Annotated in this window: 108 protein-coding genes (1 of these 108 running past the window's edge); 72 read left to right on the forward strand and 36 right to left on the reverse strand. The window is 71.6% G+C overall.

The window, feature by feature from the left end; genetic code table 11:
• Positions 1–215 precede the first annotated feature (215 nt).
• From AVW09_RS17865 to AVW09_RS03820, 7 genes are read right to left on the reverse strand one after another with little or no spacing between them, the layout of a single operon-like run.
• Positions 216–323: an antitoxin VbhA family protein gene (locus AVW09_RS17865; protein WP_197462553.1), complete on the reverse strand. Its 108-nt coding sequence runs from the start codon at positions 321–323 to the stop codon at positions 216–218.
• Between the two features lie 19 nt (positions 324–342).
• Positions 343–1,164, reverse strand: a complete 822-nt coding sequence (locus AVW09_RS03795; RefSeq protein ID WP_063256750.1) for an ABC transporter ATP-binding protein — start codon at positions 1,162–1,164, stop codon at positions 343–345.
• Positions 1,157–2,839, reverse strand: a complete 1,683-nt coding sequence (locus AVW09_RS03800; protein ID WP_063256751.1) for a dipeptide/oligopeptide/nickel ABC transporter permease/ATP-binding protein — start codon at positions 2,837–2,839, stop codon at positions 1,157–1,159. The genes AVW09_RS03795 and AVW09_RS03800 overlap by 8 nt, the downstream gene beginning before the upstream one ends.
• Positions 2,832–3,851 (reverse strand): ABC transporter permease, encoded by a 1,020-nt coding sequence (locus AVW09_RS03805; RefSeq protein WP_063256752.1) that lies wholly within the window; start codon positions 3,849–3,851, stop codon positions 2,832–2,834. The genes AVW09_RS03800 and AVW09_RS03805 overlap by 8 nt, the downstream gene beginning before the upstream one ends.
• Positions 3,851–5,290 carry an amidase gene (locus tag AVW09_RS03810; RefSeq protein ID WP_063256847.1) on the reverse strand — a complete coding sequence of 480 codons (1,440 nt, stop codon included), beginning with the start codon at positions 5,288–5,290 and terminating at the stop codon, positions 3,851–3,853. The genes AVW09_RS03805 and AVW09_RS03810 overlap by 1 nt, the downstream gene beginning before the upstream one ends.
• Before the next feature lie 47 nt (positions 5,291–5,337).
• The gene (locus AVW09_RS03815) at positions 5,338–6,894 is read right to left on the reverse strand and encodes an ABC transporter substrate-binding protein (RefSeq protein ID WP_063256753.1); all 1,557 of its coding nucleotides are present in this window, start codon (positions 6,892–6,894) and stop codon (positions 5,338–5,340) included.
• 55 nt (positions 6,895–6,949) lie between these two features.
• Entirely contained in the window at positions 6,950–7,375 is a 426-nt protein-coding gene (locus AVW09_RS03820; RefSeq protein ID WP_063256754.1) for a DUF3237 family protein, read from the reverse strand.
• A gap of 181 nt (positions 7,376–7,556) precedes the next feature.
• Here AVW09_RS03820 and AVW09_RS03825 point away from each other — a divergent pair, with 181 nt between their 5' ends.
• Positions 7,557–8,327, forward strand: coding sequence for an SDR family NAD(P)-dependent oxidoreductase (locus tag AVW09_RS03825; RefSeq protein ID WP_063256755.1), 771 nt, complete (start codon positions 7,557–7,559; stop codon positions 8,325–8,327).
• Between the two features lie 164 nt (positions 8,328–8,491).
• Positions 8,492–9,163 carry a TetR/AcrR family transcriptional regulator gene (locus AVW09_RS03830; protein ID WP_063256756.1) on the forward strand — a complete coding sequence of 224 codons (672 nt, stop codon included), beginning with the start codon at positions 8,492–8,494 and terminating at the stop codon, positions 9,161–9,163.
• Positions 9,164–9,190: 27 nt separating this feature from the next.
• Here the strand turns inward: AVW09_RS03830 and AVW09_RS03835 are convergent, their stop codons facing one another.
• Entirely contained in the window at positions 9,191–9,676 is a 486-nt protein-coding gene (locus AVW09_RS03835) for a winged helix-turn-helix transcriptional regulator (RefSeq protein WP_063256757.1), read from the reverse strand.
• Between the two features lie 79 nt (positions 9,677–9,755).
• Between AVW09_RS03835 and AVW09_RS03840 the strand changes: the two genes are divergently transcribed.
• The 6 genes from AVW09_RS03840 (at position 9,756) to AVW09_RS03865 (ending at position 15,986) form a co-directional block, all read left to right on the forward strand.
• Positions 9,756–11,030: an MFS transporter gene (locus AVW09_RS03840; protein ID WP_063256758.1), complete on the forward strand. Its 1,275-nt coding sequence runs from the start codon at positions 9,756–9,758 to the stop codon at positions 11,028–11,030.
• A gap of 48 nt (positions 11,031–11,078) precedes the next feature.
• Positions 11,079–11,762, forward strand: coding sequence for an SDR family oxidoreductase (locus AVW09_RS03845; protein ID WP_063256759.1), 684 nt, complete (start codon positions 11,079–11,081; stop codon positions 11,760–11,762).
• A 193-nt stretch (positions 11,763–11,955) separates the two neighbouring features.
• Positions 11,956–13,302, forward strand: a complete 1,347-nt coding sequence (locus AVW09_RS03850; RefSeq protein ID WP_063256760.1) for an HNH endonuclease signature motif containing protein — start codon at positions 11,956–11,958, stop codon at positions 13,300–13,302.
• Between the two features lie 245 nt (positions 13,303–13,547).
• The gene (locus AVW09_RS03855; RefSeq protein ID WP_063256761.1) at positions 13,548–14,417 is read left to right on the forward strand and encodes a hypothetical protein; all 870 of its coding nucleotides are present in this window, start codon (positions 13,548–13,550) and stop codon (positions 14,415–14,417) included.
• A 55-nt stretch (positions 14,418–14,472) separates the two neighbouring features.
• Positions 14,473–15,186, forward strand: coding sequence for a phosphatase PAP2 family protein (locus AVW09_RS03860; protein WP_063256762.1), 714 nt, complete (start codon positions 14,473–14,475; stop codon positions 15,184–15,186).
• Positions 15,183–15,986, forward strand: coding sequence for a DUF1206 domain-containing protein (locus AVW09_RS03865; protein WP_063256763.1), 804 nt, complete (start codon positions 15,183–15,185; stop codon positions 15,984–15,986). The genes AVW09_RS03860 and AVW09_RS03865 overlap by 4 nt, the downstream gene beginning before the upstream one ends.
• Before the next feature lie 3 nt (positions 15,987–15,989).
• Here AVW09_RS03865 and AVW09_RS03870 read toward each other — a convergent pair whose 3' ends face one another.
• Positions 15,990–16,613 carry a TetR/AcrR family transcriptional regulator gene (locus AVW09_RS03870; RefSeq protein ID WP_063256764.1) on the reverse strand — a complete coding sequence of 208 codons (624 nt, stop codon included), beginning with the start codon at positions 16,611–16,613 and terminating at the stop codon, positions 15,990–15,992.
• 171 nt (positions 16,614–16,784) lie between these two features.
• On the opposite strand from AVW09_RS03870, the gene AVW09_RS03875 reads away from it, so the two are divergent.
• From AVW09_RS03875 to AVW09_RS03890, 4 genes are all read left to right on the forward strand, one after another.
• Positions 16,785–18,386, forward strand: coding sequence for an amidohydrolase (locus AVW09_RS03875; RefSeq protein ID WP_063256765.1), 1,602 nt, complete (start codon positions 16,785–16,787; stop codon positions 18,384–18,386).
• Positions 18,387–18,402: 16 nt separating this feature from the next.
• Positions 18,403–19,758, forward strand: a complete 1,356-nt coding sequence (locus AVW09_RS03880; protein ID WP_063256766.1) for an APC family permease — start codon at positions 18,403–18,405, stop codon at positions 19,756–19,758.
• Positions 19,759–19,883: 125 nt separating this feature from the next.
• Complete coding sequence (locus tag AVW09_RS03885) at positions 19,884–22,718, forward strand: aminotransferase class III-fold pyridoxal phosphate-dependent enzyme (protein ID WP_156495953.1); 2,835 nt, start codon at positions 19,884–19,886, stop codon at positions 22,716–22,718.
• Positions 22,719–22,794: 76 nt separating this feature from the next.
• Positions 22,795–23,814 (forward strand): zinc-dependent alcohol dehydrogenase family protein, encoded by a 1,020-nt coding sequence (locus AVW09_RS03890; RefSeq protein ID WP_063256768.1) that lies wholly within the window; start codon positions 22,795–22,797, stop codon positions 23,812–23,814.
• Between the two features lie 7 nt (positions 23,815–23,821).
• Here AVW09_RS03890 and AVW09_RS03895 read toward each other — a convergent pair whose 3' ends face one another.
• Entirely contained in the window at positions 23,822–24,784 is a 963-nt protein-coding gene (locus AVW09_RS03895) for an alpha/beta fold hydrolase (RefSeq protein ID WP_063256769.1), read from the reverse strand.
• A 78-nt stretch (positions 24,785–24,862) separates the two neighbouring features.
• On the opposite strand from AVW09_RS03895, the gene AVW09_RS03900 reads away from it, so the two are divergent.
• Positions 24,863–25,099, forward strand: a complete 237-nt coding sequence (locus AVW09_RS03900) for a DUF3072 domain-containing protein (RefSeq protein ID WP_063256770.1) — start codon at positions 24,863–24,865, stop codon at positions 25,097–25,099.
• Here AVW09_RS03900 and AVW09_RS03905 read toward each other — a convergent pair whose 3' ends face one another.
• Positions 25,100–25,579, reverse strand: coding sequence for a MarR family winged helix-turn-helix transcriptional regulator (locus AVW09_RS03905; protein WP_063256771.1), 480 nt, complete (start codon positions 25,577–25,579; stop codon positions 25,100–25,102). It lies immediately after the preceding gene.
• A 147-nt stretch (positions 25,580–25,726) separates the two neighbouring features.
• Between AVW09_RS03905 and AVW09_RS03910 the strand changes: the two genes are divergently transcribed.
• Positions 25,727–26,272, forward strand: a complete 546-nt coding sequence (locus AVW09_RS03910) for a MarR family winged helix-turn-helix transcriptional regulator (RefSeq protein WP_063256772.1) — start codon at positions 25,727–25,729, stop codon at positions 26,270–26,272.
• A gap of 89 nt (positions 26,273–26,361) precedes the next feature.
• Entirely contained in the window at positions 26,362–26,616 is a 255-nt protein-coding gene (locus AVW09_RS03915; protein ID WP_063256773.1) for a hypothetical protein, read from the forward strand.
• 1 nt (position 26,617) lies between these two features.
• Here AVW09_RS03915 and AVW09_RS03920 read toward each other — a convergent pair whose 3' ends face one another.
• The gene (locus tag AVW09_RS03920) at positions 26,618–26,935 is read right to left on the reverse strand and encodes a DUF7882 family protein (RefSeq protein ID WP_063256774.1); all 318 of its coding nucleotides are present in this window, start codon (positions 26,933–26,935) and stop codon (positions 26,618–26,620) included.
• A gap of 108 nt (positions 26,936–27,043) precedes the next feature.
• On the opposite strand from AVW09_RS03920, the gene AVW09_RS03925 reads away from it, so the two are divergent.
• Positions 27,044–27,361, forward strand: a complete 318-nt coding sequence (locus AVW09_RS03925; RefSeq protein ID WP_022879211.1) for a DUF7882 family protein — start codon at positions 27,044–27,046, stop codon at positions 27,359–27,361.
• 2 nt (positions 27,362–27,363) lie between these two features.
• Here the strand turns inward: AVW09_RS03925 and AVW09_RS03930 are convergent, their stop codons facing one another.
• A complete protein-coding gene (locus AVW09_RS03930) occupies positions 27,364–27,699 on the reverse strand; it encodes a DUF7882 family protein (RefSeq protein WP_063256775.1) in 336 nt (111 codons plus the stop codon).
• Between the two features lie 119 nt (positions 27,700–27,818).
• Between AVW09_RS03930 and AVW09_RS18320 the strand changes: the two genes are divergently transcribed.
• The 7 genes from AVW09_RS18320 (at position 27,819) to treZ (ending at position 36,587) form a co-directional block, all read left to right on the forward strand.
• Positions 27,819–27,953, forward strand: coding sequence for a hypothetical protein (locus AVW09_RS18320; protein WP_269454547.1), 135 nt, complete (start codon positions 27,819–27,821; stop codon positions 27,951–27,953).
• Between the two features lie 42 nt (positions 27,954–27,995).
• The gene (locus tag AVW09_RS03935; protein WP_063256776.1) at positions 27,996–28,673 is read left to right on the forward strand and encodes a GTP pyrophosphokinase; all 678 of its coding nucleotides are present in this window, start codon (positions 27,996–27,998) and stop codon (positions 28,671–28,673) included.
• 22 nt (positions 28,674–28,695) lie between these two features.
• A complete protein-coding gene (locus tag AVW09_RS03940; RefSeq protein WP_063256777.1) occupies positions 28,696–29,541 on the forward strand; it encodes a hypothetical protein in 846 nt (281 codons plus the stop codon).
• Complete coding sequence (locus AVW09_RS03945; protein ID WP_063256778.1) at positions 29,538–30,020, forward strand: hypothetical protein; 483 nt, start codon at positions 29,538–29,540, stop codon at positions 30,018–30,020. The genes AVW09_RS03940 and AVW09_RS03945 overlap by 4 nt, the downstream gene beginning before the upstream one ends.
• A gap of 81 nt (positions 30,021–30,101) precedes the next feature.
• A complete protein-coding gene (glgX, locus tag AVW09_RS03950) occupies positions 30,102–32,324 on the forward strand; it encodes a glycogen debranching protein GlgX (RefSeq protein ID WP_231901764.1) in 2,223 nt (740 codons plus the stop codon).
• Positions 32,325–32,330: 6 nt separating this feature from the next.
• A complete protein-coding gene (gene treY / locus AVW09_RS03955) occupies positions 32,331–34,733 on the forward strand; it encodes a malto-oligosyltrehalose synthase (protein WP_063256779.1) in 2,403 nt (800 codons plus the stop codon).
• A gap of 102 nt (positions 34,734–34,835) precedes the next feature.
• On the forward strand, positions 34,836–36,587 hold the full coding sequence (gene treZ / locus AVW09_RS03960; RefSeq protein WP_063256780.1) for a malto-oligosyltrehalose trehalohydrolase: 1,752 nt from the start codon (positions 34,836–34,838) through the stop codon (positions 36,585–36,587).
• Positions 36,588–36,609: 22 nt separating this feature from the next.
• Here the strand turns inward: treZ and AVW09_RS03965 are convergent, their stop codons facing one another.
• The gene (locus tag AVW09_RS03965; protein WP_063256781.1) at positions 36,610–37,437 is read right to left on the reverse strand and encodes a tryptophan-rich sensory protein; all 828 of its coding nucleotides are present in this window, start codon (positions 37,435–37,437) and stop codon (positions 36,610–36,612) included.
• A 66-nt stretch (positions 37,438–37,503) separates the two neighbouring features.
• Complete coding sequence (locus tag AVW09_RS03970; protein WP_063256782.1) at positions 37,504–38,232, reverse strand: GMP synthase; 729 nt, start codon at positions 38,230–38,232, stop codon at positions 37,504–37,506.
• Between the two features lie 64 nt (positions 38,233–38,296).
• Between AVW09_RS03970 and AVW09_RS03975 the strand changes: the two genes are divergently transcribed.
• Entirely contained in the window at positions 38,297–38,614 is a 318-nt protein-coding gene (locus AVW09_RS03975) for a hypothetical protein (protein WP_063256783.1), read from the forward strand.
• 21 nt (positions 38,615–38,635) lie between these two features.
• Here the strand turns inward: AVW09_RS03975 and AVW09_RS03980 are convergent, their stop codons facing one another.
• Positions 38,636–39,355, reverse strand: coding sequence for a LysR substrate-binding domain-containing protein (locus tag AVW09_RS03980; protein WP_063256784.1), 720 nt, complete (start codon positions 39,353–39,355; stop codon positions 38,636–38,638).
• Between the two features lie 22 nt (positions 39,356–39,377).
• Between AVW09_RS03980 and AVW09_RS03985 the strand changes: the two genes are divergently transcribed.
• Complete coding sequence (locus AVW09_RS03985) at positions 39,378–39,767, forward strand: DUF1304 domain-containing protein (protein WP_063256785.1); 390 nt, start codon at positions 39,378–39,380, stop codon at positions 39,765–39,767.
• Positions 39,768–39,956: 189 nt separating this feature from the next.
• Here AVW09_RS03985 and AVW09_RS03990 read toward each other — a convergent pair whose 3' ends face one another.
• Positions 39,957–40,364: a UDP-3-O-(3-hydroxymyristoyl)glucosamine N-acyltransferase gene (locus tag AVW09_RS03990; protein ID WP_022877677.1), complete on the reverse strand. Its 408-nt coding sequence runs from the start codon at positions 40,362–40,364 to the stop codon at positions 39,957–39,959.
• Between the two features lie 219 nt (positions 40,365–40,583).
• Between AVW09_RS03990 and AVW09_RS03995 the strand changes: the two genes are divergently transcribed.
• The gene (locus AVW09_RS03995) at positions 40,584–40,970 is read left to right on the forward strand and encodes a hypothetical protein (RefSeq protein WP_063256786.1); all 387 of its coding nucleotides are present in this window, start codon (positions 40,584–40,586) and stop codon (positions 40,968–40,970) included.
• 44 nt (positions 40,971–41,014) lie between these two features.
• Here the strand turns inward: AVW09_RS03995 and AVW09_RS04000 are convergent, their stop codons facing one another.
• The 4 genes from AVW09_RS04000 to AVW09_RS04015 all read right to left on the reverse strand — a co-directional run bounded on the left by AVW09_RS04000 (position 41,015) and on the right by AVW09_RS04015 (position 47,558).
• Positions 41,015–41,377 (reverse strand): nuclear transport factor 2 family protein, encoded by a 363-nt coding sequence (locus tag AVW09_RS04000; RefSeq protein WP_063256787.1) that lies wholly within the window; start codon positions 41,375–41,377, stop codon positions 41,015–41,017.
• Positions 41,378–41,418: 41 nt separating this feature from the next.
• Positions 41,419–42,195: a DNA-formamidopyrimidine glycosylase family protein gene (locus AVW09_RS04005; RefSeq protein ID WP_063256788.1), complete on the reverse strand. Its 777-nt coding sequence runs from the start codon at positions 42,193–42,195 to the stop codon at positions 41,419–41,421.
• Positions 42,188–46,840, reverse strand: coding sequence for an ATP-dependent helicase (locus tag AVW09_RS04010; protein ID WP_063256789.1), 4,653 nt, complete (start codon positions 46,838–46,840; stop codon positions 42,188–42,190). The genes AVW09_RS04005 and AVW09_RS04010 overlap by 8 nt, the downstream gene beginning before the upstream one ends.
• Positions 46,841–46,904: 64 nt before the next feature.
• Positions 46,905–47,558: an alpha/beta hydrolase gene (locus AVW09_RS04015; RefSeq protein WP_063256790.1), complete on the reverse strand. Its 654-nt coding sequence runs from the start codon at positions 47,556–47,558 to the stop codon at positions 46,905–46,907.
• Positions 47,559–47,690: 132 nt separating this feature from the next.
• On the opposite strand from AVW09_RS04015, the gene AVW09_RS04020 reads away from it, so the two are divergent.
• Together AVW09_RS04020 and AVW09_RS04025 are read left to right on the forward strand one after the other, a co-directional pair.
• Positions 47,691–48,311: an NUDIX hydrolase family protein gene (locus AVW09_RS04020; RefSeq protein ID WP_022877671.1), complete on the forward strand. Its 621-nt coding sequence runs from the start codon at positions 47,691–47,693 to the stop codon at positions 48,309–48,311.
• Between the two features lie 22 nt (positions 48,312–48,333).
• Positions 48,334–49,170 (forward strand): AlbA family DNA-binding domain-containing protein, encoded by an 837-nt coding sequence (locus AVW09_RS04025; protein WP_063256791.1) that lies wholly within the window; start codon positions 48,334–48,336, stop codon positions 49,168–49,170.
• A 42-nt stretch (positions 49,171–49,212) separates the two neighbouring features.
• Here AVW09_RS04025 and AVW09_RS04030 read toward each other — a convergent pair whose 3' ends face one another.
• The gene (locus AVW09_RS04030) at positions 49,213–50,280 is read right to left on the reverse strand and encodes a threonine aldolase family protein (protein ID WP_063256849.1); all 1,068 of its coding nucleotides are present in this window, start codon (positions 50,278–50,280) and stop codon (positions 49,213–49,215) included.
• A 79-nt stretch (positions 50,281–50,359) separates the two neighbouring features.
• Here AVW09_RS04030 and AVW09_RS04035 point away from each other — a divergent pair, with 79 nt between their 5' ends.
• The gene (locus tag AVW09_RS04035) at positions 50,360–51,841 is read left to right on the forward strand and encodes an MFS transporter (protein ID WP_063256792.1); all 1,482 of its coding nucleotides are present in this window, start codon (positions 50,360–50,362) and stop codon (positions 51,839–51,841) included.
• An 18-nt stretch (positions 51,842–51,859) separates the two neighbouring features.
• On the opposite strand, the gene AVW09_RS04040 is transcribed toward AVW09_RS04035, so the two are convergent.
• The gene (locus AVW09_RS04040; RefSeq protein WP_082822802.1) at positions 51,860–52,537 is read right to left on the reverse strand and encodes an SDR family NAD(P)-dependent oxidoreductase; all 678 of its coding nucleotides are present in this window, start codon (positions 52,535–52,537) and stop codon (positions 51,860–51,862) included.
• A gap of 169 nt (positions 52,538–52,706) precedes the next feature.
• Entirely contained in the window at positions 52,707–54,113 is a 1,407-nt protein-coding gene (locus tag AVW09_RS04045; protein ID WP_063256794.1) for a DUF6421 family protein, read from the reverse strand.
• 140 nt (positions 54,114–54,253) lie between these two features.
• Between AVW09_RS04045 and AVW09_RS04050 the strand changes: the two genes are divergently transcribed.
• From AVW09_RS04050 to AVW09_RS04060, 3 genes are all read left to right on the forward strand, one after another.
• Entirely contained in the window at positions 54,254–54,712 is a 459-nt protein-coding gene (locus tag AVW09_RS04050) for an Lrp/AsnC family transcriptional regulator (protein WP_026095597.1), read from the forward strand.
• A 63-nt stretch (positions 54,713–54,775) separates the two neighbouring features.
• Positions 54,776–55,924 carry a sensor histidine kinase gene (locus AVW09_RS04055; protein ID WP_063256795.1) on the forward strand — a complete coding sequence of 383 codons (1,149 nt, stop codon included), beginning with the start codon at positions 54,776–54,778 and terminating at the stop codon, positions 55,922–55,924.
• 67 nt (positions 55,925–55,991) lie between these two features.
• Positions 55,992–56,642, forward strand: a complete 651-nt coding sequence (locus tag AVW09_RS04060) for a response regulator (RefSeq protein WP_063256796.1) — start codon at positions 55,992–55,994, stop codon at positions 56,640–56,642.
• 212 nt (positions 56,643–56,854) lie between these two features.
• Here the strand turns inward: AVW09_RS04060 and AVW09_RS04065 are convergent, their stop codons facing one another.
• Positions 56,855–57,355 (reverse strand): hypothetical protein, encoded by a 501-nt coding sequence (locus AVW09_RS04065; RefSeq protein WP_063256797.1) that lies wholly within the window; start codon positions 57,353–57,355, stop codon positions 56,855–56,857.
• Positions 57,356–57,438: 83 nt separating this feature from the next.
• Between AVW09_RS04065 and AVW09_RS04070 the strand changes: the two genes are divergently transcribed.
• Positions 57,439–58,056 carry a 2-phosphosulfolactate phosphatase gene (locus AVW09_RS04070; RefSeq protein ID WP_063256798.1) on the forward strand — a complete coding sequence of 206 codons (618 nt, stop codon included), beginning with the start codon at positions 57,439–57,441 and terminating at the stop codon, positions 58,054–58,056.
• A gap of 9 nt (positions 58,057–58,065) precedes the next feature.
• Here the strand turns inward: AVW09_RS04070 and AVW09_RS04075 are convergent, their stop codons facing one another.
• The 4 genes from AVW09_RS04075 to AVW09_RS04090 all read right to left on the reverse strand — a co-directional run bounded on the left by AVW09_RS04075 (position 58,066) and on the right by AVW09_RS04090 (position 60,981).
• On the reverse strand, positions 58,066–58,554 hold the full coding sequence (locus AVW09_RS04075; protein WP_063256799.1) for a SprT-like domain-containing protein: 489 nt from the start codon (positions 58,552–58,554) through the stop codon (positions 58,066–58,068).
• 29 nt (positions 58,555–58,583) lie between these two features.
• The gene (locus AVW09_RS04080) at positions 58,584–59,111 is read right to left on the reverse strand and encodes a hypothetical protein (protein ID WP_063256800.1); all 528 of its coding nucleotides are present in this window, start codon (positions 59,109–59,111) and stop codon (positions 58,584–58,586) included.
• Between the two features lie 115 nt (positions 59,112–59,226).
• The gene (locus AVW09_RS04085) at positions 59,227–60,093 is read right to left on the reverse strand and encodes a spermidine synthase (RefSeq protein WP_022879916.1); all 867 of its coding nucleotides are present in this window, start codon (positions 60,091–60,093) and stop codon (positions 59,227–59,229) included.
• Between the two features lie 87 nt (positions 60,094–60,180).
• Positions 60,181–60,981, reverse strand: a complete 801-nt coding sequence (locus AVW09_RS04090; RefSeq protein WP_197462554.1) for a class II glutamine amidotransferase — start codon at positions 60,979–60,981, stop codon at positions 60,181–60,183.
• A 79-nt stretch (positions 60,982–61,060) separates the two neighbouring features.
• Between AVW09_RS04090 and AVW09_RS04095 the strand changes: the two genes are divergently transcribed.
• From AVW09_RS04095 to AVW09_RS04130, 8 genes are all read left to right on the forward strand, one after another.
• A complete protein-coding gene (locus AVW09_RS04095) occupies positions 61,061–62,326 on the forward strand; it encodes an aminotransferase class V-fold PLP-dependent enzyme (protein ID WP_063256802.1) in 1,266 nt (421 codons plus the stop codon).
• The gene (gene solA, locus AVW09_RS04100) at positions 62,323–63,420 is read left to right on the forward strand and encodes an N-methyl-L-tryptophan oxidase (protein ID WP_063256803.1); all 1,098 of its coding nucleotides are present in this window, start codon (positions 62,323–62,325) and stop codon (positions 63,418–63,420) included. The genes AVW09_RS04095 and solA overlap by 4 nt, the downstream gene beginning before the upstream one ends.
• Position 63,421: 1 nt before the next feature.
• The gene (locus AVW09_RS04105; protein ID WP_063256804.1) at positions 63,422–64,921 is read left to right on the forward strand and encodes a gamma-glutamyltransferase; all 1,500 of its coding nucleotides are present in this window, start codon (positions 63,422–63,424) and stop codon (positions 64,919–64,921) included.
• 41 nt (positions 64,922–64,962) lie between these two features.
• A complete protein-coding gene (locus AVW09_RS04110; protein ID WP_082822803.1) occupies positions 64,963–66,990 on the forward strand; it encodes a primary-amine oxidase in 2,028 nt (675 codons plus the stop codon).
• Complete coding sequence (locus AVW09_RS04115) at positions 66,990–67,352, forward strand: hypothetical protein (protein ID WP_063256805.1); 363 nt, start codon at positions 66,990–66,992, stop codon at positions 67,350–67,352. The genes AVW09_RS04110 and AVW09_RS04115 overlap by 1 nt, the downstream gene beginning before the upstream one ends.
• On the forward strand, positions 67,343–67,498 hold the full coding sequence (locus AVW09_RS17545; RefSeq protein WP_156495955.1) for a hypothetical protein: 156 nt from the start codon (positions 67,343–67,345) through the stop codon (positions 67,496–67,498). Before AVW09_RS04115 ends, AVW09_RS17545 begins: the two co-directional genes overlap by 10 nt.
• Positions 67,499–67,765: 267 nt before the next feature.
• Positions 67,766–68,413: a type IV toxin-antitoxin system AbiEi family antitoxin domain-containing protein gene (locus tag AVW09_RS17550; protein WP_231901767.1), complete on the forward strand. Its 648-nt coding sequence runs from the start codon at positions 67,766–67,768 to the stop codon at positions 68,411–68,413.
• 167 nt (positions 68,414–68,580) lie between these two features.
• Complete coding sequence (locus AVW09_RS04130; RefSeq protein ID WP_231901765.1) at positions 68,581–69,216, forward strand: nucleotidyl transferase AbiEii/AbiGii toxin family protein; 636 nt, start codon at positions 68,581–68,583, stop codon at positions 69,214–69,216.
• A 17-nt stretch (positions 69,217–69,233) separates the two neighbouring features.
• Here AVW09_RS04130 and AVW09_RS04135 read toward each other — a convergent pair whose 3' ends face one another.
• Positions 69,234–69,956 carry a GntR family transcriptional regulator gene (locus AVW09_RS04135; RefSeq protein ID WP_063256809.1) on the reverse strand — a complete coding sequence of 241 codons (723 nt, stop codon included), beginning with the start codon at positions 69,954–69,956 and terminating at the stop codon, positions 69,234–69,236.
• A gap of 142 nt (positions 69,957–70,098) precedes the next feature.
• Between AVW09_RS04135 and AVW09_RS04140 the strand changes: the two genes are divergently transcribed.
• The 19 genes from AVW09_RS04140 to AVW09_RS04230 all read left to right on the forward strand — a co-directional run bounded on the left by AVW09_RS04140 (position 70,099) and on the right by AVW09_RS04230 (position 91,168).
• Positions 70,099–71,046, forward strand: coding sequence for a PDR/VanB family oxidoreductase (locus tag AVW09_RS04140; protein ID WP_063256810.1), 948 nt, complete (start codon positions 70,099–70,101; stop codon positions 71,044–71,046).
• 43 nt (positions 71,047–71,089) lie between these two features.
• The gene (locus AVW09_RS04145) at positions 71,090–72,427 is read left to right on the forward strand and encodes a Rieske 2Fe-2S domain-containing protein (protein WP_063256811.1); all 1,338 of its coding nucleotides are present in this window, start codon (positions 71,090–71,092) and stop codon (positions 72,425–72,427) included.
• Complete coding sequence (locus tag AVW09_RS04150) at positions 72,420–73,949, forward strand: glutamine synthetase family protein (protein WP_156495957.1); 1,530 nt, start codon at positions 72,420–72,422, stop codon at positions 73,947–73,949. The genes AVW09_RS04145 and AVW09_RS04150 overlap by 8 nt, the downstream gene beginning before the upstream one ends.
• A gap of 8 nt (positions 73,950–73,957) precedes the next feature.
• The gene (locus AVW09_RS04155; RefSeq protein WP_063256812.1) at positions 73,958–75,424 is read left to right on the forward strand and encodes an aldehyde dehydrogenase family protein; all 1,467 of its coding nucleotides are present in this window, start codon (positions 73,958–73,960) and stop codon (positions 75,422–75,424) included.
• A 5-nt stretch (positions 75,425–75,429) separates the two neighbouring features.
• Positions 75,430–76,440, forward strand: coding sequence for a phosphotriesterase family protein (locus AVW09_RS04160; protein WP_063256813.1), 1,011 nt, complete (start codon positions 75,430–75,432; stop codon positions 76,438–76,440).
• 3 nt (positions 76,441–76,443) lie between these two features.
• Positions 76,444–77,466, forward strand: a complete 1,023-nt coding sequence (locus tag AVW09_RS04165; RefSeq protein WP_063256814.1) for a phosphotriesterase family protein — start codon at positions 76,444–76,446, stop codon at positions 77,464–77,466.
• An 8-nt stretch (positions 77,467–77,474) separates the two neighbouring features.
• Entirely contained in the window at positions 77,475–78,101 is a 627-nt protein-coding gene (locus AVW09_RS04170; RefSeq protein WP_063256815.1) for a cysteine hydrolase family protein, read from the forward strand.
• The gene (locus tag AVW09_RS04175) at positions 78,098–79,615 is read left to right on the forward strand and encodes a GMC family oxidoreductase (protein ID WP_063256816.1); all 1,518 of its coding nucleotides are present in this window, start codon (positions 78,098–78,100) and stop codon (positions 79,613–79,615) included. Before AVW09_RS04170 ends, AVW09_RS04175 begins: the two co-directional genes overlap by 4 nt.
• Entirely contained in the window at positions 79,612–81,027 is a 1,416-nt protein-coding gene (locus AVW09_RS04180; protein WP_063256817.1) for an amidase, read from the forward strand. Before AVW09_RS04175 ends, AVW09_RS04180 begins: the two co-directional genes overlap by 4 nt.
• Positions 81,028–81,052: 25 nt before the next feature.
• A complete protein-coding gene (locus AVW09_RS04185) occupies positions 81,053–82,414 on the forward strand; it encodes an amidohydrolase (protein WP_063256818.1) in 1,362 nt (453 codons plus the stop codon).
• Complete coding sequence (locus tag AVW09_RS04190; protein WP_063256819.1) at positions 82,411–83,430, forward strand: hypothetical protein; 1,020 nt, start codon at positions 82,411–82,413, stop codon at positions 83,428–83,430. Before AVW09_RS04185 ends, AVW09_RS04190 begins: the two co-directional genes overlap by 4 nt.
• The gene (locus tag AVW09_RS04195) at positions 83,427–84,848 is read left to right on the forward strand and encodes an amidase (RefSeq protein WP_063256820.1); all 1,422 of its coding nucleotides are present in this window, start codon (positions 83,427–83,429) and stop codon (positions 84,846–84,848) included. Before AVW09_RS04190 ends, AVW09_RS04195 begins: the two co-directional genes overlap by 4 nt.
• 181 nt (positions 84,849–85,029) lie before the next feature.
• On the forward strand, positions 85,030–86,106 hold the full coding sequence (locus AVW09_RS04200; RefSeq protein WP_063256821.1) for an extracellular solute-binding protein: 1,077 nt from the start codon (positions 85,030–85,032) through the stop codon (positions 86,104–86,106).
• Positions 86,107–86,346: 240 nt separating this feature from the next.
• Positions 86,347–87,189, forward strand: a complete 843-nt coding sequence (locus AVW09_RS04205; RefSeq protein ID WP_197462555.1) for an ABC transporter permease — start codon at positions 86,347–86,349, stop codon at positions 87,187–87,189.
• A gap of 1 nt (position 87,190) precedes the next feature.
• On the forward strand, positions 87,191–88,057 hold the full coding sequence (locus tag AVW09_RS04210; RefSeq protein WP_063256823.1) for an ABC transporter permease: 867 nt from the start codon (positions 87,191–87,193) through the stop codon (positions 88,055–88,057).
• Positions 88,054–89,112 (forward strand): ABC transporter ATP-binding protein, encoded by a 1,059-nt coding sequence (locus AVW09_RS04215; RefSeq protein WP_063256824.1) that lies wholly within the window; start codon positions 88,054–88,056, stop codon positions 89,110–89,112. Before AVW09_RS04210 ends, AVW09_RS04215 begins: the two co-directional genes overlap by 4 nt.
• A 41-nt stretch (positions 89,113–89,153) precedes the next feature.
• Positions 89,154–89,924: an amidohydrolase family protein gene (locus AVW09_RS04220; protein WP_063256825.1), complete on the forward strand. Its 771-nt coding sequence runs from the start codon at positions 89,154–89,156 to the stop codon at positions 89,922–89,924.
• Entirely contained in the window at positions 89,921–90,352 is a 432-nt protein-coding gene (locus tag AVW09_RS04225) for a cytidine deaminase (RefSeq protein ID WP_156495960.1), read from the forward strand. Before AVW09_RS04220 ends, AVW09_RS04225 begins: the two co-directional genes overlap by 4 nt.
• Before the next feature lie 258 nt (positions 90,353–90,610).
• Positions 90,611–91,168: a hypothetical protein gene (locus tag AVW09_RS04230; RefSeq protein WP_197462556.1), complete on the forward strand. Its 558-nt coding sequence runs from the start codon at positions 90,611–90,613 to the stop codon at positions 91,166–91,168.
• A gap of 15 nt (positions 91,169–91,183) precedes the next feature.
• Here AVW09_RS04230 and AVW09_RS04235 read toward each other — a convergent pair whose 3' ends face one another.
• Positions 91,184–92,416 (reverse strand): MFS transporter, encoded by a 1,233-nt coding sequence (locus AVW09_RS04235; protein WP_156495961.1) that lies wholly within the window; start codon positions 92,414–92,416, stop codon positions 91,184–91,186.
• Positions 92,413–92,913, reverse strand: coding sequence for a RidA family protein (locus AVW09_RS04240; protein ID WP_063256829.1), 501 nt, complete (start codon positions 92,911–92,913; stop codon positions 92,413–92,415). The genes AVW09_RS04235 and AVW09_RS04240 overlap by 4 nt, the downstream gene beginning before the upstream one ends.
• Before the next feature lie 65 nt (positions 92,914–92,978).
• Here AVW09_RS04240 and AVW09_RS04245 point away from each other — a divergent pair, with 65 nt between their 5' ends.
• Both AVW09_RS04245 and AVW09_RS04250 read left to right on the forward strand, forming a co-directional pair.
• Positions 92,979–93,494: a RidA family protein gene (locus AVW09_RS04245; RefSeq protein WP_063256830.1), complete on the forward strand. Its 516-nt coding sequence runs from the start codon at positions 92,979–92,981 to the stop codon at positions 93,492–93,494.
• Positions 93,484–94,395, forward strand: a complete 912-nt coding sequence (locus tag AVW09_RS04250; protein ID WP_063256831.1) for an amidohydrolase family protein — start codon at positions 93,484–93,486, stop codon at positions 94,393–94,395. Before AVW09_RS04245 ends, AVW09_RS04250 begins: the two co-directional genes overlap by 11 nt.
• A gap of 264 nt (positions 94,396–94,659) precedes the next feature.
• Here the strand turns inward: AVW09_RS04250 and AVW09_RS04255 are convergent, their stop codons facing one another.
• Positions 94,660–95,028 carry a cupin domain-containing protein gene (locus tag AVW09_RS04255; RefSeq protein ID WP_063256832.1) on the reverse strand — a complete coding sequence of 123 codons (369 nt, stop codon included), beginning with the start codon at positions 95,026–95,028 and terminating at the stop codon, positions 94,660–94,662.
• A gap of 49 nt (positions 95,029–95,077) precedes the next feature.
• Between AVW09_RS04255 and AVW09_RS04260 the strand changes: the two genes are divergently transcribed.
• Complete coding sequence (locus tag AVW09_RS04260) at positions 95,078–96,103, forward strand: hypothetical protein (RefSeq protein ID WP_082822808.1); 1,026 nt, start codon at positions 95,078–95,080, stop codon at positions 96,101–96,103.
• A 28-nt stretch (positions 96,104–96,131) separates the two neighbouring features.
• Here the strand turns inward: AVW09_RS04260 and AVW09_RS04265 are convergent, their stop codons facing one another.
• The 3 genes from AVW09_RS04265 to AVW09_RS04275 form a co-directional block, all read right to left on the reverse strand.
• On the reverse strand, positions 96,132–96,779 hold the full coding sequence (locus AVW09_RS04265; RefSeq protein ID WP_197462557.1) for a cyclase family protein: 648 nt from the start codon (positions 96,777–96,779) through the stop codon (positions 96,132–96,134).
• A gap of 52 nt (positions 96,780–96,831) precedes the next feature.
• On the reverse strand, positions 96,832–98,346 hold the full coding sequence (locus AVW09_RS04270) for a sodium:solute symporter family protein (protein WP_063256834.1): 1,515 nt from the start codon (positions 98,344–98,346) through the stop codon (positions 96,832–96,834).
• Between the two features lie 264 nt (positions 98,347–98,610).
• On the reverse strand, positions 98,611–99,267 hold the full coding sequence (locus AVW09_RS04275) for a TetR/AcrR family transcriptional regulator (RefSeq protein ID WP_063256835.1): 657 nt from the start codon (positions 99,265–99,267) through the stop codon (positions 98,611–98,613).
• Between the two features lie 86 nt (positions 99,268–99,353).
• Between AVW09_RS04275 and AVW09_RS04280 the strand changes: the two genes are divergently transcribed.
• The 9 genes from AVW09_RS04280 to rpoC all read left to right on the forward strand — a co-directional run.
• On the forward strand, positions 99,354–100,193 hold the full coding sequence (locus AVW09_RS04280; protein ID WP_063256836.1) for an urea amidolyase associated protein UAAP1: 840 nt from the start codon (positions 99,354–99,356) through the stop codon (positions 100,191–100,193).
• A gap of 12 nt (positions 100,194–100,205) precedes the next feature.
• The gene (locus AVW09_RS04285) at positions 100,206–100,886 is read left to right on the forward strand and encodes an urea amidolyase associated protein UAAP2 (protein WP_063256837.1); all 681 of its coding nucleotides are present in this window, start codon (positions 100,206–100,208) and stop codon (positions 100,884–100,886) included.
• The gene (gene uca, locus AVW09_RS04290) at positions 100,883–104,485 is read left to right on the forward strand and encodes an urea carboxylase (protein ID WP_063256838.1); all 3,603 of its coding nucleotides are present in this window, start codon (positions 100,883–100,885) and stop codon (positions 104,483–104,485) included. Before AVW09_RS04285 ends, uca begins: the two co-directional genes overlap by 4 nt.
• Positions 104,482–106,152: an allophanate hydrolase gene (locus AVW09_RS04295; RefSeq protein WP_063256839.1), complete on the forward strand. Its 1,671-nt coding sequence runs from the start codon at positions 104,482–104,484 to the stop codon at positions 106,150–106,152. Before uca ends, AVW09_RS04295 begins: the two co-directional genes overlap by 4 nt.
• Positions 106,149–106,979 carry an MBL fold metallo-hydrolase gene (locus AVW09_RS04300; protein ID WP_063256840.1) on the forward strand — a complete coding sequence of 277 codons (831 nt, stop codon included), beginning with the start codon at positions 106,149–106,151 and terminating at the stop codon, positions 106,977–106,979. Before AVW09_RS04295 ends, AVW09_RS04300 begins: the two co-directional genes overlap by 4 nt.
• Before the next feature lie 87 nt (positions 106,980–107,066).
• On the forward strand, positions 107,067–107,822 hold the full coding sequence (locus tag AVW09_RS04305; protein WP_063256841.1) for a 5-oxoprolinase subunit PxpA: 756 nt from the start codon (positions 107,067–107,069) through the stop codon (positions 107,820–107,822).
• The gene (locus AVW09_RS04310) at positions 107,816–109,372 is read left to right on the forward strand and encodes an urea amidolyase family protein (protein ID WP_231901766.1); all 1,557 of its coding nucleotides are present in this window, start codon (positions 107,816–107,818) and stop codon (positions 109,370–109,372) included. The genes AVW09_RS04305 and AVW09_RS04310 overlap by 7 nt, the downstream gene beginning before the upstream one ends.
• 269 nt (positions 109,373–109,641) lie before the next feature.
• Positions 109,642–113,136: a DNA-directed RNA polymerase subunit beta gene (gene rpoB, locus AVW09_RS04315; protein WP_063256842.1), complete on the forward strand. Its 3,495-nt coding sequence runs from the start codon at positions 109,642–109,644 to the stop codon at positions 113,134–113,136.
• A gap of 41 nt (positions 113,137–113,177) precedes the next feature.
• Positions 113,178–113,942: the 5' portion of a DNA-directed RNA polymerase subunit beta' gene (rpoC, locus tag AVW09_RS04320; protein WP_063256843.1), read on the forward strand. The gene runs 3,111 nt beyond the window's last position; 765 of the gene's 3,876 nt are visible here — the first part of the coding sequence; the start codon lies at positions 113,178–113,180; its stop codon lies beyond the right edge, outside the window.

The following is a 113,942-nucleotide window of genomic DNA, read 5'->3' on the forward strand; positions in this document are numbered from 1 at the left end:
GCCACCCCCGACCGAACCGCCACCCCCGACCAACCCGGCACCCCCGACCAACCCGCCACCCCCGGCCGACCATGTACGCGAACCGGCACCGTTCTGAACCTCAGCCGGGCCGTTCTGAGCGGCCCGGCCGGGCGGATGCGGAGTAGGCGAAGCGGGCGTCCGGCCGTGCGCGATCAGCGCGGCTTGGACAAGAGATGTACGGGTCGACGAAGGGTTCAGTCACGATATCCGCCGCGCGTGACCTTCGCGATGACGTCCGCGGTGGAGATCTTCCCGTCGACGTAGAGGTTGGGGTCGTCGATCATCTCGCGGGTCGGCTCCATGTTCCCCGGCGGGGTCCTCTCAGCGCACGGTGCGGACGACCGCGGTGGTGACCGGGGCCGCGACGTCGAACGCCGCGCCGCCGGGCACCGATTCGAGCAGACGCCGCGTGTAGGCCTCGCGGGGGTCGGCGAACACGTCCTCGATCGTGCCGTGCTCGACGACGCGGCCGTGCAGCAGCACGAGCACCTCGTCGCACACGTGCTCTACGACCGCGAGGTTGTGCGAGATGAACAGCATGGTCAGGTCGCGCTCGCGCTGCAGCCGCTCGAGCAGGCGCAGGATTTCGGCCTGGGTCGACACGTCCAACGCCGAGGTGATCTCGTCGGCCACGATCACGTCGGGGTCGACCACGAGTGCCCGCGCGATCGCGATGCGCTGGCGCTGGCCGCCCGAGAACTCGTGCGGGTAGCGGTCCACGGCATCCTCCCCGAGGGCGACGGATGCCAGGGCCTCGACGATCCGCGCCCGGTGGCGGCGCAGGCGCGCCCCCACGGGATCGATGGCCTCCGCGAGGGTCTGGCCGATCGTGCGCCGCGGGTCGAGGGACGAGAACGGATCCTGCGGGATGTACTGCACCCGCCGCCGCACGGCCGCGACGGTCGCGCGCTTCGCCGAAGCGAGCTCGGTTCCGTCGAACACGATCGAGCCGGCCGCGACGCGGTGCAGGCCGACGATCGTCTTGGCCAACGTCGACTTGCCCGACCCCGATTCGCCCACGATGCCGACCGTGCGGCCGTGGTTGACCCGCAGGCTCACCTCGTTCAGGACGCGGGTGCTCCGGATGCCGTGACCCAGATCGACCGAGAGGTCGCTGATCTGCAGCAGAGGGGTGTCAGACACGGTCGCGCTCCTCGAGGGGACGGGGGACGGTGGTCAGGGTCGGAGTCGCGGCCAGCAGGGCGCGCGTGTAGGGGTGCTGCACCTCGCGTCGCCGGAGCTGGTCGGCGGTCAGGCGTTCGACGATCTCGCCGGTACGCATCACGAGCACCCGGTCGCACAGGGCCTCCACCACACCGATGTCGTGCGAGATGAAGAGGACCGCGGTGCCGTGGTCCCTGTTCAGGCGCTTGAGCTGCCGCAGCACGTCGGCCTGCACGGTGACGTCGAGCGCCGTCGTCGGCTCGTCGGCGATCAGCAGGCGCGGGTCGGTGACGAGGGAGCTCGCGATTCCGGCGCGCTGCAGCATGCCGCCCGAGAGGTGGAAGGGGTGCTGCCCCATCACCCGTTCCGGCTCGCGGATGCGCATCTCGGCGAGGCCGTCGCGCAGGCGGGTGCGGGACGCTCGTCTCGACAGGCCCAGGTGCACGCGGGCCACTTCCGTCAGCTGTGCGCCCATGCGGAGGGCCGGGTTGAAGGTCGAACCCGGGTCCTGGTAGACCAGCCCGATCTCCCGGGCGAGGCGCGAACGGTGCCCCGGTGACGACAGGTCGAGGTCGTCGAGGCGGAGCACATCGGCATCCACGGTCACCCCGTCGGCCTGCAGCCGCGCGAGCGACATCGCGGTCATCGACTTGCCCGACCCCGACTCGCCCACGAGGCCGAGGATCTCCCCGGCGGCGATCTCGAACGAGATGTCATCGACGAGCGTCTTGCCGCTCGGGGCGCGGACGGTCAGCCCGCGCACCTCGACGAGAGCCTCGGGGTGGGCCGCGGCGCCCGACGCGCGCCGGCGGGACGCGAGCGCGCGGGTGCCCCGAGAGCTGCGCGGGTCGAGCCACACCGCCAGCCCGTCGCCCGCGAGCATCGCGGCGACGCCGGCGAACACGAGCATCACCGAGGGGCCCACGACCTGCAGCGGCTGCGAGTACACCGCGGGCAGGCCTTCGTTCAGGAGGCGCCCCCAGTCGAAGTCGGGGCTCTGCACGCCGAGTCCCACGAACGACAGGCTGGAGATGTCCAGCAGTGTCAGCGCGAAGCTCGACGCGATGAGCACCAGGAGCGGCCCGGAGATGTTGGGCAGCAGGTGGCGCGAGAAGAGGCGGAAACGCGGGACGCCGAGCAGCCTCGCTGTCCCGACGTAATCGCGGGTGGCGACGGCGCCGGTCATGTTCGAGGTGATGCGGGCGAAGCTGGGGACCCCGGCGAGCGCGATCGCGACGATCGCGGACAGCGTCCCGGCCCCGAGGATCGCGGCGATCACGAGCGCGAGGATCAGCGACGGGAACGCGACCGTGGAGTCGATGACGCGCAGCACGGCTTCGCGGAGCCCGCGCGGACCGACCCACACGAGCCCGCCGATGAGCACGCCCAGCACGACCGATCCGGCCGTGGCCGCCGCGGCCATGAGGAGGGTCAGGCGGGTGGCGACGAGGGTGCGGGCGAGCACGTCGCGGCCGAGGTCGTCGGTGCCGAGCCAGTGCGCGGCCGAAGGCAGGGACCGGGTGTCGGGCGTCACCGTGGTCGCGGCGGCACCCCACACGAGGGGCGCGACGACAGCGACGAGCACCAGGATGCCGAGCATGACGAGACCGGCGATGAGGGAGGCCGGGACGGGGCGGGAGCGGCGTTCAGACATGCGTCGGGCCTCCGAGGGTGCGGGGATCGATGAGGCCCAGCACGACGTCGATGAGCAGGTTGATGAGGATCGCCAAGGCGCCGACGGTCAGGACGATGCCCTGGATGACGGGGAAGTCGCGGAAGATGATCGCCTGCACGACCTCGAGACCCAGGCCGGGCAGGCTGAACACCGTCTCGATGACGATGGCGCCACCGAGCATGCTCGCGAGGATCAGGCCCGTGAGCGTCAGGGTGCTGGCCATGAGGTTGGGCAGCGCGTGCCGGATGTAGAGGCGCGCGGCCGGGAGCCGGCGGCCCCGCGCGGTGCGGATGTAGTCCTGGTGGAGCACCGCGTAGGTCTCCTGCACGACGACGCGGGCTACGGCGAACGTTGGGCCGAGGGCCAGAGCGAGGATCGGCAGCACGTAGGCGGACTGCGTCGACGCTCCGCCGGCCGGCAGGACCTTCAACCAGATCGCGAACACGACCACGAGCAGAGTGCCCGCCACGTACGCCGGGACCGAGGCGAAGAACCCGGCGACCGCGCCGAAACCGACGGCCAGCCAGGGGCGGCGACCGCTGCGGGTCAGCACCCCGACGGTCATGCCGACCGGGATGGCGACCAGGAGGACGACGACGATCGCGCCGAGCGCCGTCGTCGCGGTGTACGGGAGCTTCGTGGCGATCGTGTCGGTGACGGGCGTGTTGTAGCGGAAGCTCTGTCCGAGATCGAACGTGAACAGCCCTCGCAGGTAGTCGAGGAACTGCACCGGCAGCGGGTCGTTCAGGTGCAGGCGTTCCCGGAGCGCCGCGACCGCGTCGGGCGAGGCGTTGGGCCCCAGGATCGCCACCGCGGGGTCGCCCGGGATGAGCGGGACGATGAGGAACGTCAGCAGGACGAGGAGCGCCAGCGAGAGCGCGAGCCCGCCGAGGCGGCGGAGGGCGAACGAGCCCCACCCGCTGCCCCCGCCCCGCCGTCGCACCGGCGGAGCGGGGGCCTCGGCTATCACCGCGAGGTCGACGCCCGACATCAGTCCCCCGTGTTCCCGGTGAGGGCGGCGCCGCGGGCGATCGGAGCCTGACGGTGCTGCCAGTCGAACACGGGCTCGAGCTCGGCACCGAGCCGCAGGAGCGTCGCCTCGTCGTACGGTGCGCCGACCAGCTGCGCACCCAGAGGCATCCCGTTCGCCCCGGTGTGCACCGGGAGCGAGATCGCCGGGAGACCCGCGATGTTGCAGAACGCCGTGAATGAGATCGTCGAGAACTCCGTCAGGCGCTCGCCCGCGGGATCCTCGTTGGCCTCGTCGTACACGGAGCCCACGAGCGGCGTCGGGACGGCGGTGGTGGGCGTCAGCAGCACGTCGAAGTCGCGCCCCCACTGAGCGTTGACCTGACGCGTCTCCCACTGCAGGAGCGCGGCGATCTCGGCATACTCGCCCGCGTGGAAGGATGCCGCACGGTCGTAGCGGTACCGGATGTAGGGCTCGAGCTTGTCGGCATCCTCGATCGGGGAGGCCCAGGTCGAGGCGCTGATGATGAGATCGGCGAACCCGCGCGTCGCGCGCTCGCTGAAGAGGAACGGCGACACCGGCGTGACGTGGTGGCCGAGCGCCTCGAGGGCGCGCGCCGCGACGAGCGCCGCCTCGCGGTTCTCGGGATGCACGGCTACGCCGGTCGGCGCCTCGAGCAGCAGGCCGACGCGCAGCCGCGGCCCGGCGGCGCGGATCTCCTCGAGGTACGGGCGCGCGGGCGCGGGGGCGGAGTACCAGCCGAGCGGGTCGAGGTGGGCGAGGGTGTCGAGTACCCCTGCGGCGTCCTCGATGGTGCGCGTGATGGCGCCCTCCGTGGTCGAGTGCTCCCACGCGCGGACGTCGTTCGGGATGCGGCCGCGGCTCGGCTTGAGGCCCACGAGTCCGGTCGCCGCCGAGGGCACGCGGATCGAGCCGCCGCCGTCCGAGGCGTTGGCGATGGGGGAGATGTCGGCCGCGACCGCGGCGGAGGCCCCGCCCGACGAACCGCCGGAGGTGTAGTCGAGGTTCCAGGGGTTGCGCGTCTTGCCGTGGCGGGTGTTCTCGGTGGCGGTAAGCGCGCCGAACTCGGGGCTGTTCGAGCGCCCGAAGAGCACGAAGCCGGCGTTCTCGATGAGGTCGACGGTGATCTCGTTGGCTTCGGCGGGGCGCTCCGCCACGGACATCGACGAGTAGGTGAGGGGCTGGTTCCGGACCCCCACGAGGTCCTTGATCGGCATCGGCACGCCTTCGAACGGGCGCGCCTCGCCGCGGCGGAGTCGGTCGTCGGATTCACGGGCGCGGCGCAGAACGTCGTCGCGGTCGATCCACACGATCGCGTTGACGGCGGGGTTCACCTCGTCGAGGCGGTCGAGGTAGTGCTGGGCGGTCTCCACGGCGGAGACCTCGCCCGCGCGCAGCTTCCGCGCGAGTTCGGTGGCGGAGATGGAGGAGGAGATCATGATGGTTCCCTTCGGGGCGCCGGGCACGCGGCCCGGCGCCCTCGTGATCACTGGGCGATACGGAAGATCGGGTCGTCGAGGGCTCCGCCGAGCATCTGCACGGTGAAGCCGGGGCGGGAGGCGTAGATGAACGCGTCGTTCAGCAGCGGGAGCGTGTCGGAGCGGTCGATGAGCGCCTGCACGGCGGTGTCGAGCTGTCCGCATCGCGCCTTCTGGTCGGCCTCCGCGTTGGCCGCGGCGAACGCCGCGGATGCCGCGTCGTTCGTCACGGCGCCGTAGTTCGTGCCGCCCTGGTCGATGGTCGGACCGGTGAGGTTCAGCAGCGGGCTCGCCAGCGACCCGAGGAAGTTCAGGTCGGCGAACACGGTCAGGTCCCAGTCGCCGGGCTTGGCGACGACGGTCGTGATCCAGCTGCCGACGTCGGTGTTCGTCAGGTCGACCGTCGCCCCGGCGGCGCGGAGCGCCTCGGCGATGTACTCGTTGCCGGCACCGGCGGGGCCGATGATCGTCGGCGCGACGAGACGGATGGTCTTGCCCGACAGGGCGGAGGTCGCGGCGGCCACGTTCTGCGACGGAATGGCGATCTTCGAGTCGGCGACGCAGGCGACGTCGGGGGCGCCGAGGTTCGTCAGCACGTCACCGGTGTCCTGCGACGTGACGTTGCCGAACATGGCGCGGTCGATCGCCTCGACGACGCCCTTACGGGTCGCCTGGTCCGTGAAGGGGCTGCCCTCGCGCTCGTTGAAGATCAGGTAGCTGTCGGAGAAGTGGTCGACGGTCACGGTGTACCCCGGCTGCCCCTGGAACCGGTCGCGGGTCGTGGCCTGGATCTTGCCGATGTCGAGCTGCCCGCCCAGGATGAGGTTCGCGGTCGCGGTCGCGTCCGGCGAGACGGTGTACTCGAGGTTCTTCGCGGGGGTGCCGGCCACGGCGGTGCTCCACTTCGGCCAGGCGGCGTAGTCGTCGCGCAGGGCGAAGTCGTACTTCACACCGGGCTCGGCGGAGGTCAGGACGTACGGGCCCGATTCGCTGCCCTTCGCCGTGCCCGCCGCGAGGCCCGCGGGGTCGGCCAGACCGGCGGGGCAGATGATGCCGCTGCTGGCCACCGACATGGCATCCACCATGTACGGCCACGGGTTCGTGATGTCGATCGTGACGGTGCCGGCGGCGTCGTCGGCGGTGATGGTGGGGGTGTTGCCGGGGCCGAAGGTGTAGACGACCTGGGTCGAGCCGCTGTTCGGGCGGGCGAAGTAGTCGAGCGAGTTCTTCACCACGGTCGCGGTGATCTTGGTCCCGTCCGAGCACGTGGCGTCGGTGCGCAGCGTGAACGTCGCCTGCGTGGGCGTGGAGGTCCACGCGGTCGCGAGGCCCGGGACGAGTCCGCCGGCGTCGCGCCGGACGAGGGTGTCGTACGCGGTCCGCGCCAGCAGGAAGTCCGGCAGCGAGGTGCTCAGTGTCGGGTCGAACGTCGCGGGGATGTCGATGGTCGTGCGGATGGTGTCGGTGGACGGAGACGTCGTCGAGGACGTCGTCGTGCACCCGGCCGTCGCGATCGCGACGGTCAGTGCGAGGGATGCGGCGATGACGCCGTGTCGCTTTCTCATGGTCTGCCTCTCGGGTGGGTCGGGTATGGCGGGTCGGGCTGTGTCGGGGCGGGTGTCAGCCGAGGACCTCGTAGACGTCGATGGTCGTGTCGTCCGCGTGGGCGTACGCGCGGCCGACGAACATCGAGCGTGTGAGCCACTGCAGGTGGGGCGCGACGGTGCGGAAGCGCGGCGTGGTGAGGAAGTACTCCCCGGCGTCGGCGGCGGACGGACGGACGACGCCGACGTTGACCACGTCGATGACGTCTCCGTCGTTGGTGCGGATCAGGTAACGCGCCTCGACGTCGTAGCTGCCGTCGGCGCGCGCGAGGCACCAGTCGCCGCCACCCGGGATGATCTCGCCCTCGACGTCTCCCGTCACCGGCCCACCGGTGATCGGGATGAATTCGAGCACGTCGTCCCCCCGCTTCTCGAGCGGGATCCCGGGGTCGACGCGAGCAACGACGGTGAAGCAGGGGCGGAGCGATGGAGCGGGTTTCATCTGTGCCTCCACGGCGGAAGAGCGACGCATCGTTGCGTGGTTTCCCCGAGTATCCCGATAGTGGATGCACTAGTCAACAGCATTCACTAACTCGTAACATCAGGCGACGGCATCCGAAATTTCCTCGACAAAGTCGGGGCTCGGGGCGTGCAGGATGGAACGACGGAGAAGGAGACCCACCATGACCGAGCGCACCAGCGACATCGCCATCGTCACCGGGGCGGGCAGTCCCGAGGGGATCGGCATGGCGTCGGCGCTGCTCCTCGGGCGGGCCGGAATGCGCGTGGTCGTCGCCTCGACCACGGATCGCATCCACGAGCGCGTCGCCGAGTTGCGCGCCGCCGGAGTGGATGCGCACGGCGTCGCCGCCGACCTGACCCGCGCGGACGGAGTGGATGCCGTCCTGGCCGCCGCCCTCGACGCCTTCGGCGCACCGACCGTCCTCGTGAACAACGCGGGCATGACATCGACGTCGAACCCCGACGAGCCGGCATCCATCGACGAGATCTCCATCGCGCAGTGGACCGCCTCGATCGACCGGAACCTCACGACCGCGCTCCGGATGACGCGGGCCGTCCTCCCGGGCATGCGCGCGGCCGGCTACGGGCGGGTGGTGAACGTCGCCTCGATCTCGGGCCCCGTCATGGCGTACACGGGCGACGTCGCGTACCACGCGGCGAAGGCCGGGATGCTCGGTCTCACTCGTGCCGCCGCCGTTGACGTCGCGGCGGCCGGCATCACCGTGAACGCCGTCGCGCCGGGCTGGATCGCCACGTCCTCGTCGAGCGAGCACGAGCGCGCGATGGGGCGCGCGACCCCCGTCGGCCGCCCGGGAACGCCGCACGAGGTGGCCGCGGTCGTCGCCTTCCTGGCGTCGCCCGGGGCGTCCTACGTCACAGGGCAATTGCTCGTGGTCGATGGCGCGAACTCGATCAACGAGGAGCGCGGATGAGCGTCGACGACGGCGGGATGCCATGACGACGCGCCGTTCGGGAGGGCGGTGATGCGTCCGCCCGGGCCTCGGGCGTGCGGACGACCGGATAGCCTGGCCTCCGCGCCACGCGAGGCCGCCGGTCCGCGGGGCGCGCGAACCGGACGCCAGATCGGGGGGTCGTCATGACCGAGGAAATCAGGACCCGACGCAAGCGGGGGTCCATCACTCGCGCCGAGATCGTCGAGGCCGCGCTGCGGCTGATGGACGGCGAGGGCGAGTCCGCCCTGACCTTCTCGCGGCTCGGAGCCGAGTTGAAGTCCTCGCCGACCGCGGTGTACCGGCACTTCACGAGTCGTGACGAGCTGCTCGAGGCGCTCGCCGACCACCTCGACGGCATCTCGCTCGCGGGTTACGTGCCCACCGACGACTGGCGCGCGGATCTGACCGACCTGGCCTGGCGCGCGTGGCACACCGCCGAAGCGCACCCGGCCGCGGCGGCGCTGACACTCCTCACGGTCGCGAACAGCATCAACGAACTGCGCGCGGTGGAGTGGATCCTGCGGGCGATGGCGGTCGCCGGCCTCCGCGGACGCGCGGCCGTCGTGCAGTACCAGGTGTACGCGCAGACCGTGCTGGGCGCCGCGTCCGCCTACGGTGCGCGCCTCGCGAGCGCGCGAAGCCGCGAGGTCGCGGACGGCTGGATCCAGGTGTACGCGCCCACAGACCCGTCGCAGTACCCGCACGCCGAGGCCGCGAAGGCGGACCTGGCGATGATCAACTACCGCGAGGTGTTCGCGCAGCAGCTCGAGATGTACCTGTCGGCGCTCGAGCTGACCGTGGCACGGACCGGCTGAATCGCGGACGTGGGTTCGTGCGGCCGCTCAGCCGAGCGTGACGAGTCGCCCCTCCCACGGCCCGGGCCGTCGCCACGCGACCTCGTGGTCGACGTCGAGCAGTGCGCCGCAGTGCTCGCAGACCTCCGATCGATCGGATGCCACGCCGCAGGCGCCGCAGATCACGGTGAACGCCGGAGTCTCGTTCTCGGATGGACGGTGCTCGTGCGCCCAGGCCGCATAGGCCTGCAGGATCGGCAGCGCGTCGGTCGCGGCGCGCGTGGGGAAGTACTCGACGCGCGGGCGCGGTCCGGTCGTGTACGGCCGGGCCTCGAGCAGCCCCGCCGACACCATGCCGGACAACCGGGACGAGAGCACGTTGTCGGCGGCATCCAGTCGCCGCTTGAAGTCGTCGAAGCGACGTGCGCCGGCGAGCACCTCGCGAAGGATCAGTAGCACCCACGGGTCGCCGACGGCGTCGATCCCGCGCGCGATCGGGCAGACGTTCCCGCTCCAGTCGGACCTCAGGGGCATGGCATCCTCCTCTGACTTGCTTGAAGCAAGCATACGCGCTAACGTTCGAGCACTTACTCCTTTGAAGAAAGTAAATGACGTGAGCGAGACGACTGCCGTGCGGAGTGCCGGGTCCATCAGCGGCTGGACGGCGCGGTCGCGCGCGTACACGGCGCTGAACCTCCTCGGCTCGGTCGCCGTCGCGGCCGCCGCCGGTGCGGGCAGCCCGCTGTTCGTGTACGAACAGGGTCGCTGGGGCTTCGGCGACGCGACGCTCACCGTGATGTTCTCGGTGTACGCGTTCACGCTGCTGCTCACGCTCCTGACCGCCGGCTCGCTGTCCGACCACGTCGGCCGTCGACCCGTCATGGTGGGGGCCATCGTTCTGCTGATCGTGGCGTGCGGCATCCATCTCTGGGCGACGTCGCCCGAGTGGGTGATCGTCTCCCGCGCGGTGCAGGGGGTCGCGACGGGTGCGGCCACCAGCACCTTCACGGCCATGGTGTCGGAGACCGTGCCCCCGCACGCTCGCGGGCGTCTCACGCAGATCGCCGGCACGGCGCCGATCGGCGGTCTCGCGCTCGGCGCTCTGTTCGCCGGGATCGCCACCGCCGTCGCGCCCGAACCGGTGCTCGCGGTGTTCGCGCCGATCGTCCTGCTGCTCGTGGTCGCGATCGGCGCGGTCTGCTTCACGCCCGAGTCGTCGTCGCGGGTCTCGGGCGCGTGGCGCTCGCTGGTTCCCCACATCGCGGTCCCGCGCCGGTTGCGGTCGGAGTTCCTTCGCGGAGCGTGGCTCGTCTCCGCCGCCTGGATGAGCTCGGGCCTGTTCCTCGGCCTCATGCCCTCGCTCGCGCACCACACCCTGCAGCTCGACACCGTCGCGGGGACCGTGCTGGTGTTCCTGCAGCCAGGGGTCGCCGCCGTTGCGGGACTCGTGTCGACGGGACTGGCGCCGCGCACCGCGGCCGTCCTTGGCGCGCTCGGGTGCGCCGTGGGTGGCATCCTGATGGTCGTCGGCATCGCGACGGCGTCCACGGTGATCGTCGTGGTCGCCGCGATCGCCGCCGGCATCGGCAACGGGATCGGATTCGCGGCGGTCCTGCGTCCCCTCAACGCGGCAGCGCACACGCACGAACGCGGCGGCCTCATGGCGGCCATCTACGTCGTCGCGTACCTCAGCTACGGCGTGCCCGCGCTCGTCGCCGGTCAGCTCGCGACCGCGTTCGCGCTTCCCGCGACGGGGATCGGATACGCGGCGTTCCTCGCCGTGGTCGCCCTCGTCGCGCTGGCGCTGCGGGCCGGTGCCTCGACTAGCGGCGTCGGCGCCGGTGCTCTGACCCCCGCCCGTTCGGGCGGACTCGAACACTCCGCGTAAGCGGACGAGAACACTCCGCGTGAGCGGACGAGAACAAGGAGAGAAGAAATGACAGAGATCTCGGATGCCGTCGTGCTCGTCACGGGCGCGAACGGCGGGCTGGGCACGGAATTCGTGCGGCAGGCCCTCGCGGGCGGCGCCAAGAAGGTCTACGCGGCGGCGCGTTCGCCGCGGCAGTGGGACGACCCCCGTGTCTTGCCCCTCACGCTCGACGTGACCGATGAGGCCGCGATCGAACGGGCGGCGCGGGATGCGGCCGACGTCGACGTGCTCATCAACAACGCCGGCATCCTGCGCCAGGGCGACCTGTTGACCGGTGATGTGGCGGACGTCCGCGCCCAGCTGGAGACGAACCTCTTCGGCCCGCTGCTGCTGACGCGTGCGTTCGCGCCGCGCCTCGTGGCCGCGAAGGGCGCCGTGATCAATGTCGCGTCGGTGCTGTCGTGGCTGGCATGGGGCAAGGGCTACAGCATCTCGAAGGCGGCCCTGTGGTCGGCCACCGAGGGGCTGCGCCTCGAGCTCGAGCCGCAGGGCGTGCAGGTCGTGGGCGCGTACCTCGCCTTCACCGACACCCCGATGAACGACGGTCTGACCGACCAGCCGATGAACGACCCCGCCGACGTCGTGGCCGCGATCTACGACGGGTTGCGCCGCGGGCACGGCGAGGTTCTCGCCGACGACACGACGCGCGCGGTCCGCGCGGGGCTATCGCGGGTGGCGAACGCGGCCTGAGGTGGGGGCGGGGCGCGGACTCGGGAAACTTCACCCGCGGCGTGTTCGTCGGGGGAAATGCCTGATCGGTGGGTGATTCGTTCGGGCTCGGAGGCTCGTCACCCCTCCTCCCCAGCGCGCCGTGTGGCTGATCTGTCCCCATTCGGGTGGGTGGGGCGGGTGCGATGTCGGAGGCCGTCGCTAGCATGCATGCATGTCTTTCGATCCGGTTCCGACACCACCCCATGAGGGGGCTTCGGCCCTCTCGTCGGTGCTGGTCGAGGTGCGGGGAGTGGATGCCGAACTCGCCTCCGCCGAAGCCCGGCGGGTGCGGGCGCTGGCCCGCGCAGGACACCTCGCCCTCGACTCTTCTGTCGGGGTGCGGGCGTCGTCGAAAGCGGCGGAGCTGGCGTTGCGGGAGGTCGCGTCGGAGATCGCGGCCGCATCCTTCCTGTCGGATCGGTCGGTGCAGGCGCAGATCGGGCGGGCGATGACCCTCACCGACGACTTCCCCGTGACCCTGGACGCGTGGGAGGCGGGGGTCCTGTCCCGGGCGCATGTGCGGGTGATCGTGGATGCCGGGACACCCCTGCCCCGAGATCGTCGTGGCGAGTTCGATGTGCTCGCCGTCGCCACCGCCGACGGGCTGAGCCCGGGGCGGTTGAAGACCCGACTGGCCGCGTTGGCGGAGTCTCTGCAGCCCACCACGCTCGCGGAGCGGCACCAGCGGGGACGGGGAACCCGGTGCGTGCGGGTGGTGGCGGGGGAGGACGGGATGTCCGACCTGATCGCGACACTCCCCACGGTGCTCGCGGTCGGGATCTACGACCGGCTCGTGCAGCAAAGCGCCGCGATCATCGACCAGCGGCGAGACGCTTCGACGACCGAGGGCGCCGAGGCCGCCCCCGACACCCGCACCGCCGACCAGGTGCGCGCGGACATCCTCGCCGACCTGCTCCTGACCGCAGCGCCCGATGCCGACCCCACCCGCACCGACGACGGCCCCGGCACTCTCGGTGCGATCCGCGCGCGGGTACAGGTCGTCGTCCCCGCGTTGACGATGCTCCGCCCCGGGGAGGAGAACTCCGATCCCGCCGACCTCGTCGGCCACGGACCCATCGACACTGCCACCGCCCGCGCCCTCGCCGAAACCACCACCCTCCCCTGGGACCGCGTCATCACCCACCCCGTCACCGGGGAAGTGCTCCGCACCGACACCTACCAGCGGACCACCGCCATCGACCGGCACCTCCGCGCCCGCGACCGCCACTGCCGCTGGCCCGGCTGCATCACCCCCGCCGCCCGCTGCGAAGTCGACCACACCCACGACTGGGCCCTCGGCGGCCCCACCGACGTGACCAACCTCGCCCACCTGTGCCAGCGACACCACACCCAGAAACAATTCACCCGCTGGAGAGTCCACCAACACCCCGGCGGCATCCTCGAATGGACCTCCCCCACCGGACGCGCCTACATCGACGAAACCCTGCCCTACTCACCAGCGGTCAGATTCCTCCCCGACGACCCCACCCCCGAACCGCCACCCCCCGACCGACCATGAACGCGAACCGGCACCGTTCTAAAGCCGCATGCCGTCCGTGCGGGCTGGTGTCGCGCCCGCCCCACCGTGGACGCACCGCAGCCGCGCCCGAGAGGGGGTCGGCCGCCGCCGATCCCGATCGAACTACGGTGGTGCGCACCGACGCGTCCGCGCCGGAGTCCGCCTCTTCCCGTTCTCGCCGCGTCCACATGGCGTCTCCCTCGCGGTCGTACCCTCGGAAGCGACACGGGGGAACGGGGGCTGACATGACGACGTCCGCACCGGAACGGGTGTCCCGACTGAGGGTCCTCGGCATCGCCGTGCTCGTCCTGGCCGCCCTCGGACTCAGCGCAGGATTTCTGCTGATCTTCAGCTGGTCGATCGACGAGACGCACTTCGACCGCCCGAGTGCGGAGTTCGACGCCTTCGCGGACGAGGTCGCCGCGGTGCCCGGGGTCGGTGTCGTCGAGAAGGAACGGTGGGTGGAGGCGCCGGCGTTCTGGAGCCCGATGACCTCCCTCCGGGTCACGGTCGAGCGCTCCGCGCTGCCGGCTGTCCTCGATCTCGCGTGCGCCTCGGGATACCCGGACCCGGTCGATTGGGGTCTCACGGTGCGCACGCCCTCGCGCACCGAGGTGTCGGTGTTCGCCGAGCCCGTGGCATCCGGCTGCCCGGACTTTCGGCTCGACGTGGTGCCCACGGTGGACGCGGTGGACCGTCTCGCCCCCGGGCGCATCGTCCAGGCCGCTGTCTGGGAGGACGGTCGCCTCGCATTCTCGGATCTGCTCGACGGTCGCTCCGAGATGTCGTCGATGGTCCCGTTCGTGGCCGCGGCCGACGACCTGCGGCGGGCCGCCGGTGTCGAGGCCGACCGCGACATCGAGATCAGTGGGCCACGGCTGACGGCCGTGCCCGCGCCGGGAGAATCCGCCGCCTACGCCGCGATGCTGCGCACGTTGATCGACGAGTACGGCGTGACGGACTTCTGGGACGGCGCCGGCGGGGGGACGCCGATCGACGGCGTCGCGAGAACCCAGATCATGGGCGACCCGGCCACCAGGGAGTCCGTGGAGGCGGCCGTGCGTGCGTCGGGCCTCCGCCTCGCGGACGCGCCCGTCGTGTTCCGAGAGTACTGATCCGGCGGTTCGCAAGTGCCCCTTCCGGCGGAATGCTCCTTGCGATGATGTCGGGATGGATGCCCCTCCTGACGATGCCGCGGCCGGCGCCGTCGCCCCGACCTCGCCCGTCGACCCGGATGCGCGCCGCGCCCACGCGCTCGTCGTCGGCGTCGTGGCGACTGTCGCGTTCGTCGCGCTGCGGCTGTTCGTCGCGCTGTCCGGATCGGCCCCGCTGCCGATCGACGCGTGGTGGGATGCCACGATGGCCTCGCTCGCGTCGCCCGTCGTCGTGATCATCGCGTGGGTGCCCGCAATCGTCGGCGGCACGATCGGCATGATCCTCATCGGCGTCGCGACGACCATCGCGTTCCTCGTGCTCCGACGACCGTGGGATGCCCTCAACGTCGGCGGAGCCATCGCCCTCGTCGTCGCGATCGGCGCCCCGATGGCCGCGGTGATCGCGCGGGCTCGACCGACGGACTCCCTCGCCGAGACCGTGGCGACCTCGTTCCCCTCCGGCCACACGGCCGTCGCGACCACGATCGTCGTGACCCTCGGCCTCATCCTCCGCCGTCGGTGGGTGTGGGCGGTCGGGGTGGCGTGGGTCGTCCTCATGATGTGGAGCCGGACCTACCTCCACGCCCACTGGCTGTCCGACGTCACGGCGGGCGCCCTGGAGGGTCTCGCGGTGTCCACGCTCGCGTGGGCGGCTATCGAAGTGGCGCGCGAGCGGCGAGCGCAACGGGCTGCCGCTGCCCGCGACCTGAGCGCTACGGTGCACGGATGACATCCGCCAGCGCAGCAGCCGACAAGGCGCAGGATTCCACCGCTTTCCGAGTCGCGGCCCGCATCGGGTACGTGGTCCTCGGACTGTTGCACCTCCTCATCGGGGTGATCGCCATCGCCATCGCTACCGGCGGGGCGGGCGACAGCGCCGACCAGTCCGGTGCTCTCGCCCAGGTCGCCGCCGCCCCCGCGGGGATGCTTCTGCTGTGGGTCATCGTCGTCGGGCTCGTGGCCCTGGCGATCTGGCAGATCAGCGAGGCGATCGTCGACCGGAACCCGGATGCCAAGAAGCGGTGGGGCTACCGCGTCAAGTACATCGGCACGGCGGTGGCGTACGCGGCGATCGCCGGGACCGCCTTCACGGCGGCGATGGGCGGCCGCTCGGAATCGTCGGCATCGACGCGGACCCTGAGCGCCAATCTGCTGCAGGCCCCGGGCGGCATCTTCCTGCTCGTCCTCATCGGCCTCGTCGTCGCGGCGATCGGTGTGTCGTTCGTCTTCCGCGGCATCACCCGCGCGTTCCTGAAGAACCTCTCCGTTCCGAGCGGCCCGGCCGGTCGTGGCATCCGGGTGTTCGGCACGGTCGGGTACGTCGCGAAGGGAATCGCGGTGGGGGTCGCCGGCATCCTGTTCATCGTGGCGGCGCTCACGCACGACCCGAATGCGGCGAGCGGCCTCGACGGCGCACTTCGTTCGCTCGCGGGTCTGCCGTTCGGGCAGGTCGTGCTGTGGCTCGTGGGAGCCGGACTCGTCGTCTACGGCGTGTTCTGCTTCGCCCGCGCCCGTTACGCCCGGATGTGACCCTCAGCGCCGCGGGCGGGCGCCGGCGATGAGGAGCGCGAGCCCCAGCTCGAACGCGCGGGTCGCGACGGGGTCGACCGGGTCGTGGTGCTCGAGCGTCGCATAGGCAGCGGCAAACCGGGGCACGGACTCTTCCTGTCCCGTCGGGTCGAACATCACTGTCGGTCCCGACATGTCGAGCACGCTGCCGAGGATGAACGACTCGAACGCCGTCAGCAGGGGAAGGACGTCGTCGCTCGTCCATCCCACGCGTTCGGCGGCGCGCGCGAAATCCTCGTACTGCGACATCAGGAGCGGCGCCGAGGACCTGTGCGACATGAGGAGAGGGATGGTCTTCGGATGCCGGCGGAAGGCGTCTCGGTAGGAACGCGCCCAGAGCGCCAGGCCCTCCTCCCACTCCCGCTCGCGCAGCGCGGTCGAGTCGATGCGGGCGGACACGAGCGCGCGCACGTCCTCGATGAGCGCGGCGAGGTTCGGGACGTGGTTGTACAGCGACGTCGGGTGCACCTTGAGCCGATCGGCGACGCGGCGGATGCTCGCGCCGTCTGAGCCGTCGCGATCGATCAGTGCGAGCGCAGCGCGCGCGATCGCCTCGCGGGAGAGCTTCGGTTGTGACGGCCGGGGCACGACGGAGCCTTTCGGTCGGGGTCCGACAACGCTACGCGATCAACGATGTTTCGCGGATGTATCGGTGTCGTGAAGAGTCGGCGAACCGGCAGAAGGTCGATCGGAGGAACCCGTAGCGTTCTTAAAACCTACGCTGTATGTTTCTTTCAGCGTGGTCTCGAGGAGGTTTCCATGACGGTCGTGGTGTTCCACGGTGGCGCGATCCGGATCGATGGCGTCGGCCCCGACGCCGATCGGTTGGTCGTCGTCGACGGCATCGTCGCCGCGGCCGACCACCCGGTCCCCGCGGACGCCGAGATCGTGGACCTCGCGGGCGGCATGCTGCTGCCCGCCTTCCGCGACGGACACGCCCACCCCCTGCTGGCTGGACGGGAGACGAGCGGCCCGGCGCTTCGCGACGCGGCCTCCGTCGACGAGATCGTCGCGCGCGTGCGGGACTGGGCGGTCGCGTCCGACGAGCCGTGGCTGATCGGCGGCAGCTACGACGCCACCATCGTCGACGGAGGCGTCTTCGACGCGAGATGGCTCGACGAGGCCGTCGCCGACCGTCCCGTCGTGCTACATGCGTGGGATTACCACACCGCGTGGGTCAATACCGCAGCGCTGGAGGCGGCGGGGCTGGATGCCGACACTCCTGACCCCGCGCTCGGGCGCATCCTGCGTCGCCCCGACGGCTCGCCGCGCGGCACGCTCGTCGAACGCCCGGCGATCGATCTCGTGCTGAACCGGGCCCCGCGATCGAGCGTCGCCGCCGACGTCGAAGCCCTCGCGTGGGCCACCGATCGGCTTGCGGCCGAGGGGATCTCCTGGGTGCAGGAGGCGTGGACCGAGGAGCACGACGTGCCGTCCTGGATCGCCGCGGCCCGCGCGGGGCGTCTCGCCGTGGACGTCGACCTGGCGCTGCGCGCCGATCCCACGCTCTGGCCGGAGCAGCTTCCGCACCTGCGCCGCATCGCGCGGGCGGTGAACCTCGAGCCGGGGCTGACCTGCCGCACGGTGAAGTTCTTCGTCGACGGCATCCTCGAGAACCGCACCGCGCACCTGCTCGAGTGCTACCACGACGCGCAGACCCGAGGTCTGCCGAACTGGCAGCCGGATCAGCTGGTCGACGCGGTCGCCGCGTGCGACGCGGCCGGGTTCGACGTGCACCTGCACGCGATCGGCGACGCCGCCGTCCGCGCCGCGATCGACGCCGCCGAAGGGATCCGCGAGAGCCTCCGCGCGGGCCGGCGACTGACCATCGCCCACGCCCAGGTCATCGATCCGGCCGATCTCCCGCGGTTGGCGGAACTGGACGTCACCTTCTGCTTCCAACCGCAGTGGGCGACGACCGACGCCGTCATGACCGACCTCACACTTCCGCGCCTGGGACCCGGGCGCGAACGTCAGTACCGCATGCACTCCGCCCAGAAGGCCGGTGCACGCCTCAGCTTCGGGAGCGACTGGCCCGTCACCTCGCCCGAGGTGCTCGCCGGTATCCGCACCGCCGTGACCCGCCAGGACGCAGACGGCGTGCCGTCCGGCGGCTGGCAACCCGACGAGCGGCTCACCCTCGATGAGGCTCTCGACGCCGCCACCCTCGGCGTCGCGCACCAGGCCGGCGATCAAGACGACCGGGGGACCCTGCGTCCCGGAATGGTCGCCGACCTCGTCTGGCTCGACCGGGACATCCGCCGTGCCCCGGCCTCTCGGATCGGCGACGCTCGCGTGCTCGGCACGTGGCGTCGCGGCATCCGCACCTTCTCCGCCGTCCCGGCCACTGCCGTTCTCTGACCCGAACAGGAACCCGATGTCCTCCACCGACACCTCGCTGCGGCGAGTCATGGGAGTGCCCTCCCTCGTCATCTTCGGCCTGGCGTACATGGTGCCGCTCACCGTGTTCACCACCTACGGCCTCGTCGCCGTCACCACCGGCGGCCACGTGCCGACCGCGTACCTGGTGACGCTCGTGGCGATGCTCTTCACCGCCTTCAGCTACGCCGCCCTCGTCAAGGCGTTCCCCCGCGCGGGCAGCGCGTACACGTACGCACGCCGCGCGTTCGGCGGTCACGTCGGGTTCCTCACCGGCTGGTCGCTCATGATCGACTACCTGCTGCTGCCGCTCATCAACTACGTGCTGATGGGGATCTACCTCAACGCCCAGTTGCCCGGCATCCCGCCGTGGGTGTTCGCCCTCGCGGGCGTCCTGCTCATCACGGGGCTCAACATCGTGGGCATCACCGTGGTGCGCAACGCCAACCTCGTGCTGGTGGGTCTCCAGCTCGTCTTCGCGGCCGTGTTCGTGGTGTGCGCGATCGCGCACGTCGCGCAGAACCCGGACGTCTCGCTGCTTCAGCCGCTCTACGACGCCGGCTTGACCTTCCCGGGACTCCTCGCCGGCGCCGCGATGCTCGCACTGTCGTTCCTCGGCTTCGACGCCATCTCGACGATGTCGGAGGAGGCGCGAGACGCGCAGCGCACCGTCCCCCGGGCGATCATCCTCACCACGATCATCGGCGGTCTCATCTTCACCGTGATCGCCTACGTGTCGACCCTGGTCATCCCGAACGTGGCGGATCTGACGAACCCGGATGCCGCTGCCAACCAGATCATGGAGGTCGCGGCGGGCCGCTGGCTCGAGGTGTTCTTCCTGGTCGCCTACATCGCGGGGTGCATCGCCGCGGCGCTCGCCTCGCAGGCCAGCGTCTCGCGGATCCTCTTCGCGATGGGGCGTGACGGCGTTCTTCCCCGGTTCTTCGCGAAGCTGAGCCGTCGCTACCGGACGCCGATCGGCGCCGCGCTCTTCGTCGGAATCGTGTCGTTGGCGGCCCTCTTCGCCGATCTGAACACGGTGGCATCCCTCATCAGCTTCGGCGCCCTCGCGGCGTTCTCGCTCGTGAACCTGTCGGTGATCAAGCACTTCCTCATCGACGAGCGGCGCCGTGGCGGCGCGGCGGTGTTCCGCTTCGGTATCCTTCCCGCGCTGGGCTTCGCCCTGACCGCGTGGCTGTGGTTCAGCCTGTCGCCGCTCGCCCTCACGGTCGGTCTGGTGTGGATCGGCGTCGGCATCGTCTGGCTCGCGGTTCTGACCCGCGGCTTCCGCCGCCGCCCGCCCGAGGTCGAGTTCGACGACGAGGCCCCCGCCCCCGAGCGAGTCCTCGCCTGAGTCCGCCCGGCGCGGTGTCCCCTCCCCGGGGGCACCGTGCCGCCCTAGTGTTTTCTTCGTCACCCGAGACCCCGGGCGCGACCGCCCGATCGCCCCCTCTCGTTCCGCGCACCATGGAGCCCCGCATGACCGACACCCTGTTCGACTATTTCGCCCACGGGGAGCTGCCCACCCCGACGCTCCCGACCGCCGAGGCCGTCGCGCTGCTGCGCGAGGTGCACGGCCTCGACGCGGAGCTGCAGAGCCTCGGCAGCCAGCAGGATCAGAACTTCCTCGTCCGGCCGGCCGGCGGGGGCGATCCGCTGGGTGTCCTCAAGATCAGCAACCCGGTCTTCAGCGAGACCGAGATCGAGATGCAGGATGCCGCGGCGGCCGCCGTCGCGAAAGCCGAGCCCGAGTTGCGCATCCCCGAGATCGTCGCGGGCCCCCGCGGGCCGCTGACCGGGTGGTGGGAGACGAGCCAGGGTCGCCTGCACGCGCGGATCATCTCGTTCGTGCCCGGCTCCACCCTCACCGGCTCCGGCTACCTCGCTCCGCGCGTGGTCGAGCGTCTCGGCGAACTCGCCGCCGCCGTGAGCGTCGCGCTCGCGGGCGAGACCCACCCCGCCTCCGGACGCGTGCTGCAGTGGGACCTGCGGCACGCCGAGCGTGTGATCGCCGAGATCGCCGAGACCGAGCCCGACGCCGAGGTGCGGGAGTACTGCGCCGCGGCGACGTCCGCCGCGCTCGCCGCCCTGGCCCCGGTCGCCGACGCCCTGCCGCGCCAGCTCGGGCACTTCGACGTCACCGACGACAACGTCCTGCGCCCGCACGGCGTCGGGACGCTCCCCGACGCCGTGATCGACTTCGGCGACGTCATCGACTCCTGGGCCGTGGGCGAGATCGCGGTGACGGTGTCGTCGGTGCTCCATCACGACGGCGCGACCTACGCCTCGACGCTGCCGGCGATCGCGGCGTTCGATCGCCGCCGTCCGCTCTCCGACGACGAGATCACGGCGCTGTGGCCGCTCGTCGTCCTGCGCGGGGTCGTTCTGGTGCTCAGCGGGCGCCAGCAGGTGCGGCTCGACGACGCGAACGAGTACGCCAGCGGCGCGCTCGACCGCGAGTTCGAGATCCTCCGCCGGGCCGCCGCCGTGCCGCTCGAGGTCGCGACCGCGCGCATCCGCCACGCGCTCGGCCGCCCGTCCGCCGAGGCTACGGCCTGGGAGGGGGCATCGATCGTCCCCGCCGGCATCCACCCCGTCGTGCTGGATGCCACGACCCTGTCGCCCCTGTCGGACGAGGGCGCGTGGCTCGCCGCCGACGCCCTCGAGTCCGCGGCGCAGCGCCTGCTCGACGGCGGCGCCGACGCGGTCGTCCTCCCCGCCCTCGTCCCGGTTCTCCTCGGCGCCCCCTCCCGCACGCCCGAGGAGCCGGCGACCGTGCCGACGGCCGCGTCGGTGTGGTTCGCCGCGCCGACGCGCCTCGAACTCCCGGGCGGTGCCCTCTCGGTGCGCGTGGGGGATGGCATCCTGAACCCTCCCGCGGAGGTTCCCGCGCGAACCCGCGTGCGCGTCCTGCTCACCACCCTCGACCCGGCCGAGATCCCGGATGCCGTGCGCCCGAGCGACCTGCCCGGATGGCGTGCCGTGATCGGCGACGCGACCCCCGCGCTCGGCGTCGCCGCGCCCGAGGCCGCCCCCGATGACCTGCTCGAACGGCGCGAGGCCGTGGTCGCCGAGGTGCAGGAGCACTACTACTCCCGCCCGCCGCGTATCGAGCGCGGATGGCGCGAGTACCTCGTCGGCGTCGACGGGCGCGTGTACCTCGACATGGTCAACAACGTCGCGTCGGTCGGGCACGCGCACCCGCGCATCCACGCCGCGGTCTCGCGTCAAACGCGCCTGCTGAACACCAACTCGCGCTTCCACTACGCGGCGATCACCGAGTACGGCGAACGGCTCGCGGCCCTGCTGCCCGACGAACTGGACACGGTGTTCTTCGTGAACTCGGGGTCCGAAGCGGTCGACCTCGCGATCCGCCTCGCGATGGCCGCGACCTCCCGCCGGGACATCGTCGCGATGGCCGAGGCGTACCACGGCTGGACCTACGCCAGCGACGCCGTGTCGACCTCGATCGCCGACAACCCCAACGCGCTCGAAACCCGCCCCGACTGGGTGCACACGGTGGACGCCGCGAACTCGTACCGCGGCCGTCATCGCGGACCGGATGCCGCGCGCTACGCGCCCGAAGCCGTCGAGCGGATCCGTGCGCTCGCCGCCGCGGGCCACGCGCCCGCGGGCTTCCTCAGTGAGACGTTCTACGGCAACGCCGGCGGCGTCGCCCTGCCCGACGGCTACCTCCGCGAGGTCTACGGCGCGGTGCGCGAGCTCGGGGGCCTCGCGATCGCAGACGAGGTGCAGGTCGGCTTCGGTCGCCTCGGGTCGTGGTTCTGGGGCTTCCGGCAGCAGGATGTCGTCCCCGACATCGTCGCGGTTGCGAAGTCGATCGGCGCGGGCTTCCCGCTCGGCGCGGTCATCACGCGCCGCGAGATCGCCGACCGCTACCGCACCCAGGGCTACTTCTTCTCGTCCACGGGCGGCTCGCCGCTGTCGTCCGTGGTGGGCATGACCGTGCTCGACATCATCGAGGACGAGGGTCTGCAGGAGAACGCCCGCGTCGTCGGCGGACACCTCAAAGCCCGTCTCGAGGCGCTGGGGGAGCGGCATCCCCTCGTCGGCACCGTGCACGGATCGGGGCTGTACCTGGGCCTCGAGTTCGTGCGCGACCGCGAGAGCCTCGAGCCCGCGACCGAGGAGACCGCCGCGATCTGCGACCGTCTGCTCGAACTCGGCGTGATCATGCAGCCCACCGGCGACCACCAGAACGTGCTGAAGATCAAGCCGCCGCTGTGCGTCTCGCGCGAGTCCGTCGACTACTTCGTCGACATGCTCGACCGGGTGCTGGCGACCGGTTTCTGATCGCGCAAGCCCTCGGCGCCGCACACCTCGGAGGAGTACACCGGAGGCAGCCGCTTTCCACCCGAGAGGAACCGCCATGCGAGGAGTCATCATGCACGCCGCCGGAGACGTGCGCGTCGAAGACCGCGACGACCCGACCATTCAGGAACCGACGGATGCCATCATCCGTCTCGCCGCGTCCTGCATCTGCGGGTCCGACCTGTGGCCGTACCGCGGGGCGGACACGGTGGATGCCACCCCCATGGGCCACGAGTACGTCGGGGTCGTCACCGAGATCGGCGACGCGGTGAAGAACGTGAAGGTGGGCGACTTCGTCGTCGGCTCGTTCATGGCCTCGGACAACACGTGCGAGATCTGCCAGGCGGGCTACCAGTCCCGCTGCGTCCACGTCGTCCCGATGGGACGCGTCGGCACGCAGGCCGAGTTCGCCCGCATCCCCCTCGCCGACGGCACGCTCGTCGCGACCCCCGGCCAGCCGGACCCCGACCTCATCCCGTCGCTCCTCGCCGCGAGCGACGTCCTCGGCACCGGCTGGTTCGCCGCGGTGGCCGCCGAGGTGGGCCCCGGCAAGACGGTCGCGGTGGTCGGCGACGGAGCGGTCGGACTGCTCGGCATCCTGGCTGCGAAGCAGCTCGGCGCGGAGCGCATCATCGCGATGTCGCGGCACGCCGACCGGCAGGAGCTCGCGCGCCGTTTCGGGGCCACCGACATCGTCGAGGAGCGCGGCGACGAGGGCATCGCGAGGGTCAAGGAACTGACGCACGGACTCGGCGCGCACTCGGTCATCGAGGCCGTCGGCACGCAGCAGTCGATGGAGCAGGCCGTGCGCTCGACGCGCCCCGGCGGGCACATCGGCTTCGTCGGCGTCTCGCACGACGTCACGCTCGAGGGGCAGGAGCTGTTCCGCTCGGCCGTGCACCTCCACGGCGGTCCCGCGCCCGTTCGGCGGTTCCTGCCCGAGCTGATCCAGCTCATCTGGGACCGGAAGATCGACCCGGGTGCCGTGTTCGACCTCACCCTCCCGCTCGAAGAGGCCGCCGAGGGCTACCGCGCCATGGACGAGCGCCGCGCCACGAAGGTCCTCCTCACGGTCTGACCGGCGATCAGCGCCGGGACACGTACGCGCGCCACAGCAGGCGCGCGTGCCGCACCTTCGCGCGTTCGACGCCGTCCTGGTCGTGGCGCAGCGCGCTGAACCACTCGGCGAAGCGGCTGGCCGTTGCATCCAGGATCATCCGGAGGTCCTTGTGCCGCGCGGGCGGGACGCGCGCCTCCTCGGACGTCAGCCGTCCGCGAGCGGCGAGGTCGTCCTCGAGGTGCTGCCGTACCAGGCGGGCGACGCCGACGGCGTGGCCGTTGATGATCGAGTGCGCCGCGCCCTGGATCTCCCAGCGTCGCGCATCGCGTGCTCGCGCGACGAGACGCGAGTGGAGGCGCCGCGGCGAGGGCCGGTCGAACTCGCCGCGGATGAGGAGCAGTCGTGCGTCCACGAGACGGATCCGATCCGAGATGCGGTACCGCAGCATGTGGGGCAACGCCTCGGCGAAGTAGAGGAATCCGCACAGCAGGTAGGCCGAGACCGCCATCACCGCGATGTGCAGCGACTCCCGAGCGGTCGACTGCACGAAGCGCACGCCCTGCACGATCGCCGACGCCTCGCTCTCGTCCACGACGGGGCTCACGAGCACGGCGTGCGACAGATCGTGCCGGCGCGTGAGCACCTCGGTCACGACCTGCGTCCCCATGGAGTGTCCGAGCAGTACGGGGTTCTCCAGGCCGTAGTGCGCGATCACGCCCTCGACCTGATCGGCGAAGAACGCCGCCGTCGGTTCGTCGCCGGATGCCGGCATCCCGGCGAAGCCGGGGAGGTCGAGCGCGTACACGTCGCCGTGCTCGGCGAGCAGCGGCGCGAGGAACTCGAAGTAGCTGGCCGCGACCCCGATGCCCGCGACGAGGACGAAGGCGCGGCCGGACGCGCCGGTCGAGACGATCGTGACCCGCGTCTGCGCGAGTCCGCGCCGGAACGTCTGCACGTCGACGTCGGCGGGGCGGGGGTCGTCGGGCATCCGTCCAGGATGCCGCACTCCGCGGCGGAGGCTGTCAATCCCGGGGTCGGTCGTCCCGCGCCGACCTAGCGTGGCGCCATGACCGATGCTCCCCGTGACCACGAAGAAGAGACCCTCGGCGCCGCGCGCGAGGGACAGGACCCCGTAGAGAAGGACCCCGCGGACTGGGTCACCGGCGACGAGCCGATGACCGCGCCGCAGCGCAGCTACCTCGACACCCTGGCCCGTGAGGCCGGCGAGGAGATCACCGCCGACCTCACGAAGGCCGAGGCCTCGGAGCAGATCGACCGGCTCCAGCAGGAGACCGGTCGGTAGTCAGGCGGGGCGGGACTCGTCCGCCAACGGGCGGAGACGCTCCATGTGCTGCTTCTCGGCGCGGGCCACTTCGTCGAGGAAGTCCGCGACCACCCGACGCTGAGAGGCATCCAGGCGAGACGCGGCCTCGGCGACGGACGAGCGCCGCACCGCGAGGAGATTCCGGGCAGGGGAGTCGTCGTCGATGGTGGCACGCACCACGATGGAACGCCGGTCGCCGGGGAACGGTACGCGCTCGACCCAACCCGCGTCGGCGAGGCGGTCGATGAGGGCCGTGGTCGCGGCCGAGGAGATGCCGAGCATCTCCGCCAGGAGTCGAGGCGTCACCGGCTCGTCGCCGGCCTCGCGGTCGAGGAGGAACCGCAACACCTTCGCGTCGTTGGGGCCGATGCCGAGGGAATGCAGCGCTTCGCGCTCGGAGACGGCGCCGGATTCGGACAGGTCGCTGACGGCCTTCACCACGTCTTCTTCCGTGGTCATGTGTTCGTCACCCCCTGGACGGGTTGTCTCGTCTTTCTGGTATCTCGCGTTCTGATCAAGTAGCGATCCGATATATTCACCATCGTACCTGTCAGCCACGCGAAGCGGCAGGGTCCTTCGCGTGCCTCGCTGACGTAGGATGCCCAGGTGGAAAACGGCTCGCAGACGTCGCGCTATTGGTACGGCGCGACCGAAGAAGACCGTCGCCGTCGTGCCGTCGAAGTCCTTCAGGCGTTCCGCGTCTACCGCGCGGCGGAGATCGCGATGCGGCGCCGCACCCGTGAATCCATGTCGATGGGCGAGAATGAACTGCTCGTGCTCCGCTACTTGATCCGGGCCTCGGGCCAGGGGCGCCAGGTCTCGCCGAGCGAGCTGACGCGCTACCTCGGAGTGTCCACCGCATCGACGACCGCGATCATCGATCGCCTCGAGAAATCGGGGCACGTCGTCCGTGTTCCGCACCCGAGTGACCGACGCAGCATCTACATCGTCGCGACGGCCGCGAGCGACGCCGAGGTGCGCGCGACGCTCGGGTCGATGCACTCGCGCATGATGGCGGCCGTGGTCGACATGACGCCGGAAGAGTGCGAGACGGTCATCGCATGTCTCGGTCGACTTCAGGATGCCGTCGACCAGGTCGACCCGCATCACGAGGTCGCGGAGTCGCCGCTGGGAGCCGACGTCGCCCTGTGATCAGAATAGGCATCCTGCGTAAGAAACTAGGAAGCCTAGTTGAATTCCGAGTATTAGGAATCCCCTCGGGTCCGTGAAACCATGAGGACATGGACGAGAATGCGATCGAGGCACGCCTCAGCGTGACCGCCGTCGACACCGTCCAGACGGTGGACGGAGTGCCCGTGGCCTCCCTCCATTCGGTCGTATCGCGACTTCGCCTGGACTATCCGGCAGAGGACCCGTCGCACATCGAGACGGTGGTCCTGCGAGAGTGGGAGGCCTTCTCCGCGGGGCGTCCGCTCGTCGTCCCGACGGCCGTTGAAGAGGGCGCGCGCGAGATCCTCGACCAGCGGTCCGCCTGACTCAGGCGTCTTTCTCGCCGGTGCCCGGTTCCGGGACCAGGAGCAGACCTCCGGAGGAGTTCGCCGAGTTCGCGAGATCTTCGATCCACGCGCGGCTGAGCAGCGCGGGCTCGGGGTCGTCGAACACGAACCGCAACGGGATCGACGGGTGCAGCCACACGGTACTGCGCCCCACCTCCTGTCCGGGGCCGTGCGTCCACGAGAGCGTGAAACTCTCGCCTCGGCGCAGCTTGGTCGCGATGACGACCTTGACGTGCGCGAGCGCGCGATCCTCGATTTCGATCGGAGTCGCGGCGTCGCCGTAGAAAAGAGTCCCCACGCCAACAGTTAACCCCGCACAAACGTCCAGGATCGGGGGGTTGATTCTGCACCGCGTGCCGTGGCATTCGCGCGGCGGCCATCGTTTCGCTCGGATAGGCTCGCAGTCATGGGCCGATTCATCTACGACACCGTCGCGAACGCCGTCGACATCGATGACCGCACGCTGGCGCATCTCCGCATCGTGGTGATGAACAAGCTCCGACGCTCCGAGTCGTTCATGTTCGACGTCGAGGTCGGCGACGGCAGCGGTCGACGCAGCTTCTGGATGCACCCGTCCGTGCCGATCCAGTTCCACTTCTACGGCAGCCGTCAGCCGCGCATCAACCGGGTGTGGGTCGAAGATCTCATGCTCGCGGCATCCGGCCCCAACGGCCTCGCGATCACGCCGGAGCCGTCCGAGGACACCCTCGTCGAAGAGGGCTGACCTCAGCTCTTCGGGGCTTCCTTCGCCGCGCTCTCGGGAGCGATGTCTTCGGGGACGAGCATGATGCCGCCCGAGGAGTTGGCCGAGTCGGCCAGACGCTCGATCCATTCCCGGCTGAGCTTGGTGGGCTCGGCGTCCTCGAAGACGAACCGCAGCGGGATCGCCGGGTGCAGCCACAGCGTGCTCCGGCCGCGCGGCTGATCCTCAGGGTGCTGCCACGACAGCGTGAAGCTCTCGCCGCGGCGCAACTTGGTGGAGATGACGACCTTGAGGTGCGCCAGTGCGCGGTCTTCGATGTGGACTGCCGTCCCGCCGCCGCCGTAGAAGATCGTGCCCATGGCATCCACGATACCGGCGGGATTCTGCGGAACTATGTGGCCGCGGACGGGGTGTCAAGGCCACCCGTTGCGCGAGACGGCTCTGTCAGGGTGGATACACCCACTCAAAGGAACCCGCCGTGAGCGACAGCCGATTTCCCCTGACACCCGATCCGGATGACGCCGACCTCCCCGACGTGTTCGATCAATTGACCGGGATCGACGTCGTCGACGGCGAGCTGATCCCCCGCTCCTCGCCGCCCGCCGCAGAGTGATCTCCCAGGACCCTCGAAGTCGGCGCCACTAGCGTCGGGAACATGTCCGACCCGCTGGACGACCAGCAGATCACCGTATCCGGGGCCTCGCTCCGCGCCATGCGCGACGAGTTCCAACGCTTCCTCATGGAGTACCGGTTCGGTCTCGCCGAGGTCGAGACGAAGATCTCGATCCTGCGCGAAGAGTTCCAGGAGATGCACGACTACAACCCCATCGAGCACGTCTCGAGCCGGGTCAAGTCGCCGGACAGTCTCGTCGACAAGGTCCGCCGCAAGGGGATCGAGGCCGACTTCGACTCCATCCGGGCTGCGATCACCGACATCGCCGGCATCCGGATCACCTGCAGCTTCGTCGACGACGCCTACCGCCTGTCGAACCTGCTGACGCAGCAGGACGACATCACGGTGCGCGACGTGAAGGACTACATCGCCCGCCCCAAGGCGAACGGTTACAAGAGCCTGCACGTGATCGTCGACGTTCCCGTGTTCCTCTCGACCGGCCGCGTCGACGTGCCGGTCGAGGTCCAGTTCCGCACGATCGCGATGGACTTCTGGGCGAGCCTCGAGCACAAGATCTATTACAAGTACGACCGCCTCGTCCCCGACGAGCTGCTGGCCGAGTTGAAGGATGCCGCCGACACGGCCGCGGAGCTCGACGCACGCATGGAGCGACTGCACCGGCAGATCCGCGGCCCCCAGCCCGGGGTGGTCTCGCTCTGACCCGACGGGTGACAATGGGGGGATGAGTGACGCGGCAGCCCTCCTCGATGCGGCCGCCGCCGACCTGCTCGCGCTCCCGCCCGCGCAGTTCACCGCGGCGCGCAACGCGCGCGCCGAGGAGGTCGGCGGAACCGTCGGTCGGCGAATCGCGAAGCTCCGCAAGCCGACGCTCGCGGCGTGGGCGGTGAACCTCCTCGCCCGCGACGGGCAGCTCGGCGAAGCCGTCGAGCTGTCGCAGGCGCTGCGCGAGGCGCAGGACGACGCGGATGCCGCGGAGATGACACGACTGGGGCGCCAGCGCCGTCAGCTGGTGGCCGCCCTCGCGCGACGCGCAGCCGACCTCGCGGCCGAGGCCGGCGCACCCCTCAGCGCGACGATGCGGGACGCGGTGGAGAAGACCGTGAACGCGGCGATCATCGACCCGCACGCGGCGGCGATGATCCTCACCGGACGGTTGGTGGCATCCGTCGATCTCGCCGACGACACCGATCCGAGCACGGCGGTGGCCGGCTCCGTGCCGGAGGGCGCCCCCGCCGCGGCGGCCCCCGCGCGGGACGACCTCGCGCAGCGCCGGGCGCGCACGGCGGCGGAGCGCGCGGTGCGCGAGGCCGAGCGGGCGCGCTCGGACGCCGACCGCGCGTTGACCGGGGCGAAGACGCGGGAGGCGACGGCGCGGGAGCGGGCTGACCGGGTCCGCGAACGGCTGGAGAGTCTCCGCGCCGAGCTCGCCCGGGTCGAGAAGGATGCCGCGGCCGCTGACGCGGCCGTCGACGCGGCGGAGGAGGCGACGACGGCGGCGCGCGAGACGGCGACCGCCCGGGGGCGGGACCTCGATCACGCACGCGCCGCGCTGGAGGAAACGTCGTGAGTGAGCTGGAACGCCTCCTCGCCGCGGCGCGCGACCGGCTCGCCGATGCCCCGCGCGAGCGGATCGGCGAGCTGCAGGAAGGGCGGCGGTTGCTCGGCATCCCGCGCGCTCCCCGCATCGTCGACCGCGGGCGCGCGTGGCACCTGGGTGTGCTGCTCCTCACCGACGACGCCGTCCTCGCGACCGGCGACATCGTTCGGTCCCGGGCGGAGGTGCGCCGGGGGTTCGCGGCCGAGTCGCAGCGGCGTCGCGCCGAGCTCGCGGCCGCCGCTCACCGCGGCGGCGTGCCCGAGGGGGAGACGGTGCACATCGGGTGGCATCCGCTCGATCTCTCCGCTCTGCAGGACCGGTCGGCGCCGCTCGCGCTGCGCGACGGCCGGCCCGCCGTCCGCTGGAGCGCCCAGGGCGGGTGGATGCCGCTCGCGCGATATCTCGACGAGCGCATCGACCTGCTCGTCCACCCGCCGGAGCGCGCATAGGAGCCCGCGCGCATAGTCGGGGGTCGGTCGGGTGTCAACAGCGGTGACGCCGATGCTTCGTGGAAACGACGCTGGTCTATCGTGAGCGACGTGCAGCAGGTATGGCCAGGATCCAGTTATCCCCTCGGGGCCACGTACGACGGCAACGGGACGAACTTCGCTCTCTTCAGTGAGGGGGCGGAGCGCGTCGAGCTGTGCCTGTTCGACGAGGACGGAACGGAGACGTGCGTCGAGCTCGTCGACGTCGACGCCTTCGTCTGGCATGCGTACCTCCCCAACATCCAGCCCGGGCAGCGGTACGGCTACCGCGTGCACGGTCCCTACGATCCGGCGAACGGTCAGCGATTCAACCCGAGCAAGCTCCTGCTCGACCCGTACGCCAAGGCCGTCGAGGGGCAGATCGACTGGGGCCAGCCCGTCTTCAGCTACGAGTTCGGCGACCCCGACTCGTTCAACGACGAGGACTCGGCCGCGCACATGATGAAGGGCGTGGTCATCAACCCGTTCTTCGACTGGACCGGTGACCGCCGCCCCAAGACCCCCTACGCCGAGAGCTTCATCTACGAGGCCCACGTCAAGGGCCTCACGAAGCTGCACCCCGACGTTCCCGAGGAGCTCCGCGGCACCTACGCCGGCATCGCGCACCCGGCGATCATCGACCACCTGCGCAAGCTGGGCGTCACCGCCATCGAGCTCATGCCCGTGCACCAGTTCGTCAACGACTCCACGCTCGAGGACAAGGGTCTGTCGAACTACTGGGGCTACAACACCATCGCGTTCCTCGCCCCGCAGAACACCTACTCCTCGACCGGCGACCACGGTCAGCAGGTGCAGGAGTTCAAGGCCATGGTGAAGGCGCTGCACGCGGCCGGCATCGAGGTCATCCTCGACGTGGTCTACAACCACACCGCCGAGGGCAACCACATGGGCCCGACCCTCTCGATGCGCGGCATCGACAACGAGGCGTACTACCGCCTCGAAGACGACGACAAGCGGTACTACACCGACTACACCGGCACCGGCAACAGCATGAACGTGGGCAACCCCCACACGCTGCAGCTGATCATGGACTCGCTGCGCTACTGGGTGCTCGACATGCACGTCGACGGATTCCGTTTCGACCTGGCATCCACCCTCGCCCGCGAGTTCTACGAGGTCGACCGCCTCGCGACCTTCTTCGAGCTCGTGCAGCAGGACCCGGTGGTCTCGCAGGTCAAGCTCATCGCCGAGCCGTGGGACGTCGGCCCCGGCGGGTACCAGGTCGGCAACTTCCCGCCCCAGTGGACGGAGTGGAACGGCAAGTACCGCGACACCGTCCGCGACTTCTGGCGCGGCGAGCCGCAGGCCCTCGGCGAGTTCGCGTCGCGCCTCACCGGGTCGGCCGACCTGTACGAGCACTCGGGGCGTCGGCCGGTGGCATCCATCAACTTCGTCACCGCGCACGACGGCTTCACGCTCCGCGACCTGGTCTCGTACAACGAGAAGCACAACGAGGCCAACGGCGAGGACAACAACGACGGCGAATCGCACAATCGCTCCAGCAACATGGGCGTGGAGGGGCCGACCGACGACCCCGAGGTGCGGAAGCGCCGCGCCCAGCAGCAGCGCAACTTCATCGCGACGCTGCTGCTCAGCCAGGGCGTTCCGATGCTGCTCCACGGCGACGAGCTGGGCCGCACGCAGGGCGGCAACAACAACGGCTACGCGCAGGACAACGAGATCACGTGGGTCGACTGGTCGGCCGTCGACCACCCGCTCATCGAGTTCACCGCCGCCCTCGCGCGCCTCCGCAAGGAGCACCCCACCTTCCGCCGCAGCCGGTTCTTCGACGGCCGTCCGGTGAAGATGGAGGAGGGGGACAACATCCCCGACGTGGTGTGGCTGCGGCCCGACGGCACGCTCATGCAGCCCGAGGACTGGGACTCCGGCTTCGGCCGCGCGGTCGGCGTGTTCCTCAACGGCCAGGGCATCCGCGAGCGCGACCGCCGCGGCGAGACCATCAGCGACGACCACTTCCTCGTCCTGTTCAACGCCGGCGACGACACCGTCGACTTCCACGTGCCCGACATCCAGTACTCGCCCGAGTGGGACGTGTACGTCGACACCGCGGGCGAGCGCGCCAACACGGAGCCGATCGCGCCCGGCGAAGCGCTCACGCTCGAGCCGAAGTCGCTCATCGTGCTGCGCGAGCACCACCTGCCCGAGCCCGAGATCGACCACACGGTCGCCGCCTCGCTCACGGCGCAGATCGCCATCACCGCCACCGACGACCTGCCCGGGCAGGCACCCAAACCGGAGCTCTGATCCTGAATGCGGCATCCGCTTTCGACCTACCGCCTGCAGATCCGCGAATCCTTCCCCCTCGGCACCGCCGCCGAGGTCACGGGCTACCTCCGTGACCTCGGGGTGTCGTGGGCGTACCTGTCGCCGCTGCTCGAAGCCACGCCCGGGTCCGACCACGGCTACGACGTCGTCGACGTCACGCGCGTCGACCCCGCGCGCGGCGGCGCCGAGGGGCTGGCGCGGTTCGCCGAGGCGGCCCGCGCCGAGGGGCTCGGCATCCTGGTCGACATCGTCCCCAACCACATGGGCGTCTCGGAACCGCGGACGAACGCGTGGTGGTGGGACGTGCTCCGCCAGGGGCGCGCGTCGGCCCACGCGGACGCGTTCGACATCGACTGGGAGTTCGGCGGCGGCAAGGTGCGCGTGCCCGTGCTCGGCGCCGATCTCGCCGACGTGATCGACGAGATCTCGTACGACCCGACGCCCGCGGCGGACGCCCCCGACGGGCTGATCCGGTACTACGACCACGTCTTCCCGGTCGCGCCCGGAACGGGGACCTCGGACGTCCGTGCGCTCCTCGACGCCCAGAACTTCGAACTGCGGTTTTGGCAGGACGAGGCGGCCGACCTCAACTACCGCCGCTTCTTCGCCGTCACGACGCTCGCGGGCGTGCGGGTCGAGCGCCCCGAGGTGTTCGACGCCACGCACGCGGAGATCCTGCGCTGGGTGCGCGAGGGCCTCGCCGACGGCCTGCGCGTCGACCACCCGGACGGTCTCGTCGATCCCGGCGGCTACCTCGACCGGCTCGCGACGGCGCTGCGCGAGGCGGGCGGTGAGGACGCCGGGTACGTGCTGGTCGAGAAGATCCTCGAGCACGGCGAGGCGCTGCCGTCGTGGTGGAAGACCGCCGGAACCACCGGATACGACGCGCTCGCCGAGATCGACCGCGTGCTCACCGATCCCGCGGGAGAGGCGGCGCTCGACGGCCTCGACGCGCGGCTGCGCGCCGACAGCGACCTCCCGGCGCTGACCGGCTGGCACGACCTCATCCACGACACCAAGCGCCGCATCGCCGACACGATCCAGGTGTCCGAGATCCGGCGCATCGTGCGCGGTCTTCCCGCCGCGCTGCGCGAGGAGTTCGGCGCCGAGGCGCTGCAGGACGCGCTCGCCGAGGTCCTCGCGTGCTTCCCGGTCTACCGCTCCTACCTCCCGGCCGGACGGTCGCACCTGGATGCCGCCGTCGGCGAGGCCGAGGAGCGTCGGCCCGACCTCGGCGACGTGCTCGACGCGCTCGTGCCGGCCCTGACCGACACCGATCTCGAGATCGCGTGGCGCTTCCAGCAGACGACCGGTCCGGTGATGGCGAAGGGTGTCGAGGACACCGCGTTCTACCGCTACACCCGCCTCGGATCGTTGACCGAGGTCGGCGGCGACCCGGCCGAGTTCTCGCTCGACGTCGACGGTTTCCACGCCGCGCAGGCGGCGCGGCAGGCGTCGTGGCCCACCGCCATGACGACCCTGTCGACCCACGACACCAAGCGCGGCGAGGACACCCGCGCCCGCATCGCCGTACTCGCGGAGATCCCGGCGCGGTGGGCCGAGGTGCTGGAGGAGTTCCGGGGCATCGCTTCGACCGGGCACGGCCCGTTCGACGCGCTGCTGTGGCAGGCGATCGTCGGGGCCTGGCCGGGCTCGGCATCCACGCGCTCCGGTCTCGCGGAGTACCGCGAGCGGCTGCACGCGTACGCCGAAAAGGCCGCGCGCGAGGCGTCCGAGGTCACCGGCTGGTGGGAGCAGGACGAGGCGTTCGAAGAGCGCATGCGCGCCGTCGTCGATGCGGCGACGGGCCCCGCGGCATCCCGTGTCCAGGCCTTCGTGGACGAGATCGCCGCCGACGGCTGGTCGAACGGACTCGCCGCGAAGCTGCTGCAGATCACCGGGCCCGGCGTACCCGACGTGTACCAGGGCTCGGAGCTGTGGGAGCAGTCCCTCGTCGACCCCGACAACCGCCGCCCCGTCGACTTCGCGGAACGGGCGCGCCTGTTGGCGGCGCTGGACGCGGAGGACGCGACGCTGCCGGCGGTGGATGCCACCGGCGCGGCGAAGCTGCTCGTGACCTCGCGTGCGCTCCGGGTGCGGCGCGACTGCCCCGAGCGGTATGCGCTGTACCGTCCGCTGGAGGCCGCGGGCGCGGCATCCGGGCACGTCGTCGCGTTCGATCGCGGCGGTGTCTCCGCCGTCGCGACCCGCCTCCCGCACGGCCTGCGGGCAGCCGGAGGCTGGCGCGACACCGTGCTGCTGCGCCCCGACGTCCCCGCCGTCGACGTGCTGACCGGCCGCCGCTTCCCCGGCGGCCCGGTCCCGCTCTCGGAGCTGCTGAGCGACCTCCCGGTCGCTCTCCTGGTCGACGAACCGGCCTGCTCCTGATTTCCCGGCGCGTGAGGGGTCAAGAATTGTCGCCTCACGCCCCCGCAAGCGACAGATATTGACCCCTCACGCGTGAAGGGGGGAGGAAGGGACAGGGACGGCATGAGCGTTGGACTGTGGGCACCCAAGAGCGACCGGGTGCGGCTGCGGCGGTTGGACGAGAGTGGCGAGGGCGTCGTCGAAGACGTCGAGCTCGCGCCGACGGGCGGCGGCTGGTGGAGCACCGACGTGCGCCTCGCGGACGGTGAGCGCTACGGCTTCGTCCTCGGCGACGGCGACGATCTGCGCCCCGACCCGCGGTCGCGGCGGCAGCCGGGCGGGGTGCACCAGGCATCCGCGTGGTTCGACCCCTCGACGTTCGCGTGGACGGATGCCGCCTGGACCGGGCGCCAGCTCGCCGGCGGCCTCATCTACGAGCTGCACCTCGGCACCTTCACGCCCGAGGGGACCCTGGATGCCGCGATCGACCGGCTCGACCACCTCGTCGACCTCGGCGTGACCCACGTCGAGCTGCTCCCGGTCAACGGCTTCAACGGCGTCTGGAACTGGGGCTACGACGGTGTGCTCTGGTACACCGTCCACGAGGCGTACGGCGGCCCGGCCGCGTACCAGCGCTTCGTCGACGCCGCGCACGCGGCGGGGCTCGGGGTCGTGCAGGACGTCGTCTACAACCACCTCGGACCGTCCGGGAACTACCTGCCCGAGTTCGGTCCGTACCTCCGTGAGGGCAGCCGCAACACGTGGGGCGACTCGATCAACCTCGACGAGGACGCCGTGCGCTCCTACATCGTCGAGAACGCGCTGATGTGGATGCGCGACTACCACGTCGACGGACTCCGTCTGGATGCCGTGCACGCGCTGCTCGACCATCGCCCGGTGCACGTGCTGCAGGAGATCGCCGAGCGCACCGACGCCCTGTCGGCGCACCGCGGCATCCCGCTCACCACGATCGCCGAGTCGGACATGAACGACCCGAAGCTGATCCTGCCGCGCGAAGCGGGTGGGTACGGACTCACCGCGCAGTGGTCCGACGACTGGCACCACACCGCGCACGTCGCCCTCACCGGCGAGACGATCGGCTACTACGAGGACTTCGCCGACCTCGACGCCTTCCGCAAGGTCACCGAGGGCGGCTTCTTCCACGACGGCACGTACTCGTCGTTCCGGGGTCGCGCACACGGCCACGTCATCCCCGCGGAGGTGCCGAACTGGCGTCTCGTGACGTTCGCGCAGGACCACGACCAGATCGGCAACCGCGCCGCCGGCGACCGCCTGTCGCAGACCCTGCCGTTCGACCGCCTCGCCGCGGCCGCCGTCCTCACCCTCACCGCTCCCGGCACCCCGATGCTGTTCATGGGCGAGGAGTGGGGCGCGAAGACCCCGTGGCAGTTCTTCACGTCGCACCCCGAACCCGAGCTCGGCGAGGCCACCGCCAAGGGCCGCGTCGCCGAGTTCGAGAAGATGGGGTGGGACGAGTCGGTGGTCCCCGACCCGCAGGATCCCGAGACGTTCCACCGCTCGAAGCTCGACTGGGCCGAGCCCGCGTCCGACGGCCACGCCGAACTCCTCGCGCTCTACCGCGAGCTGGCGAAGCTGCGGCGCGCGCGCCCCGAACTGACCGACCCGTCCCGCCACGGCCTGTCGGCGCGCACGACCGAGGCCGTCGGCGGCCGCGTCTACGAACTGCGCCGCGGCGACCTCGTCGTGCTCGTGAACCTCTCGGATGCCGCGGCGTCGGTGCCCGTGGCATCCGGTTCCGGGGTTCTGCTGGCCACGATCGACGGCGTGACGCTCGACGGCGACGCGCTCGAGGTCCCGGCGGGCGGCGCGGCGATCGCGGGACCGGCGCTGTAGGCGCCGTGCGCGCGGGCGGGCCTCAGTCGATCGAGGGCCGGATCAGGCGCAGGCCCGACACCACCGCCGGGGGCAGCAGGACGATCAGCGCGACGATGACCGCCGCGATCGCGATGGGCGTGCTCAGCGGCGTGCCGGTCAGGCGCTCCACGGCGAGCCACGACAGTCCCCACGCGAGCGCGAGAGCGGGGGCGACGCGCCAGCCGCTGCGCCACGCGATCGCAAGGCCGATGATCGCGACCACCACGAGCACGACGACGCCGATCGCGCTCGCCGCGTCCTCCCACGACGGCGGTGCCACGGTCGTCAGCCAGGCCGAGATGTTGGCGACGGTGGCGAGCGTCACCCATCCGAGATGCAGGCCCGTGACCCCGTCGATCAGCACCGAGTCGACGACCCCGCCGCGCGGATCACGCGTGACGACGGCCGTGCGGAACGCCCACCCCAGCGCCGCGAGCAGCAGCACGATCACCACGACCGTGAGGAACAGGGTGCCGAAACGCGCGGCGACCAGCCACAGCCCGTTCAGCACCATGGTCACCGCGATCGGCCAGCCCATCGCGCGCTGACGCTCCGAGGCGCGCTGGCGGGGGAGGGCCTGCCAGATCGCGTACGCGATGAGGCCGAGGTAGATGACCGACCAGATCGAGAACGCCGGACCCGCGGGCGCGAGGTACGAACCGCTGGTGTCGAGCGCGCCGCCCTGCTGATCCTGGACGGCGGTGTTGCCGAAGGCGCCGGCGCCGATCACGGCCGCGATGAGCATGAACGACACCGCGGACAGCACGACGATCTGTCGCACGAGGTCCGAGCCGCGGGCGTTCGAGGGGGAGTGGCGCGTCGAGTACATACCGAAACACTAGAAAAGCGAGACAGTTTGCGCACGCGGTTGACAGCGCGCGGCGATCGCGCTGCGTCAGGCGGCCAGCGCCCGCGCGGCGAACGTCCGGAGCAGCAGGGTCGGCTGCTCGACGGACACGGTGCGCACGAGCGCGGCGACCTCGTCGAAGGCATCCGCGTCGAAGTAGCCCGCCGCGCGGTACACGGCCATGCGTGCGACGAACGCCTCCGCCGTCGGCTCGGGATGGAACTGCGTCGCCCAAAGCGAGACGCCGGCGCGATACGCCTGAACCGGACACGCGTCGTTGCGCGCGAGGAGGGTCGCGCCCGGCGGAGCCTCCGCCGTGCCCTCCTTGTGCGCCGTGAGCGCCTCGAAACGGGGGTCGAGGATGCCGAACAGGTCGTCGTTCGCGCCCTCCGCGGTGAGCGCGATGTCGGTGGGGCCGGTGCCCTCGGGGTGATCGAGCGTCACGACGCCGCCGAGCAGACGCGTCACGACCCCGATGCCGAAGCACGTGAACATGACGTTCGTGCGGCCCTCGAGACCCGTGGATGCCAGGGACTCCAGGTCGCGCTCGAGCCGCAGCTGCACGTCGGTCTTGTCCGGATCGGTGACGTTGAAGGGGCTCCCGCCCACGACGACTCCGGCGTAGCGCTCGAGATCGGCGGGGAGGGGTTCGCGGACCAGGTCGTGGTGCACGAGATCGTCGCTCGCGACCCCGAGACCGTCGCGGAACGACGCCCACTCGGCGACCGCCGCCTCGCGCTGCGGGCGCGCGCAGACGTAGAGCAGTCGACCGGTCATCCGAGAATTCTATTCGGCACGGGGCAGCAGCCCCCAGGGCGTGACCTGCCGCGACAATGGGGGTATGACCACCGCGACCCTGCTCGTGACCGACGTCGAGAACCTCGGCGAGATCGTCGCCCTCCTGCGCGCAGCCGCGGCCGAGCTCGACTGCGGCCTCACCGTCCGAACCCTTGCGGGAGACGACGTCGACGAAGCCGAGACGGCGGCGGCAGCGCGCCGCGACCGGGAGCGCAAGCGCCTGCCCATCCCGGTCAAGGTCGACCTCCACGCCCTGTCGGACGGACCCGTGGATGCCGAGGCGGTCCTGCGCGGTGCGCGGGCACGCGGGCTGCGCGGCGGCGCGACGGTCGACGAGGTGCGCCGCACGACGAAGCGCTGAGCGGCGGCGGCGCCCCTCGCGTCAGCGCGAGGAGCGGGCGGTGCGGCCGCGGACGATGCCCACGAAGGTGTCGACGTCCTCGGTCGTCGCGTCGCGTCGCCACGCGACGGCGACGGTCGACACGGGGCCGTCGGCGAGCACCCGGTACTCCACGTCGCGGCGCTGGTGCGCCCGCGCAAGCGACATCGGGACGATCACGACGCCGACCCCGGCGGCCACGGTCGCGATCGCTTCCCCGGTGTCGACCGGGGGCGCGAACGCCGGGGGGATGGCATCCGGGATCTGCGCTCCCAGGACGTCATCGGCGGGGACGATCACGATCTCGCCGGCGAGGTCGGCCGCCGTGATCTCCTCGTCGGCCGCGGTCAGCGGCGACTCGGTCGACATCACGACGACGGGGAGCTCGTCGTAGAGGGGGATGACGTGCAGGTCGTCGGCGCCGTCGATCGGGAGGCGCACCAGGGCCGCGTCGACGTCGTCGAGGGCGGCGCGCTGCGTGGATGCCGCGATCTCCCGCAACTCCAGCGACACGTGCGGCATCCGCTCGCGCCAGACGCCGATCCACTTCCCGGGGGTCGCGCCCGGGACCGCGCCGAGGGTGAACGTCCGCGGCACTTCGCGAGGTGCGGGAGCCGGCTTCCGCTGCGGCCGCGCCGGGGCGGCCTTCCGCGCGGGCGCTCCGGCGCGCGGACGGCCCGTGCCGCCGCGCGAACCCCGTGCTCCGCTCCCGCTCTTCGCCATCCCCCCAGGCTAACGTGGGGGAATGGTCGGCATCCTGGCGCTCGTCTTCGCGGGGCTCGCGGCCCTGCTCCACGTCTACATCTTCGTTCTGGAGAGCGTGCGCTGGTCGCACCCCAGCGTGTGGCGCATCTTCGGCCTCACCTCGCAGGAGGCGGCCGACACCACCAAGCCCATGGCGTACAACCAGGGCTTCTACAACCTCTTCCTCGCGATCGGTGCGGGGCTCGGTGTGGTTCTCTGGGCGGTCAACGGTGTGGGCGATATCGCCGGCCGGACGCTGCTGCTGTTCTCGCTCGGGTCCATGCTCGCCGCGGCTCTCGTTCTCATCACCTCGGGGCGGAAGTACCTCCGGCCCGCCACGATCCAGGGGACCCTTCCGCTGATCGGTTTCGTGCTGACGCTGCTCGCCTGAGTTCTTCGACGTCGAGGGAATTCGCGACGGAAATCTCGACATCGAGGAAATCGCGAGCTCGGAATTTCCTCGACGTCGAAAAGAATGCGCTGCGCTTTCTCTCGGCGTCGAAGCATATTCCGCTTCGAAAAGGCGAAACCCGCACGTTCCGAAGAACGTGCGGGTGATGGATGCCGCGAAGCGTGTGCCTCAGGCCGCCAGGCGAAGACCTCGTCGATCGGTGGCGACGGCTTCGCCGTCATTGATGATCTCGTCGTCCCCGATGAGCGAGCCGACCGCCACGCGGGCGTTCGACCCGACCTGCGTGCGGACGCCGATGTGCGCGCCGGCGCCGATCACCGCGCCCGAACAGATGTGCGCGTGCGGTTCGATGTGCGCCTCCGGCCCGATCACGGCATCCGACTCGATCCAGGCGCCGCGACCCACACGGACACCGGCCGCGATCTGCACTCCGGGTTCGACGTACGCGCCGTTCTCCACCAGTGCCGACGGGTGGACCTTCGCGCCGTGCGCGACGAGTCCACGACCGTTGACGTGCTTGCGGTAACGCAGCGTCTCGCCGTGGTCGTTCTCGATGTCGATGTAGTTCTTTCCCACGATCCCCTCCGATCGGCTCTCGGGTGAGCCGACTTGTGTGACAACCGATACGGGTTCGATCTCATTCCCGTGCATGGTTGTTCGGCGCGGACGCCCGGTCGGATTTCCGCCGGACCACGGTATTTTCCGCTGCGCCGGTTTGTCTCAGACCGTTGTCGCACGCGCGGGCGTACAGGAACGGCGGGTTGACAGCGGGGCGGAGAACACTCACTGTCCGCGATGCTCGTCACCCGATACGGTGACGTCATGCCGTGGCGGACGTACTGGCCTGCACTCGCTCTCTCCGTGCCCGTGGGGAGTGCCGTCGGAGCGCTGTGCGGTGCTCTCGTCTTCGCCGCGGGCCTGAACTGGGGATCGGCTCTCGCACTGATCTCGACGGGAGCGGTCGGCGGCGCCGTGAACGCGGTCTTCGCGGCCGTCGGTGGCCTCATCGCTGTTGCGATGGTGACACGGCGTGGCGGTACGCGCGTCATCGGTGCGGCCGTGGGGGGAGCGGCCGCGGCGGCCGCCGCCGCGGTGGCGTCGGCCGCATGCGCCGTGTTGATGTCGGGGGCGCGATTCCTCGACCGGAGGCTCGGCCGACGGTCGCTCACGCCCGAGCCCTGACCGCTCCGAGCACAGCCCTCGTCAGCGCGGCGCCCCCGGCCACGTCACGGGCGGAGGGCGTCGAACGCTTCCCGGACGTTGGCGGTGTCGTACACGATGTGCAACTCGCTGATCCGACCGTCGTCGTCGACCTCGGCGATGTCGACCACGCGGAACGGTGCGGGGGTGCCGTTCGACAGCGTCCAGTCGAAGTCGAACCAGAACGCGATCGACTTCTCGGCGTGGAAGACGGTCCGCAGCGTCAGCTTCGAGTCGCCCGTGTCGGCGAAGAGTCGGGGGTAGAAGTCCAGCGCGAGGAGGTCGCCGTACAGCGGCGAATGCACGATCGCGTCGGGGGCGAAGAGTTCGAGCACGCGGCGCGGATCGCCCGATTCGAGCGCGGCCAGGTAGTCCTCGGCAAGGGGCATGCGTCGATGATATTGCCGGTCCGGCCCTCGCCCGTTGCGTGTCATTCCGGTTGGCAGGTGGGGCACCAGAAGACGTTGCGTTCGCTCGTCGCCGAGGCGCCCAGGGTGGTGGCGCGGATGGGTGTGCCGCACCGGCGGCACGGTGCTCCCTCGCGGCCGTAGACCCACATGCGCCGACCGGGGCGGCTGTCGCCGGTGAAGGTGCGTTCGGCGCGGGGGAGGTTCGCGTGGATCATCCGATAGCCGAGCGCGATGGTCGCCGCCACGTCGATCTCGTTCGCCGGGGTGGTGGGGGCGATGCCGCGGACGAAGAGCAGCTCGTTCGCGTACACGTTGCCGAAACCGGCGACGTTGCGCTGGTCGAGCAGCGCGACGTGGGCGGCGCGGGTGTCGGCGGAGACGCGGCGGACGGCCTCGGCCTCATTCCAGTCGGGGCCGAGCAGATCGGGACCCAGGTGACCGACGACCCGGTCCTCGTCGGCCGTGGGCAGCACCTCGACCATCGCGAGGTCGAACCCGACGGTGTCGGCGCCCGTCACCCCGACGATCGCCCGTGCCTTGAACGCGGGGCGGCGCCACCGTTCGCCCGGACGATAGACGTCCCACCGGCCCTCCATCTTGAGGTGCGAGTGGAGCGTGTAAGCGCCGATGCGTTCGAGCAGATGCTTTCCGCGCGCGACCACCTCGTGCACCGTCTCGCCGCGCAGGTCGGCGGCGGCGCTGCCCGGGACGCGGATGTCGAACCTCGTCACCTCGCGGCCCGCGAGCGCGGCGGAGAGCTTCGCGGCCGCGCGGTGGACGGTGTCGCCCTCAGGCACGGGCGGCCTCGCGCAGCGTATCGCCCGCGGTGAGGCGGCGCAGCGTGAGCCCGCGCGGCGACTCCACGAACCCCGCCTCGCGCAGCGCGCGACCGACGGTGGTACCGAAGACGAACTCTCCGTTCACCTGTTCGACCGTGAGCGTGTCGAGTCGCCGACGGCGCGAGGTCTCCGCCAGATCGCGGGCTGCAGCCTGAAGCCGAGCCTCGTCCTCCGTGAAGGCGAGGGCGCTTCGCCCGCCCCGCTCGAGGTACAGGGTCAGCTCGCCGTCGACGAGCACGACCAGACCCCCCGCCTTCCGCCCCGGGCGGTGGGTCACCCCCTCCAGCGCGGGCCAACCGAGCGCCGCTCCGTAGGGGTTCGCCGGGTCGGTCGCGGCGAGGGTGACGGTCCGCAGCGGCGGCGGGTCGGCGACCGCGGCGAACTCGCGCAGCCGGTCGACAGTGGCCGACGCCGCGAACTGCGCGGCGCCGAGCTTCTCGATCACGTACCCGCGGCGGCAGTGTCCCGCCTCCTCGAACCCGGCGAGGATGCGGTACACCTGCGCGAAACCGCCCGGGACGCCCTCGGACTGCACGGCGCCGCGCGTGACGACGCCGTAGCGGTCGAGGAGCAGGCTCGCCGTCGCGGTCGCCCGGGCCGCGGCATCCGGTTCCCGATCCGGGAGCAGCGACCAGCGCCCGCCGAGCGACGGCGGCCGGGGAGCCGAGGTCGGCCGCGGCAGGGTCGCTCCGCGGTACATGCGCGCGCGGGGAGCCCTCCGCGCGACGCGGTGGGCCTGGCCACCCCCGCCGAGCAGCGCGCGGACGGGAGCGAACGTGTCGTTCGTGACGCGACCGGCCCACGTCAGCGCCCACAGCGCGTCGTTGACGGACTGCTCGTTCTCGGCCCCGACCAGCTGTTTCAGCTGCGCCGCGAAGTAGGCGCCGCCGCCGTCGAGAGCCGCCAGCAGGCGGGCTTCGAGCGAGTCGGGCGCGGGATCTTCGGGGTCGTCCGGGTCCTGCAGCGTGAAGGGTGCCGCTTCGGCGGGATGCAGGGCGATCCACCCGTCCCGCCCGGGCAGGGTGCCGTGCCCCGACCACACGACCTCACCGGTCGCCGTCAGTTCGTCGAGCAGCGCCGGGGTGTAGTCGGCGACGCGCGAGGGCAGCACGAGCGACTCCCACGCGCTCGCCGGGATCGGGACGCCCGCGAGCTGTTCCACCACCGCGAGCACGCCGTCCACGCCCTCGAGGGGCCGCGTGAGATGCTGCCACACGGGCAGGAACCGCGCGTACGCCGACGGGGGCACGGGCTCGACGCTGCCGCGGATCGCCGCGAGCGACCGCATCCGCAGCCGACGTAGGACCTCGGCGTCGCACCACTCGGTGTCGTCGCCGCGTCCGCCCGCCGCCTCGGGCAGGAAGAAGCCGCTCGCCAAGCGTCCCTGCGACTCCAGGCGCTGCAGTGTCAGACGCGCGACCGCGACGCCCACGCCGAGGCGCTCGGCGACCGCGTGGGTCGTGAACGGCCCGTGCGTGCGGGCGTAGCGCGCGACGAGGTCGCCGAGCGGGTCGGCCACGGGCTCGAGGAAGGCGTTCGGGATGCCGACGGGCAGGGCCGCGCCGAGTGCGTCACGCAGGCGCCCCGCGTCCTCGATGCCCGCAACCCGGGAGACACCCGCGATCGTCACCGGGATCGCCCGACGTTCGTCGATGAGCGACTGGAGGTGCGCGGAAGCCTCGCTGAGCGACTCGCCCTCGAGACGGGCGGCGACCTCGGTGGCATCCAGGGGACCGAGGAGGCGCAGGAGGTCGGCCACGCCCTCGACCCCGCGTGCCCGGCGGTCCGGATCGAGCCGCTGCGCCTCGCGCTCGAACTGCGCGATGACCTCGGGGTCGAGCAGCTCGCGCATCTCGACCTTGCCGAGCAGCTCGCTCAGCAGCGCCGGGTCGACCGAGAGCGCGGCCGCGCGGCGTTCGGCGAGTGGCGAGTCGCCCTCGTACATGAACGCGCCGACGTACCCGAACAGCAGGTCGCGCGCGTACGGCGACGGCTGGCTGGTGGTGGTCTCGACCAGACGGATCCGGCGTTCGCCGATCTGCCGTGCCACGCGCAACAGGGCGGGGAGGTCGTAGACGTCCTGCAGCACCTCGCGCAGCGTCTCGAGGATGATCGGGAACGACGGATGCCGACGGGCCACCTCGAGCAGCTGGGCCGAGCGCTGACGCTGCTGCCACAGCGGCGACCGGCGGTTCGGATTCAGCCGCGGAAGCAGCAGCGCGCGGGCCGCGCACTCGCGGAAGCGCGACGCGAAGAGCGCGGAGCCCCCGACCTCGTCGGTGACGATCTGCTCCAACTCGTCGGGTTCGAAGACGAAGAGATCGGCTCCGGGCGGTTCGGCCGCGGCATCCGGAACTCGCGCGATGATGCCGTCATCGCTCGCGACCGCGGCGCCCTCGACGCCCAGACGTTCACGGATCCGCGCGTTGACCGCCAGCGCCCACGGCGAATGCACCTGCATGCCGTACGGCGAGTGCAGGATGATGCGCCAGTCACCGACCTCGTCGCGGCTGCGCTCGACCGTCAGCGTGCGGTCGGTGGGGAGGCTGCCGGTCGCCTCGCGCTGTTCGGCGAGGTACGCGAGGAGGTTGGTGATGGCGTTGTCGTCGAGGCCCGACTCGCGCAGACGCTCTTCCGCCTTGGCGCGATCGGCGCCGGCGATGTCGCGCGAGAACTTGCCGAGCGCTTCGCCGAGCTCGGCGGGGCGGCCGAGGCCGTCGCCGTGCCAGAACGGCAGCTTCCCCGGCTGGCCGAACGCCGGGACGACGTTGACGCGGTCGTGCGTGATCTCGACGATCCGCCAGCTGGTGGTGCCCAGGGTGAAGACGTCGTTGACCCGCGACTCGTAGACCATCTCTTCGTCGAGTTCGCCGACGCGGGCGTTCTGCGATTCGCCCGCGACGAACACGCCGAACAGGCCGCGGTCGGGGATCGTGCCGCCGCTCGTGACCGCGACGCGCTGCGCGCCCGGACGGCCGGTGAGGGTGCCCGCGTCGCGATCCCAGACGAGCCGCGGCCGCAGCTCGGCGAACTCGTCGGACGGGTAGCGCCCCGCGAGCAGATCGAGCGTCGCCTCGTACGCCGAGCGGGGGAGCGAGCGGAACGGCGCGCTGCGCTTGACCGTCTCGAACCACTCCTCGACGTCGATCGCCCCGAGGGCGCAGGCCGCGACCGTCTGCTGCGCGAGGATGTCGAGCGGGTTCTGGGGGACCGCGATCGCCTCGATCTTGCCCGACAGCATGCGTTCGGTCACGACCGCCGTGTGCAGCACGTCGCTGCGGTGCTTCGGGAACAGCGCGGCCCGGCTCACCTCGCCGACCTGGTGGCCCGCGCGTCCGACGCGCTGGAGACCGGATGCCGCGCTCGGCGGCGCCTCGACCTGGATGACGAGGTCGACCGAGCCCATGTCGATGCCGAGCTCGAGGCTGCTGGTGGCGACGACGCAGCGCAGGGTGCCGGACTTCAACTCGTCTTCGACCTGCGCCCGCTGCTCCTTCGACACCGAGCCGTGGTGCGCCTTGGCGAGGATCGCGGCGACGCCCGCGGACGATCCCGCCTGCGCCATCATGCTGGCCGGGACGGTCGGCTCGGGAACGTCGATGCCCTGCCGTTCCGCATAAATCTCGTTCAGACGCCCGGTCAGCCGCTCGGCCAGCCGGCGCGAGTTGGCGAAGACGATGGTCGAGCGGCGCTCGAGGATGCGGTCGACGATCGCCTCTTCGACGTGCGGCCACACCGACCCGGACATCTCGGTGCTCTCGGGCCGCTCGGAGAACCACTCGCCGTCGGCCGGGTCGTCGGGAGCAGGGCTGCCGGGCGGGGGCGGCGGGTTGAGCATGTCGTCGACGGGCACGACCACCGAGAGGTCGAACGCCTTCGTCGCGCGCGGGGCCACGATGTCGACGGGCTGCGCGCCGCCGAGGAAGCGGGCGACCTCGTCGATCGGGCGCACGGTCGCCGAGAGCCCGATGCGCTGCGCCGGGGCGTCGAGGAGCGCGTCGAGCCGCTCGAGGCTCACCGCGAGGTGCGCACCGCGCTTGGTCGCGGCGACCGCGTGCACCTCGTCGATGATGACGGTGTGGACCCCGCGCAGGGTCTCGGCCGCCTGGCTCGTGAGCATCAGGTACAGCGACTCGGGCGTCGTGATGAGGATGTCGGGCGGGTCGGTGACGAGCTTGCGCCGGTCGCTCGAGGTCGTGTCGCCCGAGCGCACGCCCACCGTGACCGCGGGCACGTCGATCCCGAGCCGCCGGGCGGACTGCCCGATCCCGACGAGCGGTGAACGCAGGTTGCGCTCGACGTCGACGCCGAGGGCCTTGAGCGGCGAGATGTACAGGATGCGGGTGCGCGTGGGCGTCTTCTTCGTGCCGCGGCGCGGGGGAGTGGCATCCGGAACCTCGGGCGCCTTCTCGCGGAACACCCGGTCGATCGCGAACAGGAAGGCCGAGAGCGTCTTGCCGGACCCGGTGGGCGCGACCACGAGGGCGTTGCGGCCGGATGCCACGGACTCCCACGCGCCCTTCTGGGCCGTCGTGGGCGCGGAGAACGCACCGCGGAACCAGTCCTGCGTCGCAGGACCGAATCTGTCGAGGACGTCGGCCATGCCGACATCCTCCCCCGGACCTCCGACATCGGGCCGGGGTTGACGTTCGCTGGTCGCGGAACGGTCAGGACCGCGCGACCAGCCGCGCGTCGAGGAACGCGCGCACGTCCGCCAGCTCCTCCTCGGACACCGAGTGCGTCAGCCCCGGGTACACGCGGCCCGTCAGCTCGCTGTGGGCGGGGAGCCACTGCGTCGTCATGTCGACGAGCGCCGGCGGGATGACATCGTCGCGCGACCCGCGGCCCCAGAAGACCGGCGGTCGGCGCTCGGCGAGGACCGCGTCGCCGGGCAGCTCCCCGCCCGCGGCGTACCCCGCGAGGACGACCGCGAAAGACACGGCCTCCGGGGCGACCCGCAGCGTCTGGAGGGCGACCGCGCCGCCCTGCGAGAAGCCGAGGAGCCCGACGGGACGGTCGCCGAGGTGCTCGGCGATCCACGCGAGGAGGGCTTCAGCAGCGAGCGTGACGGCACCGGGATCGCGGCCGTTGAGCCCCTCGATCGGGTACCAGGACGCTCCCGGCGTCGGCCACGGGGGCGTGAGCGGCGCGCGGACGCTCGCGACCGCGAAGTCATCCGGCAGGTACGGAACGAGGCCGAAGAGATCGTGCTCGTCGGCCGCGTAGCCGTGCAGCAGGAGCAGCACGGGGCGGTCGCCGATGTCGGCCGGCGGCACGGACCAGCGGACGACGGACGGGTCGAGGATCGGGCGCTCGCTCATGCGGCCATTGTGGCGCAGGCCTCCGACACGGGCGCCGGGGAGTGGCATCCACCCCTCCTCCCCATCCCGCGGAGAGCCCGGGTTCGTCCCCACCGCGTAGGTATCGCCGCGGACCGTTGATATACAGGGAGCATGCCTGTCCGCACACCCGACCCCGAACCCGGCGACAACGGCGACGAGCGCGAGCCGCTCTCGACGCCCTTCTCGGGCGCGCCCGCCGGCTCCGGTCCGAACACGAACCCGGCGTGGCTGAGCGAGGTCGAGCTCGCCGAGGCGCGTCGACGGCTGCCGATGCTGTACGTCGAGGCGCTGCCCGTGCGGACCGACGGCATGGGCGCGGTGACGCAGGTCGGCATTCTGCTGCGCGCGACCCCGCTGGGCGAGATGACGCGCACGCTCGTGTCGGGCCGCGTGCGGTACGGCGAGACGGTGCGCGACGCGCTGTTCCGGCACGTCGAGAACGACCTGGGCCCCATGGCCTTCCCGCTCCTCCCGCCGCAGCCGGCGCCGTTCACGGTCGCGGAGTATTTCCCGCTCCCCGGTGTCAGCGCGTTCCACGACGACCGCCAGCACGCGGTTTCGTTGGCCTTCGTCGTCCCCGTCACCGGAACCTGCGAACCCCGCCAGGACGCGCTCGAGGTCACGTGGCTGTCGCCCGAGGAGGCGGCATCCGATGCCCTCTCCGCCGAGATGGAGGGCGGCCGCGGCACGCTCATCCGCCTCGGCCTGGCGTCGGTGGGCGCGCTGCGCTGACCCCCGTCGGACCCGGATGCCGATGGACACCTCCCTCGTCGATCTCGCGATCGCGTTGCCCGTCGTCCTGGCGCTGGCCGCGCTCATCGCACTCGTGCTGCGGCGCGCGTTCGGCCCCGCGCGGTCGCTGAGCATGCCGACCATGACGGTGATCGGCGTGCTGGGAGTGAGCGTCGGGCTGCTGCTGTCGGCGTGGGTCGGCGGCGCTGCGCGGCTCTGGGTGCCCACGACGATCCTGTTCTCCGTCGGCGCGAGCCTCGGGCTGTCGGCGGTCGTCGCCGCGGTGGTCGCCGCGGCGCGTCGCGACGGCGGGGACATCGACGTGCCCGCGCTGCTGCGCGCGGGGGAGTCCGACCGGGTGGAGTTCAAGGAGACCGCGCGGTGGAACGTCCGCGAGAACCGCAAGGACGCGCGCATGGAGATCGCGATCGCCAAGTCGGTCGCGGCGTTCCTGAACTCGCGGGGCGGAACGCTCGTGATCGGCGCGGATGACACCGGCACGGCCATCGGGCTCGACCGCGACCTCGCGACCATGCGCACGCCCGATCACGACCGCTTCGAGCTGTGGCTGCGCGACATGCTCTCGAAGGCGATCGGCCGCAACGCCGCGGCGCAGCCGCGCATCGTCTTCGCCTCAGCCGGCGACGGTCACCCTGCGGTGTGCGTCGTGGTGTGCCGCCCCGCGGCGCGGCCGGTGTTCCTGACCCAGCCCAAGGACGGCGGCTCGGTCACCGACCTGTGGGTGCGTGTGGGCAACTCCAGCCGCGCGCTGGGCGTCGATGAGGCCGTCGAGTACGTGGCGCGGCACTGGCGTCCGTCCCCCTCGACGCTCGTGCTCGGTCGCCCCTCGGCGCGCTGAGACGCGGCCGCCGTCCGACGGCGGCCCCCGCGTGGGGTCGCGTCAGCGCGTGGTCTCGCGCGCGATCGCGGCGATGAACGCGTCGATGTCGGACTCGGTCGTGTCGAACGAGCACATCCAGCGCACTTCGCGGCGCGCCTCATGCCAGTCGTAGAAGCGGAAGCTCTCGCGGAGGCGCTCGGCCACCCCCTCGGGCAGGATCGCGAAGACGCCGTTCGCCTGCGTCGGCTGCGTGAACTCGACGCCGCGGATCGAGCCGTCCGCGAGCCCCGCCTCGACACCCGCACGCAGCCGCTGCGCCATGGCGTTGGAGTGCCGCGCGTTGCGCAGCCACAGGTCGTTCTCGAGCAGGGCGACCAGCTGCGCCGACACGAAGCGCATCTTGCTCGAGAGCTGCATGTCGAGCTTGCGCAGGTAGGTGAGACCCGTGGATGCCGCGGGGTCGAGCACGACGATCGCCTCGCCGATCATGGCCCCGTTCTTCGTGCCGCCGAAGCTCAGCACGTCGACCCCGGCGTCGCGGGTGAAGGCCCGGAGCGGGAGGTCGAGCGCCGCGGCGGCGTTCGAGATGCGCGCGCCGTCCATGTGCAGCCGCATGCCGCGCGCGTGCGCGTGGTCGGCGAGGGCGCGGATCTCGTCGGGCGTGTACAGGGTGCCGAGCTCGGTCGACTGCGTGATCGAGACGACGAGCGGCTGCGCGCGGTGCTCGTCGCCCCAGCCCCAGGCCTCGCGGTCGACGAGATCGGGCGTCAGCTTGCCGTCGTCGGTCGGGACGGTGAGCAGCTTGATGCCGCCGACGCGCTCGGGCGCTCCGCCCTCGTCGACATTGATGTGAGCCGTGGATGCCGAGATCACGGCGCCCCAGCGGGGGAGCATCGACTGCAGACCGACGACGTTCGCGCCCGTGCCGTTGAACACGGGGAACGCCTCGACGCCGTCGCCGAGAAGGTCCGCGAACAGCTCCTGCAGACGCGAGGTGTAGACGTCCTCGCCGTAGGCGACCTGGTGCCCCTCGTTGGCCGAGGCGATGGCGGCCAGGACCTCGGGGTGGATGCCGGAGTAGTTGTCGGACGCGAAGCCGCGGACCGCGGTGTCATGCAGGGGGGTCACCCCTCCAGCGTAGTCATCGCGCGTGCCGCGGATGCCGGGGCCCTGGCCGATGTCGGAGGGGGTGGCTAACGTGTGGCGCATGACCGAGACACCCCCGCCCGCTCCCGTCGTCGCGGGCGGTGCCGCCGACCGGCGGGCCTTCGTCGGCGTTCTCGTGAACACGGCGGCGGCCAACGTCACGACGAGCTACCTGTGGTTCGCGCTGACCTTCTGGGTGTACCTGGAGACGCGGTCCGTGCTGGCGACGGGCATCATCGGCGGCGCCTACATGCTTCTGCTGGCAGTGTTCGCGATGCTCTTCGGAACGATCGTCGACCGGCACCGCAAACACCGCGTCATGGTGGTGTCGGGCATCGTCACGCTCGTGGCCTTCCTCGTCGCCGGAGCGCTGTGGCTCGCGTTCCCCGAGCGTGCGCTGCTCGACCTCGGCGGCCCGTGGTTCTGGATCTTCTCCGGGGTGGTGCTCGGCGGCGCCGTCATCGAGAACATGCGCAACATCGCGCTGTCGACGACCGTGACCCTCCTCGTCCCCGAGGATCGTCGGGCCAACGCGAACGGTCTCGTCGGGACGGTGCAGGGGCTGTCGTTCGTGGTCACGAGCGTGTTCAGCGGGCTGTCCGTCGGGCAGCTCGGCATGGGGTGGACGCTGGCGATCGCGATCGTCCTCACCCTGGCGGCGCTCCTCCACCTGCTCACGATCCGCATCCCCGAGGAGCGCCCCGCACGCACGGGCGAGCGCGCTCCGGCCGTCGACGTGCGCGGCGCGGTCCGGGCCGTCCGGGCGTCGCCCGGGCTGTTCGCGCTGCTGATCTTCTCCACCTTCAACAACCTCATCGGGGGCGTCTACCTCGCTCTCATGGACCCCTACGGTCTCCAGCTCTTCACCGTCGAGGGGTGGGGCCTGGTGCTGGGGGTCACGGCGACCGGGTTCATCATCGGCGGTGCCCTCGTGGCCCGATTCGGACTCGGGCGCAACCCGATCCGCACCATGCTGCTCATCGTGATCGGCATGGGCGTGCTGGGTGCCGTCTTCACCCTCCGTGACTGGTGGTGGCTGTACGTCGCCGGGATCTGGGTGTACATGGCGCTCATCCCCGCGGTCGAGGCGGCCGAGCAGACGGTGATCCAGAAGGTCGTCCCCTTCGAGACGCAGGGACGCGTCTTCGGTTTCGCCGCCGCGTTCGAGTCGGCGTCGGCTCCGATCACCGCGTTCCTCATCGCCCCGATCGCGGAGTTCGCGATCATCCCCTACATGGACGGCGGCGAGGGCAGAGCGACCTGGGGGTGGCTGCTCGGTGACGGCATCGGGCGCGGCATCGCGCTCGTCTTCGTCGTCGCGGGTCTGGTGATGGTCGTGGTGGGCGCGGCCGCGTTCCTCACGCGCTCGTACCGGGTGCTGTCGCGGCAGTACCAGGAGGCGCCGTCCGACGACGCGTCCGCCCCGCCCGACGCTCCCGGCCCGGAGGACGAAGCGTCCTCGCTCGCCGCGCGCGCCGGAGGGGTCCCGGATACCGAAGCCCCGGCGCCGCGAAGCGGGCGGACACCTCCGCGGGCCGGCTGATCCGCACCGACCGCGGCGTCAGCCGGCCGCGAGCTCGATGGTCACGTCGTTGATGTCCTCCGCCGGGTCGTCCCACAGGCCGAGGTACGCGAGCGCGAGAGCGTCCTCGAGGCCGGCGAGACTCTTCACCCGGAACACCACGGCCGCCGCGGACGGGTCGCGGCCGGCATCGCGGGCCGCCTTCGCGAAGCCCTGGGCGACCGCGCGGGTCCACGCTTCGCTGGCGGCCTTGACTGCGGCGTAGTTCGCCCCGCCCGCGAGGGGGCGCGCGACCGAGGTGGACGACACGATCGCGAGGCGACCGGCATCCGAGGTCCTCAGATCCTCGTCGAACGAGCGCGTGACGTTCCGCAGCGCCGTGAAGGACCTCAGCAGGAACGCGAAGTCCTCGTCGCTCTGCCCCGCGAGCCCGCCGCCGCCGCGCCACCCTCCGACGAGGTGCAGGATGCCGTCGACCCCGCCGTGCGCGGCGTGCACGCGGTCGCGCAGGGCGTCCACGGCATCCGGGTCGGTGAGATCGCACTGCTCGGTCGCGACGCCGTCGATCTCCTCGGCGACGGAGGCCAGCCGCCCAGCGTCCGAGCCGACGACGACGACGGTCGCGCCCGCGTCGCGAAGGACCCGCGCCGCGCTGCGACCCGCCGCGCTCGTGCCCCCGGCGAGCAGTATCGTCCGGCCTTCGACGCCCGTGTCCATGCCGCCTCCTCCGTGGTTCGGTTCGACCGACGGTGGTCGCCGAGCGACGAACCGTCGTGCGGACATCGTGTCCGACACGCCGCCCCGACCGCCACCCCCAGGGCGTGTCGACCGCCGACTCCGCGCGACGGCCCGCCCGAGCCAGACCGCGACCGAGCCGGCCGCCCGCTCAGTCGCGGCCGGTGATGCCCTCGGTCGAGGCGATCACGGGGCGCATCTTCTTCTCCAGCGCCTCGAAGAACATCGACAGCGGGAACTCGTCGTCCAGCACCGCGTCGGTGTACCCCTTGGGGAGGCCGGCCAGGACGTCGTCCGACAGTCCACGCGCCCACACCGACGCGGGGTGCGGCGTGACCACCGAGCGGACCAGGTCGTACGCGGCCAGCCAGTGCGCCGTCTTCGGGCGGTCGATCGAGCGCCAGTACAGCTCGTCGATCGCGTCGGCGAGGGCCACGACCGCCGCGGGCACCTCGTCCCAGTCGAACGCGAGCGACGTGTCGGTCCAGTGCAGCACGCGGCGCTGGTGCAGCCACGCGAAGAGCAGCTGTCCGCCGAGGCCGTCGTAGTTGCGCACGCGCGAGCCGGTGATGGCGAAGCGGAAGATGCGGTCGAAGATCACGGCGTACTGCACGAGCTCGGCGTGCTCGAGCATCGCCTGCTCCGCGGCATCCAGGTCGTCCCGCGCCGACAGGCGCTGCTGGATCTCGACGCACTCGCGGAACGCGGTGAGGTCGCAGCGCAGCTCCTCGAGCGAGTAGAGGAAGAACGGCATCCGCTGCTTGATCATGAACGGGTCGAACGGCAGGTCGCCGCGCATGTGCGTGCGGTCGTGGATGATGTCCCACATCACGAAGGTCTGCTCGGTGAGCGCCTGGTCGTCGAGCATCCGGGCGGCGGCGTCCGGCAGCTCGAGCTTCGTGATCTCGGCGGCCGCGCGCGTCACGCGACGGTAACGCGCGGCCTCGCGGTCCTGGAAGATCGCGCCCCACGTGAACGTCGGAACCTCGCGCATCGCGACGGTCTCGGGGAAGAGCACCGCCGAGTTCGTGTCGTACCCGGGCGTGAAGTCGACCAGGCGCAACGAGACGAACAGGCGGTTGGTGTACTCGGTCTCGAGGCGCGCGATGAACTCGGGCCAGATGACCTCGACGAGCACGGCCTCGACGTGCCGCTCGCGCGACCCGTTCTGCGTGTACATCGGGAAGACGACGAGGTGACGGATGCCGTCGACCCGGTGCTCCTGCGGCTGGAAGGCCACGAGCGAGTCGAGGAAGTCGGGCACGCCGAAGCCGCCGTCGCGCCACCGCTCGAAGTCGACGACGGACGCGCGGAGGTAGGCGTCGTCGTGCGGGAAGAGGGGGGTGAGCGCGGCGATCGCGTCGATGATGTCGGCGACGAGGGCGGCGGCGCGCGGGTGGTCCGACGCCTCGGGGACGGAGCCGTCGGCGGCCTGCAGCGACTGCAGTTCGATCGCGGCATCCTTCAGCAGAGCCCAGGCCGGGGTGTTCTCGACCGTGGCCGCGGTGTGCCCGTCGAGCAGATCACGCGTGGAACGCGCGGGCGTTGCGAGGGACATGGTGGCCTCCGATCGAGAATGCGGGAAATATTCCTGTTAAACATCGATGCTAACGGAAAACTTACGAACGACGCGAGAGGGTGTGCGGCGGTCACTGGTACTGTCGGCGCATGTCCGAGGGTTCCGTCCGCCGCGTGCGTCTGGATGACGCCGTCGATGCCGCCATCGTGCGCGAGATCTCGCTCGACGCGCGCGCGACCCTCGCGCACCTGTCGGAGAAGGTCGGGCTGTCCGTCTCGGCCGTGCAGTCGCGGCTGCGCCGACTGGAGTCGCGCGGAATCGTCCGCGGCTACCGTCCGGTGCTCGACGCGGAGGCGCTCGGGCGGCCCCTCGCGGCGTTCGTCGAGATCACGCCGCTCGACCCTGCGCAGCCCGACAACGCCCCCGAGCTGCTCGCACACCTGAGCGCGATCGAGGCGTGCCACTCCGTCGCCGGGGATGCCGCGTACATGCTGTTCGTGCGCGTCCCGACGCCGCGCGATCTCGAGACGCTCATCCGCGACATCCGCGCCGCCGCACAGGTCAACACCCGCACGACGATCGTGCTGCAGACCTTCTTCGAGGCCCGCCCCATCGAGCCGGCCGACTACCCCGGCTGACGCGCCTGGGATACATCCCCCGGTGGATGCCGGGCGCCCGGCGTTCCGCGTAGCGTGACAGGGATGCGCATCGCCCTGCGTCCCCTGCTCCGGTATCAGCTGGTCGTCGACCTCGTCGCGGCCGGTCTCTTCGGGCTGCTCTCCTTCGTCATCGAGCTCGAGCCGGGGGAGGTGCTCGCCAACCTCGGTGCGGTCGTCGTCGTCGCGCTGTTCTCGGCCGCGTTCGCCTTCCGCCGTCTGCACCCGGGGCTGGCGCTGCTGCTGGCGTGGGTGGCGGCGGTCGCGCAGATGTCTTTCCAGCGTGACCCGGGCGTGGTCGACGTCGCGACGTACGTCGTCCTCTACACCGCCGCGGCCTACGGAAGTCGCCGCGTGTATTGGGCCGGGTTGGCTTCGACTCTCCTCGGGGCGGCCATCGTGACGGGCTACCTCATGATCCGGGCGGGACGAGACGTGTTCGCCCCCACCCTCGACACCCTCGCGATATTCCTCGTCTGTGGTTTCGCCTTCCTGGTCGCGTGGGGTTCCGGCGCTCTCGCCCGTACGAGTCGCCGGGCGGCGGAGAACGCCATGGCGCAGCGCGCGGCCGAGGAGGCGACGATCGCGGAGCAGGAACGGGTGCGCATCGCCCGCGACATGCACGACGTGGTCGCGCACTCGCTCGCGGTGGTGATCGCCCAGGCCGACGGCGCCCGCTACGCCGCCGCCCAGAACCCGGCCGCCGCGACCGACGCGCTGTCGACGATCTCGACCACCGCGCGGGCGGCCCTCTCCGACGTTCGCCTCCTGCTGCAGCAGCTGCGGCACAGTCAGGCGGATGGGCCGCAGCCGACCCTCGCCGACATCGAGTCGCTGTACGCCCAGGTCCGGGCGGCCGGGGTCGAGCTGGAGACGACGGTCGACTCCGCCCCCGACGCGGAACCGCCCGCATCCGTCCAGCTCGCTCTCTACCGCATCCTGCAGGAGGCGCTCACGAACGCTCTTCGCCACGGTGCCGACCGGCGCGTGGCGGTGCGCTTCGCGTGGCATCGGGATCGGGTCGACCTCACCGTGCGCAACCGCCTCGGCGACACCCCTCCGTCGTCGTCCCCGGGACACGGCGTGATCGGGATGCGCGAGCGCGCGCAACTCGCCGGCGGGACGTTGTCGGCGCAGCCCGAGTCCCGCGACTTCGTCGTGCGCGCGACCCTGCCGATCGGCGCCCCCGCGTGACCCGACCGAAGTTCACGCGGCAGAGTGGATGCCGACCCGCCCCCGCCCCTCGGAAGGACCCGCAGCGATGACTCCGCCGATCCGCGTCGTGCTCGTCGACGACCAGGCGCTTTTCCGCGCCGGCATCCGGATGGTGCTGGATTCGCAGCCCGACCTGGAGGTGGTCGGCGAGGCCTCCGACGGGCGCGAGGGCATCGACGTCGTGCGTGCGACGCGCCCCGACATCGTGCTGATGGACGTACGGATGCCGGTCATGGACGGTCTCACGGCCACGGCGGAGATCCTCCGCGAGCCCGATGCTCCGCGCGTCGTCGTGTTGACGACGTTCGACCTCGATGAGGCCGCGGCCCGCGCCATCCAGCACGGCGCGAGCGGGTTCCTGCTCAAGGACTCCGATCCCGAGTTCCTGCTGTCTGCGGTTCGGACGGTGCACGCCGGGTCGGCCGTGATCGCCGCGCAGGCCACCCGCGATCTGTTCGCGCACATCGCGCAGGGCGGCGCGACCGAGCCGCTGCCCGCGAGCTACAGCGCTCTGACCGATCGCGAGCGCGAGATCTTCGCCCTCGCGGCGGCGGGGCTCAGCAACGCCGAGATCGCCGCGCGGGAGTTCCTGTCGGAGGCGACCGTGAAGACGCACGTGAGTCGCATCCTGACCAAGCTCGCCCTCCGCGACCGCGTGCAGCTCGTCGTCTTCGCGTACCGCCACGGGCTGGTCTGAGCGCCCGGGTTCCGCGGCATAACCTCAGTGATCGGCCGCGGGTCGGTGGCATCCGGGCGAATCCGGCTGAGGTTGTGCGGATCGCGGAGCGTGCGCCGCGCGCGCGGCGCGGGAGTGACGCCGGCGCAACCTCAGCGATCGGCCGCGGGTTAGTGGCATCCGGGCCAATCCGGCTGAGGGTGTGCGGATCGCGGAGCGTGCGCCGCCGCGGCTCAGCCCTCTGTGAGTTCCGGGTCGTGCGCCCACGTCGGGGCGAGGGCGCGGATCCGCGCGGCGCGCCACTGCCACATCGCCCAGAGACCGGGCCACAGGGCGGGGGCGGCTGCGCCGCCGATCGTCAAACGTTCGCGCCACAGCGTCCGGTTCAGGTCGCCGGGCGCGGCCGAGACCGCCATCTGGTGGTCCCAGACGTCGAGCGCCGCGAGCGGCCCCGTCAGGGGGACGCCCCAGTCGCGGAAGACCCGGACCCGGCCGTTGCCGTCGGAAGTCTCGCGGTCCGCGACCGAGATCAGCTGACGGCCCACGGGGAACACCCCCACCGCGCGCATCTGCACGGGGATGTCGTCGCCCGACGAGAACGACGTCGGAGCCTCTTCGAGCGTCTCGACGGCCAGCAGCCGTCCGTACAGTTCCGCGACCGCGCGCGGGGAGTGCAGGGCTCGCCAGGCGGCATCCGGATCGCAGTCGATCTCGAACTTCAGCAGAATGCGCATGCTCGCATCGTGCCACCTCCGGCCGGAAACGACGTCGGCTTGACGGACCGGTCCGGAGAAGCCGCTCGTCGTAGGCTCGAGGGATGCCGAACACCCCCGAAGCGCTCGCCCAGGCGAACTACCAGGTGCGTCTCGAGTGGGGCGAGGGCGGGCTCGCGCGCCTCGCTCCCGCACACGTCGTGATCGTCGTGCAGACGCTCGGCCTGACCGCCCGCGCGCTCGCCGCCACCGAGAGCGGCGAGGCCCTCCCCGTGGAGGACGACGCCGCGGATCGACTGGCGCTCGCCGGGGCGGCAACCGGTGCGCACGTCGTGGTCGCGGGGATCCGCAACGCCGCCGCCGTCGCCGCTCACGTGCTCGACGTGCAGCGTTCGCGCGGCGACCGCACGAGCATCGCTGTCCTCGCGGTGGGCGACGCCGACGCGGGCGGCCCGCGCTTCGCCGTCGAGGATCTGCTCGGCGCGGGTGCCGTCGTGGCCGCGCTCGGCGACCTCGGCATCGATCACGCGTCGCCCGACGCCGCCGTCGCGGGCGAGGGGTTCCGCGCGCTGCGGGGAGCGGTGCGGCACCTGCTCACCGCAAGCGGCACCGGGCGTTCGCGCTCCGACGCGGGTGAGCGCGACCTCGTGCTGGCCGCGGCCGCGCGGGATGCGGCATCCGTCGTCCCGGTGCTCAGGAGCGGCGTCTTCACCGCGGTGTGAGACGTCCGCTCAGCGCGGCGTGGCCGCGGCGAGCCGGGTCGCGGGGCTGATCTCGCGGTGCACCCACGTCAGCGCGAAGCGCGGGTCGAAGGAGGGCGCGCACTTCGCGCACGATGTCGGCCGCGTCGCACGGCGGTGCCGGTAGGCGACGTGGCCGGCCGGGCACGTGCCCACCCACGGCGCCAGCTCGTTCGCGGTCTCACCGGCGTGCGTCGTTCCGCCGACGTACCCGAGGTCGCGGGCCGCGCGCTTCCACGTCGGCCCGTGCCCTGCGGCGGCGCCGGCCAGCGCGTGCGCGACCTCGTGCAGCAGGGTCTGGTGGTTGGTGTCGTCGTCGTAGCGCGCGGCGAGGTAGCGCGAGACGCTGATGCGGCGGCGGCCGTAGTCGCAGAGCCCGGCGCGGCGCTTGGCGTTGTCGAAGGCGAACGACCACGACTCGTCGAGATGCAGGGCGATCAATGCCTCTGCCCAGACGCGCACACGCTGCAGATCGGACATGACGGAAATCGTAGAGAGGGGCTCCGACGTCAGCTCGCCACGACCGCGCGAGCCCGCCGGCGCTCGGCGGCGTCGATCGCGAGGAGCGTCGACTCGAGTTCGGCGTCGCTGGCCCCCGCGTTCTGCCGGAGGAACAGTGCGCGCTTGAAGTCGCGGCGGGCGGCCTCGAAGTCGCCCTCGTCGTAGTGCACCTTGCCGCGGTGCTGCAGGGCGAACGCGGCGATACCCGACCACCCCTGCCCCTCGGCCTCTTCCGCGCAGGTCGTCAGCTCCTGCTCGGCGGCGGCGAACGCGCCGCGGCACTGCTGGATCGTGGCGTGCAGGATGCGGGCGCGCAGCAGGTCGCGCCGGGTGCCGGCCATACGGGCGACGCGCACCGATTGCTCCGAGATCGTCAGGGCCTCGTCGAAGCGATCGAGCACCTTCAGCAGCCAGGTGCGCTCGAGAAGGGCCGGAAGACTGCGCTGCGAACCGATCTCCTCGAGCCGCTCCGCGCACTCGCGAGAGTCGGTGATCTCGCGCAATGTGTCGGGGTCGTACCCGTGGATATAGCTCACCGTCGCTCCTCTCGAATGGCCGATGCTTCCAGTCTGCGGTGCCCGCGCCCGATGGTCCGCCTCGCCACACCGGCGGGTCGCGAACCCGCGCGGGCGAGCACCTCGGCGTCCGTCGTCAGCGATCGAAGATGGATGCCGAGGGCTTGGGCGACGGCGTCGCATCGGCATCCGTCGCCGGACGTGCGTCGCGGATGAACTCGTCGATCTCGGCTCCCTGCGCAACCTTCGCGGGGTGGGGACCCGCGGCCATGAGGCGTGGCAACCACTCGACCGGGAGGGGTGCCGCGGAGGCCGCGACGACGAGGTTGCCGAACCGGCGGCCCTTCAGCACCTGCACCTCCGCGAGCACGATGACCTCGGGGAGCACCTCGCGCACCGTCGCGACCTGACGCCGCGCGAACGCCAACCCGGGGCCGTCCGAGACGTTGACGAGCAGCACGCCGTCGGGCGCGAGGAGTGCCGCGGCCTCGCGGTAGAACTCGACGGTGGTGAGGTGTGCGGGCGTCTGCGCGCCGGAGTACACGTCGCTCACGAGCAGATCGACGGCGCCGTGCAGACCCGCGGGCAGTCGGCCGAGGCCCGCGCGGGCGTCGCCGATGCGGACGCGGATCGCCGCCCCGCGGGGGAGCGGGAGGTTCTCGCGCACGAGGTCCCACAGCGCCGGTTCCAGCTCGATGACCTGCTGGCGGGATCCCGGCCGCGTGGCTTCGACGTAGCGGGGGAGCGTCAGCGCGCCGGCGCCGAGGTGGACCGCGGTCAGCGGCTGTCCCGGCATCCGGAGTCGGTCGATGACCGCGCCCATGCGCGCGACGTACTCGAAGTGCAGGTGCGTCGGGTCGTCGAGGTCGACGTGCGACTGCGGGGTGCCGTCGACGACGAGTTCCGACCCCGACACGTAGGTGGACGCGGTCACCCGCGCGATCGCCCCGTCGGACAGCCGCGCCGTCGGCGCATCGTCCGGTTCCACCCGCATGCGTGCCATGTGTCCACGCTAGCCCGGCAGCCGCGGGCGCGTGAGGGGTCAAGAATTGTCGCTTCGAGGGGGTCCGAAGCGACAGATCTTGACCCCTCACGCGCCCGCGCGGAGGGGGATGGGAGTGGATGCCACCGAGCCGGGGGTCACCAGGGAGACGGTGTTCTCGGGGAGTGGGGTCCAGCCGTCCAGGGGGATCCCGGTCGTGGCGACCAGGCGCGCGCCGGAGGCGGTGCGGCGGGTGAAGAGGACGTTGTAGCCGTCGCCGTGACCCGGCGGGAGGTTCGCGAGGTCGAGCCCGCGCGCGGCGAACGCGGCCAGCGGGGCGGGGCGACCCGCCGAGGAGTGCACCGCGACCAGGGCGGTCGGGGTGAGCAGCAGCGCGTTGAGGCTCGCCTCGGGGTACGACGCGCGGACGTCGGCGACGGCATCCGCGATCCGGGCGGGGTCGATGGCGGTTCCGGGGGTCATCGCCCGGCGCAGACGGGCGAAATACAGCTCGCTGTCGTTGTTGCCGCGGAGCGTCGCACGTTCGTCGTCGGTGAGCGCGTCGCGCAGGCGGTCCGCGGGGGCGAGAGCGCCGTTGTGTCCGAAGATCTCGTCGCCGAACACGAAGGGCTGGGCCTCGCGCTCGCTGAGGTCGGTCCCGGCGCTGCCGAAGCGGAGGTAGAGCAGCGCGGCGGTCGTCGGCACGCGCACCGCCCGGGCGAGGGCGTCGCGCGTGGCCGGGCGCCCGGGCGCGACTCTCGCCGCGACTCCCCGTTCCGTGCGCCAGCCGGCGCCCCAGCCGTCGGCGTGCACGCGGGAGAGCGCGGCGAAGGATGCCAGGACGTCATCGCCCAGCGTGGCGGCGACGTTCGCCGGCTCCGGGCCGACGTAGGCGAGCATGCGGGACATGGCACCTCCGAGATGGACGATCACAGATTGGATCCACATGTAGTATGTTTGGATCCTACCCGGAGGTAACCCGTCCCCCATGAACCCGCCCCCCACCGCAGACGCCGCGACGGCCTCGGCATCCGCGCCCGCTGCGCCGTCAGTGGGCGGATCCGCGATCGACGTCGGTGCGGAGCGCGCGCGCACCGCCGGCTCGACCCTGACCAGCCACTTCAACGCCGCCGGCGCGGCCCTGCCGACGCACGCCGTCGTGGCCGCGGTGGTCGACCACCTGCGGCTCGAGGAGCAGAAGGGCGGATACGAGGCCGCGGCGGAACGCCGCGCCGACCTCGACGCCGTGTACGCCTCGGCGGCCGACCTCGTGGGCGCCGCCACGGCTGAGATCGCCCTCTTCGACAGCGCCTCGACGGGCCTCCGCATCCTCCTCGACGCCCTTCGACCGTCCACGGGCCAGCGCATCATCGCGTCCAGCAGCACGTACGTCAGCCACGCGCTGCACCTCATGAGCCTCGCGCGCGAACGCGGCATCGACCTCGTCATCGCGCCGTACGACGAGCACCGTCGTGTCGACGTCCCGGCGCTCGAGGCCCTGCTGTCCGACGGGGTACCGTCGATCGTGACGGTCGCCCACGTGCCCACCTCGTCGGGTCTCGTCGAACCGGCCGCCCAGATCGGGGCGGTCGTGCAGCGCTACGGAGGCACCTACATCCTGGATGCCACGCAGTCGGTCGGTCACCTGGCGGTCGACGTCCGCGAGATCGGGTGCGACGTCTTGGTCACGACGGGCCGCAAGTTCCTCCGCGCCCCGCGCGGCACGGGCTTCGCCTACGTGCGCGACACGCTGCTCGAGCGTCTGCTCCCCATCGCCCCCGACGTGCGCGGCGCCCACTGGACCTCGAGCGCGCACTGGGAGCTCGTCCCCTCGGCGCGACGCTACGAGACCTGGGAGGGCCCGCTCGCGGCGCGCCTCGGACTCGGCGTCGCCCTCGACGAGGCCGCCGCCCGTGGCATCCCCGAGACGGAAGAGTGGCTCGTCGAAACCGGTGCCCGCCTGCGGACGGCGCTCACCGAGATCGACGGCGTCACGGTCGCCGACCCGACGGGAAGCGCCTCCGCCCTCGTGACGTTCGTGATCGACGGCGTGGCCGCGGCCGACGCCGTCGTCCAGCTCGCACGCCGCGGCGTGCGGGTCGTGTCGGTGCCCGCGACCCACGGCCAGTGGGATCTCGGCGACCGCGGAGTGCCCGCCGTCGTCCGCGCGTCCGCCCACGTCTACAACGACGACTCCGACATCGCCGCCCTCGTCGACGGGGTGGCCGCGATCGCGACGGGAATCCTCCGGTGAGCGGGGTCGTGTCGGCCGACGTCGTCGTGCTGGGGCTCGGCATCCACGGAATGTCCACGGTCGCCGCGCTCGCGGGCCGCGGCGTCCGCGTGATCGGGGTCGACCGTTTCGCGCCGGGACACTCCCGCGGGTCCTCCCACGGTCGCACGCGCATGATCCGCCGGGCGTACCCGAACCCGGTGTGGAACGCGCTGGTGGAGAAGGCCTTCGACGCGTGGGAGGCGCTCGAGCGCGCCTCGGGCGAGAAGCTGCTGCACCGCACCGGCGGACTGTACGCGCACGAGGGGGCGTCGCAGCTGCAGGGCCCGGACTGCGTGCTGGTCGACGATCGCGCCGAGATGGCCGCGCTCATGCCGTCGTTCGCGGTGCCCGAAGGCTACCCCGCCGTCTACGACCCGTCCGCCGGGGTGCTCGAGGCCGATCGGTCGCTGATCGCCCTCCGCCGGCTCGCCGAGGCCGCGGGCGCGGACCTGCGCGACGGCGAGCGGGTGCTCGGCTGGGACACGGTCGCCGACGGCGTCGAGGTCCGTACCGACCGCGGGGTCGTCCGCGCGCACCGTCTCGTCGTCGCGGGTGGCTCGTGGGCCGGCACCCTTCTGCCGCAGCTGTCCGGCCTCCTCGAGGTGTGGCGCATCCTCACCGTCACGGTCCGCGCCGGTCAGCCCGCGGGGATCCCGTCGGCGCTCGGAGCGTTCTCGGTCGATCGCGCCGAGGGGCTCGTCTTCGGCATCCCGGATGCCGACGGCAACGGCGTCAAGCTCGGAGTGGATGCCGGAGAGGTCTGGGATCCCGAGACCCCCGTCGCGCCTCCGACGCCCGCCGAAGCCGATGCGCTGCGCTCCCTGCTGCACGCGTACGTCCCCGCGCTCGACACCGCGCCCGTCGAACTCGCCGCGTGCCTCTACACGATGACCGAGGACAAGCGCTTCGTCATCGGACCGCTCGCCGACGCTCCCGAGGTCATCGCCGTCTCGGCGTGTTCGGGGCACGGCTTCAAGTTCGGTCCCGCGATCGGCGACGCGGTCGCGGATCTCGCCACGGGGATCGAACGGCCCGATCTCGACTTCATCTCGACGGCCCGCCGGGGGATCTGACATGACCATCGCGCTCGCCGCTCCGCACCACGCCGCCGTCGAGGCGGGACGCTCCGTTATCGCTGCGGGCGGCAACGCGCTCGATGCGGCGCTCGCCGCGGCCGCGATGCTCACCGTGGTGTATCCCCACCAGTGCGCCGTCGGCGGTGACCTCATCGCCCTCGTCCGCCGCCCCGACGGCTCCACGGTCGCCGTGGTCGCGGCCGGCACCGCGCCCGCCGCGATCGCCGACGTCGCCGCGGCCTGGACCGAGGTGCCGCGCGCCGGGGCCGGGTCGGTCACGGTCCCGGGGATGTTCGCCGGATGGCAGGCGATCGCCGGACTCGGCGCCGTCCTGCCGCTCGCCCGCGCGCTCGAGGACGCCGCCGCGGCGGCGGAGGAGGGCACGACGGTCAGCGCGGGCCTCGACCGCGCGCTGGTGTCGCGCGCCGACGCGATCTTCGCCGACCCGGGGCTCCGGGACGTCTTCACGCGCGACGGCGCGCTCCTGGTCGAGGGCGACGCGCTCGTTCAGCCCGCGCTCGCCCGGTCGCTGCGTCGGATGGCGACCGACCCCCACGATTTCTACGCGGGCGACATCGCGCGGTCTCTGGTGGAGACGCTGCGCGCGGACGGCGGCACGCACACCGTCGACGACTTCGCGGGCTACCGCCCCGAGGTCACCGAGGCGCTGACCCGCACCATCGGAGACGCCCGGTACTGCGTCGCGCCGCCGCCGTCCGTGGGGGCGATCCTCGTGGGCGTCGCCGCGGCCGGCGAGCGCGAGCCTGGCGCGGCGGAGCTTCTCGAGGCCAGCGTCCTCGGTGTCCAGGCCCGCGGCGCGCACCTCGGCGACCCCTCCGCGGGTCCCGTCGACGTCGAGGCGATGCTCGCGCTCGACGCCCGTCCCTTCCGTGGCCCGCTCGAGCCCCGGCCGCAGGGAGACACCGCCGCGGTGGTCGCGATCGACGACGACGGATTCGCCGTCACGATCGTGCAGAGCGTGTACCAGACGTTCGGTTCCGGACTGCTCGACCCCGCGACCGGCATCCTGCTGCACAACCGCGGCGGCGCCTTCTCGATCGACCCCGCGTCGCCCGCGGCGATCCGCCCCGGCGCCCGTCCGCCGCACACGCTCGCGCCCGCGATCGTCGACCGCGGAGACCTGACCGTGGTCGCCGGATGCCAGGGCGGCCGCGCTCAGCCGTGGATCCTCGCCCAGCTCCTCCCCGACGCCACCGACCCCGCCGTCGACCTCGACGAGCTGCTCGGACGCCCGCGGTGGGTGATCGGCGACCGCGACCTCGGCCACGACCGCCTCACGCTCGTCACCGAACCCGGTGTCGCACCGGAGGTCGTGGAGCGCGCCGAGTTCCTCGGGCTCGGGATCGCGTCCTTCCCCGGACCCGCTGACGAGGCCGGCCACGTCCAACTCGTCCGCCGATCGCGCACCGCCGGGGTGCGCGACGCCGCGAGCGACCCCCGCGCCGACGGGGTCGCCGCCCTCGTCCCGGCATCCTGAATCCACCCGCATCACCCGAACCGCCGCACCAAGGAGACCCGATGACCGCCGACCGGCACTGGAGCGACCCCCTCACCCCGAGCGAGATCGTCGAGATCACCGCGCTGGTGCGCGCGGACGACCGCATCGGCGCCGAACCGCGCTTCTGGGGCATCGCCGTCGAGGAGGGCCTGGCCCGCAGCCTCGCCCCCGGCCAGGGGCGCCCGGTGCGCCTGATCGTGATGAACCCCGCGGCGCACGCGGCGTGGGAGGTCACCGGCTGGACCTCGGGGACCGACCGCGCCGAGGCCTCGCTGGCCTCCTGGAGCCCGGTGGATGCCAAGCGCCCCGGCGTCTCGAGCGACGAGGCGCGCGCGATCGCCCGGGCCGCCCGCGAGCACCCGCTCCTCAAGGAGGCCCTCGCCAAGCGCGGCATCACCGACACCACGCACGTGTGGGTCGACCCCGAGTCGATCACGGGCTTCGAACCCGAGGACCTCGCCGACCGCCGTCTGTCGTGGGGAACGGTCTGGCATCGCGAGAGCGCCGACGACAACGGCTACGCGCGTCCGGTCGCGGGTCTCGTGCCGATCCTCGACCTCGAGACCCTCGACATCATCCGGCTCGAGGACCACGGCGTCCTCCCGATGGCGAGCGAGGGCAGCAACTACCGCTCGGGCACCTGGGGTCCCGACCGCCACGTCGCGCCGCTGGAGATCACGCAGCCCGAGGGCCCCGGCTTCACCGTCGAGGGCCACCGAGTCACGTGGCAGAACTGGTCGTTCCGCATCGGCTTCACGCACCGCGAGGGGCTCGTGCTGCACGACATCGCGTACCGCGACGGCGACGTCGAGCGTCCCGTCCTCCGCCGCGCCGCGGTGAACGAGATGTACGTGCCGTATCTCGACTCCGACCCGACGGCGTACCGCAAGAACTTCTTCGACTGGGGCGAGTACGGGGCCGGCCCCCTCACGGCATCCCTCGAACTCGGATGCGACTGCCTCGGCGAGATCCACTACTTCGACGCCCACGTGCTCGACGGCGTCGGCGAGGCTCAGACCATCACGAACGGCGTGTGCCTGCACGAGGAGGACTCGTCCATCCTCTGGAAGCACGTCAACACCCGCACGGGCGAGGCCGACGTCCGCCGCTCGCGGCGCCTGGTGATCTCGTTCTTCGCGACCGTCGCGAACTACGACTACGGCTTCTACTGGTCGCTGTACCAGGACGGCTCGATCGAGCTGGAGATCAAGCTCACCGGCATCCTGTCGGTGTCCGGCATCGACGACGGCAAGATGCCCGCCTACGGTCGCATGGTCAGTCCCAACGTCCAGGCCCCCACGCACCAGCACTACTTCGCCGTGCGCATGGACACCGCGGTCGACGGCCCGAAGAACCGCCTGGTCGAGGTGCACGCCGAGGTCGAGGAGGACGAGGAGCTCAACCCCTGGGGCAACGCGGTCAAGATGGTCACGGAGGTCATCGCGTCCGAGAAGGATGCCGGTCGGATGGCCGACGCGTCCCGCGCGGTGCACTGGCGGGTGGAGAACACCGAGCGCACCAACCGTTTCGGCGAGAGCACCGCCTACCGGCTGTCGGCGATGCACACCACGCGCCTGTTCGCGAAGCCCGGCAGCATCGTCGCGCGCAAGGCCCCGTTCGTCTCGAAGCACCTCTGGGCCACCGCGTACGACCCGAACGAGCGGTTCATCACGGGCGACTACCCCAACCAGGCGCCGCTCGAGGCCGAGGGCATCACGGCGTGGCAGCAGGCGGATCGTCCGCTCGACGGAGCCGAGCTCGTGCTGTGGCCGATCGTCGGCGTGCACCACTACCCGAAGCCCGAGGAATGGCCGATCATGCCGGTGCACCGCATCGGCCTGCGGTTCGAGCCGGACGGCTTCTTCACGCGGAACCCGTCGCTCGACCTGCCTTCGTCCTCGGGCGGCGACCACTGCCACGCGCCGAGCGCGGGGTCGGGCGGTGCCGTGGCCGAGGGCCACGCGTTCCACGGGCACGACGCCGGCGGCGGGCACGAGCACCACGGGCACGGTCACGAGCACCACGGGCACGAGCACCACGGGCACTGATGGGGGAGGTCCTGCACGTCGGCGCGCTGGTGGCGACGGCGGCCGGTGCGTGCTGCGTCGCCGCCGACCGCCCCGCCGCGCGCGTGCGTGAGCTGTTCATCGCGGCGCTCATGCTCCTCGCGATGGGCGACATGGTCGTCGGCGGCGGCCGTGTGCCGCCGGTGTTCTGGGCGGCGGCGCTGCTGTTCGCGGCGCTGGTGGCGGTGGCGCCCGGTTCCGCGCGGCGGGGGCGCGACCGTCGGATGCGGGCGTTCGACGCCCTCGGCGCGGTGCTCATGGCATCCCTTCTGCTGGCCGCGCCGTCCCGGCCTCCCCGGGCTCGTCCCATCACGGTGCGGGGGCGATGCCGCTCGTGCTGCTGACCCTCCTCGGCGTGGCCGCCTATGCCGTCGGGGGTGTGGTGCTGTTCGCCACGGCGCATCGTGACCGGCCGCTGATCACGCGGCTGCCGCCGCTCGCGATGGGCGCTTCGGCTGTGCTGATGGCGGCGCCGCTCGTGGTGGGCTGAGGAGCGCTACGTCCTTCGGCGGAGACAACGAAGGAAAACCGGCGTCGACCGCGACGCGTCCGGCGGGAAATCAACACGGCCACCGGCACGCGGGGCCGAGTTTCCTTCGTCGTGTACTCGCCATGACGCGGGGCGGGCGGCGCGCCGGGCGGACGGCGCCCGGGGGCGTGACGCGGCTGAAGCTCCCTCATCACTCTGCGCGGTGGACTTACTGAGACTGACGTGACACTAGCTGTCACGCTAATCTCAGTAAGGGAGGTGGATCCGATGGTCAACGATGTTGACGCGTTGCGTGCGATCGAGCGTGCGCCGCTCCGGACCGTGCGTCCTCAGGACCTGGAAGCGGACCTCGCCCACGCGCGCCGCACGGTCGCTCGACTCGCCGAACGCGGGGCACTCGTCCGTCTCGCGAAAGGCGTCTACGCGGCACCCCCGGAGGGGCGCGATGGCCGCCAGTGGCGCCCCACCCTGGAAGCGGCGGGGCTGGCCGTGGCGACTGCGCGGTTCGGCAACCGCAATGCCGTGCTCATGGGGCTCGGTGCCGCGCGCCATTGGGCGGCGATTCCTCGCGCTCTCGGTGTGACGACCGTTGCCATCCCGGAGGCCGGACGACCTCCCGTGACCCTGGATACCGGGGGCATTGTCCACCTCATCCCGCGCGATATCGATCGTCTCGACGCCGTCCTCGAACAGAACGAGCTCGGGCGTGCTCTGGTGACCACGCGCGCGCAGACACTGTACGACCTCCTGATGAAGCCGAGGCAGGGAGGGATGCCCGATGAGGCCCGGGCTGCGGCGCGCTATCTGCGCGGGCAGGTCAGGCCCGCTGACCTGCGGCGTGTAGTCGACACGCTCGGTCGCGCGAACACTGCAGTGCGCGGAGCTCTCGACGAGATGGAAGTGAGAAGGCAGTAATGGCGGAAGAACAGGACGGAGGGAAGCCGAGAGCCCGGGGTACTCGCGTCACACCGGGTGTCCTCGATGAGCGCGAACGCGCCGAGGTCGTGGCGCGATTCGGTGTCCCCGAGGAGCAGGTCGTCCGCGATCACGTGATCTCGCATGCCCTCGCGGCGATAGCCACGGTGTCCACGGACGATCTCGTGTTCTTCGGGGGCACAGCGCTCGCGCGCACACATCTGACAGGTCTCCGCCTCTCGGAGGACATCGACCTCATCGCCTCCGGGTCGCGCGCCGAGATCGGCGACCGTATGGAGGTGGCCCTTGCGAGGGGGCTGGGGCGCGCGTTCGGAACGCCGACGTTCACTCCACGCATCAGCGACACCATCCACTCCGAGTCCTCCGTGATGGAGGTGGGCGGCGTCCGTATTCGTCTTCAGCTTCTCTCCGCACAGGGGTATCCCGCGTGGCCGACCGAAGTCGTAGATATCGAGCAGAGGTACAGTGATGCGCCGCCCGCCCGCCTCCGTGTGCTGACGGCAGCGGCGTTCGCCGCCGCGAAGCTGGCGGCGTGGAGTGACCGTGGAGAGCCGCGCGACCTCTACGACCTGTGGGCGTTAGTCGAGGCAGGCAAGATCAGCCGCGAAGCCATCGATCTGTTCGGAACGCTCGGGCCGTACACGAGTGCGTCGAAGGTGTCTTTCGCTCGACTACCCACGGACGCGCAGTGGACTGCGGCGCTCAGCCATCAGTGCGTGCCACAGGTGGGACCGGAAGACGCGGCGCGCGTGGTGCGCGAGGCTCTCGCCAGCTTCCTCTGACGGAGGCAGCCCCGGCGTCAGCCGGTGAACACCGTCGCGGAGCGCCGCTCGTACCAGCGCGCCAGCTGCTCGCCGGCCTTCAGGACGTGCTCGCGCATCTCGCGACGGGCGGCTTCGGCGTCGCCGCGCTCGATCGCGTCGATGATGCGGACGTGCTCCTGGAAGTTCTCTTCGCGGTGACGGTCGTCGCCCACGAGCAGCTGAGCCGAGACGTTGCGGGGGAAGGTCTCGTTGATCTCCTCGATCGCGCGGGCGAGGCGCGCGTTGGCGGAGACCTGCGCGATCGTGTTGTGGAACACGTCGTTCTCGCGGCGGCTGGCGAGGGCCGGGTCGCTCTGGCCGCGCTCGCGCTCGACGGAGCGGTCGTACATGTCCTGGTTGGCCGCGCGGAGGCGCGTCACGTCGCTGCGCGAGATGCGCTCGACGGCGCGGGCCGCCGCGAGGGCTTCGAGCTCGGCGCGCACCTCGTAGGCCTCGCGCACCTCCCACGGCGCGGGCACGCGGACGACGGCACCGCGGTTGGGCAGCACCTCGATGAGGCCGCCGGTCTGCAGCTGGCGCAGGGCTTCGCGCACCGGGGTGCGGCTGACGCCGAAGTCGTTCGCGAGCTCCGCCTGCCGGAGCTGCGCGCCGATGGGGATGTCGCCCGACATGATGCGTTCCCGGATCTTGGCGGCGATCTCGTCGACGAGCGCGTGCCCCCCGGCCGCCGTGATCTCGGTGTCCCCCCGTGCGGCCATGGTGCCCCTCTCGGTCGATCGTGGTCGCGATCCCACGAGGTGCGAACCTAGCAGAACGGGTGCCGGATGCCACGCAATCCACGCGGTACTGGCTCCCAGACCAATGATTCGGGATCCAATCTGTATCTGTTAGGATCCAAACATGACGACTCGAGAGGATGCCGGAGAGCTGCGCGCTCGCGTGCGCTCCCTGACCCTCGAGACCGCCGACGTGATGTCCGTGGAGCTCGAGGGCGTCGACGGGCCGCTGCCGGAATGGACACCCGGCGCCCACGTGGACCTCGCCGTCCCCGGCGCCCCGGTCCGCCAGTACTCGCTGTGCGGCGAGCCCGGCTCGGCGCGCTACCGCATCGCCGTCCTGCGCGAGGAGCAGAGCCGCGGCGGTTCCCGAGCCGTGCACGAGCGCCTTCGCCCCGGCGACGTCGTATCGCTCCGCGGTCCCCGCAACCATTTCGGCCTCGTCCCCGCCGACGAGTACCTGTTCCTCGCGGGCGGCATCGGCATCACGCCGGTTCTGCCCATGGTGCGCGCCGCCGCCGCGGCGGGTGTGCCGTGGCGGGTGCTGTACCTCGGCGCCTCCCGCACCCGTATGGCGTTCCTCGACGTCCTCGCCACGATCCCCGGGGGAGCCGTCGACGTCGTCGCCCGCGACGAGGGCGTCCGCGCCGATCTCGAGGCCGAGCTCGCTGCGCACCCGAACGCCGCGGTCTACGCGTGCGGCCCGGCGCGCATGCTCGAAGAGGTCACGCGCGTCGTGCCCGAGGCATCCGGTCGCCTGCACCTGGAGTACTTCACCGCGCCCGTCGTGGAGTACGAACCCGGCGGACCGTTCGCCGTACGCCTCGCGCTCACGGGCGTCGAAGTGACCGTCGAACCCGAGCAGACCGTGCTCGAGGTGCTGCGCGAGGCGGGAGTCGACGTGCTCTCCGATTGCGAAGAGGGCATCTGCGGCAGCTGCGAGACGGGCGTGCTCGACGGCGAAGTGGAGCACCGCGACTTCGTCCTGACGGCCCAGGAGCGGGCCGCCAACGACTGCATGATGGTCTGCGTTTCGCGGTCCGCGTGCCCCCTCCTCGTGCTCCAGGCCTGAAGGCCCTGGACACGACCGACACCGACCACGAGAGGCGACGGCGATGCTGAAGCAGGAAGACAACGAGAAGATCACCCGGTCCGGTCCCGGCACTCCGCTCGGCCACCTGCTGCGCTCGTACTGGCAGCCGGCCGCGCTCGTGTCCGAGATGCCGGGGGAGCGGCCGGTGAAGGCCGTCCGCATCATGAGCGAGGACCTCGTGCTGTTCAAGAAGCGCGAGGGCTGGGGGCTCATCAGCCGGTACTGCGCCCACCGCGGCGTCGACCTGTCGTACGGGCGCCTCGAGGAGGACGGCATCCGGTGCCTCTATCACGGCTGGCTCTACGACGGAGAGGGCAAGTGCGTCGAGCAGCCCGCCGAGCCCGAGCACAGCCAGTTCCTCGGCAAGATCCGCATCGCCAACTACCCGTGCGTGGAGAAGAACGGAATCATCTTCACCTACATGGGCGCGGGCGACCCGCCGCCGTTCCCCGACTACGACTGCTTCATCGCGCCGGAGGAGTACACCTTCGCGTTCAAGGGCCTGTGGGACTGCAACTGGCTGCAGGGGCTGGAGGGGGGAATCGACCCGAGCCACGTGTCGTTCCTGCACCGGTTCATCCAGGAAGACCCGCGCGAGATGTACGGGCAGCAGTTCGCCGAGGAGGTCGAGGGCACCGGTAAGAAGCTCTCGATGCTCGTGGGCGAGAGCTACCGGCCCGACATCGAGGTCGAGAGCGCCGAGCACGGCCTCCGCGTCTTCGCGCTGCGCCAGCTCACCGAGGACATCACGCACGTCCGCGTGACGAACCTCATGTTCCCGAACGCCTTCGTCGTGCCGTTCGGCAACACCAAGGTGTTCACGCAGTGGCACGTGCCCATCGACGACGAGCACCACTACTGGTACATGATCTGGTACGACTTCGCCGAGGTCACCGACAAGGAGACCCTGCTGCAGCAGCGCCTGGAGGGTGTGACGCTGCCCGACTACCGGCCGGTCCGCAACCGCGACAACAACTGGGGCTTCGACCCGCAGGAGCAGAAAGACCTCACGTACACGGGCATGGGCCTGGACATCAACGTCCACGACCAGTGGGCCGTGGAGAGCATGGGTCCGATCCAGGACCGCACCGTCGAGCGCCTCGGCGTCTCGGACCGCGCCGTCACCGCCAACCGCCGCCTGCTCCTCCGCGCGATCGATTCCTTCGCCGCGGGCGGGCAGACGCCGTCGCACCCCGTGAGCGCGGAGGAGGCCGCGAAGCTCACCGGGCCCCTCGCGATGGACACGATCTCGGCCAACGACGCGTGGCAGGAGCGCTGGGTCCAGCGCGAGCAGGAGCGGCGTGCTGCCTCGCCGTGGGCCGCCCCGAAGGCGACCGCCGAGGAGACCGTCGATGCGTGAGCGCAACGTCGACGAACGCCCCGTCTCCGAGAGCGGCGGCGGCATCTCGGCGCGACCGATGCTCGCGGCCGACCGGGAGGGCTTCGTCCACCGGCACGGACTGTGGAGCGAGGCGAAGTACGCCGCCGCGGGGCAGATGCGCCGCGTCGTGGACGAGCTCGGCATCGACATGGTCCGCTTCTCGTTCGTCGACCAGCACGGCATCCTGCGCGGGAAGACCATCGCGCGCGGGGGCCTTGCCGCCGCCCTCCGCTCGGGTGTGACGGCGCCGAGTTCGCTGCTGCTGAAGGACACGTCGGGGCAGTCCGTCTTCTCGGTGTTCAGCGCCGAGACGGGCGTCGGGGTCGGCGGGTTCAGCGGCGCCGGCGACATCGTGCTGGTGCCCGACCCCACGACGTTCCGCGTTCTGCCGTGGGCGCCGGGGACGGCGTGGATCCTGTGCGACCTGCACTTCCCCGACGGCAGCCCCGTGCCGTTCTGCACCCGCACGATCCTCCGCAACGAGCTGACCACGCTCGCCTCGCGCGGCTACGACATGACCGTCGGCGCCGAGCTGGAGTTCCACGTCTTCCGGGCCGAGGACGCCGCCCTCGGCACCGAGCACGTCGGGGCGCCCGGCCGCCCAGGTGCCGCGTCGCTCGCGGCCCCGACCACGCGCGGGTCGCAGCTGCTGCTCGAGGAGGGTCTCGACCGCATGCAGCCCCTCGTCGACGCGCTGTACCGCGGGCTGACGCTGCTCGACCTGCCGCTGCGTTCGATCGAGCTGGAGTTCGGCCCCAGCCAGTTCGAGATCACGATGGAGGCGGGTTCCGCCGCCGAGATCGCGGATGCCATCGTCCTGTGCCGCACCGCCGTCCGGCGCATCGCCGCCGGCCTCGGGTATCACGCGACGTTCATGTCCCGCCCGCAGGGGGCCGAGGGCGCGTCCACCGGGTGGCACCTGCACCAGTCGCTCACCGAGCGGGCGACCGGCCGGGGCGCGTTCGTCCCCGACGCCCCCGGCACCACCCTGTCGCTGCTCGGCTCGGCATACCTCGGCGGTCTGCTCGCGCACGCCGGTGCCGCGGCGGCCTTCACGACCCCGACGGTCAACGGCTACAAGCGGTACCAACCGAACTCGCTCGCGCCCGACCGCATCGCCTGGGGCATCGACAACAAGGGTGCGATGGTGCGCGCCGTGGGCGGCGTGGGCGACCCCGCGACGCGCCTCGAGAACCGCTCGGGCGAGCCCGCGGCCAACCCGTACCTGTACATCGCGTCGCAGCTGATCAGCGGCGTCGACGGCATCGACCGGGGTCTCATCCCGCCGGCGCCGACCACCGACCCGTACCGCACCGACGCCCCGTCGCTCCCGGCATCCCTGGGCGCCGCCGTCGACGCGTTCGAGGCCGACGCGGTGTTCCGCGCCGCGCTCGGCGACGTCGTCGTCGACTGGTACGCGACCATCAAGAGGGCGGAGTTCGCCCGCTACCTTCGCCACGTCTCCGACTGGGAGCAGCGCGAGTACTTCGAGATCTTCTGAGGACCCCCATGAGCCTTCGCCCCACCGTCACCGCGCTGCCCGAGTACGAGCCGTTCCTCCTCGGCGGAGAGTGGATGCCACTCGGCGAACGCCCCGCGCGCGTGGTGATCGACCCCGCCACCGGGGAAGTGCTCACGACCGTGGCCGACACCACCCCCGCCGACGTCGACGCCGCGGTCGCGCTCGCCGTCGCGACGCACGCCGACCGCCGTTGGCGCGGCCTCGCGCCGCTCGAGCGCGCTCGCATCCTGAACCGCGTGGCCGACCTCATCGAGGAGCGGCTCGAAGAGCTCGCGGTGCTCGAGACGCGCGACAACGGCAAGCCGATCGAGCGCTCGCGCGCCGACACCGCGATGGCGGCGCGCACGTTCCGGCACTTCGCCGGTGCGCCGTCGCGCCTCGGCGGCACGGTCGTCCCGGTGGACGGCGGCGGGCACCACGTCTACACGGTGCAGGAACCCGTCGGCCCGGTGGCGATCATCCTGCCGTGGAACTTCCCGATCATGACCGCGGCGTTCAAGCTCGCCCCGGCGCTCGCCGCGGGCTGCCCCGTGGTCGCCAAGCCCGCGGAGGACACTCCGCTCACGCTCCTGCGCCTCGGCGGCATCCTGGCGGAGGCGGGCGTTCCCGCCGGCACCGTGAGCATCCTCACGGGCGACGGGTCGGTGGGCGCCGCGCTCACCGCGCACCCCGGCATCGCGAAGATCACCTTCACCGGCTCGACCGAGGTGGGGCGACTGGTCGCGCACGCCGCGGCCGACGACTTCACGCGCGTGACGCTGGAACTGGGCGGCAAGAGCCCGAACATCGTGTTCGAGGACGCCGACCTGGATGCCGCGGTCCTCACCGCGATGCGGGCGTCGTTCGGCCACTCGGGGCAGATGTGCACCGCGGGGAGTCGCCTGCTCGTGCAGCGTTCGATCCTCACCGAGATGACCGCGCGGATGACCGCGGCCGTGGGCCGCGTTCCCGTCGGCGACGGCCTCGACGGCGGCATCACGGTCGGTCCGCTCGTGTCGGAGGAGCAGCGCGAGCGCGTGCTCGGCTACATCCGCGCCGGTGTCGAGGAGGGCGCGACGCTCCTCGCCGGCGGCGGGGTCCGCGAGCCGGGGTTCTACGTCGAGCCGACTCTGTTCGCCGACGTCACCAACGACATGCGCATCGCCCGCGAGGAGATCTTCGGACCCGTCGTCGGCATCATCCCGTTCGACGACGAGGCGGATGCCATCCGCATCGCGAATGACACCGCGTACGGCCTCGCGGCGGGAGTGTGGACCCGCGACCTCGGCCGGGCGCACCGCATGGCGGCCGCGCTCAACGCCGGCACGGTGTGGATCAACACCTACAACCTGTTCGACCCGGCGCTGTCGTTCGGCGGCACGGGGGAGTCGGGGCTCGGCCGTGACCTGGGCGAGGAGGGCCTGCGCGGGTTCCTGGAGACCAAGAGCGTCGTGATCGCGATCCCGGAGGCCTGACCCGCATGCTCACCGTCCACGGCGTCTCGGGACCGATCGCCCCCGAGCGGCTCGGTGTCACGCTGCCGCACGAGCACGTCTACATCAACATGACGCGCACGACCCCGCAGGACGGCTTCCTCGCGGTCGAGGAGGAAATGCTCGCCGAGCTCGCGCTGTTCCGCGCCGCGGGCGGCTCGACGCTCATCGACCTCACGAACGGTGAACTCAGCGACTACGCCGCACCGTTCGGCGAGAGCGACGACATCACGGAGTTGCAGCAGAACCGGCGGACCGGATCGCGCTCGATCGCGAACGTCCGGGCGACGCGACGGGCCGCGGAGGCCAGTGGCATCCAGGTCATCCTCGGGACCGGCCACTATTACGACACCTACCTCGACAAGGAGTGGTTCGACCGGACGCCGACGAACGCCCTGGCCGACTTCCTCATCGCCGATCTCCTCGACGAGATCCCCGGCACGGGCGTGCGCGCGGGCGTGATCGGCGAGATCGCCTCGGACCTGTCGCACATCACCGCGGTCGAGGAGCGGTCGTTCCGCGCCGCCGCCCGCGCGGGGCGCGAGACGGGTGCCCTCATCACGACCCACGCCGCGTCGTTCCCGACGGGCCTCGCACAGCTCGAGATCCTGACCGAGGAGGGCGTCGACCCGTCGCGCGTCGTGATCGGCCACGCCGACACGGTCAAGAGCGTCGACTACTCGCTCGAGCTCCTCCGTCGCGGGGCGTTCGTGGAGTACGACTGCCTCATGACCTGCCGCGTGGGCGGGATGCTCGTGCGCCACCAGATCGACCGGCGCATCGACTACCTCCGCCGCATCATCGACGCGGGCTACGCCGACCGGGTCCTCCTGTCGCACGACGTCTGCCAGCGGTCGCACCTGCGCGCGTACGGCGGCCCGGGATACACGTTCCTCTTCGAGGAGTTCCGTCGGATCGCCGTCGAATCCGGCATCGCCCCCGAGGTCCTCGACGCCATCCACCGCGACAACCCGCGTCGCGCCGTCTTCGGGGAGTGACCGATGCCCATCCACACCGTCCTGGGGCCTATCGACGCCGCCGACCTCGGCCGCACCTCGATGCACGAGCACCTGCTGAGCGACCTGCGCATCTGGGCGAAGGCCCCCACCGAGCTCCCGCCCGAGGGTGTGCCGATGGGCCCGGAGCTCATGGCGTACCTGCGCTGGAACTTCCTCTCGATCCCCGAGAACATCGTCCTGCACGACCCCGACGTCGCCGCCGAGGAGGTGGCACACGTCGTGACGTCCGGGGGATCGGGCGTCGTCGAGCTCACCCTCGACGGCATGGGACGCCGTCTGGCCGAACTCCCCGAGATCTCCCGCCGCTCCGGCGTGCACGTCATGGTCGGGGCCGGGTTCTACGTCGAGCCCACGATGCCCGATGACGTGCGGACCGCCGACGTCGACACCCTCACCGAGCTGCTCCTGAGCCAGCTGCGCGACGGCATCGACGGCACCGGCATCCGCCCCGCCCTCCTCGGCGAGATCGGCACCAGCTACCCCGTGACGGATGCCGAGTGGCGGTCGCTGCGCGCGGCGGCGCGTGCCGGGGCCGAGACCGGGGCCACCGTCTACACCCACCAGTCGTTCCGCGGCATGGCCGGGACCGAGGTGCTCGAGGTGCTGGTCGAGGAGGGCATGTCGCCCGACCGCGTGATCATCGGCCACCTCGACGAGTACTGGGACCGGGCCTACCACCGCGACATCGCGCAGGCCGGAGCCGTGCTGGCGTACGACACCTTCGGGTCGGACTTCTACTACGGCAGCACGGACCTGCGGAACCCGACCGACGCCGAGCGACTCGAGATGGTCGAGTGGCTGCTGTCCGAGGGCTACGGCGACCAGCTCGTGATCGCGCAGGACGTCTGGGCGCAGGCCAACCTCCGCCGCAACGGCGGGCGCGGCTACGACCACCTCTTCGCGCGCATCGGCCCCGCCATCGCGACCATCGCCGGCGATCCGGCGGTCGCCGATCAGATCCTCATCCACACCCCCCGGCGGTTGCTCGACCGTCCGACGCTCTAGGAGCCCTCATGACCGACACCGCCCCCATCGGCCCCGCCCACCTGGTCGGGCGTACCGTCCTGATCGTCGTCGACATCCAGGGCGGCGCCGGCACCACCCCGCCCGAGGAGGGCGGCATCCCCGTGCTCATGGGCGGCCGCGCCGAGCGCCGCGAGCGCGTCCGCGCACTCGTCGACGGCGCCCGCGCGGCCGACGTTCCCGTCGTGTGGATCCAAGAGGTGCACAAGCGCTCGCTCGTCGACATCGGGCGCGAGCTCGACGGCTCCGAGGGTCCGCACTGCATCGAGGGCGACCCCGACACCGAGATCGCGGCGTGGCTCGACCCGCAGCCCGAGGAGTTCCTCATCCGCAAGCGCCGCTACTCGGCGTTCTTCGGCACCGAGCTCGAGATCGTGCTGAAGGCGTACAAGGCCGACACGGTCGTGCTCGTCGGCGGGCTCACCGACGTCTGCATCCACTACACCGCGGTCGACGCGCACCAGCACGACTACCGCGTGCGGGTCGTGACCGACTGCGTCGCCGGGTCCACCCAGCGCGCGCACGACAACGCCCTCGAAGCCGTGCAGTACCTGCAGCGCGACGCCCTCGTGACAGCGGCCGAGGTCGAGGCTTCGTTCTCGCGGGTGCCCGCGTGACGAGCGGCCTGCCCCGCGAAGCGGCGTACGTCGTCGTGGGCGGCGGGACGGCGGGAAGCGTCGTCGCCGCACGTCTCGCGGAGGCGGGCCACGAGGTGCTCCTGCTCGAGGCCGGACCCGACTTCGGACCCGAGGGCGATCCGGCCTGGCCGGCGGACTTGCTCGACGCGACGCGGCTGGGCCGCTCGCACGACTGGGGGTACGACTCGGGCGAGACCTACCCGTGGAAGGTCGGGTTCGAGCGCGCCCGCGCCATCGGCGGCTCGAGCGACGTCAACGGCTGCACCCAGACGTGGGGGCACCGCCGCGATTACGACGCGTGGGCCGAGGCGGGCCTCGCCGGATGGGCCGCAGACGACCTGCTGCCGCTGTTCGAGGAGGGCATGCGCCGTCTGCGCGTGCACCGCTTCACCGCAGACGAGCTCACGCCCTGGCAGCACGCCTGGTACGACGCCGCCCCCGCGGTCGGGATGCCGCGGGTGGAGACGCTCAACGACCTGGACGAGGCCGCAGGCTTCGCCCCCGAGGACATGAACATCCAGGACGGTGTCCGCATCAACGCGGCCTTCGGGTACCTCGATCCCGTCCGGTCGCTCCCGAACCTCACGGTCGTCGGCGAGGCGCTCGTGGACCGGGTCGTCGTCGCGCACGGCCGCGCGACGGGCGTCGTGGTGCACCACCGCGGCGAGGTCGTCGAGGTCCGGGCGGGCACGGTCGTCCTCGCCGGCGGCGCCTACAACTCCCCGACGGTCCTGCTGCGCTCGGGCATCGGACCGTCCGCGCAGCTCGCGCCGCTCGGAATCCCGATCGTCCAGCACCTTCCGGGCGTCGGGGAGAACCTCCACGACCAGCCGTTCCTCCTCCTGAGCTGGGAGGGGTCCGAGCGGATGAGCGCGGAAATGGATGCCGCCCGCGCGGCCGGGTGGGCTCCCGACGAGCAGGCGATGGGCAAGGCCGCCTCGAGCGTCGAGACCGAGGCGTTCGACCTGCACTTCCTGCCGTACAGCCCCACCCACCGGGGCGACGAGAAGCGGTGGAGCATCGGGACGTCAGCGCTCCTCCCGCGCTCGCGCGGGTTCGTGCGGATCCGCAGCACCGACCCCGAGGCGAAGCCGATCATCGACCACCGGTTCCTCACCGACCCCGAGGGTGTCGACGTCGCGATGCTCATCGACGGCGCGGAGATCCTGCGCGATCTCGCCGCCACGCCCGCGCTCGCGCCGCTCGTGGGTCGCGAGATCCACCCCGGCCCCGACACCTTCACGCGGGAGGCGCTCGCGACCCACCTGTACGCGCACCCCGACAACTACTGGCATCCGGTCGGCACGTGCCGGATGGGCGTCGACGGCGACCCGCTCGCGGTCGTCGACGCCCGCGGCCGGGTGCACGGCGTGGAGGGCCTGCGGGTCGCGGACTGCGCCATCATGCCCCGCGTGCCCCGCGCCACGACCGCGATGCCCGCCGTCGTGGTGGGGGAGAACATCGCCCGAATGCTGATCGAGGATGCCGCATGAGCCTGTCGCACCTGACCCGTCGTTCCGCGTCCGCCCTGGCCGAGGCGATCCGTCGCCGCGAGGTGTCGTCGGAGGAGGTCGTGCGCGCCCACGTGGAGCGCATCGACCAGGTCAACCCCTCGGTCAACGCGATCGTGTCGTACCGTCCCGAGGAGGCGATCGACCGTGCTCGTGAGCTCGACGCCCTCACCTGCCGAGGCCTCTCGATGGGCCCCCTGCACGGACTGCCGTTCGCGGTGAAGGACCTGATGGACGTCGCGGGGCTCCCCACCACGCACGGATCGCGCATCCACGTGGGCACGGTGGCCACCGCCGACAGCGTCATCTCGGGCCGCATCCGCGGTGCCGGAGGCGTCTTCGTCGGGAAGACGAACACGCCGGAGTTCGGTGTCGGCTCCCACACCTTCAACGACGTGTTCGGGATCACGCGCAACCCGTACCACCTGTCCCGCTCGGCGGGCGGCAGCAGCGGCGGGGCCGCCGCCGCGGTGACCAGCGGCATGCTGCCGATGGCCGACGGGTCCGACCTCGGCGGCAGCATCCGCAACCCGGCGTCGTTCGGCAACCTGGTGGGCCTGCGCCCGACCGCGGGCCGCGTCGCCTCGGCCCGGCCCGGCAACGCGTGGGACCCCGGCTCGGTGCTGGGTCCGCTGGCCCGCACCGTGCGCGACGCCGCCCTGCTGATGTCGGTGATCTCGGCGCCGGAGCGTCGGGCGCCGCTGTCGATCGACGAGGATCCCGCGCTGTTCCTGTCGCTGCGGCCCCGGCCGTTCGCCGGCGCCCGTGTCGCGTACAGCCCCGACCTCGGCGGCCTGCCCCTCGACCCGCAGGTGCGGGCCGCGACCGAGGCGGCGGCGCGTCTGGTCGCCGACCTCGGCGCCGAGGTGATCCCGGTCGACATCGACCTGTCCGAGGCCGACCTCGTGTTCGAGACGTTCCGCTCGCTGGAGTTCCTCGACGCGCACGGCCAGGAGGCCGCGGAGCACCCCGACCTGGTCAAGCAGACGCTGAAGGACGACATCGCGTGGGCCGGCGGCTTCACGGCCGAGACGCTCACGCGCGCCGCCGGGGCCCGCACGCGGCTGTTCCGCCGCTTCCAGGCGTTGTTCGAGGACGTCGACCTGCTGCTCGCGCCGTGTGTGCAGGTGCTGCCCTTCCCGGTCGAGTGGGAGTACCCGACCGAGATCGACGGCGTCGCGATGGACCGGTACTACTCCTGGCAGCGGTCCTGCAGCCGGATCACCGCGACCGCGATGCCCGCCCTGTCGCTGCCCTTCTCGTTCTCGACCGAGGAGCTGCCGATCGGCGTGCAGTTCGTCGGTCCGTACCGCGCCGACCGCACGCTGCTGGAGTTCGGCCTCACCTGGGAGGGCGCGGTCGCCGACACGATGGCCCGCCGCCCGGCCCTCTGACCCACCGCCTCTCGAGGAGCCCCGCATGACCCCGTCCCCCCGGAACGACACCCCCACGCTGCTGATCGCGCCCGTCCGCACGATGGACCCCGACCGGCCGCACGCCGAGGCGTTCGCGGTGCACGGGGGCCGGATCCTCGCGGTCGGCGACGTCGACGAGGTGCGGGCGGCACTCCCGGCCGCGTACGAGACGGAAGAACTCGACGGCGTGGTGCTCCCGGGGCTCATCGACGCGCACCTGCACATGCAGCGCGGTGGCCTGAAGGGGAGCGAGCACGTCACCCCCGACGTCGACGTCGACGGCTACATCGAGGCGATGGCGCGCACGTTCGACGACGAGGACTGGACCGGCGCCGAACCGCCCACGCTGGATCAGCGCGTCGCCGGGCTCGACCTCGTGCAGCCGCTCTTCCACGCTCTGGGCTTCACCGGCATCGTCGACCCCGCAGTCACGCCCGACGAGATGCGCGGCTACCAGGAGGCGCACCGCCGCGGGCGGCTCACCATGCGCACCGTCGCGATGCCGTACCTCGAGATCGGCTCGCCCGACACCCCCGACGTCGACGCCGTGATCGCGCACCTCGCGGGCACCGGGGTCTCCACCGGCTTCGGTGACGACGTCCTGCGCCTCGGCCCGATCAAGGTGTACGCCGACGGTGAGGCGCTCAAGGGGCAGGCCCTCCTCGACGAGCCGTGGGATGCCACCGGCTACCGCGGCGAGCAGCGGATCCCGGATGCCGAGTACGCCCGCCTCGTCGCGTTCTGCGCCGCGAACGGGTGGGGCGTCGGCACGCACGCCGTCGGGGGAGCCGCGATCGGACTCGTCGCGCGGGAGTACGCGCGCGCCGGCGCCGCGGTCGCGGAGAACCGCTACCAGGTCATCCACGGCTACCTCGAGCCGAGCGCCGAGACGATGCGTCTGGCCGGCAGCGTGGGGGTCGTGGCATCCCTCCAGCCCTCGATCATCTGGCACAACGGCGTGGGCCTCCGCGAGAAGCTGGGGGAGCGCGCGGAACGCGCCAACCCCATGCGGTCGTGGATCGACGCGGGCGCGGTGCTCGCGCTCGGGTCGGACGGGCCGTACTTCGCGTTCGACCCCCGCCACCTCATGTGGCAGGCCGTCACCCGGCACGTCGCGAACGCGACCGAGCCGCTCGACCCGTCCGAGGCGATCACGCTCGACGAGGCGCTCGCCGGGTACACGACCGGCGCCGCGTACGCGAGTCTCGCCGAGCACGACCGAGGCATGATCCACCCGGGGATGCTCGCGGACTGGGCGCTGTGGTCGGCGGATCCCGTGGATGCCGGTGTCGAGGCGCTCCGCGGACTGCGCGTGCGCCGCACGGTCGTCGGCGGACGCACCGTGTACCGAGCGGCCGGCGCGTGATCGAGACCGTGCTCGGCCCCGTCCCCGCGGAGGGCTGGGGTGCGACCTCGACCAACGAGCACCTGCTCACCGATTCCCGGGGGCTCGCTCGCCCCCTCCCGAACGGCTCGTTCCTGGACGGTCCGCCGCGCCTGGAGACGTGGGGCGACCTCCGCTGGAACTGGATGTCGATGCCCGACAACCTCACGCTCGACGCGCCCGACACCGCGACCGAGGAACTCGCCGCCGCGCGAGCCGCGGGCCTGCACGCGGTCGTCGAGGCGACGTCGTGGGGCATGGGGCCGCGGCACGCGGATCTCCCGGACATCTCCCGCCGCAGCGGCGTGCAGATCGTGGCCGCCTACGGCTCCTACATCGACAAGACACTCCCGGGGTGGTGGCGCGACCTCGACGAGAGCGGGATGTTCGAGCTCTTCCGGACGGCGTTGATGGATGCCGTGCCCGGGACGTCCTTCCGCGCCGGACTCCTCGGGCTCCTCGGCACGAGCGCGGAGATCACCGCGGCCGAGGGGCGAGCCCTCCGCGCCGCGGGACGCGCCGCCGCCGCGGCCGGAGCGTCGGTGAGCATTCGCCTGGATGCCGCTGCCCGCCGCGGCCCCGAGGTCGCCGGCATCCTGACCGCCGCAGGCCTCGCGCCCGAGCGGATCCTCTTCTGCAACATCGACAAGGTGCTCGATCTGGACTATGTGTGCGAGGTCGTGGACACCGGCGCGGTGGTCGAATCCGCGTTCGGCAGCGACCACTCGTTCGGCGGCGGGATCCGCGACCACACCGACCGCGAACGCCTCGACTTCCTCGGCGCGCTCGTCGCCGCCCGCCCCGGAGCCGCGATCACGCTCAGCTGCTCCGTCTGGACCAAGGGGCAGCTGACGCGCTACGGCGGCATGGGCTACGGCCACGTGCTCACGCGCATCGCCCCGCTCCTCGCGGGCCTCGGCGTCGACGACGCCCGCCTTCACGACATGCTCGTCGCGCGCCCCGTCGCGCTCCTGGACAGGACGGAGATCCTCTCATGACCCCCACCGACCCGCCCCTGCACCGACGGAGCGCACGCGAGCTCGCCGCCGGCATCCGGTCCCGCGAGTTCTCCGCCGAAGAGGTCATGCGCGCGCACCTCGCGCGGATCGAGGAGCACAACCCCCGGGTCGCCGCGATCGTCACGATGGTGCCCGCGTCGGAGGCGCTCGCCCTGGCGCGCGCGGCCGACGCCGCCGTCGCGCGCGGCGACGAGCTGGGGCTCCTGCACGGTCTGCCGACCGCGGTGAAGGACCTGCTGGACGTCGACGGGCTCCCCACCCGGCACGGCTCGCGGATCCATGCCGACGCGCCGCCCGCCCGCGCCGACGCGATGGTCGTCGGACGGATGCGACGCGCGGGAGCGCTCGTCATCGGCAAGACGAACACCCCCGAGGCCGGTCTCGGCACGCTGACGTTCAGCTCGATCGCCGACACGTGCCGCAACCCCTACGACCTCTCGCGTCACGCGGGCGGATCGAGCGGTGGGGCCGCGGCCGCGGTCGCGGCGGGGATGCTGCCGTTCGCGGACGGCTCCGACAGCGGCGGCAGCCTGCGGTATCCCGCGGCCTTCTGCAACGTCGTGGGCCTGCGGCCGACGCCCGGTCGCGTCGCGAGCGGACGGCTCGACAACGGCTGGACCGCCCACGGGGTGCTCGGCCCGATGGCGCGCACGAGCGACGACGTCGCCTACGCCCTCGCGGCGATGGCGGGTCCCGACCCGATGGCACCCCTGTCGATCGCCGAGGACCCGGCCGTCTTCGCGTCCCTGACGCCGCGGCATCCGGGGTCCGTCCGCATCGGGTGGAGCAGCGACGCGGGCGGAGTGCCGATCTCGGCCGAGGTCGCCGCCGTGCACGCCCTCACGCGCGACGCGCTCGCCGCCGCGGGGTACGAGATCGTCGACCTGGACCTCGAGCTCGCGGATGCCGAGGCGGCCTGGGAGACCGTGGAGATGTACAACTTCTTCGCCTCCTACCGCGAAGAGGCAGCCGCCCATCCCGACCTCATGCGCCCCGACCTGCTGCGCAACGTCCGGCAGGGGGAGCGCATCACCGCGGACGAGCTGGCCGACGCCCTGCGCACGCGCACCGAGGTCTTCCGCCGGACCGAGCGGCTGTTCGCCGACGTCGACGTCCTCATCGCCCCCGCGACGCCCGTCGTGGCGCCGCCGGCCGAGGTCGAGTGGGTCGAGCGCGTGGGCGACACCGTCTACGATCGCTATTTCCGGTGGCAGATGCTCGCGAACCGCTTCACGGTCACGGCGCACCCGGTCGCCGTCACCCCGGCCGGATTCCACGGGCACCTGCCCGTGGGCATGCAGGTCGTCGGCCGCCACCGCGGCGAGGCCGAGCTGCTCTCGATCACCGCGGGGATCGAAGCGGTGCTCGGCCTGATCGCCCGCGGATCGCTGGACTGAGCGACCTTTTACATCTCGGAAACATGCTCGGTACACAGCAGCGGATCCAATCCTGCAAAATTGGATCCAGTTCCACCCGAGATATATCCATGATCCTCCACCCGGCCGCCGCGCCCCGCACGCAACCCGAATGCGTCGTGTCCGGCCCACCCTTCCGCACAGCACGAGGAGTACTCCAGTCATGAAGATCCCGAACCGTTCCCGGCGCCTCGCCGCCACTCTCGCGGGACTCGCCGCGGTGAGCGTCCTCGCGGCCGGTTGCGCCGGCTCGTCCGACAGCGAGCCCGCTTCCTCCGGCAGCTCCGCGGCCCTCAGCGGTCAGGTCGTCTGGGCCGACTACGGCGGGCCGACGAACGAGAGCCGTCAGGTCTCCTACTTCGACAGCTTCATCGACGAGACGGGTGTCGACGTCGTCTCCACGAGCATCGAGGACTCCGTCTACAAGAGCGAGCTCAAGGGCGAGGCCGGCGACTACGACGTCTTCCAGGCCGGCATCTCCGACATCCTGCCGAACCTCGACAACCTCGCGACGGTCCCCGCGGACGCCCAGGGCAGCCTCCTCCCGGAGAACGTGCGTCCGTACTACATGGGCGGCTTCGTCTTCGGTATCGCGCAGGGCTGGCTGACCTCGACGTTCCCCAACGGCGGTCCGCAGAACTGGGCCGACTTCTTCGACACCACGAAGTTCCCCGGCAAGCGCGCGTGGCCCGGTGACCCGGGCTCGTACGACTCGTCCTACGAGATCGCGCTCCTCGCCGACGGCGTCAAGTTCGACGACCTCTACCCGCTCGACATCCCGCGGGCGGAGAAGAAGCTGAACACGATCCGCGACAGCCTCGTCTTCTACCAGTCCTACCCGGAGACCCAGCAGCTGCTCACGAGCGGCAGCGCGGCGATCGCCGTTACCGTGACCGGTCAGTTCCGCGCCCTGCAGAACGCCGGCCAGGACGTGACCGTCCAGTGGAACCAGGCCTTCGCGATCCCCTCGGGCTTCGTGTCGCCGAAGTCGTCGAAGAACCCCGACGCCGTCGCCGCTCTCGCCGCGTGGATGAACGACCCCGCGCGCCAGGCCGTCTTCACCCAGCGCACCGGGTACGGTCCGGTCAACCCCGCCGTCTTCGACGAGCTGCCCGATGACGTCAAGGCGCAGGTGGTCAACGCCCCCGACCACACGAACCTGCTGTCGTACGGCGAGGAGTGGCGTGCCGAGAACGCCGACCTGCTGCTGAACTCGTACACCGCGTGGCTCGCGGGCTGAGTCCGACCCCCCCTAGGCGAAAGGCGCCTCCCCTCGCGGGGAGGCGCCTTTCCGTCGTTTCCGGGTGCGCTGTTACGCGCAGGAAACACGGCACGCCTACAATCGGATCCAGAACGGTTCACTTTGGATCCAAGCATCCGAAGCCCGAGAGCCGTCTGCACGCGGGGAAACGCCCCCGCAATGTCGACCGAGGAGCATGAGCGCGTGAGTAGTGCGAGCGTGGCCACCAGGATCCCGCGGGTGCGTTCCGCCCGCGCGGGAGACCGAGGATTCAGTCGGGCGGAGGTGCGGTGGCTCATGTGGCCGCCCCTCGTGTTCTTCGCGATCGCGCTCGGCGTCCCGATGATCGCCCTCGTGGCGATGTCTTTGGAGGGGGGCGGAGCCGCGTACGCCGGGATGTTCGACGTGCCCGCGTTCCTCAGCTCGCTCGGCCGTACCGTCGTGATCGCCCTGGTCACGATGATCCTGACGATGATCCTCGGTGCCGCCTACGCCCTCGCCATGGTCGCCTCCCCGGCCTGGCTCCGCGCGCTGCTGCTGGTGGCGCTCATGCTGTCGCTCTGGACCTCGGTCATGGTGCGCTCCTTCGGGTGGGTCCTGCTCGAACTCCCCAAGGGAGCGATCCACTGGTTCCTCGGGCTCATCGGGCTCGGTGACCAGCCGGTCGAGATCTACCAGACCGTCGCGGGCATGTACCCCGCCATGATCGCGGTCATGCTGCCCTTCGCCGTCCTCCCTGTGATGAGCGCGCTGCAGTCGATCGACAAGGAGCAGCTGAACGCCGCGACGATCTTCGGTGCCGGCCCACTGCTGACCTTCCGCACGGTCACCTGGCCGCACATCGTGCCGTCGATCATCAGCGGCGGCGTCCTCGTGTTCGTGATGTCGCTCGGCTTCTACGTCACGCCGCTGCTGCTCGGCGGCCCCGCGAACATGACGGTCTCCGGAGTGATCAACGCGCAGATGAGCAAGGCCGACCGCCCCGACCTGGCGGCCGCGATGAGCATCCTGCTCGTAGGCGGGACGATGCTCATCTACCTGGTCGCCGATCGCCTGTTCAAGGTCAGCGAGAAGTGGGGCTGACATGACGACCACCGTTGCCCGCAGCCTCGGCGCTTGGCGCTTCCCCGTCATCGTCGTCGCGCTCCTCGCGAGCCTGCTGCTGATCGTTCCGTTCCTGATCCTCGTGTCCACGTCGTGGACCGAGGGGAGCTTCATCCTCTTCCCGCCCGACGGCTTCTCGTTGCAGTGGTACGAGAAGGTCCTCGGCAACCGCCGCTGGATGAACGCGTTCACGTTCTCGCTGTGGGAGAGCGCCGCCGCGACGCTCATCGCGACCGTCCTCGGCACGCTCGGGGCCGTCGGCCTCACGCGCGTCCGGCGCCGCGCTGCGCAGCGCTGGATCCGCACGCTCTTCATCGTCCCGATCGCCCTGCCCCCGATCGCCTACGCGGTCGGCCTGTACGGCGCGGGCTCGGAGTTGTCGTTCCTCCGCGGCTCGGTGCTGACGCTCGTCCTGGGGCACGCGCTCCTCGCGCTGCCGTACGTGTTCGTCATCGTCTCCGGCGGTGTCGCGCGCATCGACCCCGCCCTCCGCCCGGCGGCGTGGACGCTCGGCGCCCGCTGGCCCCTCGTGCTGTGGAAGATCGAGCTGCCGGCGCTGCTGCCCTACATCCTGTCGGGGGCGCTGTTCGCCTTCATCGTCGTCTTCGACGAGGTGGTGCTCGCCGTGTTCCTGCTCCCGCCCGGGGTGCAGACGCTGCCGCTCAAGATGCTCAGTGCGGCGTCGGAGGCCTTCTCTCCCGAACTCACGGCGGCATCCACCCTCGTCTCCGTTCTCGCGATCGTGGTGCTCGCGATCGTCCCGCTCGTCATCGGTAGCGGAACGCGCCGGGCGGGGGCGCGCCGCGCCCGCGCCGCCGCGGTCCGCCCGGAAGGAGTCATCGAATGACCATCGCCCTCTCCATCACCGACGTCGAGGTCACCCTCGGCGCCAACCACGTGCTCAAGGGCGTGTCCCTCGACGTGCAGCCCGGCGAGTTCGTGACGCTCCTCGGCGCGAGCGGCAGCGGCAAGTCGACGCTGCTCAACGTCATCGCCGGACTCCAGTCGGTGGATGCCGGACACGTGGCGTTCGACGGAAAGAACGTCGAGCGTCTCGCCCCGCAGAAGCGCAACGTCGGCGTCGTCTTCCAGTCGTACGCCCTGTTCCCGCACCTCTCGATCGGCGAGAACGTCGCGTTCCCGTTGTCGGCCGCCCGCCGCCCCCGTGCGGAGCGCCGCGCCGTCGCCGAGGAGATGCTCGCGCTCGTGCAGCTCCCCGGCATGGCCGACCGGTCGCCCGCGTCCCTCTCCGGCGGGCAGCGTCAGCGCGTGGCCCTGGCCCGTGCGCTCGCCGCGAACCCCGGCATCCTGCTCCTGGACGAGCCGATGGCGGCCCTGGACAAGCAGCTGCGCGAGCAGATGCAGGTCGAGATCACCCGCATCCAGCGCCAGGTCGGGATCACCACGGTCTCGGTCACGCACGACCAGACCGAGGCGCTGACGATGTCGGACCGCGTCGCGATCATGCACGAGGGCCGCCTGGTCCAGGTCGCGACCCCCGAGGATCTCTACCGCCGTCCGGTCAACGCGTACGTCGCGAGCTTCCTCGGCGAGGCGAACCTCCTGCCCGTCTCGGACGGCGCGCTCATCGACGACTCGACCGGCCAGATCGTGGATGCCACGGCGGTCCTGCGCCCCGAGGACATGACGGTCCTCGCGCCCGAGGAGGCGGCGACGGCGTGGGCCGTCGAGGGCACGGTGCGGCTCGTGAGCTTCCAGGGCTCGCGCTACCGCCTCGAGCTCACCACCGCGTACGGCCGCAAGGTCGTGGCGTCGCTCTCCCCGTCGACCGACCTTTCGGCCCTCGCCGTGGGATCCGTGGTGCGCCTGGCGTGCCGCAACCCCGAGCGCGTCCACCTCATCGAGGCCGTCGCGACCGCGGCGATCCCCGTCCCGGTGTGAGTCCCGCCCCACTTCTTCTTCCCCCCACCTCAGGAGTTCCCGTGATCATCGACGCCTACAACACGACCCAGGACGTCCGCGGCCGGTCCGACTACCTCACGGGCGCACGCCCCGGTGAGGAGCCGCCGGCCCACGTCCCGTTCGATCCGCAGCGGATCCTCTCGCGGATGGATGCCGCGGGCGTCGACATGGCGATGGTGTGCTCGCTCGCGCAGCGCATCGAGAACGACTTCATCATCGGGCTGCAGGACGCCCACCCCGACCGGTTCATCGGGTTCGGACAGGTCATGCCGCAGGCCGATGACGCGATCGACGAGATCCAGCGGTTGGCGGATGCCGGCATCCGGGGTCTCAAACTCCACCCGAGCATGCACGGGTACCACGTCGCCGACCACGGTCTGCTCGACCCGGTGTTCCGCGCGTGCGCCGCGAACGGCATGGCGGTCATCATCAACGCGCTGGACGACGCCTTCTGCGCGCCGTTCTCGATCGAGGAGATCGCGAAGGACCACCCCGACGTGCCGACGATCATCGCGCACATGGGTGCCGTCTGGAACGTCCCGGAGGCGATCATCGTGGCCGAGCGCCGCGAGAACGTCTACCTCGAGACCTCCGCCACCCTCATGGCCGACGTCAAGCGCGCGTACGCGCGGCTCGGGCCCGAGAAGATCCTCATGGGTTCGGAGTGGCCGGGGTCGGACTTCGACCTCGAGCGCATGAAGATCGCGAAGGCGATCCCGGATGCCGCCGACCGCGCGCTCGTCGAGGGCGGCAACTACGCCCGCATCATGCGCATCGCGGTGCCGGTGTGACCTCACGGCCCCCGCTCGTGCGTCCTGCCGACATGTCGGACGCGGATGCCGAGCTGCTCATCGCCGCGCGGACGCAGCTCGCCGACGTCTACCGCGAAGGACGCCACGAGGTCGTCGCGGCGTTCCGGCTCGCCGACGGGCGGATCGTCACGGGCGTGCACGTCGACGGATCGGCGCGCCGCTCCGCGGTGTGCGCCGAGGGCGTCGCCGCGGGCAACGTCATCGCGGCCGGCGGGACGGTGGTCGCCGGGGTGAGCGTGCTGCGCCGCCCGGGCGGCACCGAGCACGTGATCGAGCCCTGCGGCGTGTGCGCCGAGCTGCTCACCGACTACTGGCCCGACGCCCGCGTCTGGATCACCCGCGGCGCCGAGACGGTCGAGGCGGCGATGAGCGATCTGCTGCCGGCGAAGCGGCTGCGCGGCTGGTGAGCTGGGCTCCGGCATCGGGTGGAGTGGCGGGATATGACGAAACGAACGAGGGCCTCGCCATTTCAGGCGAGACCCTCGTGTTTCGTCTGTCCGCGGGGGGAGGCCGAAGCCCGCGAGTCCCACGGCTCGTACTCCGTATTGTAGCGTGCGACGGTGCCCGCAGCTGCTCCGTTCGACGACGCCGCGATCCGTGACGCGCTGAGTGCGCCCCGAACCGGAACGTACGTCGCGGCCGTCGGCGGTGACACGTCGCGAGCGATGGAGCTGTACGGCTGGAATGCTCGAGTCTCCGCTGCGCTCATGCTGCCTGCGCACTTCGCCGAGGTGGTCGCCCGCAACGCTGCTGCCGACGTTCTCGAGCGGGTGTACGGGCCGCGGTGGCCATGGGACTCCGCGTTCGTCGGCAGCCTCCCCAGTCCCGGGCGTGGCGGAGGCTACAACCCTCGCCGCGATCTGCTCGACGTGCGGTCGGCGCAGTCGACGACAGGCAAGGTGATCGCGGAGCTGAGATTCGTGTTCTGGCAAAAGCTCTTCACCGGTCGGCATGATGTCCGTCTCTGGCTACCACATATCGCCGCGGCATTTCCGCTGGCACCCGCCGGTAACGCGGCCTCCCTGCGAGGCAGGATCTATGACGACCTCGAGGCGCTTCGACGACTTCGAAACCGGCTCGCGCATCACGAGCCGATCTTCACGCGCAATCTCTCGGACGATCTGAACCGGATGCTGGACCTCATCGGTCTGCGGAGCGCGCCAACGGCTGCGTGGGTCCGGGCGATGGAAGACGTGACAGCGACCCTCGCTGAGCGGCCGTGAGTATCCCGGATTGCGTCAGGCGGCCGGATCCCGGGGCTCCACGGCATCCGTTCGGGTCCGGGGCGAGTCGTCGCGCGTGAAGATCGTGAGCACGGCCAGCGCCACCAGCTGCAGCGCCGCGACGAGGAGGAACGCCCACATCGAGGGGGCGACGGCGATCACGGCGCCGCCGATCACCGCGCCTCCGCCGTAGCCGATGCTGGTGAAGCTCGAGAAGAGGCCCACGCCCAGGGCGCGGTTCTCGGGGTGCAACCCGCGTGTGGCCAGCATCGTCAACGACGGGTAGAGCGGCGAGAACCCGACACCGATCAGCGCGGCGCCCACGGACGCGACCCAGAAATCGGTCGCCAGGGCGAGGGTGATCAAGCCCGCCGTGAGGGCGACGAGCGAGATCGCGGTCGCCCGCAGCGGACCGATCCGATCGGGCAGGTTCGCCAGGAAGAGGCGCGCGACGATGACCGACACGGCGAAGACGGCGAACACGGACGCCGCCCCGGTGATCCCCGTCGCCGGGATGCCGGCGGCGGAGAGGTGCACGATGAGGAACCCGAGCATGAGCCCCTCGCCGCACCACGCCGCCGCCGCGACGACGCCGGGGCTCCACACCGCCACGAACGCCCGCCACAGGGCCCGGAGACCGCGCGGGCGGGGAGCGGCGTCGGAGCGCGGCGCGGGGCGCGGCACGCGGGGGAGCGCGAGGATGAGGAGGCCCGTGGCGAGCTCGAGGCCGGCGCACACGAGGAACACGGTCCGCGGATCCGCGGCCGCCTCGACCGCGGTCCCCAGGGGCGGGCCGAGTGCCCGGCCGATCCAGACGCTGAGGCCGTAGATGCTCAGCGCTTTCCCGCGCTGTCCCGGTGCGGCCATCGTCACGAGCCAGGCCATGAGGAGCGTGACCGCGGCCGATCCGCCGAGACCGAACAGGAGGCGGCTGAGACCCGCCCCCCACACGGTCGGGACGCTCACGAGCAGCACCATCGCGGCGGTCGCGACGGCGCTGCCGATCACCGCCACGGGACGGTAGCCGAAGCGGTCGCCGAGCACCCCCGCGACCGGCATCGACAGCATCGACGCCACCGCGGCGAGCGAAATGAGAGCCCCGGCGAGCTCGGTCCCGCCGCCGAGGACGTCCGTGACGTAGACGGGGATCAGGGGCGTGCTGGCGGAGTTGGTGATGCCGCCCAGTGTCGATGCGGCGAAGATCAGCCAGAACGGCACCGTCCGCGTGATGTCCCGCGCGGTCGTCATCGGGCCGGTGTGTCCGGTGCGCACTCCAGGCTGAGCCACAGCTCGAAGCAGTTGTTGCGCGACAGGCTCGTCGCCCCGATCGAGGCGCGGCCGACGCTCCCGACCTCGTCGCCGAAGACGTCGAGGAAGAGGTCGGTCGCGCCGTTGGAGACGAGGTGCAGGTCCTCGAAGCCGGGCGGGCAGACCACGAAGCACAGCGCGCGCGAGAGGCTCACGACGTTGTCGAGCGAACCGACGGCGTACCGGATCATGCCGAGGGTGTGGATGGCGGTGAGCCGCGCGGCCGCGTAGCCCTCCTCGACCGTGACGTCGACGCTCACGACGCCGGGGTTCAGCCGGTCGCCCGCGCGGTTCTCGGGTGTGAGTCCCGCCAGCTCGATGAGCGAGCCGATGCGGTGGAACGGCTTCATCCGGCCATAGCGGATGCCGAAGGGCGGGTCGCTGTAGTCGGGGATCTCGAGTCCGAGTTCACGTACGCGTGCTTCTGCCGATGTCATCTCGCGCCTTTCGTCGGTTGTATCCTATCTCACAAGAAATGGATCCATTGAGACGAGGAGACCCCATGGCGTGGAGTGCGGAGCAGCGTGTCAAGGAAATGGGTCTGGTGATCCCGGACTACTCCGATCCGCCCTACGGCGAGCGTTACGCCACCATGAAGGCGTTCCACCACCTCGGACGCACGCTCACGATCAGCGGCATCACGCCCGAGGATCGCCAGGGCAACAAGGTCCACCCGGGCCGCGTCGGGGAGACCGTCACGCTGGAGCAGGGGTACGAGGCCGCACGCTACGCCGCGATCAACGTCCTCGGTCTCATCCGCTTCGCCGTCGGGTCGCTCGACGAGGTGTCCGCCTTCATCCGCACGCTGACGTTCGTCTGCGTCGCCCCCGACTTCACCGACGTCAACCTCGTCACCAACGGTGCCGCCGACCTCTTCGTCGAGGTGTTCGGGCCGCGGATCGGTCGCTCCACCTCCGCGGGGATCGGTGTGACGAGCCTGTCCGGCAACAACGTGTTCGAGATGATCACGGTCGTCGAGACCCGGCATCCGGCCCCCGAGGTCGACGATGAGGATTGACACCCACCTGCACCTGTATGCCGACCCGGCGCAGGGGCTCCACGATCTGACCGCGTACCCGATCGTCGAGTACGGCGAGAAGCCCGACGTGACGTTCGCCGGGATCGCGGGCACCATCGCGGACGCGCTCGCGACCCTCGAGTCCGAGGGGTTCGACTACGCCGCGGTGCTCGGCAGCTTCGAGCTGCCCGAGCTTCCCCACCCGCCCGGCGGCGCGGACTACTGGCCCGCGGTTCCGCCGCACGCCGCCATGCGCGACGAACTCGTCGCCTACAACCGATGGCTGTGCGACGTGGGCGCGCAGCACCCGCGCCTCCTGCCGTTCCTCGCCGCCAACCCGGCCGTCATGACGTCGGGCGAGGTGTACGCGCACTTCGCCGAGATGTTCGGCGATCACGGTGCGCGTGGGCTGAAGCTGCACCCCATCGCCATCCGCACGTACCCCGACGACCCGGGTCTCGCCGGCGCGTATGACGCGCTGGAGGACGCCGGTGCGCCCGTCGTCTTCCACGGCGGCCCGGATGTCCGCGGCTTCGGCTGGGCCGATCCGAAGCGCATCGCCGCGGTGGCCGGGGAACGTCCCGGACTGGCGGTCATCATGGCCCATCTGGGCGGCGCGGCCTGGCGCGACGTCGAGGCGCTCGCCGAGGCGCGGCCGACGCTGCGCTTCGACCTGTCCGAGATCGTGCACTGGATCGGCGCCCCGCTGGCTCCGACGGCCGCGCAGGTCGTCGCCCTCGTCCGCGCGATCGGCGTGGAGCGGGTCGTCCTCGGCTCGGACTTCCCCTGGTACACGCCGGGCGCGACGGCGGCCGTGGTCGAGGAACTGCCCGGGCTCTCGGCATCCGAAGCCGCAGCGATCATCGGCGAGAACGGCGCGCGCCTCCTCCGCCTCGGCTGACCGGCCCCGGGTTCTCCGGCCCGACCCCGGCGTGTGCCCGCCCCGGCTGCACAACTCCGGCAGTTCCGACGTCGGGTGCCGACCCGGGCCCGTCGCGGCGAGGTTCTGCCGGAGTTGTGTCGGGCGGTGGCTTCGGCCTGGCTGCCCGGCTCCCCGGCCCGGAGAGAGTGGCTCCCGCTGCACAACTCCGGCAGTTCCGCCCTCGGGCGCCGCGGCGCATCAGCGAGGAGCGGTTTCGCCGGAGTTGTGCGGCGAGCCCGGCGCTCAGGCCGCGGGCTTGTAGACCACGTAGAGCTTGCGGACGGGCTCGATGATGGTCCAGACGCCGGTCCAGCCGATCGGGAAGTAGGCGGCGCTGCCGGCGGTGAGCTCGACCGCCTCCTCGCCGTCCCGCTGCACGGTCATGCGGCCCGCGAGGATGTGGACGATCTCGCCGCGGGTGAGGAACTCCCAGCGCGACGTGCCGGGGTCGCTCTCCCACACGCCGGAGATGATCGTGCGGTCGTCGTTCACGAACTGCACCTTGCCGCGGACGATGATCTCGCCCGACAGCGGTTCGGCGTTCGGCGGGGCGAGGGGTTTGGCCTCGAGTTCGGCGGCATCCAGTTCAGCGAGTCTCATCACGAAAGTCATGTTTGGATCCTAAATGGGCAAGAATGGATCCGCAATGAACGGAGCGCGCATGATCGAGACCGTCCTGGGACCCGTCCCGGCCGCGGCGCTGGGGCCGACGTCGATGCACGATCACGTGCTCGCGGACTCCGCGCGCCTGCAGCGGCCGGGCGAGCAGCCTCCGCCCCCGGGGTCGCCCACCGTGCGGCCCGAGACGCGCGACTACCTGCGCCGCAACATGCTCGCGTTCGCCGACAACTTGCGCCTGGACGACCCGGATGCCGCGGTCGACGAGCTCCGCGCGGCGGCGGCCGCGGGCCAGCGCGCGCTCGTCGAATGCACGTCGTGGGGGCTCGGTCCCGATCACGCACGGCTGCCCGACATCGCCCGGCGTTCCGGGATGACGATCATCGTCGCGTACGGCACGTACATCCGCGCGACGCTGCCGCCCGAGATCGCTGCCCTCGACGAGGACGGACTCCACGCCCTGTTCACGGCAGCCCTCGACGACGCGGTGCCCGGCACGGGCTACCGCGCGGGCCTCCTCGGCATCCTGGGTGCGACCGCCGGACTTCCCGGGGCCGAGCGCGGGATGCTGCGCGCGGCCGCCGCAGCCGCCGGGCGGGCCGGCACGAGCGTCTCGGTGCGGCTCGACCCCGACGCGCGCGACGGCCTCGCGGTGCTCGACGAGCTCGGCCGTGCGGGCCTGTCCGCGGAGCGCGTGATCTTCACCAATGCGGACGAGTTCCTGGATGCCGGCTACTGGCGCGAACTGTCGGACGCGGGCGCGACGCTCGAGATGTGCTTCGGGACCGAGGACGTGCACATCGGTCGGGTCCACAACCCGACGGACGCGGAACGCGTGCGCTTCTTCGTGGATGCCGTGACGGCGCGGCCGCGTGCCCGGTACGTGCTCGGGCAGTCGGTGTGGACCAAGGCGCAGCTCGCACGGTACGGCGGGTACGGTTACGGCCGGCTGCTGGGGACGATCGTCCCGGAACTGCGCCGGTTCCTCGGTGAGGCGCGGGTGGACGAGATGCTCGCCGACGAACCCCGGCGCCTCCTCGACCGTGGAACGGGGCGCCCCGACGCCTGAGCGGCATTCGGGGCGCCCCGTTCGCGGATCAGACGACGTTCGCCGTCTCGGCCGGGAGCAGGAGGGTCGGGGCGGGAGCGGCCTCGCGCCCCTCGAACGGCACCGGCTGGCAGACGAGGTAGTAGTCGCCCGGCTCGGTGTCGGCGAGGTTCGCGTTCTCCAGGATCACGACGCCGGCGTTGCACAGGATGACGTGCGTGGGCCACTCGACCGTGTGGTCGGGGGCCTCCATCGTCATGTAGTCGTTCGCGGCGAAGACGACGCCGTGATCGACGAGCCACTGCGCGCCCGACGGTCCCAGCCCCACCCAGGTGGCGCTCTTCTCGTTGCGGGTCAGGGCGTCGGTGGAGTTGCGCGTCTTGAAGAGCACGCGCGTCGCGCCTTCCGCGCCCGCTGCGATCAGGTCGGCGTCGGTGATCTCCTTCTCGACGTGCCGCAGGTCCAGCACGCGCGCGAGGCCGACGGTGTGGCTGAGGGGCAGCGAGTCGACGGTCGTCCCACCGGGCACGAAGTGGCTCGGGGCGTCGACGTGGGTGCCGGTGTGTGCGCCGATGAGCCAGCGCGACACCTCGCTCGGGCTGGTGTCGGAGATCTCCTCCACCATCTCGTACGTCGGTCGGCGGCCCCAGTGCAGCATCTCGGGGTGGACGGGAATGCTCAGGTCGATGATGGTCACGAGGAGCACCTTAGCCCTTGGGATCCCGTGTGCGCATCTTTGGATCCAAAACTCAAGCCGGAACCTCGACCCCTTCGCTCTCCGACGCCTCGCGCTCGGCGGCGAGGTCGGCGAGGACTGCCGCCTCACGGTCGAGTTCCGACTCGCGACGCGGGACCGCGAAGGCCAGCGCGACGTACGTGCCGAACCCGACGAGCGCCGAGACGAGCGTGGCCCAGCCGTCGAAGTCGGCCCCGATCAGGTCGTTCGGGATGTACAGGATGTCGTTCGGCACGCCGTACAGCGTCGGGGTGAGGGCGAGCAGCACCATACGGACGACGAAGCCGACGGCCATCGCGCCGAGCGCCGCGACCGTGCCCGGGCGCTTCCAGAACACCCCGATGACGAACGGCGCCGCGAGGCACGCGAGCATCAGGTCGAAGGCGAGGGTGAGCAGGATGCCGGTCTGGCTGACGCGGATGGCGAGGAAGGCGCCCGCGATCACGAACGGGATCATCGCCAGGCGCGTCCAGCGCAGCAGCGGGTCGGGACCCGTTCCGGTGTGGCGGCGGACGGTGAAGATGTTGCGGACCGCAATCGCCGACGTCGCGAGCATCGCGCCCGAGGCCGTCGAGAAGGAGGCCGCGACGATGCCCGACAGGACGAGGATCGCGATGATCGGCGGCGCGTAGTCGCCGAGCAGTTGGTAGAGCACCGGGCCGTTGTCGACCGACAGGCCGAGGGTCGACGACACGCTGAGTGAGACGATCGCGAACACGGATCCGATGGCGGCGGTCAGGCCCGCCGCGACGAAGCACGAGCGCTGCGCGACCGTGGGGCTCTTCGCGCCGAAGATGCGCTGCATGAAGTCGATCGCGACGATGTCGCCGATCGCGAGCGAGATGAGCGTCGCCCAGTTGATCGGGGCTCCGGCGGCCGGGTCGGTGAGCTGCTGGAGGTCGAACGGTCCCATGCCCTCGGGGATCACGATTCCGTACGACACGCCGACCCACGCGAGCAGCACGATGGCCGCGATGACGGTGATCGTCGTCTGGATCGCCGCCGTGTAGGCATCCGAGAACAGGCCGCCGGCGACCGTGTACGCGAGTACGAGGGCGACCGCGAGCACCACGCCCCAGGCGTACGGAATGTTCGCGAAGCGCTCGAGGAGGAATCCGCACGCGACGAGGTTGCCGGCGAGCAGGAACGTGAACGACACGATCATGAGGACGGATGCCAGCAGCTCCACGGAGCGTCCGTACCTCAGGCGGAAGAAGTCGCCGAGCGTGAACAGCTTCATGGCGTTCATGCGCTTGGCGAGGAAGAGCCCCGTCAGCAGGAGGCAGATCGCGAGGCCGATGGCGAGCGACGCCCCCGACCAGAAGCCGAACTGCGACGTGAGGTCGGTGTTGCCGACGGTGGCGTTGGCGTCGACCGCGGCGGCGGTGAGGCTGACGGCGACGAGGGGGACGCCGAGGCGGCGTCCGGCGACGAGGTAGTTCGCGCTGTCTCCGTCGACCTTGCGTGCGACGACGATGCCGACGACGAGGATGAGGACGACGCTCAGGGCGACTCCGAAGATGATCATGGCGGGCTCCCGGCGATGAGGGGCGAATCGGGTTTCTGTTGCTTGACAGAAACGATCCGCTCGCCGAGGTCGCGCGTGGTTTCCGCCGTGTAAAAGGCGCGTGAAATCGCCCGCGGCGCCGGGCCGTGGCATCCGGGGTCGCGCCTCCTTCCACGCATAAACGCTGTCCGCGCGCAGAAACGCGTGGACAGCGCGTTTATGCGCGTGTATCGCGTTTATGCGTGCTCAGCCGGCGCTCGCCGCGCCGCCCGGCGGGCGCCGGCGTCAGCCCAGCGCCGACAGCACCCCAGGCCCCGACGCCGCCGCGCGCTCGCGCGTCGCGGCGTCGAGGTCGAGCACGCGCAACGCTGCGGCGGCGATGGTCGTGGCATCCAGGGTCGCCGTCTGCCCGCCCTTGCGCTGCAGGATCACGCTCTCCACCAGCGCCAGCACGAGGGAGGCGCCGGCGGCGGCGGTCTCGGGCGCGACGCCGCACGCGGCCACGAGCGTGCGGTAGGTCGTCTCGAGCTCGCTGCGGCGTTCGCGGAACGGCTCGAAGGCCGCGTCCGACACCTCCGGCAGCAGGTAGAGCGCGCCGGTGTTGTGCGGGGCTTCGGCGAGCAGCGTGACGTCCGCGACGCACAGCGCCCACAGGCGCGCGGCCGGTTCCTCGTCGCGCGCGAGGAGCTCGGCGGCGACGTCGAGCGAGGGCTGCACGGTGTCGAGCAGCAGCGCGAGGAGGATGTCCTGCTTCCGCGCGAAGTGGTGGTAGAGCGTGGCCTGACGGATGCCGGCGGCCTCCGCGATCGCGTGCGTGCTGGCCGAGGCGTATCCGCGCGTGCCGAAGAGGGCGGCGGCGGCGGCCAGGACGTCGGCGCGCGTGCCGAGCCCGGTGGGGGAGGAGCCGGATGCCCGGGGTCGTCCGGTTCTCGTCGGCGCCATGCCCCCACCGTACCCGGACGGTCCTGTAACGCCGTCGAAACGCACGCCTGGTCTAATACCTGTCAAGCGACAGAAAGAGGCTGCACATGGAAGGTCGTGTCGACGCGCTCGGCAACGTGGGGCGCGCCCGAGAGGACGCCCGCGCCCGCGCCGCACAGTCGGAATGGATGCCGTATCTCCCTCCCTCGACGGCGCCCTTCGCGCCCGACGGAGTCGCCGTGGAGGACCTCCGCTGGGCCGAGACGGTGGCCCCGGGCGGCTACACGCATCTGCGCGTCGCCCGCGGCACGCGCCTGCGCTTCACGGATCCGACCGGGGATGCCTGCGCCACCGTGCTCCTCTTCAACGCCGTCGAGCCCGGCGAACGCCTCAACGTCGCGGACACGCAGAAGATCCCGTGGCAGGCCTACCTCGGCGAGGGACACCCGCTGCTCTCGGGCGACGGCCGCGTCCTCGCGACGATCGCCGCCGACACCTCGGGCCACCACGACGCGTTCTGCGGTACGACGAGCGACGCGTACGCGATCGAGCGCTACGGCGACGCCGCCCCCGAGGGGCCCTCGCCGTCGGGCCACGGCCTGCTGCGCCTGGCCGCGAGCAAGCACGGCCTGACCGTGCGCGACCTGCCGCCGTCGGTGTCGTTCTTCCAGGGGGTGCGCGCGAACGCCGAGGGCGACCTCGAATGGCTCGGTTCGGCCGGACCGGGGGCCTTGGTCGAGCTCGTCGCCGAGCTGCCGCTGATCGTGCTGGTCGCCAACGTCCCTCACCCCCTCGACCCGCGCGAGGACTACGTCGTCGGTCCGCTCCAGGTCACCGCGTGGGCGTCTCGGCCGACGGGCGAGGGGGATGCCGTGTTCTCCCTCACCCCCGAGCGCGAACGCGCCTACCGCAACAGCATCACGTACGCCGCCCTGGCCGGGCTCTGAGCAGGAGACGTCATGATCACCACCGTTCCCGAACGTCCCGTCCACGCCGACGGCGTCCCCCTCGACTGGTCCGAGCCGCTCGTTCCCGGCGAGGTCGTGCTCGACGAGCGCGTCGCGCCGCGCGGGCCGTGGTCAGGCGTCGTCCGCGCCGGCGACGTCCTCACGATCGTCGACGTCGGCGGCAACCAGTCCGCCGATTTCCTCGTGTACGCGGCCGACGACACGGACGAGCGCTACAGCGCCGCCGACACGATCGCGTGGCAGCGCAACGTCTACGTCCGCACCGGCACGGTGCTGCGCAGCAACCTCGGCCTCCCGCTCATGACCGTGGTCGGCAACGAGGTCGACCGCCAGGACACCATCGGCGGAGCGTGCTCCAAGGAGTCCAACACCCTCCGCTACGGCCACCACACGCTGTACCAGCACGGCTGCCGCGAGAACTTCCTCGCCGAGGCGGCCCGCTACGGCCTGGGCGCCCGCGACCTCGTGTCCAACCTCAACTGGTTCATGAACGTCCCGGTCGAGGAGGACGGATCGCTCGGCATCGTCGACGGCATGTCCGCGCCCGGCAAGCGCGTGGCCCTCCGCGCCGAGCGCGACGTGCTGGTGATCGTGTCCAACTGCCCGCAGATGAACAATCCGTGCAACGACTTCAGCTGCACGCCGCTGCGCATGGTGGTGACGCGCCCGTGACCGCCTTCGACACGCTCCTCGTCGCCAACCGGGGCGAGATCGCCCGCCGCATCCTGCGCTCCGCGCGCGAGCGGGGCCTGCGCACCGTCGCGGTGTTCTCCGACGCCGACCGCGCCGCCCCGCACGTCCGCGAGGCCGACGAGGCGGTGCGCCTCGGTCCCGCCCCCGCCGCGGAGTCGTACCTGAGGGTGGATGCCATCCTGGCCGCCGCCCGCGCCACGGGCGCCGGGGCGATCCACCCCGGGTACGGATTCCTCGCCGAGAACGCCGACGCGGCACGCGCCGTCGAGGCGGCGGGGCTCGCGTGGGTCGGTCCGACGCCCGAGCAGCTCGAGGCCTTCGGCCTGAAGCACCGCGCGCGGGCGCTCGCCGAGGCCGCGGGCGTGCCGCTCCTCCCGGGCACCGGCGTGCTCGAGTCGGTCGACGAGGCCGAGGCCGCGGCATCCGTCATCGGATATCCCGTGATGCTCAAGGCCACGGGCGGCGGAGGCGGCATCGGCATGCGCGTGTGCGCGGATGCCACCGAGCTCCGCGCCGCGTACGACGCGGTGGTCCGCCAGGCGGCGGCAAGCTTCGGCACGCCCGGGGTGTTCCTCGAGAAGTTCGTGCGCCCCGCCCGGCACGTCGAGGTACAGCTGTTCGGCGACGGCGCGGGCCGCGTCGCGGTCCTCGGCGACCGCGACTGCTCGCTCCAGCGCCGCAACCAGAAGGTCGTCGAGGAGGCGCCGGCGCCCGGACTCCCCGACGCGGTCCGCGCGGAACTGCACCGCACCGCGGCGGCCCTGGCCTCCGGCATCCGGTACCGCTCCGCCGGGACGGCCGAGTTCGTCTACGACCCCGTCGCCGAGCGCGCGTACTTCCTCGAGGTCAACGCGCGCCTGCAGGTCGAGCACCCCGTCACCGAAGCGGTGTTCGGCGTCGACCTCGTCGGCCTCATGCTGGATCTCGCCGGCGGCGGCCCCTCCGCGGTGCCGGACGACCTGTTCGAGGAAGCTCGCGAACCCCGCGGCCACGCGGTCGAGGCCCGCATCTACGCCGAGGATCCCGACCGCGGCAACACCCCGTCCACCGGACTCGTCACCGCCGTGCAGCTGCCCGAGGGCGACGGCATCCGGGTCGATGCCTGGGTCGAGGCCGGCAGCGAGGTCTCGCCGTTCTACGACCCGCTGCTGGGCAAGGTCATCGCGTACGGCGCCGACCGCGACGCCGCCCTCGACCGGCTCTCCGCCGCGCTCGCCGACACGCGGATCGACGGCATCGTCACCGGCGCCGGCATGATCCGCGAGATCGTGAACGACCCGCGGGTCCGCGCCGTGGCGCACGACACCGGGACCCTCGACGACGCGCGCGACCCCGACCCGCGCATCGACGTCGTGGACGCCGGCATGCTCACGACCGTGCAGGACCTCCCCGGACGCGTCGGGTACTGGCAGATCGGCGTCCCGCCGTCCGGACCCATGGATGCCGTGTCCTTCCGCGAGGCCAACCTCGCCGTCGGCAACCCCGAGGGGGCGCCGGGACTCGAGATCACGCTCACCGGTCCGACTCTGCGCTTCAGCGTGGCCTCGGTCGTCGCTGTCACCGGAGCGCCGGTCGCGATCGAGGTCGACGGCGTCGCCGCCCCGCAGTGGGAGCCGATCGAGGTTCCCGCGGGCGGCGTGCTGCGCATCGGCACCGCCGAGGGCCCGGGCATGCGCGTGTTCCTCGCCGTGCGCGGGGGCATCGACGTGCCGCCGTACCTCGGGAGCGCGTCGACCTTCACGCTCGGCGGCTTCGGCGGGCACGGCGGCCGCGCGCTCGTGACCGGCGACGTGCTGCGCCCCGGCGCCGCCGCGATCGCCGACCCGGCGCCGATCCCCGCCGAGCGTCGCCCGCACCTCGCGTCGGAGTGGACGATCGCCGTGACCGAGGGGCCGCACGGCGCCCCCGAGTTCTTCACGCGCGCCGACATCGACGCCCTCTACTCCGCGGAGTACCGCGTCCAGGTCAACTCTGCCCGCACCGGCGTGCGGCTCACAGGCCCGAAGCCGACGTGGGCGCGCACCGACGGCGGCGAGGCGGGGCTGCACCCGTCGAACATCCACGACACGCCCTACGCCGTGGGCGCGCTCGACTTCACCGGCGACACCCCCGTGCTCCTCGGTCCCGACGGGCCGAGCCTCGGCGGGTTCGTGTGCCCGGTGGTCGTGGCATCCGGCGATCTCTGGAAGCTCGGGCAGCTGCGGCCGGGAGACGTCGTGCGGTTCGCGCCGGTGCGCGAGGCCGACGCCGCGACGCTCGACCCGGCGATCGCCGCCCCCGCGCTCGTCGGGGCCGGCGACGGCGACGACGGCGTGATCGCGTCGCGCGACGCCGAGGTCGAGGGGGAACGCGTGCTGCGCCCGCGCACGACGTACCGTCGTGACGGCGACGACAACGTCCTCGTCGAGTTCGGCGACCAGGTGCTCGACCTGGGCCTGCGCATGCGCGTGCACGCGCTGCAGGAGCGCCTCGCGCAAGAAGCCCCGAGAGGGATCCTCGACGTCACCCCCGGCATCCGGTCGCTCCAGGTGCACACGGATGCCTCGGTGCTGCGCGCGTCGCAGCTCGTCGGGCTGCTGCGCGAGCTCGACGACGACCTGCCGCCCACGTCCGAGCTCGTCGTGCCCTCGCGCGAGGTGCGCCTGCCGCTGTCGTGGGACGACCCGGCGACGCGTCTGGCGATCGAGCGGTACATGGCGGGCGTCCGCGACGACGCCCCGTGGACGCCGTGGAACATCGAGTTCATCCGCCGCATCAACGGCCTCGACAGCGTCGACGACGTCTACCGCACCGTGTTCGACGCGCAGTACCTCGTGATGGGGCTCGGCGACGTGTACCTCGGTGCGCCCGTCGCGACGCCGCTCGACCCGCGCCACCGCCTCGTCACCACGAAGTACAACCCTGCGCGCACGTGGACGGCCGAGAACTCCGTCGGCATCGGCGGCGCGTACATGTGCATCTACGGCATGGAAGGCCCCGGCGGGTACCAGTTCGTCGGCCGCACCGTGCAGATCTGGAACCGCTTCCGCCGCGGCGGGCTGTTCGCCGAGAACCCGTGGGCGCTGCGGTTCTTCGACCGCATCCGCTGGTACCCCGTGTCGGCCGAGGAGCTCCTCGACCTCCGGGCGGACGTGGATGCCGGGCGCGGGAGCTTCGAGACCGTCGAGGGCCAGTTCGCCCTGGCCGAGTACGAGCGCTTCCTCGCCGACGAGGCCCCGGGGATCGAGGCCTTCCGCGAGCGCCAGCGCCGCGCCTTCGACGAGGAGCGCGAGCGGTGGCGGGCCAGCGGCGAATTCGACCGCGTCGATGAGGCACCGGCCGCGGCCCCGACCGCGGGCCACGAGCTGCCGCCCGGAACGGTCGGGGTGACCGCGCCCTTCGCCGCCGCCGTCTGGCGGGTGGATGCCGCTCAGGGCGCCGCCGTGCAGAAGGAGGACAAGATGATCGTGCTGGAGGCGATGAAGATGGAGACCCCGATCGTGTCGCCGGTGACGGGGACCGTCGCCGAGGTGTTCGTGCGACCGGGCGAGACCGTGGCCGCGGGCCAGCTGCTCGCCGCCGTGGCGGTGAACGCGTGAGCGCCGTCGAGCGGGTCCGCGCCGCGTACGCCCGCATCCGCGAGGTCGACCGCCCCGAGGTGTGGATCACGGTCCGCGACGAGGTCGACGCACTCGCCGAGGCGGCCGAGGTCGACCTCGGCGTCGCTGCGGGGGAGCGCCTGCCGCTCGCCGGCACCGTCGTCGCCGTGAAGGACAACATCGACGTCGAGGGGATGCCGACGACGGCCGGGAGCCGTGCATACGCGTACCGTCCCGAGCGCGACGCGACCTCGGTGGCGCGCCTTCGCGCGGCCGGCGCCGTCGTGATCGGCAAGACGAACCTCGATCAGTTCGCCACCGGCCTCGTCGGGACCCGCAGCCCCTTCGGCGCCGTCCGCAACGCGTGGGACCCGACGCGCATCTCGGGCGGATCCAGCTCGGGCTCGGCCGTGGCCGTCGCCCTGGGCGTCGTCGACCTCGCGCTCGGCACCGACACCGCCGGTTCGGGCCGCGTGCCCGCGGCGCTCAACGGCATCGTGGGCGTGAAGCCCACGGTCGGCCTCGTGCCCGCCACGGGCGTCGTCCCCGCGTGCCGCACGCTCGACTGCGTCACGGTGTTCGCGCGCGACCTGACGAGCGCCCGCGCCGCGGCCGAGCTGATGGCCGGCCCCGACGGGATCGACCCGCTCGGCCGCGCGGACCGCCCCGCCCCGCCGCTCGACGCGCGCCCCCGCGTCGCGGTCCCGACGCCCGAGCACCTCGAAGGACTCGCCGAGGGGTGGGCCGAGGCGTTCGCCGGCGTCGTCGCGGCGCTCGCCGCCTCGGGCGTCGAGATCGTCGAGGTCGACATCGCGCCGCTCCTCGAGGCCGCGTCGCTGCTCTACGGCGGCGCGTTCGTCGCCGAGCGCACGGCCGCCGTGGGCGACTTCATCGCCGCCCACCCCGAGCTCGTCGGCACCGACCTCGATCCGACGGTCGCCGGCATCGTGCTCGCCGGTGCCGAGGCGCGGGCCGCGGACTACTTCCGCGACCGCGAGCGTCTCGACCGCCTCGGGGCCGAGGGACTGCGCCGACTCGACGGGACCGTGGCACTGCTCACGCCCACGACCACGTGGCATCCGACCCTCGACGAGGTCGCCGCCGACCCGGTCGGCGCGAACAGTCGCATGGGCCGCTACACGAACTTCGCGAACCTGCTCGACCGGAGCGCCCTCGCCGTCCCCGCGGGGGTCGTGGGCGGCCGCGCGTTCGGCGTCATGCTCACCGGCGCCCCGTTCGCCGACCGCACGCTCGCGCAGCTCGCCGAGCGCATCCAGGCGCCGTCCGTCGACCTCCTCGTCGTGGGCGCGCACCTGCGCGGACAGCCGCTGAACCACCAGCTCGTCGCCGCGGGCGGAACGTTCGTCGCCGAGGTGGAGACCGCCGCGCAGTACCGGCTGTACGCCCTCGACACGGTTCCGCCGAAGCCCGGCCTCGCCCGCGTGGCCGAGGGCGGCGCGGCGATCGCGGGGGAGGTGTGGCGGCTTCCGGCCGCGGGCTTCGGACGTTTCGTCGCGGAGCTGCCCGCGCCCATGGGGATCGGGTCCGCGGTCCTCGCGGACGGGTCGAGCGTCGCCGGATTCCTGTGCGAGGCCGTCGCCCTGGAGGGTGCGTCCGACATCACGACGTACGGCGGCTGGCGCGCGTACCGGGCGGCGACGGCGTGAGCTCGACCGTCGTCGATTTCGCGGACGTCGCGCCGCTGCGGCTGAGCGGGCGGCCGCAGCGCCTGGTCCCCATGGTCGTGGCGTACGAGCCGATCCCCGAGGCCGTATCCCTGCACGGTGGCAGCACTTTCCGGTTCCTCATGGAGCCGGTGACGGCGGTCGCGGTCGTGTTCGACGAGGGGTGGGTGCTCGTCGACGGCGGATTCGACCCGGCGCGCATCCGCGACCGCGCCACGCGCACGGCATCCTTCGACTACGAGAACTACGCGCCGATCGTCCCGCCCGGCGACCCGCTGGTGGATCAGATCGCCGAGGCCGGGCTCGACCTCGCCGATCTCGCGGCGGCGCTGCTCACGCACTCGCACTTCGACCACACGGGTGCCGCGCGCCTGCTCGCTCCCGACCAGCCGCTGCTGCTGCAGCGCCGGGAGTGGCAGCACGTGTGCGAGACGACGGACGCCCGGGGGAACTTCCTGTTCCGCGCCGACCTCGACCGCGACGGCCTCACGCTCGGCCTGCTCGACGGCGATACGCCCCTGGCTGCGGGTCTGACCGCGATCGACACGTCCGGACACACCCCGGGGCACCAGTCCTTCGCGGTGGAGCTGCCCGAGCGCACCGTCGTCCTGGCCGGCGACGCCGCGGACCTGCTCGACAACGTCGAGCGCGAGGTCCGCTGCGGTTCGACGGTGGGCGTCGAGGGTCCGGCGCTCGCCGACCGCGCGATCTCCCGCCTGGCGACTCTGCACCGGTCCCCGGCGTCCGAGGTCTGGCCGGCTCACGACCCCGACTTCCCGGTCTGGTCGGCTCTGGTCCGCTCCCGCTGACCCCGCGTTCCGGCCGCGTGAGGGGTCAAAAAGTGTCGCCTGAGAGCACCGGAAGCGACACTTCTTGACCCCTCACGCGCGAGTACCGTGGGCAGCGTGGACCTCAACGCCGACCTGGGAGAGACGCGCGACGGGATGCCGACCGCCGACGACGAAGCGATGTTCGCTCTCGTCAGCAGCGCCTCGGTCGCGTGCGGCGGGCACGCGGGCGACGAGGCCTCGATGCGGGCCTCGGTCGAGCGGGCGGCGCGCTTCGGCGTCGCGATCGGCGCCCACCCGTCGTACGAGGACCGCGCGGACTTCGGCCGTGTCCGCCGCGACCCGCCCGCTGCCGAGCTGCGCGCGAGCGTCGCCCGACAGCTCGACGCGCTCGAGGCCGCCGGCGCCGACCTGCGGTACGTGAAACCGCATGGCGCGCTGTATCACGCGGTCTCCGCCGAACCGGTGCAGGCGGCCGCGGTCGTCGCCGCGATCGCGGACCACTCCGCACGCCTCGGCCGACCGTTGCCCGTACTCGGTCTCCCCGGCGCGATCGTCGAGGCAGCGGCATCCGCGGGACTCCCCTTCGTGCACGAGGCGTTCCTCGATCGCGGATACACCGCGCGCGGCGGCCTCGTGCCCCGCGACCAGCCCGGGGCGCTCATCGACGACCCCGCCCGCGTCGCCGACCGCGCGCTGCGTCTCGCGCTCGAGGGGACGGTGGATGCCATCGACGGCACGACCCTGACCGTGGATGCCGCGTCCCTGTGCCTGCACGGAGACACCCCCGCCGCGGTCGCCATGGCCCGGGCGGTGCGTGCCGCGCTGGACGACGCGGGGGTAGAGGTCCGCGCGCCGTGGTGACCCTGCGGCCGATGGGGGAGCGGGCGCTGCTGGCCGAGGTCGACGACCTCGCCGGGGTTCTCCAGCTCCACGCCGCGCTCGCCGCACACCCGCCCGCCGGGATCGACGATCTCGTCCCGGCCGCCCGCACCGTCCTCGTCGCCTTCGATCCGGCGCGCATCGCCCTCGCCGCGGTCCGCGCGTGGGTGCTCTCGGCCGCCACGTCGGTCCCGAATGCCGTGACGCCCGGGGCGCTCGTCGAGATCCCCGTCCGGTACGACGGCGCCGACCTCGACGAGACCGCCGCGCTCCTCGGCATCCGTCCCGCCGAGCTCGTCGCCCGGCACACCGCCGCGCCCTGGCGCGTCGCCTTCGCGGGGTTCGCGCCCGGGTTCGCCTACCTGACCAGCGACGCGTGGCCCCACGACGTCCCGCGGCTCGCGCAGCCGCGCACGCGCGTCCCCGCGGGCTCGGTCGGTCTCGCGGGCGAGTTCACCGGTGCGTATCCCCGCGAGACCCCCGGCGGGTGGCGCCTCATCGGAACGACCGACGCCCCGCTCTTCGCCCCCGATTCCCCCGACCCGGTGCTCCTCACCCCGGGCGCCCGTGTCCGCTTCGTCCCGCAGCGCGCCGTCGTGAGGGCGGGAGGATCCGGGACGAGCGGAGGACCGGATGCCACCACGGCATCCTCCGCTCCTCCCGTGCCCTCCGCCGCCCCCGCCCTCCGCGTCCTCGCCCCCGGCGCTCTCGCGACCGTGCAGGACCTCGGCCGCCCCGGACGCGCCGCGCTCGGCGTCGCCCGCTCCGGCGCGCTCGACCGCGGGGCCCTTCGCGTCGCCAACCGCCTCGTGGGCAACGACCCCTCCGCCGCGGGCGTCGAGATCGTGCTCGGCGGCCTCCGCGCCGTCGCCGAACGCGACACGTGGGTCGCCGTCACGGGCGCGCTCGCCGATCTCCACATTGACGGACGGGCGGTGGATGCCTTCACCCCCCTGCTCCTTCCCGCCGGTGCCGAGCTGTCGATCGGTATCGCCCGCGCGGGCGCCCGGTTCGTCCTCGCGGTGCGCGGCGGGGTCGCGGCGCCGGAGGCGCTGGGGTCGCGCTCGACCGACGTCCTCGCGTCTCTCGGACCGCCCGCGCTGCGCGCCGGGGACGTCCTGCGCGCGGGAGAGGCACGGCATCCGATCCCCGTCGTGGACTTCTTCCCGTGGTCGGTCCCCGGGTCGGCGGTGGAGGTCGACCTCGCCCCCGGACCCCGCGCCGACTGGTTCAGCCCGGCCGCGCGTCAGACCCTGCGGGACGCGACCTGGACGGTGTCGAGCGACGCCGACCGGGTCGGCATCCGCCTCGACGGTCCGGTGCTGGAGCGGGTGCGGCACGGGGAACTGCCGAGCGAAGGCATGCGGCCGGGCGCGCTCCAGGTGCCGCCGCACGGGCGTCCGGTCGTCCTGCTCGCCGACGGGCCGGTGACCGGTGGCTACCCCGTCATCGCGGTGGTGACGGATGCCACGCTCGACCGTCTCGCGCAGGTGCGACCCGGTGATCGCGTGCGATTCCGCGGGTCTCGCTAGGGTCGGAGGCGGGAATCCCGGGGGAGCGCTCGCGGTTATACCGCAGGTACGCAAAGTCGTCAAGAATTCGACTGGACACGGCGCGTCCTCCCGCGTATGCTTGGACTTTGCGCTCCTCGATTCCCCCTGCCCTCATATGGTGGTCGGCTGAGCCTGCCCGTCCCCGCTTCACCGCGGTGTGCGACTCGCAGGTTATCGGGGCAGGAACGCACTCCACCTGACGACAAGGAATCACGAGCCCCTCGCCCGGGCTTCTGGAGGTTATTCCCTTGGCTGCTGCGAGCAACGCATCCACCACCACCCCGAAGAGCGGACGCGGCGCATCCCGCCTCTCGTTCGCGAAGATCTCCGACAAGCTGACCGTTCCCGATCTGCTCGCGCTGCAGACCGAGTCGTTCGACTGGCTGGTCGGCAACGAAGCATGGAAGGCGCGCGTCGCCGAGGCCCAGGCCGCCGGCCGTACCGACGTGCCCGAGATCAGCGGTCTCGAGGAGATCTTCGAGGAGATCTCTCCCATCGAGGACCTGAGCGAGACCATGCAGCTCTCGTTCACGAACCCGTACCTCGAGCCCGAGAAGTACTCGATCGAGGAGTGCAAGGAGCGCGGCAAGACCTACGCCGCCCCGCTGTACGTCGAGGCCGAGTTCATGAACCACCAGACCGGTGAGATCAAGACCCAGACGGTCTTCATGGGCGACTTCCCGCTCCAGACCGACAAGGGCACGTTCATCATCAACGGCACCGAGCGCGTCGTCGTGTCGCAGCTCGTGCGTTCGCCCGGTGTCTACTTCGACAAGACGCCCGACAAGACCTCCGACAAGGACATCGTGTCCGCCCGCGTGATCCCCTCGCGCGGCGCCTGGCTCGAGTTCGAGATCGACAAGCGCGACCAGGTCGGCGTGCGCATCGACCGCAAGCGCAAGCAGTCGGTCACCGTGTTCCTCAAGGCCCTCGGCCTCACGAGCGAGGACATCCTCGCCGAGTTCGCCGGCTTCGACTCCATCGAAGAGACGCTGTCGAAGGACACGATCCTCACGAAGGAAGACGCCCTCCGCGACATCTACCGCAAGCTGCGTCCGGGCGAGCAGGTCGCCGCCGAGGCCGCCCGCGCGCTGCTGGACAACTTCTACTTCAACCCGAAGCGCTATGACCTGGCCAAGGTGGGTCGCTACAAGATCAACCAGAAGCTCGGTCTCGACCAGCCGCTGTCCGACTCCGTGCTGACCGTCGACGACATCGTCGCCACGATCAAGTACCTCGTGCGTCTGCACCGCGGCGACACCACGTTCGACGGTGTCCGTCACGGCCAGCCCGCCGAGATCCGTCTCGACGTGGACGACATCGACAACTTCGGCAACCGTCGCATCCGCGCCGTCGGCGAACTCATCCAGAACCAGGTCCGCACCGGTCTGTCGCGCATGGAGCGCGTCGTCCGCGAGCGCATGACCACGCAGGACATCGAGGCGATCACGCCGCAGACCCTGATCAACGTGCGCCCCGTCGTGGCCGCGATCAAGGAGTTCTTCGGCACGTCGCAGCTGTCGCAGTTCATGGACCAGAACAACCCGCTCGCGGGTCTGACCCACAAGCGTCGCCTCTCGGCGCTGGGCCCCGGCGGTCTGTCCCGTGAGCGTGCCGGCGTCGAGGTCCGTGACGTCCACCCGTCGCACTACGGCCGCATGTGCCCGATCGAGACGCCGGAAGGCCCGAACATCGGCCTGATCGGTTCGCTCGCGTCGTTCGCGCGCATCAACGCGTTCGGTTTCATCGAGACCCCGTACCGTCGCGTCGTCGACGGTCGCGTGACCGACACGATCGACTACCTCACCGCGAGCGAGGAGGCCGACCACATCGTGGCGCAGGCCGGTGTCGCGCTCAAGGCCGACGGCCACTTCGTCGAGGACCGCATCCTCGCCCGCCGTGGTCAGGGTGGCGAGGTCGACCTGTTCCCGATCGAGGAGATCGGCTACATGGACGTCTCGCCGCGCCAGATGGTGTCGGTGGCGACCTCGCTCATCCCGTTCCTCGAGCACGACGACGCCAACCGCGCCCTCATGGGTGCGAACATGCAGCGCCAGGCCGTGCCGCTCGTCCGCAGCGAGTCGCCCATCGTGGGTACCGGTATGGAGGGCTTCGCCGCGATCGACGCCGGTGACGTCGTCACCGCCGAGAAGTCGGGTGTCGTCCTGGAGGTCTCGGCCGACGTCGTCACGGTCCAGCTCGACGAGGGCGGCACGCAGGACTACTTCCTCCGCAAGTTCGACCGCTCCAACCAGGGCACGTCGTACAACCAGCGCGTGGTCGTCTCCGCGGGCGACCGCATCGAGGCCGGCGAGGTCATCGCCGACGGTCCCGCGACCGAGAACGGCGAGCTCGCCCTCGGCAAGAACCTCCTCGTCGCCTTCATGACCTGGGAGGGTCACAACTTCGAGGACGCGATCATCCTCAGCCAGGACCTCGTGAAGGACGACACGCTGTCGTCGATCCACATCGAGGAGTACGAGGTCGACGCGCGCGACACCAAGCTCGGTAAGGAGGAGATCACCCGTGACCTCCCCAACGTCAGCCCCGACCTGCTGAAGGACCTCGACGAGCGCGGCATCGTCCGCATCGGCGCCGAGGTGCGTCCCGGCGACATCCTCGTCGGCAAGGTCACGCCCAAGGGTGAGACCGAGCTGTCGGCGGAGGAGCGTCTGCTCCGCGCGATCTTCAACGAGAAGAGCCGCGAAGTCCGCGACACCTCGCTGAAGGTGCCCCACGGTGAGCAGGGCACGATCATCGCCGTCAAGGAGTTCAACGCCGAGGACGGCGACGACGAGCTCGGCTCGGGCGTCAACCGTCGCGTCGTGGTCTACATCGCCCAGAAGCGCAAGATCACCGAGGGTGACAAGCTCGCCGGCCGCCACGGCAACAAGGGTGTCATCGCCAAGATCCTCCCGATCGAGGACATGCCCTTCCTCGCCGACGGCACCCCCGTCGACGTCGTGCTGAACCCGCTCGGCATCCCGGGTCGAATGAACTTCGGCCAGGTCCTCGAGCTCCACCTCGGCTGGATCGCCCAGCAGGGCTGGAAGGTCGAGGGCACGCCCGAGTGGGCGGCGCACCTGCCCGAGCAGGCCCGCGAGGCCGCGCCCGGCACCAAGGTCGCGACCCCCGTGTTCGACGGCGCCTTCGAGGACGAGATCGCGGGTCTGCTCGACTCGACGATCCCGAACCGCGACGGCGAGCGTCTGATCGACTCCACCGGAAAGACCATCCTGTTCGACGGTCGCCACGGAGAGCCGTTCCCGGCGCCCATCTCGGTCGGCTACATGTACATCCTGAAGCTGCACCACCTCGTCGACGACAAGATCCACGCACGCTCGACGGGCCCCTACTCGATGATCACCCAGCAGCCGCTCGGCGGTAAGGCCCAGTTCGGTGGCCAGCGCTTCGGTGAGATGGAGGTGTGGGCGCTCGAGGCCTACGGTGCCGCGTACGCGCTGCAGGAGCTCCTCACGATCAAGTCCGACGACATCCTCGGCCGCGTCAAGGTGTACGAGGCGATCGTCAAGGGCGAGAACATCCAGGAGCCCGGCATCCCCGAGTCCTTCAAGGTGCTCATGAAGGAGATGCAGTCGCTCTGCCTGAACGTCGAGGTCCTCTCGGCCGACGGCACGGCGGTCAACCTCCGTGACACCGACGACGACGCCTTCCGCGCCGCCGAAGAGCTCGGCATCAACATCTCCAGCCGCTTCGAGTCCTCGTCCATCGACGAGATCTGACCCGGCCAGGCAACGAACAGAATTCCGACACAGGAGAACCAGTGCTCGAATCAACCACTTTCGATCAGCTTCGTATCGGCCTGGCCACCGCCGACGACATCCGTCGTTGGTCCTTCGGTGAGGTCAAGAAGCCCGAAACCATCAACTACCGCACCCTGAAGCCCGAGAAGGACGGTCTGTTCGGCGAGCAGATCTTCGGACCTTCCCGGGACTGGGAGTGCGCGTGCGGCAAGTACAAGCGCGTCCGCTTCAAGGGCATCGTCTGCGAGCGCTGCGGCGTCGAGGTCACCAAGTCCTCGGTCCGTCGCGAGCGCATGGGCCACATCGAGCTCGCCGCTCCCGTGACCCACATCTGGTACTTCAAGGGCGTGCCCTCGCGCCTCGGCTACCTGCTGGACATGGCGCCGAAGGACCTCGAGAAGGTCATCTACTTCGCCGCCTACATGGTCATCTCGGTCGACGAGGATGCTCGTCACCGCGACCTGGCGACGCAGGAGAACAACATCCGTCTCGAGCTGAAGACGCTCGGCGACCGTCGCGACTCGCGCATCGCCGCCCGTCTGGCGAAGCTGGAGGAGGAGCTCGCGGCCCTCGAGGCCGAGGGTGCCAAGGCCGACCAGAAGAAGAAGGTCAAGGACGCCGCCGAGAAGGACATGACCTCGATCCGCAAGAACGCGGACGAGCAGATCGCCAAGCTCGAGCGCGTGTGGGAGGACTTCCGCACGCTCGAGGTCGGCGCCCTGAAGCCCGAGGACGACGTCTTCCACGAGCTGCAGGACCGCTTCGGTCAGTACTTCGAGGCCCAC

Source organism: Microbacterium sp. T32, assembly GCF_001619615.1.
Lineage (GTDB): Bacteria > Actinomycetota > Actinomycetes > Actinomycetales > Microbacteriaceae > Microbacterium.

Bases quoted from the DNA above. Each gene is read 5' to 3' on its own strand.
- AVW09_RS17865 (WP_197462553.1), bottom strand. From the start codon at position 323: ATGGAGCCGACCCGCGAGATGATCGACGACCCCAACCTCTACGTCGAC.
- AVW09_RS03800 (WP_063256751.1), bottom strand. From the start codon at position 2,839: ATGTCTGAACGCCGCTCCCGCCCCGTCCCGGCCTCCCTCATCGCCGGT.
- AVW09_RS03805 (WP_063256752.1), bottom strand. From the start codon at position 3,851: ATGTCGGGCGTCGACCTCGCGGTGATAGCCGAGGCCCCCGCTCCGCCG.
- AVW09_RS03810 (WP_063256847.1), bottom strand. From the start codon at position 5,290: ATGATCTCCTCCTCCATCTCCGCCACCGAACTCGCGCGGAAGCTGCGC.
- AVW09_RS03815 (WP_063256753.1), bottom strand. From the start codon at position 6,894: ATGAGAAAGCGACACGGCGTCATCGCCGCATCCCTCGCACTGACCGTC.
- AVW09_RS03820 (WP_063256754.1), bottom strand. From the start codon at position 7,375: ATGAAACCCGCTCCATCGCTCCGCCCCTGCTTCACCGTCGTTGCTCGC.
- AVW09_RS03825 (WP_063256755.1), top strand. From the start codon at position 7,557: ATGACCGAGCGCACCAGCGACATCGCCATCGTCACCGGGGCGGGCAGT.
- AVW09_RS03830 (WP_063256756.1), top strand. From the start codon at position 8,492: ATGACCGAGGAAATCAGGACCCGACGCAAGCGGGGGTCCATCACTCGC.
- AVW09_RS03835 (WP_063256757.1), bottom strand. From the start codon at position 9,676: ATGCCCCTGAGGTCCGACTGGAGCGGGAACGTCTGCCCGATCGCGCGC.
- AVW09_RS03845 (WP_063256759.1), top strand. From the start codon at position 11,079: ATGACAGAGATCTCGGATGCCGTCGTGCTCGTCACGGGCGCGAACGGC.
- AVW09_RS03850 (WP_063256760.1), top strand. From the start codon at position 11,956: ATGTCTTTCGATCCGGTTCCGACACCACCCCATGAGGGGGCTTCGGCC.
- AVW09_RS03855 (WP_063256761.1), top strand. From the start codon at position 13,548: ATGACGACGTCCGCACCGGAACGGGTGTCCCGACTGAGGGTCCTCGGC.
- AVW09_RS03860 (WP_063256762.1), top strand. From the start codon at position 14,473: ATGGATGCCCCTCCTGACGATGCCGCGGCCGGCGCCGTCGCCCCGACC.
- AVW09_RS03865 (WP_063256763.1), top strand. From the start codon at position 15,183: ATGACATCCGCCAGCGCAGCAGCCGACAAGGCGCAGGATTCCACCGCT.
- AVW09_RS03875 (WP_063256765.1), top strand. From the start codon at position 16,785: ATGACGGTCGTGGTGTTCCACGGTGGCGCGATCCGGATCGATGGCGTC.
- AVW09_RS03880 (WP_063256766.1), top strand. From the start codon at position 18,403: ATGTCCTCCACCGACACCTCGCTGCGGCGAGTCATGGGAGTGCCCTCC.
- AVW09_RS03885 (WP_156495953.1), top strand. From the start codon at position 19,884: ATGACCGACACCCTGTTCGACTATTTCGCCCACGGGGAGCTGCCCACC.
- AVW09_RS03890 (WP_063256768.1), top strand. From the start codon at position 22,795: ATGCGAGGAGTCATCATGCACGCCGCCGGAGACGTGCGCGTCGAAGAC.
- AVW09_RS03895 (WP_063256769.1), bottom strand. From the start codon at position 24,784: ATGCCCGACGACCCCCGCCCCGCCGACGTCGACGTGCAGACGTTCCGG.
- AVW09_RS03900 (WP_063256770.1), top strand. From the start codon at position 24,863: ATGACCGATGCTCCCCGTGACCACGAAGAAGAGACCCTCGGCGCCGCG.
- AVW09_RS03905 (WP_063256771.1), bottom strand. From the start codon at position 25,579: ATGACCACGGAAGAAGACGTGGTGAAGGCCGTCAGCGACCTGTCCGAA.
- AVW09_RS03915 (WP_063256773.1), top strand. From the start codon at position 26,362: ATGGACGAGAATGCGATCGAGGCACGCCTCAGCGTGACCGCCGTCGAC.
- AVW09_RS03925 (WP_022879211.1), top strand. From the start codon at position 27,044: ATGGGCCGATTCATCTACGACACCGTCGCGAACGCCGTCGACATCGAT.
- AVW09_RS03930 (WP_063256775.1), bottom strand. From the start codon at position 27,699: ATGGGCACGATCTTCTACGGCGGCGGCGGGACGGCAGTCCACATCGAA.
- AVW09_RS03935 (WP_063256776.1), top strand. From the start codon at position 27,996: ATGTCCGACCCGCTGGACGACCAGCAGATCACCGTATCCGGGGCCTCG.
- AVW09_RS03940 (WP_063256777.1), top strand. From the start codon at position 28,696: ATGAGTGACGCGGCAGCCCTCCTCGATGCGGCCGCCGCCGACCTGCTC.
- treY (WP_063256779.1), top strand. From the start codon at position 32,331: ATGCGGCATCCGCTTTCGACCTACCGCCTGCAGATCCGCGAATCCTTC.
- treZ (WP_063256780.1), top strand. From the start codon at position 34,836: ATGAGCGTTGGACTGTGGGCACCCAAGAGCGACCGGGTGCGGCTGCGG.
- AVW09_RS03965 (WP_063256781.1), bottom strand. From the start codon at position 37,437: ATGTACTCGACGCGCCACTCCCCCTCGAACGCCCGCGGCTCGGACCTC.
- AVW09_RS03970 (WP_063256782.1), bottom strand. From the start codon at position 38,232: ATGACCGGTCGACTGCTCTACGTCTGCGCGCGCCCGCAGCGCGAGGCG.
- AVW09_RS03975 (WP_063256783.1), top strand. From the start codon at position 38,297: ATGACCACCGCGACCCTGCTCGTGACCGACGTCGAGAACCTCGGCGAG.
- AVW09_RS03980 (WP_063256784.1), bottom strand. From the start codon at position 39,355: ATGGCGAAGAGCGGGAGCGGAGCACGGGGTTCGCGCGGCGGCACGGGC.
- AVW09_RS03985 (WP_063256785.1), top strand. From the start codon at position 39,378: ATGGTCGGCATCCTGGCGCTCGTCTTCGCGGGGCTCGCGGCCCTGCTC.
- AVW09_RS03995 (WP_063256786.1), top strand. From the start codon at position 40,584: ATGCTCGTCACCCGATACGGTGACGTCATGCCGTGGCGGACGTACTGG.
- AVW09_RS04000 (WP_063256787.1), bottom strand. From the start codon at position 41,377: ATGCCCCTTGCCGAGGACTACCTGGCCGCGCTCGAATCGGGCGATCCG.
- AVW09_RS04010 (WP_063256789.1), bottom strand. From the start codon at position 46,840: ATGGCCGACGTCCTCGACAGATTCGGTCCTGCGACGCAGGACTGGTTC.
- AVW09_RS04015 (WP_063256790.1), bottom strand. From the start codon at position 47,558: ATGAGCGAGCGCCCGATCCTCGACCCGTCCGTCGTCCGCTGGTCCGTG.
- AVW09_RS04020 (WP_022877671.1), top strand. From the start codon at position 47,691: ATGCCTGTCCGCACACCCGACCCCGAACCCGGCGACAACGGCGACGAG.
- AVW09_RS04025 (WP_063256791.1), top strand. From the start codon at position 48,334: ATGGACACCTCCCTCGTCGATCTCGCGATCGCGTTGCCCGTCGTCCTG.
- AVW09_RS04035 (WP_063256792.1), top strand. From the start codon at position 50,360: ATGACCGAGACACCCCCGCCCGCTCCCGTCGTCGCGGGCGGTGCCGCC.
- AVW09_RS04040 (WP_082822802.1), bottom strand. From the start codon at position 52,537: ATGGACACGGGCGTCGAAGGCCGGACGATACTGCTCGCCGGGGGCACG.
- AVW09_RS04045 (WP_063256794.1), bottom strand. From the start codon at position 54,113: ATGTCCCTCGCAACGCCCGCGCGTTCCACGCGTGATCTGCTCGACGGG.
- AVW09_RS04055 (WP_063256795.1), top strand. From the start codon at position 54,776: ATGCGCATCGCCCTGCGTCCCCTGCTCCGGTATCAGCTGGTCGTCGAC.
- AVW09_RS04060 (WP_063256796.1), top strand. From the start codon at position 55,992: ATGACTCCGCCGATCCGCGTCGTGCTCGTCGACGACCAGGCGCTTTTC.
- AVW09_RS04065 (WP_063256797.1), bottom strand. From the start codon at position 57,355: ATGCGCATTCTGCTGAAGTTCGAGATCGACTGCGATCCGGATGCCGCC.
- AVW09_RS04070 (WP_063256798.1), top strand. From the start codon at position 57,439: ATGCCGAACACCCCCGAAGCGCTCGCCCAGGCGAACTACCAGGTGCGT.
- AVW09_RS04075 (WP_063256799.1), bottom strand. From the start codon at position 58,554: ATGTCCGATCTGCAGCGTGTGCGCGTCTGGGCAGAGGCATTGATCGCC.
- AVW09_RS04085 (WP_022879916.1), bottom strand. From the start codon at position 60,093: ATGGCACGCATGCGGGTGGAACCGGACGATGCGCCGACGGCGCGGCTG.
- AVW09_RS04090 (WP_197462554.1), bottom strand. From the start codon at position 60,981: ATGTCCCGCATGCTCGCCTACGTCGGCCCGGAGCCGGCGAACGTCGCC.
- AVW09_RS04095 (WP_063256802.1), top strand. From the start codon at position 61,061: ATGAACCCGCCCCCCACCGCAGACGCCGCGACGGCCTCGGCATCCGCG.
- AVW09_RS04105 (WP_063256804.1), top strand. From the start codon at position 63,422: ATGACCATCGCGCTCGCCGCTCCGCACCACGCCGCCGTCGAGGCGGGA.
- AVW09_RS04110 (WP_082822803.1), top strand. From the start codon at position 64,963: ATGACCGCCGACCGGCACTGGAGCGACCCCCTCACCCCGAGCGAGATC.
- AVW09_RS04115 (WP_063256805.1), top strand. From the start codon at position 66,990: ATGGGGGAGGTCCTGCACGTCGGCGCGCTGGTGGCGACGGCGGCCGGT.
- AVW09_RS17550 (WP_231901767.1), top strand. From the start codon at position 67,766: ATGGTCAACGATGTTGACGCGTTGCGTGCGATCGAGCGTGCGCCGCTC.
- AVW09_RS04135 (WP_063256809.1), bottom strand. From the start codon at position 69,956: ATGGCCGCACGGGGGGACACCGAGATCACGGCGGCCGGGGGGCACGCG.
- AVW09_RS04140 (WP_063256810.1), top strand. From the start codon at position 70,099: ATGACGACTCGAGAGGATGCCGGAGAGCTGCGCGCTCGCGTGCGCTCC.
- AVW09_RS04145 (WP_063256811.1), top strand. From the start codon at position 71,090: ATGCTGAAGCAGGAAGACAACGAGAAGATCACCCGGTCCGGTCCCGGC.
- AVW09_RS04150 (WP_156495957.1), top strand. From the start codon at position 72,420: ATGCGTGAGCGCAACGTCGACGAACGCCCCGTCTCCGAGAGCGGCGGC.
- AVW09_RS04155 (WP_063256812.1), top strand. From the start codon at position 73,958: ATGAGCCTTCGCCCCACCGTCACCGCGCTGCCCGAGTACGAGCCGTTC.
- AVW09_RS04160 (WP_063256813.1), top strand. From the start codon at position 75,430: ATGCTCACCGTCCACGGCGTCTCGGGACCGATCGCCCCCGAGCGGCTC.
- AVW09_RS04165 (WP_063256814.1), top strand. From the start codon at position 76,444: ATGCCCATCCACACCGTCCTGGGGCCTATCGACGCCGCCGACCTCGGC.
- AVW09_RS04170 (WP_063256815.1), top strand. From the start codon at position 77,475: ATGACCGACACCGCCCCCATCGGCCCCGCCCACCTGGTCGGGCGTACC.
- AVW09_RS04180 (WP_063256817.1), top strand. From the start codon at position 79,612: ATGAGCCTGTCGCACCTGACCCGTCGTTCCGCGTCCGCCCTGGCCGAG.
- AVW09_RS04185 (WP_063256818.1), top strand. From the start codon at position 81,053: ATGACCCCGTCCCCCCGGAACGACACCCCCACGCTGCTGATCGCGCCC.
- AVW09_RS04195 (WP_063256820.1), top strand. From the start codon at position 83,427: ATGACCCCCACCGACCCGCCCCTGCACCGACGGAGCGCACGCGAGCTC.
- AVW09_RS04200 (WP_063256821.1), top strand. From the start codon at position 85,030: ATGAAGATCCCGAACCGTTCCCGGCGCCTCGCCGCCACTCTCGCGGGA.
- AVW09_RS04210 (WP_063256823.1), top strand. From the start codon at position 87,191: ATGACGACCACCGTTGCCCGCAGCCTCGGCGCTTGGCGCTTCCCCGTC.
- AVW09_RS04215 (WP_063256824.1), top strand. From the start codon at position 88,054: ATGACCATCGCCCTCTCCATCACCGACGTCGAGGTCACCCTCGGCGCC.
- AVW09_RS04230 (WP_197462556.1), top strand. From the start codon at position 90,611: ATGGAGCTGTACGGCTGGAATGCTCGAGTCTCCGCTGCGCTCATGCTG.
- AVW09_RS04235 (WP_156495961.1), bottom strand. From the start codon at position 92,416: ATGACGACCGCGCGGGACATCACGCGGACGGTGCCGTTCTGGCTGATC.
- AVW09_RS04240 (WP_063256829.1), bottom strand. From the start codon at position 92,913: ATGACATCGGCAGAAGCACGCGTACGTGAACTCGGACTCGAGATCCCC.
- AVW09_RS04245 (WP_063256830.1), top strand. From the start codon at position 92,979: ATGGCGTGGAGTGCGGAGCAGCGTGTCAAGGAAATGGGTCTGGTGATC.
- AVW09_RS04250 (WP_063256831.1), top strand. From the start codon at position 93,484: ATGAGGATTGACACCCACCTGCACCTGTATGCCGACCCGGCGCAGGGG.
- AVW09_RS04255 (WP_063256832.1), bottom strand. From the start codon at position 95,028: ATGACTTTCGTGATGAGACTCGCTGAACTGGATGCCGCCGAACTCGAG.
- AVW09_RS04260 (WP_082822808.1), top strand. From the start codon at position 95,078: ATGATCGAGACCGTCCTGGGACCCGTCCCGGCCGCGGCGCTGGGGCCG.
- AVW09_RS04270 (WP_063256834.1), bottom strand. From the start codon at position 98,346: ATGATCATCTTCGGAGTCGCCCTGAGCGTCGTCCTCATCCTCGTCGTC.
- AVW09_RS04275 (WP_063256835.1), bottom strand. From the start codon at position 99,267: ATGGCGCCGACGAGAACCGGACGACCCCGGGCATCCGGCTCCTCCCCC.
- AVW09_RS04280 (WP_063256836.1), top strand. From the start codon at position 99,354: ATGGAAGGTCGTGTCGACGCGCTCGGCAACGTGGGGCGCGCCCGAGAG.
- AVW09_RS04285 (WP_063256837.1), top strand. From the start codon at position 100,206: ATGATCACCACCGTTCCCGAACGTCCCGTCCACGCCGACGGCGTCCCC.